The organism is Bradyrhizobium sp. LHD-71 (genome assembly GCF_031157255.1).
Lineage (GTDB): Bacteria > Pseudomonadota > Alphaproteobacteria > Rhizobiales > Xanthobacteraceae > P52-10.
Genome location: NZ_JAVIFX010000030.1, coordinates 1 through 110,090, shown reverse-complemented (window position 1 = coordinate 110,090; position 110,090 = coordinate 1). Strand labels below are relative to the sequence as shown.

Genomic DNA, 110,090 nt, shown 5'->3' with positions numbered 1-110,090 from the left:
CTACTACAACAATCACAGGCCTCATCAGGCCCTCGCAGGACAAACCCCAAAGGCATTCGCCGCTACCAAGACCACCGCGATCCAATCACCGATTTAGTGAACATCTATAGCAATGACGGGCTATCACTCCACCCGCAGCAGCACGTGGCGCTTGCGTCCCATCGATAGTTTGATGACGGCATCCGAGGTCAGATGCGCTTGCGTGAGTATCATCTTGTCATCCGCCACCGGCTGATCGTTGACCCTGAGGCCGCCGGATTTGATCTGCCGCCGTGCCTCACCGTTCGAGGCGACTAGTCCCGCCTTCACGAAAGCGGTGAGCACGCCGAGGCCTCCGTCGATCTCGCTGCGAGCGATTGCGACCGATGGGAGATCCTCTGCAATCGCGCCCTCTTCGAAGGTGCGGCGCGCGGTTTCTGCGGCGGCCAAGGCTGCCTCGCGGCCGTGCATCAGCGCGGTTGCTTCCGTCGCAAGAAGCTTCTTTGCTTCATTGATTTCCGCGCCGCCGAGAGCGCCGAGGCGCGCGATTTCTTCCAACGGAAGCATCGTGAAGAGCTTCAGGAAGCGCTCGATGTCCGCATCTTCTACGTTGCGCCAGAATTGCCAGTAGTCGTAGGGCGCAAGCATATCCGCATTCAGCCAGACGGCGCCTGCGGCAGTCTTGCCCATCTTTGCTCCGGACGACGTCGCCAGCAGGGGACACGTGAGCGCGTAGAGCTGATGGGTGCCCATGCGACGGCCGAGGTCGATGCCGTTGACGATGTTGCCCCATTGATCGGATCCGCCCATCTGCAGGTTGCAGCCGTAGCGCCGCGCGAGCTCGACGTAGTCGTAGGACTGAAGGATCATGTAGTTGAATTCGATGAACGACAGTTCCTGCTCGCGATCGAGCCGGAGCTTCACCGAGTCCATCGACAACATGCGATTGATCGAGAAATGCCGGCCGACGTCCCGTAGCATCTCGATATAGTTGAGCTTCGTCAGCCACTCGGCATTATCGACCATGACGGCGTCGCTTTTGCCTTGGCCGAACCGCAGCAGCTTGGCGAACGTCGTCTTGATCGATTCCTTGTTCGCGTCGATCTGCTCATAGCTGAGCAGCTTCCGCGTCTCGTCACGGCCGGAAGGGTCGCCAACGCGGGTGGTGCCGCCGCCCATCAGCGTGATCGGCTTGTTGCCGGTTTCCTGCAACCAATGCAGCATCATCATCGACAGCAGATGCCCCACATGCAGCGACGCTGCGGTGCAATCGTAGCCGACATAGGCCACGATCTCGCGCTTTGCCGCCAGGGCGTCCAGGCCTTCGGCATCGGACGTCTGGTGGATAAAGCCGCGGCTTTGCAGCACATTAAGGAAATCGGACTTAAAGGTGGACATCGCTCGTTCCGGACCGGAAGCTTGGAAAGACGCGGTGGTGTAACAGGTCTGGCCTCGGATTCAACCGGGCCCATGAGGAGCGGACAGGAGCACTAAATGGCGTCGGTGCGCACAATCGGGCTCATGAGCGGCACGTCGATGGACGGCGTCGACGTCGCCCTGATCGAGACCGACGGCGAGACCATCTCGGCGTTCGGCCCGATCGGCTATCGGCCCTACACAGACGCTGAGCGCGCGCTGTTGCGGCAGGGACTAGCCGACGCGAGCGCTATGGCTGATCGCTCCGAACGACCCGGCGTCCTTGCCGACGCCGAGCGCATGATCACCGCAGCGCATGTCGAAGCCGTAGAGAATTTTCTCCGCAAGCAGCACATTGCGCGCGAAAGTATCGATGTCATCGGCTTTCACGGCCAGACCGTATTGCACCGGCCCGAACAGCACCTGACGGTGCAGATCGGTGACGGCGCGTCGCTGGCGGCAGCCCTGCAAATCCCCGCGGTCTACGATCTGCGTGCAGCTGATGTTGCTGCCGGCGGGCAGGGGGCGCCGCTGGTGCCGGTCTATCACTGCGCGCTCGTGCGCTCGCTTCACCTGGAGAGCCCGGTCTGCGTCGTCAATATCGGCGGCGTTTCGAACATCTCGTATGTCGATGGCGACACCCTGATCGCCTGCGACACCGGTCCGGGTAATGCGCTGCTCGACGATTTCATGCTGCGAACGACGGGCGCGGCGGTCGATCGCGACGGCGCGCTCGCCGCCAGCGGACAGGCGGATGAAGCGTGGATCGCGACAGTGCTGCAAAGAGCATTCTTCGCGCTGCCGCCGCCAAAATCGCTGGACCGCAACGATTTTGCGTCGCTGGTTCTGCCGCAACTCTCTGCCGCTGACGGCGCTGCCACGTTGACTGCGCTCACAGCGGCAGCGATCGCCCGTATCGTGCCGCACTTGCCGCGGCCTCCCATGAACTGGATCGCCGCGGGCGGGGGCGCGAACAATCCGACCTTGATGCGCATGTTGTCACAACGTCTTCCGCTTGCGGATGTTCGGACAGCGGCGTCGTTCGGTTGGCAAGGCGACGCAATCGAGGCCCAGGCGTTCGGCTTCCTGGCGGTCCGCAGCCTCAAAGGCTTGCCACTGACGTTTCCACAAACGACCGGCGTCGTAGCGCCGCAGACCGGAGGCGTGCTCGCGAAACCGTGATTTGCATGCAATTGCATGGAACTTGACTGCTATATGCATCTGCATCAATCTGCATGCAGATGCATATAACGGGAGAGCGCGACATGTCCGCACTGCTCAAGCTGATCAGCCATAAGCTTTGTCCGTACGTCCAGCGCGCGGTGATCGCGCTGAGCGAGAAGGGTGTGCCGTTCGAGCGCGTCGATATTGATCTCGACGCCAAGCCGGAATGGTTCGGAAAGATTTCGCCGCTCGGCAAGACGCCTGTATTGGTGGTCGGCGACAAGGCGATCTTCGAGTCTGCGGTGATCCTTGAATATCTGGAGGAGACCCAGCCTGGCCCACTGCATCCGAGCGATCCCTTGGTGCGCGCGGAGCATCGGGCCTGGATCGAGTTCAACTCGGCGGTTCTGGGCGACATCTGGGGCCTCGAGATCGCGACTGACGAGGCGACGTTCAGGGCCAGCGCGAAGCAGCTCGAAGGCCGTCTGGCTTCCCTCGAGAAGCGGCTGGTCGGACCCTGGTTCGACGGGGAGAAATTCTCCCTGGTCGACGCAGTGTTCGGGCCGGCCTTTCGCTATTTCGACGTGTTCGATGAGATCGGCGACTTCGGTATCTTTGCCGGCAAGCCGAAGCTTGTGCAGTGGCGGAAGAACCTCGCCGCGCGCGCCTCGATCCGCAGCGCGGTCAGCGCCGACTACCCATCGTTGCTACGGGCATTCTTGAAGAAGAAAGGCGCGTATCTGTCGCAGCTTGAGGCGCGCAAGGCCGCTTGAGTGCGGGTTTGACGGAGGCTTGCGCAAGATATGCGTCGCGGCATTGGCGTCCATCGCAGGGCGCAGCTTGTCATGCAGCGATAACGGTGGTCGAAAGGCATAGGCGAGCGAAGCGACGCCGTCCTTCGAACGGCTATGACCTTCCGAGCACGTTATGCGCCCCCCTCCCGAGCAGAGCCTTCCCTCGATTCTCGTCGTTCTAGCCGTCAGCCAACTTGTCGGTTGGGGAACGGTGAGCTTGCCGGCGGTGATCGGCGAACAGCTTGCGCGCGACCTCGGCCTTGGTCTGCCAGCGGTATTCGCCGGCACGACGGTGATGCTGGTCGTCACCGGGTTGACGGCGTCGCTGATCGCGAACGCCTTCGTAGCTTACGGTGCCCGGCTCGTCATGGCGGCGGGCTCGTTAATTGCCGCACCAGGCTTTTTGCTGCTCGCGGCTGCAACCGGCCCATTCCTCTACTACGCCGGATGGGTTGTGCTGGGTGTTGCCGGCGCGGCGATGCTGAGCACGGCGACCTACATCTTGCTGAACGAGATTGCGGGCATCGGCGCGAAACGCCCGATCGGCGCACTCATGCTGGTCACGGGACTCTCGTCTAGCCTGTTCTGGCCGATCACCGCCGCCTTGACCGATGCGCTCGGATGGCGCCTGACGCTGGTGATCTACAGCGCGAGCATGGTTGCCGTCTGCTTTCCGCTGCACGCCTTCGGTCTTCCACGTCGGCGCAAGCTGCCGGCCGCCGACTTGCCGTCCAAGCCGAGCGAGCGGGTCAACGGCGTACCGGGACGGTTGTCCTTTGCGCTGCTCACCGGCGTGATCGCCTTGCATGCCTTTGTCTCCTGGGGCATCGGCTCGATCATCATTCAGCTGCTCAAGTCGATCGGCGTAGGCGACACGTGGGCGCTGCGCGTGGGCGCGCTGCTGGGCGTTATTCAAGTCTCGGCGCGCGGGCTCGATTTCTTCGGCGGGGCGCACTGGAGCGGGCTCGTGACCGGACTCGTCGCGGCGGTGATCATGCCGATCGGCTTCCTGGTGCTGCTGTTCGGTGGCCCGGCCGACTGGGCCATCGGCGCTTTCATGCTGCTGTATGGCGGCGCCACGGGACTGATGGCGGTTGCGCGGGCGACCATGCCGCTGGTGTTCTATGATTCTGCCGCATTCGCGCGTGCCTCGTCGCACATCGCATTGCCGGCAAACCTGGCCGCAGCCGCGTCGCCACCGTTTCTTGTCGCCGTGCTGACGAACTTCGGCAGCAGCGCGGTGCTTACTGTTGCGCTTGGCTGCAGCTTGGTCGCGCTTGCGTTGCTCTTCGGGCTGGTGCGCCTCCATGAGGCGCGGAGACTCGTCTAAGCAGGCTAAAGCTCCGCCGCCATCTCTGCGAGCTTGGCGATCGTGTTCATGTTGCGCGCAGTGCCGTCTTTCGCAGCCGGGATGATCAGTTTGGACCTGCCCAAGCCGGCGCCGTAGTGAACGTAGATCTCGCGCCGTCCGAGTCCGATCTCTTCATCGGCGCGTCCCCTGATGCCATTCAGGGCGTCGGCCGGTGGCGGCTTGTCGAGAAAGATCGCGACCGTCCAGTTCGCGGGTGCTGCAGGAAAAGGATTGTCGCTGCAGACCTTCGCCATCTCTCCGGCGGTGCGAATTGCGACCGCAACTGGCTTGCCTGCATAGGACGCAAGGCAATCTTCGAGTTCGGATTTGACCGTGACTTCCGACTTTCGGCTCGTGAAGACCACATTGCCGCTGGCGATATAGGTTTGTACGCGCGCGAAGCCACAATCCTCGCACATCGCCTTGAGATCTGACATTGGCAGCTTGCCGGTTCCTCCCACATTGACTGCGCGCAGGAGGGCGACAAAGGTCGTCATCGTCTTCAGCGGACGTTGGCAAGCCGCATGTCGAGATAGGAGGTGACCGATTCCATCAACGGCTCAAGCCGGTCGGCAAAGAAATGATTGGCGCCGGGAATGATCTGCTGGTCGATCACGATGCCCTTCTGCGTCTTCAGCTTCTCGACCAGCGTCGTCACGTCCTTGGCTGGAGCGACGATGTCCTTCTCGCCGTGCACGATCAATCCGGAGGAAGGGCAGGGAGCCAGGAACGAGAAGTCATAACGGTTCGGTTCCGGTGCGATCGAGATGAAGCCTTCGACCTCGGGTCGGCGCATCAGAAGCTGCATGCCGATCCAGGCGCCGAAGGAGAAGCCGGCGATCCAGCACGCGCGCGCTTCCGGATTGATGGTCTGCGCCCAGTCGAGCGCGGAGGCTGCATCCGACAGTTCGCCCGCGCCATGGTCGAACGAACCCTGGCTGCGGCCGACGCCACGGAAATTGAAGCGCAACACCGAGAAGCCGCGATGCACGAAAGCGTAGTACACTTGGTACACGATCGGGTTGTTCATGTTGCCGCCGAATTGCGGATGAGGGTGCAGCACCATGGCGATCGGCGCATTTTTCTGTTTCGCCGGATGATAGCGGCCTTCGAGACGGCCGGCGGGACCGGTGAAAATGACTTCAGGCATCGTGACCTCGTAGCCGTATGATTCTGCGGCGCGGGCTCTTGCAGCAGGAAAAACGGCAATATCCGCAGCACCTTGATCGCATAGGGAACTGCCGTTCCGTGAAAGTGGGAGCCGCCTTCTAGCATGGGGCGAGGGGCAAAAAGCAAGCATTGCGAACATGCGGCCGGCGTGACCATGTCAGCTCTGCGCTTTGAGCGCTAATGGTATTATAAGACCGTCATGATATCGCGCATCTATCTGGACTGGAATGCAACGGCTCCGCTGCGGCCCGAAGCTCGCGCAGCAGTGACGGCTGCGTTGGACATCGGCGGTAACCCGTCGTCGGTGCACGCGGAAGGTCGTGCAGCCCGACGGCTGGTCGAGCACGCACGCGCGCAGCTTGCAGCCTGCATCGGCGCCAAGGTCGAGAACGTGATCTTCACCTCAGGCGGTACCGAGGCGAACGCCCAGGCGCTGGTGCCCGGATGGAGCTTGGGGGGCCGGGTCTTCGACCGCCTGATCGTCTCCGCGATTGAGCATCCATCAGTACTCTCGGGTGGACATTTTTCGCCGTCGCAGGTTGTGCAGACGCCTGTTTCGCGCGATGGCGTGGTCGATCTCGGAGCGCTCGGCGGGCTGCTGGCCGAACCCGCGCTTGTGTCCATCATGCTCGCGAACAACGAAACCGGTGCGCTCCAACCGATCTCCGAGGCGGCTGCGCTGGTGCACCGGGCGGGCGGTATCCTGCATGTTGATGTAGTGCAGGGGCTTGGACGTCTGCCGCTGGATCCGGCTGCGCTCGGGGCGGATATCATGACGTTGTCGGGGCACAAGATCGGTGGCCCGAAGGGTGTGGGTGCCCTGGTGATCGTCAACACTGACTTGCACGCGCCGCAGGCTTTGATCCGCGGCGGCGGACAGGAGCGCAATCATCGCGCCGGCACAGAGAATGTGGCCGGCATTGCGGGGTTCGGCGCTGCCGCCACGGCGGCCCGCAGCCAGACGGAGGCCGATGCGGTCAAGATGCGCGCCTTGCGCGATCGGCTGGAGGCGGGTCTCAGGTCGATCGCCGGCGTGACTGTGTTTTCGGCAGGCGTACCGCGGCTGCCGAACACCACCTTGTTTGCTCTCAGGGGCGTGCGTGCGGAGACCGCGGTCATTGCCTTCGACCTGGAGGGTGTCGCTGTCTCCTCGGGCTCGGCCTGCTCGTCCGGCAAGGTGCAGCCATCGCATGTTCTGGCGGCGATGGGGATCGAGCCGGAACTTTCCCGGGGCGCCATCCGGATCTCGACCGGCCCTACGACGAAAGCGAGCGAAATTGATCGCTGTCTTGAGGCTTGGAGAATGCTCTCAGGTGTATTACGTAGGGGCTGACGAAACAGTGGTTGAACGGTTCTAATCTGCACGAGATAGTTGCAGAGGCTTCGAATACAACCTGCGTAATCCACCGCGGTCCTTGAAACCGCGATCCGGAGAAGAAGATGCCTGCTGTCCAGGAGACAGTCGATCGGGTTCGCCGCATCGACGTCGATCAATATCGCTACGGCTTTGAGACGATCATCGAAACCGAAAAGGCCCCGAAGGGCCTTTCGGAGGATACCGTTCGTTTTATCTCTGAAAAGAAGGGTGAACCGGCCTGGATGCTGGAGTGGCGGCTTGAGGCCTATCGTCGTTGGCTGACGATGACCGAGCCGACATGGGCGCGCGTCGACTACCCGAAAATCGATTATCAGGACCTGTACTATTACGCGGCTCCGAAGCCGAAGAAGACGCTGACGTCGATCGACGAGATCGATCCTGAAATTCTCAAGACCTACGAGAAACTCGGCATTCCCCTGCGTGAAGTGGAAATGCTGGAAGGCGTCGTGCGCCCTGAAGGCGAGCGGCGCGTTGCTGTCGACGCCGTGTTCGATTCGGTCTCGGTCGCGACAACCTTCAAGGAAGAGCTGCGCAAGGCCGGCGTGATCTTCATGCCGATCTCGGAGGCGATCCGCGAGCACCCCGAGCTCGTCAAGAAGTATCTGGGCACAGTGGTGCCGACCTCCGACAACTACTTTGCGACGCTGAATTCGGCGGTGTTCTCCGACGGCTCATTCGTCTATGTGCCGGAGGGCGTACGCTGCCCGATGGAGCTGTCCACCTATTTCCGCATCAACGAGCGCAACACCGGCCAGTTCGAGCGCACGCTGATCATCGCCGACAAGGGCGCCTACGTCAGCTACCTCGAAGGCTGCACGGCGCCGCAGCGCGACGAGAATCAGCTGCATGCTGCGGTGGTGGAACTGGTCGCGCTCGATGACGCCGAGATCAAGTATTCGACGGTGCAGAACTGGTATCCTGGCGACGCTGAAGGCAAAGGCGGCATCTACAACTTCGTCACCAAGCGCGGCGACTGCCGGGGCCGGAATTCGAAGATTTCGTGGACGCAGGTCGAAACCGGCTCTGCGATCACATGGAAGTATCCGAGCTGCATCCTGCGTGGCGACAATTCGCGCGGCGAGTTCTACTCGATCGCGATTTCCAACGGGTATCAGCAGGTCGACAGCGGCACCAAGATGCTGCACCTCGGCAAGAACACGTCGAGCCGCATCATCTCCAAGGGCATTGCCGCCGGCAGGTCGCAGAACACCTATCGCGGCCTCGTGTCGGCGCATCGGAAGGCGCAAGGCGCGCGCAACTTCACCGCCTGCGACTCGCTGCTGATCGGCGACAAGTGCGGCGCGCACACGGTGCCCTATATCGAGGCAAAGAATTCGTCGGCGATCTTCGAGCACGAGGCCACGACCTCGAAGATCTCGGAAGACATGCTGTTCTACTGCATCCAGCGCGGGCTCTCCCAGGAAGAGGCTGTGGCGCTTGTCGTCAACGGCTTCGTCAAGGATGTGCTGCAGCAACTGCCGATGGAGTTTGCCGTCGAGGCGCAGAAGCTGATCTCGATCAGCCTTGAAGGCAGCGTGGGGTAATTCACCGGCCCTCATCCTGAGGAGGTCGCGTGAGCGGCAGTCTCGAAGGATGAGTTGACAGTCACGGGCCTCCCCTTCGAGATGCGCGTTTCCGCGCTCCTTAAGGGTGAGGGCCCCGAAGAACATGGAAGACCAGAATGCCTTTGCTTGAAGTCAGAAATCTTCATGTCCGCGTCGAGGACGACGGCAATGAAATCCTGCACGGCCTGTCGTTGACCGTGAACAAGGGTGAAGTGCACGCGATCATGGGGCCAAACGGCTCCGGCAAATCGACGCTGAGCCATGTGCTCGCGGGCAAGCCGGGCTACGAGGTCACTTCCGGCGAAGTGTTGTTCGAGGGGGAAGACATCTTCGCGATGGAGCCGGACGAGCGGGCGGCAAAGGGGCTGTTCCTTGCATTCCAGTACCCGGTCGAAATTCCCGGAGTTGCGACCATGAACTTCCTCCGCACCGCGCTGAATGCCCAGCGCAAGGCGCGCGGCGAGGAGGAGATCTCGACGCCCGACTTCCTGAAGAAGGTGCGTAAGGTCGCCGACAGCCTCAACATCCCGCAGGACATGCTGCGTCGCGGCGTCAACGTGGGATTCTCGGGCGGCGAGAAGAAGCGCAACGAGGTGCTGCAGATGGCGCTGTTTGAGCCGAAACTCTGCATTCTCGACGAGATGGATTCAGGCCTCGACATCGACGCCTTGCGCATTGCTGCTGACGGCGTCAACGCGCTGCGGTCGAAAGGCCGGGCGATGATCGTCATCACGCACTACCAGCGTCTCCTCAACTACATCGTGCCGGACCATGTGCACGTGATGTCGAAGGGCAGGGTGGTGAAGAGCGGCGGCAAGGATTTGGCGCTGGAGCTGGAAGCAAGCGGCTACGCACAATTCGAAGAACAGGCGGCATAGCGCGTACTCCGCAAAAGTGGATACCGGTTTTGCGATAAGAATACGCGCAAGGAGTGACTTTCAAATGGACGCGGTGGTCAAGACAAGCGGGACGGAGCGCGCCTTGGCGGATCAATTCGCCGCTGCGCTGCCGCGCCTGCCGGGTGGCAAGGCTGTTGCCGCCATGCGCACCCGCGCGCTGGAGAATTTCGCATGCGACGGACTCCCGCATCGTCGGATCGAGGATTGGAAATACACGGATCTGCGTGCGTTGATGCGCGAGGTGCTGCCACCGGCAGCGGCGCCGGACAAGGCGGCGCTGGACCGTGCGGCGAAAGCGCTGGAGCGTCACGGGCTCGAAGGCGTTCGTCGGCTGGTGCTGGTCGACGGCGTGTTCGTGCCGGCGTTGTCGGACGTGGCGGCGCTCGAAGGCGGCCTGACGATCCGCTCGCTGGCCAGCGTGCTGGCCGACGAGACCGTGCATGAGCTGCTGTTGAGCGATGACGCCGGCGCCGGGCCGATGTTTGCGCTGAATTCCGCGTTGATGGCCGATGGCCTTGTCATCGACATCCTGAAAGACGCATCGCCCGCGCGCCCGCTGCATATCGTCCATGTCGCAAGTGGATCTGCGCCGGCATCCGCCTACACGCGCTCGCTGGTGCGGATCGGTGCGAATGTCAGCGCGACCCTGGTCGAGAGCTTCTTTGCTGCCGACGGCGCGCAAAATTATCAGGTCAACGATGCGACCATGATCGCGGTCGGCGACGGCGCTCGGCTCGACCATGTGAGGTTGATGGAGGATGGCCGCGAGGCGTTCAACATTGCAACGTTGAAGTCAGTACTTGGGCGCGATGCAGCCTACAAGATCTTCAATCTCACGGCTGGCGGTGCCGTCAGCCGCTATCAGGGAGTTGTGCGCTTCGACGGCCAGGGCTCGCGCCTCGAGACATACGGCGTCAACCTGCTTAACGAGACGCAGCACGGTGACACGACGCTGGTGGTCGACCATGCGGTGCCGCATTGCGCGAGCCGCGAGGTGTTCCGCGCGGTGATCGATGATCGTGCGCGCTCCGTGTTCCAGGGGCGCATCATCGTTCGCCCTGATGCGCAGAAGACCGACGGGAAGATGGAGACGCGGGCGCTGCTGCTTTCGGATGAGGCTGAAGTCGACAACAAGCCGGAGCTTGAGATTTTCGCCGACGATGTGACCTGCGGCCACGGCGCAACGGCCGGCGCGCTCGACGAGAGCCTGCTGTTCTATCTGAGGGCGCGGGGGCTGCCGGAGAAGGACGCACAGGCGCTGCTGATTCAGGCATTCGTCGGCGAGGCGATCGAGCAGATCGCCGATGATCGCTTGCGCGAAGCCGCAACGAACGCCGCTATACGCTGGCTGGAGGCGCGAGCATCATGACCCATCCGGCGGTGAGCAACGGGGCCTACGACGTCGCTAGGCTGCGCGAGGATTTTCCCGCGCTGGCGATGCAGGTCTACGGCAAGCCGTTGGTTTATCTCGACAACGCTGCCTCCGCCCAGAAGCCCGTCGCCGTGCTGGATCGCATGCAAAAGGCCTTCACATCGGAATACGCGAACGTGCATCGGGGGTTGCATTATCTCGCCAACGCGGCGACCGAGGCCTACGAAGGCGCACGTGAGAAGGTGGCAAAATTCCTGAATGCGTCGCGGCATGAGGAGATCGTCTTCACGCGCAACGCAACGGAGGCGATCAACCTGGTTGCTTCCTCATTCGCCGGGCCAATGATCAAGGAGGGCGACGAGATCGTCCTTTCGATCATGGAGCATCATTCTAACATCGTGCCGTGGCATTTCCTGCGCGAACGGCAGGGAGCGGTTCTGAAGTGGGCGCCGGTCGATGACGACGGCAACTTCCTGATCGACGAGTTCGAGAAGCTGCTCACCTCGCGCACCAAGCTGGTGGCAATCACGCACATGTCGAACGCGCTCGGCACCATCGTTCCGGTCAAGGACGTGGTGCGGCTCGCGCATGCGCGCGGCATCCCGGTGCTGGTGGACGGCAGCCAGGCGGCGGTCCATCTGCCGGTCGACGTCCGCGACATCGACTGCGATTTCTACGTCTTCACCGGCCACAAACTGTACGGGCCGACCGGCATCGGCGCGCTCTACGGCAAGCATGCGCTGCTGGCGGCGATGCGGCCTTATATGGGCGGCGGCGAGATGATCCGCGACGTCTTCCGCGACACTGTCACCTATGGCGATCCACCTCACAAATTCGAAGCCGGCACGCCGCCGATCGTCGAAGCCATCGGCCTCGGTGCGGCGATCGACTACGTCAATTCCATCGGTAAGGACAGGATCGCCGCACACGAGTACGATCTCGTCACCTATGCCCAGGACCGCTTGCGCGAGATCAACTCGCTGCGCATCATCGGCACGGCCCGGAACAAGGGGGCCATTGTCTCCTTCGATGTGCAGGGCGCGCACCCGCACGACATTGCGACCGTAATCGACCGGTCCGGTGTCGCTGTGCGGGCTGGAACCCACTGCGTGATGCCGCTTTTGGAGCGTTTCGGCGTTTCGGCGACGTGCCGGGCGTCATTTGCCATGTATAATACGCGCGCCGAGGTGGACAGCCTCGCTCAGGCGTTGATCAAGGCTCGGGATTTGTTCGCATGACCCAGGACGGCCCTTCCATGCAAGCGACCGCGGCGGCCGACGCAGGCGCCATTCGTGCCGACGTCGCCAAGACCTCGGCATTGCCCGCAGAGGAGACCGAGCGTCTGACCCGCGACATTGTCGCGGCGCTGAAGACGGTATTCGATCCGGAGATCCCGGCTGACATCTACGAACTCGGTTTGATCTACAAGGTCGATATCCGCGACGACCGCAGCGTTGCGGTCGAAATGACGCTGACGACACCGAACTGTCCGGCGGCCGAGGAGCTGCCGACCATGGTCGAGAATGCGGTCGCCAGTATTCCCGGCGTCGGCAAGGTCGACATCAGCATCGTCTGGGAGCCGGCATGGACGCCGGACCGGATGTCCGACGAGGCACGGCTTGTCCTGAACATGTGGTGACGCCTGGTGCCGCCGATTTGAAGGTCCTGCACCGTGCGGACATCTCATGCAGGTCATTGAAATCGACAAGCGGCACTAGCAAAAGCTTGTAGCTCGTTATCTGGATTTGGCGTTCGAACGATGACTGGCAGCGATCCTGATACGAACGCCCAATCGAGCGCACGAGCGCCGGTTCTGGAGCGCGTGATCGAAACGGCGATCTACGTTGGTGATCTCGCGCGCGCAGCCGCCTTCTACGAACAGGTGATGGACTTGTCGGTCATGGTCAGCGACGACCGGTTTCGGGCCTACGACATCGGCGGCCAGAGCGTGTTTCTGGTTTTCCTGCGTGGAGCGACGCTCGACACCGTGCAGCTGCCCGGAGGCACGATTCCGCCCCATGACGGGCACGGCCCGCTGCATCTGGCATTTGGCGTAGCGTCTGACGAATTGCCGGTATGGGAGCAGCGCCTGACGGCCAAAGGCGTGGCCATCGAAGCGCGAACAGCCTGGCCGCGTGGCGGCCACAGCATCTATTTTCGCGACCCCGACAACCACTTGCTTGAGCTGGTAACCCGCGGAACATGGAAGATCTACTAAGAGGAAATCCAGCCCGACAGGGCTTCACTTGACGGATTTCATTGTTATTTTAAGCGCATACCACTTTGCCGGGCCCTTGAACCCGGCCGGAGAGGACCAAAATGGCGACGGCAACACTCCGACCCCGGCCCCAGGTGATGCGTCTGACCGACGCCGCCGCAGAGCGGATTCGCGACCTGACCGAGCGCGCCGAGAAGCCGATCGCGGGCTTGCGTGTTGGTGTTAAGAACGGCGGCTGCGCCGGCATGTCGTATACCGTTGAATATGCTGACGAGATCAAGGCCAGCGACGAGATTGTCGAGGACAAGGGCGTGAAGGTGCTGGTCGATCCGAAGGCCGTGCTGTTCCTGCTCGGCACCGAGATGGACTTCAAGGTCGATCGGATGGCCGCGACATTCGTCTTCAATAATCCCAACCAGACCAGCGCCTGCGGTTGCGGCGAGTCGGTCGCGATCACGCCGGCCAAGCTTCCTGCCTGAAATCTAGGGACCTGGCCGATGGATCGGGACGCGATCGCCGAACTGTTCTCGGCATACGGCCCGATTCAACTGAAGCGAATGTTCTCCGGCTTCGGGCTCTATGCGGAAGGCGTCTGCTTCTGTCTCGTGCTGCGCGGCGGCGAGCTTTACTTCAAGGCCGACGAATCCAACATCCCGCAATTCGAAGCTGAGGGCTGCAAGCCGTTCAGCTACAGCCAGCGCCACAGCGGCAAGACCGTCACCGTCAACTCGTTCTGGCGGCTGCCGGATCGCCTCTACGACGACCCTGACGAACTCGCTGACTGGACCCGTGCCGCCGTCATTGTCGCCCACCGCGCCCAGCTCGCGAAGACAAAGCGAGGAAAGAGTGGGGCAGCGAAGCGCAAGCCGATCAAGGCTGCAAAGAAACCGGTAAAGCAGCGAGCGGCGTCATCGCGATGAACGCAGTCGGGGCCTTGAACTGGGTTGCTTCGCGGCGCCCGGAATAGCGGGCTTGCCGCGCCGAAGCCCGCAAGGGCGAAGACGGGTCACGCCACCTGGATCTGCATCTCGACCGAATATTCCGGATCGGCCTCGCAGATCACGCGGTTGCGGCCGCTTCGCTTGGCTGCATAGAGGCAGGCATCGGCGCGCTCGATCAGCGTATCGGCGTCGTCCGACGGCGACAGCATCGAGACACCGGCCGAGATCGTCACCCGGCCGAGGATCTCGCCGGTCGACTTCTTCTTCAGTTCCTTCGACATCACGGCGCGGCGGATGTGGTCGGCGACGGTGAGCGCCTGGCGCAGACCCGTGTTCGGCAGCACCACCGCGAATTCCTCGCCGCCATAGCGCGCCGTGATGTCCTGCCCCTTGATGTTCTGCCTCAGCGCCATCGCCACCAGCCGCAGCACCTGGTCGCCGGTGAGATGGCCGTAATTGTCGTTGAACGACTTGAAGTAATCGATGTCGAACATCACCAGTGACAACGGTTCGCCGCGCTCGCGTGCACCGCGCACCGCCTCGAGCAGCGCGCGATCGAAGTATTTGCGGTTGCCGAGCGAGGTTAAGGGATCGGTCAGGCTCTCGGCGCGGATTACCTCCAGGTTATGCTGCAGGTTGTTGATCTCGACCTTGGAGGCGGCGAGCCGTTCTTCGAGCGATCTGTTCTGCACCTGCATGTCACGGGTGGATTTGATCAGGCCTTCCACCACTGCGCGAACCGATGCCTGGTCGCTAGCGGCTGCGAGCCTCTCGCTCGCGCCAGCAAGGCTTTGGCCATAGTTCGCAGTCGAGCCCATCGCCTCGTTGACCAGCGCCATGACGTCGTCGATTTCGTTGATCACGCGCGAACCGACCTTATCGATCCTGTCGCTGGCTCGAAGCTGGGAGAGATAGGTGTCGTAGATCTGCTCGAGATCCGCTTCCGACAGCGTGCCGGCGCGGGCAAGTGTCTCGTTGATGATCTTGTTCAGCGCGGGGTTGTAACCGGTCGCGTAGACGTACCAAATCTCATAATTGCGCGGTACGGCGGTCTGTCGCAGTGACTTGATCTGTCCCAGGGCGACCTCGGCAAACGCCATGGTCCGTTCGTGTTCGTTGAGCAGTCCGATCACAAGCTTTCGTCCCTGGATCAGGCTGCGGTGCCCGAGCCACTCTAAAAATTGTGAAATAAATGGTCGGACAACCGTAAGTGACGCGAGTGAATCGGGGGTAAACGCGATACCGGCAATCGCTGTCGGTATCTGGAAAATCCGGCGCGGAAGCCCGGGTTACGCGCGGGCCCGGATCGGCCGCAGCAGGAAGGCGGGCAGGTGGGAATGATCTGCGGGTTCCGAGCGATCGTGCCGCTCTGGTGCACGTCCGAACGTGACCGGCTTCGGCGCCGACGTCGGTGAGGACGGCCGCTTGGCAGGTGCTTCGCTCTTGGAGGACTTGCCCGAGGACTTGCGGCGGCCGGCGCGGCGTGGCGCCTCTCGGCTTGCGTGCTCGTCGTGGGCCGTCTCGCTGGGCCGTGCAGCGTGTTCAGCCGAGCGAGGGATCTCTTGTCCGGTGAGCTTCTCGATCGCCGCAAGTGATTTTTCATCGGCTGGAGAAACGAGTGAGATCGCGGTGCCGGAACGTCCGGCTCGGCCGGTGCGGCCGACGCGATGGACGTAGTCGTCGGGGTGATGGGGAACGTCGAAATTGAAGACGTGGCTGACGTCGGGGATGTCGAGACCGCGGGCGGCAACATCGGAAGCGACCAGAAGCGGCATCTCGCCTTTCCTGAACTGCTCCAGTGCTGCCATCCGTGCCGGCTGGTCCATGTCGCCGTGCAATGCCACGGCGCCGAAGCCGTGCTTCACCAGCGATTTGTGAAGAATTGCCACCTCGCGCTTGCGATTGCAGAAGATGATCGCATTCTTCAGATCCGATGCGGAGCGGATCAGCTGCCTGAGCAGCTCGCGCTTCTGGTGCGACTCGCGTCCTGCAGCGACAACGAGCTGGCTGACGGTTGCGGCCGTCGTCGCCGGTCTCGAGACTTCGACCTTCTGTGGGTTGTGCAGAAACGTCTCGGTGATGCGGCGGATTTCGGTCGGCATCGTCGCCGTGAAAAACAGCGTCTGGCGGGTGAACGGGACCAGCTTGCAGATGCGCTCGATGTCCGGAATGAAGCCCATGTCCAGCATCCGGTCGGCTTCGTCGATGACGAGCAGCTCGACGCCGGTGAGCAGCAGGCCGCCGCGCTCGGTGTGGTCGAGGAGGCGTCCGGGCGTCGCGATCAGCACGTCGACGCCGCGTGTCAATTTGGAGTCCTGGTCACCGAAGGAGACGCCGCCGATCAGGAGCGCCACGTTGAGCTTCTGTCCGGCGCCGTACTTGTCGAAGTTTTCCTTCACCTGGGCTGCGAGCTCGCGCGTCGGCTCCAGGATCAGCGTGCGTGGCATTCTGGCTCGAGCACGGCCTTTCTCAAGCAGCGTGAGCATCGGCAGCACGAAGGCCGCGGTCTTGCCGGTGCCGGTCTGGGCTATGCCCAGGACGTCGCGCCGCGCGAGGACGTGGGGGATCGCCTGTTCCTGAATCGGGGTGGGTTGGGTGTAACCGGCGGCGGCAACCGCCGCGAGGACCTTGTCGGACAGGCCAAGATTGGAAAAGGACATTCAACCTCTAGTCGGAACCGCCGTTCGGATTCTTTTGGGCGTTCTGTCAGGCTCGACCCCGGAACGGCACGCTTCTTCGGGCACGGGGAGCAAAAATGACGCTGACAGGCGGCTCGCTCGAGCAATTCGAATCCGGCCGCGTTCGTGCCCGGAACATAGGGTTGAATTGGCCAAAGTCAATCGTTTCAGGGGTCTGGAGGATCAGAAAAGCTTAATATTTGCCGGCAAAATCGCTCATTTTGGGTGATTCGGGGCCTCGGCGGTGCTGCCGGCTGCCGCCGAAATGAACCGCGAAATCACCGACGAGACTATTGTGTCGTGGAATAATGCGAGGATACCAGGCCGATTTGGCGCTGGCGGGCAGGGGACATTCATGCGGAGAAGTTGGGTCAGGACGATCCTTGCGTCGGTCATGGCGCTTGCCGCCTGCTCGTTCGTCGACAGGGCAGATGCCGGCAAGCGCGTCGCGCTCGTCATCGGCAACGACCATTACGCGAACATCCCTGAGCTCAAGAAGGCGGTCAACGACGCTCACACGATGAACGACACGCTGAAGAAGCTCGGCTTCACCGTGTTGGTTGCCGAGAACCAGAACCGCAAAGGCTTGAGCGAAACCTTGCTGGCCTTTGATCGCATGATCGAGAAGGGCGATACGGCGTTCTTCTTCTTTGCCGGGCACGGCTTCGAGATTGGCGGTGAAAACTACCTTCTTCCGATCGATGTGTCGTCGGCGACCGTGGGCCAGGAGGAGTTGATCCGCGACGGCGCGATCGCCGCCGAACGCATCATCAGCCGCGTCCAGAACCGTGGCGCCGGAACGGCGATCTTCGTGTTCGATGCCTGCCGCAATAATCCGTTCGAGCGCGGCGGCACGCGTGCGCTGTCAGGCAGCGGGGGTCTTGCAGCGATGACGCCGCCGGAAGGCGTGTTCGTCATCTACTCGGCGGGCGCGAAACAGACCGCGCTGGATCGCTTGTCGCACGACGACAACAATCCGAACTCGGTGTTCACACGCAACTTCGCGAAGACGCTTGTCGAGCCGGGACTGAACCTCGTGCAGATCGCCAAGCGCACGCAGTCGGAGGTGCGCGATCTGGCCCAAGGCATCCGCCATCTCCAGACGCCGGCTTATTACGACCAGATTGTCGGTGACGTCGTCCTCAATGGCGCACCGGTCGACCCGAACCGCAAGATCGATGTTGTGCCGGCGCAGGCGCAGCAGGTCGCCGCGCTGCCGCCGGTGATGACCGCGCCGAAACTGATCGATCCTCTGGAAAGCACCAACGCGCCCATCGCGAGCTTCTCGCGCCACAACGGCGGATGGACGGTGGTGTTTTCGATCGCCGATCCGGCGCTTGGGATTTCCTGGCGGCTCGGCGAGAGCGGTGACTTCAAGGAAACCGGTTTCATGGATGCGCTCGATCCGCGCACCCGCAAGCGCATTCCGAACTCGTCCGCAGAGCTGGATGCGGACACGCCGACCCAGACGATCTATGTCCGCTATATCGACACCAACGGGGATCTGAAAGGCCCGTTCCCGATCCGCTTCGATCCTGAAGCCGCGCTCGTCCGCGACCAGCGCAAGATCCTCGACATGACAGCCTCCAGCTGGCTGTCATTCCGCGAGTACAATGGGCTGATGATCTACTACACCCATCTCGTCTCGTATCGCTGCGCGATACGTCAAGTGCGGATCGGCATTGACACGACCGTGCCCGACAAAGTGATCCAGCTGCCGCCATGTGACATGAAGGAACCGCATGCGATCCCGCGAAACGTTTCGCCCTATCTGAAGCTGCCGGCCAACACGAAATCGGTTTCCGTCGAGCTGACCTTCAAGGATGGGAGCCTTTCGGAGCTGCGGAACTACCGGCGCTGAGGAGGATGTTGTTTTGCGTTTCTTGCCCGGGCGAGGCGGTTGCTGTTGACCAAGAGCCGGGCTGGAAACAATAATTTCCGCGCTTCTGTGGATCTACAAATCGCATTGGGATTGTTCTTCGCGAGTCACGCGAAAGAGAATTTTCCTGATGTCGGCCGATTGCGACGCCTGGCGCGAGCAGAAGCTGTTCGCGTCGCTCAAGCCGACTAGAAAGTTTCGCTCGCATCGGCGTCAGCTCGAAGCATGTGCGTCGTTATTTTTGCCGATGCCTTGCGGCCGACCGAGCGTTGATCCCATCATCCTCACAGCCGGCGGGTTCTGGCGCGCCGAGTGCGGAGATGAATGTGATACGTCGCGACTTTCTCAAACGTCTGTTCGCTACGACGGCGCTTGTCGGAGCGTCGTCGCAATTGCACGCGCAAAACGTGCCGCCATCATCGTTTCTGAAGGAAATCCGCATCGGCTACCAGAAGACCGGTGTGCTGGTGATCGCGCGGCAGCAGGCCGTGCTCGAGAAGCACTTCGCAACCAAGGCAATCAACATCAAATGGGTCGAGTTCACGTCGGGGCCGCCGTTGCTCGAGGCCATGAGCGTCGGCAGCATCGATTTCGGCGCGGTCGGCGACTCGCCACCGATCTTTGCACAGGCCGCAAACGCCAACATTGTCTACTCCGCTGGCCAGCGCATCACTAACGGGCAGGGAATCCTCGTTCCGCAGCATTCGCCGATCCGCACGATCGCCGATCTCAAAAACAGGCGCGTCGGCTTCACCAAGGGGTCGAGTGCCCACAATATCGTGGTGCAGACGCTGGAAAAGGCGGGGCTGACGTACAGCGACATCACGCCAATCTACCTGACGCCACCGGACGCAGGACCGGCCTTCGCCAACGGCAGCATCGACGCCTGGGCGGTGTGGGATCCCTATTTTGCCATCGGCGAGAAGCGGCAGCAGGGACGCATCCTGATCAACGCGCACGAGGTGACGAAGTCGAATTCGTTCTTCATCGCGAACCGGGATTTTGCCCGCCATCAACCGGCGGCCCTTGCCGAGGTGATCGTCAAGATCGGCGAGGCGGCGATCTGGGCCGAAGCCAATCGAGGCAGCGTCGCGAAATCGCTGGCTGACGTGACAGGGGTTCCGCTCGACATCCAGACCGTTGCCGCGGACCGGGCGAGCTTTCTGATCGGTGCGATCACCGACGACATCATCGAAACGCAACAAGGCGTTGCCGATCGGTTCCACAAGCTGGGCCTCATTCCTAGGCCGATCGCGGTGCGGGATATCGTCTGGAAGCCAGCCCAGGGCTGATCGCGAGCAATGCATCCAAAAATGAAAGAAGAGGCAAGCGCATGACCGCGCATCGGATGGCTACACTTTCGGAGATCATCGCATCTCCGCTGGCGAGCTTTGTATGTCTTCTGTCCGTCAGCCTCGTTGCGGCGCTCGCAATGATCGCGGGCACTAACGAAGCGCTGGCGCAAGAGAAGGTCGTTCGCATTGGCTTCCAGAAATACGGCAAGCTGGTGCTCTTGAAGAGCAAGGGCACGCTGGACGAAAAGTTGAAGCCGCTCGGCTACAGGGCGGCATGGACGGAATTTCCGTCCGGTCCACCTCTCTTGGAAGCAATTAACGTTGGCGCGATCGACTTCGGTAATGCGGGCGAAGCGCCGCCGATCTTTGCGCAGGCTGCCGGCGCGCCGATGGTTTATGTCGCTTACGAGCCGCCGGCGCCGAAGGGCGAGGCGATCCTCGTGCCGAAGGACAGCAAGCTGGCGTCAGTTGCAGATCTCAAGGGTAAGAAGATTGCCTTGAACAAGGGATCCAACGTTCACTATTTGCTGGTCAAGGCCTTGGAGAAAGCGGGCGTCAACTATTCCGACATCGAGCCGGTCTTCCTTGCGCCGGCGGATGCGCGTGCGGCATTCGAACGTGGTTCGGTCGATGCCTGGGTGATCTGGGATCCCTTTCAGGCAGCTGCCGAGTTAGCGACGCAAGCGAGAACGCTGGCAGACGGCACGGGAGTCGTCGCCAATCATCAGTTTTACCTCTCGTCCCGCAAATTCGCCGTCAGCGACGCGAAGGTGATCGACGTTGTTCTCAAGGAGCTCGCTGAGGTCGATGCCTGGGCCAGCAGCGACATCAAGGCCGTTGCCGAGCGGCTCAGCCCTTCAGTGGGCCTGCCGGTGCCGGTGCTGGAGCTCGCGCTGACGCGGCAGAGTTATGGCATTCGGCCGATCAACGAGGCCGTCATCGCCGAGCAGCAGCGGATCGCCGATACGTTCTTCGAGCTTCGGTTGCTGCCGAAGAGGATCAACATCTCCGATGCAATAAGCAGGTCAGGTTCATGAACAGCGTGCAGGCATCTCCCGTCAACATCCTTTGGTTCTTGCCGACCCACGGCGACGGCCGTTATCTCGGCACCACCCGGGGCGGGCGGCACGTCGATCTCGGCTATCTCAGCCAGATCGCGCAAGCCGCTGATCAGCTTGGTTACTTCGGTGTGCTTCTGCCGACGGGGCGCAGCTGCGAGGATTCATGGATCGTCGCCTCCGCGCTCGTACCATTGACACGCCGCCTTCGCTACCTCGTCGCCGTGCGGCCGGGACTGCAATCGCCAAGCGTGGCCGCGCGCATGACCGCGACGCTGGACCGGATTTCCGAGGGACGGTTGTTGGTCAACGTCGTCACCGGCGGCGATCCGGTGGAAAACAGGGGCGACGGCATCTTCCTGTCGCATGATGAACGCTACGAAGTGACGCGCGAATTCCTCGAGGTCTATCGGGCGTTGCTCAAGGGTGAAACAGTCAACGCCAGAGGCAAGTACATTGCCATCGAAGATGGCAGGTTGCTGTTTCCGCCGCACCAGACCGGTGGGCCGCCGCTCTACTTCGGCGGATCGTCGGACGCAGGCATCGGTGTCGCTGTCGATACAGTCGATAAGTATCTCACCTGGGGCGAACCACCCGCGCAAGTCGCCGAAAAGATCAATCATGTCTCGGCAGTCGCCGCAAAACGTGGTCGCAAAGTATCATTCGGTATCCGCCTGCATGTGATCGTGCGCGAGACAAACGAGGAGGCTTGGAAAGCTGCCGACGAGTTGATCTCGCACGTGACGGACGAGACCGTTGCCTCCGCCCAGCAGATCTTCGCACGGATGGACTCGATCGGGCAGCAGCGAATGGCAAAGCTGCATGGCGGCCGCCGCGACAAGCTGGAGATCAGCCCCAACCTCTGGGCCGGGGTGGGGCTCGTCCGCGGTGGGGCCGGCACCGCGCTTGTCGGCGATCCGCAGACCGTCGCTGCACGCATCAAGGAATATCAGTCGCTCGGGATCGATACCTTCATCATGTCTGGCTATCCGCATCTCGAGGAAGCGTATCGGTTTGCCGAACTGGTGTTTCCTCATCTCAGCCGCGCGTCCGACGGCAACATTGCGCCGTTGCGCGTCAACACCGGTCCATTCGGCGAGACCATCGCCAACGACTATCGTCCTCTCGCCAAGCAGGCATCGCAACCATGAGCCTTACCGAAGCCCTCCCACGCGTCCGTAGCCTCCGTCTGCCGAAGGCTGACGCGTTTATCTCCTGGATTCTGCCGCTGACGATCCTGATCGTCTGGCAGACGGCATCTGCGGCCGGTTTCATTCCGGAACGGGTGCTGCCGGCGCCGAGCGACGTCGCAATTGCCGGCTGGCGGCTGCTGCAGACCGGCGAACTGGCGCAGAACATCTGGGTCAGTTTCTGGCGCGCGGTGACCGGCTTTGCCATCGGCGGCACGATCGGCTTCTCGCTCGGCCTTGCCAACGGTCTGTCGAGGCTGAGCGAGCGGGTCACCGACACGACGCTGCAGATGGTTCGCAATGTCCCGCACCTTGCCATGATCCCTCTTGTGATCCTCTGGTTCGGCATCGACGAGGCGGCGAAACTGTTTCTGGTCGCACTTGGCGTGTTCTTCCCGATCTACCTCAACACGCTGCACGGCATCCGCACCGTGGATCCGCAGCTGATCGAAATGGGGCGCAGCTACGGCATGACCGGTGGCGAACTGTTCCGTCGCGTGATTTTCCCGGGTGCGCTGCCGTCGATCTTCGTCGGCCTGCGCTTTGCGCTCGGCATCATGTGGCTGACGTTGATCGTGGCTGAGACCATCGCAGCGTCGTCCGGCATCGGCTACATGGCGATGCAGGCGCGCGAGTTCATGCTGGTCGACGTCGTGATCCTGAGCATCCTGATCTACGCGTTGCTCGGCAAGCTCGCCGACAGCATCTCGCGGTTGCTCGAACGGCTGACGCTATCGTGGCACCCATCCTTCCAGAAGCACTGAGAGGTGTGAGATGACGGCTCATCACGTAACGGCGGCCCTCGCTCAATCGATTCCGGTACTCGAGCCGGCGACGCCGGCCATCCTGGTGACGCCCCGACCCCATGACGCGGTCAAGGGCGTGACGCTGAACATTCGCGGTCTGCGCAAGGCATTCGGCAGCAACCAGGTCTTGCGCGGCGTCGACTTGCGTATTCCCCCCGGCCAGTTCGTCGCGATCGTCGGCCGCAGCGGCTGCGGCAAGAGCACGCTGCTGCGGCTGATCGCCGGTCTTGATGCCTACGATGGCGGGAGCCTCGAGTTCGAACAGGATCCGGCCAGCGCGTCCGTGAACGTCCGCGTGATGTTCCAGGAGCCGCGGCTGTTGCCTTGGGCGCGGGTCCTGTCGAATGTCGAGGTTGGTCTCGGGGCGGCGCGCAAGGAGCACGACGCCAGCGCGCGGGCCAAAGCCGCGCTGGCTGAGGTCGGATTGACCGACAAGGTCGCGCAATGGCCAGGCGTGCTCTCCGGCGGACAGAAGCAGCGGGTCGCGCTGGCGCGTGCGCTCGTCAGCAATCCGCAGGTGCTCGCATTCGACGAACCGCTCGGCGCACTGGACGCGCTGACACGGATTACGATGCAGCAACTGCTCGAACGGGTTTGGCGTGACCAGGGTTTCACTGCGATCCTGGTCACCCACGATGTGGCCGAGGCTATCGCTCTGGCGGATCGCGTGATCGTGTTGGAGGAGGGGCGGATCTCGCTCGACCTCGCGATCGACTTGCCGCGGCCGCGCCAGCGCGGATCTGCCGAAATTGCAGCGCTCGAGGGCGAGATCCTGGACAAGCTGCTGGGTTAAAGGGAACACATGAGAAAGCTCATTGTCACGATTGCGTTGCTGGCCTCCGCGATCGCGCAGGCCGCCGCACAACCGAGCCTTCGCGTCGGCGATCAGAAAGGAAACGCCCGTGCGGTCATGGAGGCAGCCGGGGTTCTCAGCGACTTGCCTTACAAGATCGAGTGGAAGGAATTCGTCGCGGCAGCGCCGCTGTTGGAGGCGCTCGGCGCCAATGCGATCGAAGTCGGGCTCGTCGGTGATGCGCCGTTCACCTTCGCCGCGGCAGCCAAGGTGCCGGTCAAGGCCATCGCCGCGATCCGCCAGACGCGCGAAGGACTGGCGATCCTCGTTCCGAAGGATTCGGAAATCAGGAGCTTTGCCGACCTGAAGGGAAAAAAGATCGGCACCGGGCGAGGCTCGGTCGGTCATCAGTTGTTGCTGGCGGCGTTGGAAAAACACGGCATGACGGCGGCCGACGTACAACTCGTGTTCGTTTTGCCGTCGGACGCCAAAGTCGCTTATTCCAGCGGCTCGATCGATGCATGGTCGACCTGGGAACCCTACGTCAGTCAGGAGGAGGTGCTGTTCGGCGCACGCCGGATCATTACCGGCCAGGGGCTGACACCAGGCTTGAGCTTTCTCGTGGCGCGGCCAGAGCCGATCGACCAGAAGCGGCTGCTGCTCGAGGATTTCGTTCGCCGGTTGACGCTGGCGCGCGCGTGGGCTCAGTCGCCGGTGAACGTCGCCAGCTATGCCGAGACCTGGGGCAAGCTCATGGGGATCCCCAAGGAGGTGCCGCTGCAATGGTTCAAGCGGGCGAAGATCGCCATCGCACCGGTGGACGAGAGCGTTATCACCGACGAGCAGTCGACGATCGACCTTTATTCCAGGGCGGGACTCATCAAGGAGAAGCTCGACGCAAAGGCGATTGTCGATCCCTCATTCAACGCTGCGATCGAACAAGCGGTGAAGGATACAGCACCCGGCCAATAGGGAGGCTGAGTGTCAGCCCAGCGCCGAGAACCCGCCATCCACCGGGATCGCCGTGCCAGTGACGAAATCGGAAGCCGGGCTCGCGAGAAACACGGCGACGCCCGCCATGTCGTCGATCGTGCCCCAGCGTTTTGCCGGCGTCCTGTGCAGAACGTTGTCATGCAGTTGCGGCACCTGCTCGCGCGCCCCGCGTGTCAGTTCAGTGTCGATCCAGCCAGGCAGGACGGCGTTGGCCTGGATGTTGTCGCCAGCCCAAGCCGCCGCGATCGATTTGGTCAACTGCACGATGCCGCCTTTGCTCGCACCGTAGGCTGGCGCGAAGCCCGTGCCGAAGATCGATAGCATCGAACCGATATTGATGATCTTGCCGCCGCCCGCCTTTTTCATCTCCGGATAGACCGCCTGCGAGCACAGGAAAGCCGAGGTGAGATTGGTCTCGATCACCTTGTGCCATTCGTCCAGCGCCAGCTCGTGCACCGGCTTGCGGATGTTCGTACCGGCGTTGTTGATGAGAATGTCGATGCGGCCGAATTCCTTGCTGGTGGCCGCGACGAGTGCTTTGACGCTGGCGGCGTCCGTCACGTCGGTCGCAACCGCGATGGCGCGGATGCCGCGTCGACCAAGGTCGGCGACCGCTGCTTTCGATTTCGTCGCATCCCGGGCCGCGACGACGATGTTTGCGCCGGCGTCAGCCAGGCCGCACGCCATGCCGAAGCCGATGCCGCCATTACCGCCGGTGACGATGGCCGTCTTGCCCTTGAGGCTGAAACTGGTCGTGCTCATGAGCCCTCCCTGGACCGCCTCGCGTTCGTCTCGCGCGAACGCTTCAAGCGATGTGTCTGACCTTATACATCCAGCAGTTCGTCGTCGGCGAATTCTGCCTTGTCCTGGATGAAAGCAAAGCGCGGCTCGGCCTTCACCCCCATCAGCCGCTCGACCGAATCCGCGGTTCCCTCGCGATCGTCCGGCAGCAGCACGACGCGCAGCAGCGTGCGCTTCGTAGGATCCATGGTGGTTTCCTTGAGCTGGTTCGGCATCATCTCGCCGAGCCCCTTGAAGCGACCGACATCGACGTTGGCATTGGCGCGGAATTCGTTGGCGATGATCTCGTCCCGATGCTTTTCGTCGCGTGCATAGAACGTCCTGCCGCCGTGACTGATCCGGTAGAGCGGCGGCACCGCCAGATAGAGGTGCTTCTCGTCGATCAGCCGTGGCATCTGCCGGTAGAAGAACGTGATCAGAAGCGAAGCGATATGCGCGCCGTCGACGTCGGCGTCGGTCATGATGATGATGCGGGAGTAACGCAGGTCCTCCTGGCGATAATGCGCTCCGGTGCCGCAACCAAGCGCCTGGATCAGGTCCGCGAGCTGCTGGTTGGCCGTCAGCTTGTCCTTGCCGGCCGAGGCGACGTTCAAAATTTTGCCGCGCAAGGGCAGGACGGCCTGGGTCGTGCGGTCACGTGCCGCTTTCGCGCTGCCGCCGGCGGAATCGCCCTCGACGATGAAGAGTTCGGAACCTTCCTGTCCGGCCATCGTGCAGTCGGTCAGCTTGCCCGGCAAGCGCAGCTTCTTCACCGCGCCTTTGCGGGCGATTTCCTTTTCCTGGCGCCGGCGCACGCGCTCCTCGGCGCGTTCGATCACGAACTCGAGCAGCTTGTTGGCCTGCACCGGATTGCCGGCGAGCCAGTGATCGAACGGGTCCTTGATCGCCTGTTCAACGATCTTCTGGGCCTCTGCGGTGGCAAGGCGATCCTTGGTCTGGCCTTGGAATTCCGGTTCGCGAACAAAGACCGAGAGCATGACCGCGGCGCCCACCATCACGTCCTCAGACGTGATCGTGGCGGCTCGCTTGCCTTGTCCGGCGCGTTCGGCGTGGTCCTTGAGGCCGCGCAGCATGGCCGTGCGCATGCCGGCCTCATGGGTGCCGCCGTCGGGCGTCGGAATGGTGTTGGTGTAGGAGGACATGAAGCCGTCGGCGTCCGCCGTCCATGCGACCGCCCATTCGCAGGCGCCGTGCGCACCGGTGCGGCCGGCCTTGCCGGAGAAAATGTCGGGATGCACCAGCGTGTCGGCGTGGATCGCAGCGGCAAGGTAGTCTTTCAGCCCGCCAGGGAAGTGGAAGGTGTCCTGCGGCGGGACGTCCTCGAGGCCGCGCACCAGCTCCGGATCGCAGGTCCAGCGGATTTCGACGCCTCCGAACAGATAGGCCTTCGATCGCGCCATCTTGAACAGGCGCTGCGGCTTGAACGTCGCCTTGGCCCCGAAGATGTCAGGATCCGGCTTGAAGCGCACGCGCGTGCCGCGCCGGTTATGCACCTTGCCGAGGTCCTCGAGCTTGCCCTTCGGCTGCCCACGCTCGAATGTCATCCTGTAGAGTTTTTGATTGCGCGCGACCTCGACCTCGAGCCGCGAGGAGAGGGCGTTGACCACCGACACGCCGACACCATGCAGACCGCCCGAGGTTTCGTAGACCTTGGAATCGAATTTGCCGCCCGCGTGCAGGGTGCACATGATCACTTCGAGCGCGGACTTCTTCGGAAACTTCGGATGCGGGTCGATTGGAATGCCGCGGCCATTATCGGAGACGGTGAGATATCCGTCGGCGCTCAATTCCACTTCGATGAAGGTTGCGTGACCCGCAAGCGCCTCGTCCATCGAGTTGTCGATGACTTCGGCGAACAGGTGGTGCAGCGCCTTTTCGTCGGTTCCGCCGATATACATGCCCGGACGGCGCCGGACCGGCTCCAGACCTTCGAGGACTTCGATATCCGCCGCGGTGTAGCCGGCCTCGCCCCCGGTCGCGCGGGCGGCCCCGCGCGACGATGAGGCTGTGGATCGTGCTTTTGGCGCGGCCGTGGCGAACAGGTCGTCAGAATCTGTTTTCTTGGCCGCTTTCAGTGGTTTGGGCATGGTTCTTCAAGTATCTTGGGTGCGACATAGCGCGCGAATCAGTGATTTCTAACTATGCCATGGAAGGCGCTATATATGTGACCGAGGCCGGGCAGTTCCATCGTCCTGATCAGGATTTGCTCCCGCTTTAAGCAAAAGGTCCGCCGAGGAAGCGGGCAAGGGAGCCGAATGGGTTTTGAAGACATCGTCCGTAGCGTGATCGACTTCGTGCGCGATCATCAGGCGTGGGCAGCGCCGGTTGTGTTCCTGCTGGCCTTCGGAGAGTCGCTTGCGTTCCTGTCGCTGATGGTTCCCGGTTGGGCCGCGCTCGTGGGCATCGGCGCCCTGATGGGCGCGAGCGGCATCAGCTTCTGGCCGGTGTGGATTGCCGGTGCGATCGGCGCGGCGCTCGGCGACTGGATTTCGTACTGGATCGGCTACAAGTTCAAGGACGACGTCGCACGGATGTGGCCCTTGTCGCGCTATCCGGATTTGCTGCCGAGCGCAGAGCACTTCGTCAGCGCCTGGGGCGTGCCCAGCATCTTCATCGGTCGCTTCTTCGGACCGCTGCGGGCCTTCGTGCCGCTGGCGGCCGGAATTTTCGAGATGCCGTATTGGCGTTTTCAGTTTGCCAATTTCGCATCGGCGTTCGTGTGGGCGGCTGTCGTGCTGGCGCCAGGCACATTCGGCGTGAAGATGATGATGCACTGAAAGATCAGCACGTCATGTTCGCCGGATGGCGCCCACAACTTTCGCGAATGATTCGCAACAGCCAGGCGCCGCGCTGCGCCCATCCGCCGCGCGGCCAGATGGAATATGACCCTGCGGCCGGTGTTTGCCTTGCAATGTCGGAGCCTGCCGTCATCGCGCGGACACGACAGTCCGACATCCCCTTCAAGCTGTCCATCATCGGGAGGATTTCATGACAGATCTCACCAGGCGTTCAACGCTGGGCGTTGCCGCCGGGGCAGCGGCGCTACCGCTGCTGGCGCCCATGCGCGCGAAGGCTTCAGCCCCGCCTGTCGCGAAGCAGGTGCCCGGCGTTTATCGGTACAAGGTCGGCGATATCGAAGTCACCGTCGTCACCGACGGTGGCCGCACCGTCCCGCTGCCGGATACGCTCGTCAAGAACGCGACCAAGGACCAGGTCAACGCAGCACTTCAGGCAGCCTTCTTCGAGAAGGACAAGTTCTCGTTCTTCTTCAATCCAGTCGTCGTCAACACCGGCTCCAAGCTGGTGGCGATCGACTCCGGCAACGGCCCCGCCGCCCATGAGCAGAGCAAGGGCGCGGTCGGTCAATATCACACCAACCTCGCGGCGGCCGGCATCGATGCGAAGGCGATCGACATCGTCGCGATCTCGCATTTCCATGCCGATCACATCGGAGGTCTTGTCACCGCGGATGGCAAGCCGGCTTTCCCGAATGCGGAAGTCATGGTGCCGGTGGCGGAGTGGGCTTACTGGATGGACGAGGGTAACATGAGCCGTGCCCCGGATCCGCTGAAGCCGGGATTTCAGAACGTCCGTCGGGTGTTCGGAGCGCTTGGCGACAAGGTCACGCAGTATGAGTCGGGCAAGGATATCGTGCCCGGCATCAAGAGCATCGCGACGTACGGCCATACGCCTGGCCATACCTCACACATGATCACCTCAGGCTCGCAGACCGTCGTGGTCCAGGGCGATGTGACAAACCTGCCGCAACTGTTCGCGCGCAATCCTGGCTGGCATGCGTCGTTCGACATGGATGGCGCGAAGGCGGAAGAGACGCGACGCAAACTCTACGACCAACTGGCCACCGATCGCATGATCGTGCAGGGCTACCATTATACGTTCCCGGCCGCCGCTCATATCGAGAAGGACGGCAACGGTTACCGGCCGAACCCGGTTGCCTGGCAGCCCGTGCTGTAAGGCATATCGTAGCCAAGCGAAGCCGTGCGAAGGCCGCCCGAGGAGGCGGCCTTCGTGTTTCGCGCGGACCCTGCGCTGCCCCTCACTGCCTTTTGATATTTCGCAAAGATGCCCGTCGACGGTATGCGAAGAACAAAATTCGGGCCACGAGCTTAATGACAATGCTATTACTGAATCGGAACGCGCGGCCCCCCTGCGTCGACGCGGCCCGAGCTACGAACTTGATGCCGGGCCCTGGCGAGCGTACAGAGGTGGCCGCGCCGGCGATGTTCCCGTGAGGTGACGATGGCGGATGCAGCGGAACTGAAGATACAGGCCTTCTTCGACGAGCCGACCCATACGGTCAGCTACCTCGTATGGGACGGGGCCAGTTCGCGCGGCGCAGTGATCGATCCGGTGCTCAAATTCGATGCCGCCTCAGGCGAAGCGAAAACGGACGCCGCAGAAGAGATCCTCGATTTCGCCAAGCGCGAAGGCGTCACGATCGACGCGATTCTGGAGACGCATGTGCACGCCGACCACCTGTCGGCGGCTCCTTACTTCAAGGAGAAGATCGGGGCGAAGGTCGCAATCGGCGAGCACATCCGTGACGTGCAGCAAATCTTCCGCGTGGTGTTCAATGCGGACGATGTCTCCGGGAGCGGTGCCGAGTTCGACATCCTGTTCAAGGACGGCGACACCTTCTCCATCGGCGGCCTGAAAGGTGAGGTGATGTACACACCAGGTCACACACCGGCCTGTGTTACCTACCGGATCGGCGACGCGCTGTTCGTCGGCGACACGTTGTTCATGCCCGACTATGGCACCGCGCGCGCGGATTTCCCCGGCGGTGATGCACGCCAGCTCTACCGCTCGATCAAGCGGGTACTGGCGCTGCCGGAAGCTACGCGCATCTTCGTTTGCCACGACTATAAGGCGCCTGGCCGTGACAGCTATGCGTGGGAAACCACGGTCGGCGAACAACGCCGCAAGAACCCGCATGTCCGTGACGGCATCGACGAGGACCAGTTCGTCAAACAGCGTACCGCGCGCGACGCGACACTTTCGGCGCCAGCGCTGCTGATGCCGTCGATCCAGGTGAACATGCGCGCCGGCCAGTTGCCGCCGTCAGACGCCAATGGCGTGCACTACCTGAAGATTCCGGTGAAGCTCGCGAGCTGACGCGACGTTCCTGGACCTGGGCGCATCCCGCATCTTGGTTAAAATGACCAGCGAGAGCTTCACCACCACGTGGCAATGATGAAGTCGACGTTCGGGATATGGCGCCAAACTGTACAGATGCTGTGCGGCGCCGCTCTCGCTGCGCTCGTGCTGGCAGGCGGCAGCTTCTGTGCACACGCGCAACAGGGGGGTGAGCCTGCGCCGAGAGCTCAGGAAGTCGCCTTTGATATTCCCTCACAACCTTTAGCGGCGGCGTTGAGCGATTTCGCGACCGCGAGCGGCACGCAGGTTCTCTATGAGACGTCGCTGGCAACGGGAAAGATGTCGGCTCCGGTCAAGGGCAAACTTGAGCCGGAAGCGGCGCTGCGTGCGCTGCTGTCCGGCACAGGCCTTGTCGGCCGTCGCACTGACGTTGACGCAATTACGATCGCTCCCGAACCTCGCGATCGTATTGCTGCCGCCTCTGCGGTTGTTCCGGATGCACGATTTCTTGGAGCGTTGCAGTCGGGGATTTTGAATGCGCTGTGCCGGAATGCCCAGACGCGACCGGGTGCTTATCGGATGGCATTGCAACTGTGGATCGCCCCCGACGGGCTGGTTCGGCACGCCTCATTGCTCGGCTCGACGGGGGATGCGCGGCGCGACGCATCATTCGTCCCGCAATTGCGGGACGTGCAGATTGCCGTACGGCCCCCGCCCGGAATGAACCAGCCGATCACACTGGCGATTGTGCCCCGTTCGCCGCTTCAACGCCCGGAATGCGGCGATCCATAGGGGGAAGGCGACAAGGCCCGGCGCGCCGATTGTAGTCCAACTGTTACATTTGCTTGTTACGGAAGCCGTCACTTTGGGCGGGCTGATGGGCAAGACGACTTGGACGGCGCTTCGGGACCTGCTCGCCGAGCGATATGACGAGTTCAGGACACGCTTGGCTCGTCGATTGGGCTCCGAAGAGCTTGCCAGCGAGAGCCTGAACGAGACATGGCTGCGGCTACATCGCCAGGATGATGCCGCCCCGATCCAAAGCCCTTCCGGCTATGTCTTGCGAACGGCCTTCAACATCGCAACGGATCGCCGCCGTATGGAGAGCCGGCGGGCGCGGCGCGCTGATCTGCTGGCTGCGTTCGATATTCCCGATCCGGCACCGGATCAGGCGCGCGAGCTTGAGGCGCGCCTTCAACTGCAAGCCATCGAGCAGGCGATCCAGACCTTGCCGGTCCGCACCCGCGACATCCTGATTGCCGCAAGGGTTCAGGGCCTGCCGCAGCAGGACATTGCGAACCGGTTCGACATCAGTCCGCGCATGATCCGGATCGAGCTGCGCCGGGCCCTCGATCACTGCGAAGCCCATCTTGAAAAAAATACGACACGTCATTTCCTGCCAGGGTCGTCTCAAACGTCTATGGACCAAGCGCACGACCTTCCCTCCACGCCGGTAAAGCCAAAGCAGGGAGGGCACGGGTGAATGGATATCCGGCAATGACGATCGGCGAAGAGCGCGTCCCGCACGAGGCGTTGCGGCGCCAGGCCAAGGATTGGGTGGTGCATATCGCGACCGGCGAGGTGACGCAGGCTGACCTGCGGGCGTTAGAGCGCTGGCGGGCGGAGAGCCCGCTACATGCGCAAGCTTATGCCCAGGCTTGTCAGATGTGGAGCATGCTGGAATTGCCGCTGCGAGCGGCGGCGCGCGCAACGGACCAGGCGACAACCATCCGGATCCCCGGCGTCCGCCGACCAATTGGGCGGCGCGCGTTCATGGGTGGCGCACTTGCCGCTTCGGCGGCGGCCGCCGGCGTCATGGTGACCAGGCCCCCCTTGGAACTATGGCCTTCGTTCAGCGAATTCGCTGCGGACTACCGCACCGGCGTGGGCGAGCAGCGCAAAGTCGCGCTTTCGAGTCATGGTTCGATCGAGATGAACACGCGCACGAGCCTGAATATTCGTGGAGCTTCAGGTGCGACCGACGACGTTGAACTGATTGCCGGCGAAGCCGCCGTTGCGGCAGGACAGCGCGCGGTGGTCGTGCGGGTCGCGGCGGGGCAGATCTCGGCGACCAATGCACAGTTTACGGTGCGTTGCGACGGCCCGGACGTGCGGGTGGTATGCTTGGCCGGCCGCGTCGAAGTTGATTATCAGGGACGAGCGGTGACCCTCCGCTCACGCGAGCAGATTGCTTCTGCCGCACATGATCTCGGCCCGGTCGTCACCATCGACCCCTACATCGTTGCGGGTTGGCGCGATGGCCTCTTGATCTTTCAGGACGAACCAATGTTGCGCGTGATCGACGAGGTCAATCGTTATCGTGCAGGGCGGATCATCCTGATGAACGCGGCACTCGGCGAACGTCGGATCAGCGCTCGCTTCAAACTCGCACGGCTGGATGCAGTATTGACCCAGTTTCAGGAAGCTTTTGGCGCGAAAGTCAGGCCGCTCGGGGGCGGTTTCGTGCTGCTAACCTGATGTCTCTGCGCATCGAAAATGATTTTACCGAATCCATTTCCTCTCACAGGGAGCTGAATCGTCTTTAGGCGGTCGGAAGTGTCCCGACGACCTGACAGCGCCGGCCAAGGTGCTGCTCGTGCCTGACTTGGAGAAAGACCGCCCATGCGCCGCTGTGCCGTCGACGTTCCGCCGAGTTCTGCCAGCCGAAAGGCGCGCCATGCGGCTCTGCTCGCTGGCGCAAGCGTCGTCGCGCTGCTCTTGGGAAATCCGGAAGCGGTGGCGCGTCCGTTGGGTGGTCGAGCACCGACACCCACAGCGGCGGCCGTTGCGGCGGCGCAATCGGCGGCCCAGGAGGCGTCAAGGGCAGCGAGCGCAGCGAGCAGCGCGTTGAAGCGGGCGACGCTTGCAATCCAGGCTCAGCAGGCGACCCAGCAGGCTGCGCGTGACGCGGCGCGAGCGGCGCTGAGTGCTATTCCGAACGGCCTGCGTCCCGGCGGCCTGCAGGTCGCGCCCGGCGCGGCGGGATCGCAGCTGTGGCAGGGCGCCAATCTGCCGACTGAATTCGCCAACGACGGCCGCACCCAAGTCACGATCGAGCAGACCCAGCAGAAGGCCATCCTCAGCTGGCAGACCTTTAACGTCGGTCGGGAAACCGACGTCTATTTCGATCAGCGCGCCGGTGGCGCCAATGCCGGACAGTGGACCGCGCTCAATCGTGTGCTCGATCCGAGCGGCGCACCGAGCCGCATCCTCGGGTCGATCAAAGCTGAGGGCCAAGTCTACGTTATCAATCGCAACGGCATCATCTTCGGCGGCTCCTCGCAGGTGAATGTCGCCTCGTTGACAGCGAGCACGCTCGACGTGCCGGACGCGAAATTCCTGAGCGGCATTGTAACGCCGCGCTGGGAAATCGACGCGAGCTTTGCGGCTGCGTCGGGCGGCGTAACTGGCGCGATCAAAGTGGAAGCCGGTGCACAGATCGAGACCCGCGCGCAGGGCCAGGTTCTGCTCTTGGGCGGTAGCGTTGAAAATGCCGGCACCATCCGCACGCCGGACGGCCAGACGCTGCTGGCCGCAGGCACCGCCGTGCATCTCAAGGCGAGCACCGATGCCGACCTGCGCGGCTATCTTGTGGAAGTGGACGGCGAAGGCTCGGCGATCAATCGAGGCGACATACTTGCCGAACGCGGCAATGTGACCTTGGCTGCAAAAGACGTCGTCGCCGGCGGCCGGCTCGGCGCCACGACCAGCGTTCTGGCGAACGGTTCGGTCACACTGCAGGCGCGCTATGATTCCAGCTTCGTGCCGGTAGGTCCCGGCGAGCCAGAGCCGCGGCGGTCGTTCCAGCACAGCGGAACGCTGATCATTGGCGAAGGCGCTCTGATCGACGTGATGCCGGATCTCTCCGACAAGACCACGGTGGCCGCGCGCGCGCTGCTCAATCCGTCGACGGTGTCGCTTTACGGCAGCCTCATCGACATCCGCGGTGGCAGCACACTGCTCGCGCCGGGCGGCAACGTCAGCGCCACGGCGCGGGAGAATCCGAACGACACGCGTAATCCGAACACGCTGGACGCGAGCCGAATCTATCTCGCGGCTGACGCCGTGATCGACGTGTCTGGCACGCGTGGTGTGCTGGTCCCGGTCGAGCGCAACTTCATCGAGGTGGAGTTGCGCGGCCATGAGCTGCGCGACAATCCGCTGCTGCGCAATTCGCCGCTCTACGGCAAGAAGGTGTGGATCGACATCCGCGACACCGGCCAGTTTGATGATCCGCTGATGCAGGGTGTCGAGTGGTTCGCAGGTGAGCCCGGCGTCTGGTACGGCTCGCCACTGTTCGACGCCTCCGGTCATATTGGGCTCGTTCGCCGTGGCATCGGCGAACTCACGTCCATCGGCGGCAGCATCACCCTGAGCGGTTACGGTGACGTCGTGGTGCGGGACGGCGCCACGCTCAACGTCAGCGGCGGCACGCTCGACTTCACGGCCGGATATGGCCAGGTGACACGCCTTCTCTCCAATGGCGGCATGGTGAGCATCGGCAACGCGCGCTGGGGCGAGGCCTACTATGGCATCGCCGGCAGCTTCACGCGCGAGAATGACCGCTGGAGCGTCTCCGAAACCTGGACATCGCCGCTGATGTCAGGCCGCCGCTACGAGGCCGCCTCGACGCAGGGGCAGGCAGCCGGCAGGGTGGCACTGAATGCGCCGCGGGTCGTGCTCGACGGTCTCGTTGCCGCCTATGTCGATCCTGGCACACGGATCAAGGCTGGTGAGCCGGCACCGCTCGGCGGCACACTGGTGCTCGGCGATGATGGTGCGACCTTCGACAACACCAACACGGTGAACTATCGCCAGGTCGGGGCGCTGATCCAGAACGGGCTCGCCGGTCTCGGCGAGGATTTCGACGCCGAAACCGAACTTGAGGACGATGTCGTCAGCACGCTGTCGGCCGAGCGCTTGCGGCAGGGCGGCATCGGCCGCCTGGAAATCTATGCCAATGGCACGGTCGAAGTCGAAGAGGGCACCCTTCTCGAACTCGGCGACGGCGCCACCGTCAAGCTGACGGCCGGCGCCATCACGGTCGATGGCACGATAAAGACGCCGGGCGGGCGGATCGAGCTCTCGACCTCGCTGCTGACGGTCAGCAACCAGGGCCTCTCCCAGTATTGGTACACCAATACAAGTGGGCTCGGCTCGGCGGGCTGGCAGGTCATCCGGCTTGGCGAGACAGCTCTGCTCGATGTTTCGGGTCGCTGGATCAACGACTTCCGTGCGCGCTCCTTTACGTCCGGCGCGCGCAACGGCGGCAGCGTGTCCCTCACCGCCGGCAAGCCGGGATTAGCCGGAGGGGCGGGGCGCGTTGAGCTCGCCGAGGGCAGCGTCATTGACGTGTCCGGCGGCGGCTATGTGGACGCAGGGGGTGATCTCAAGCTGAGCGATGCGGGATCGATCACCATCGAATCCAATGACGTCAGCCTTGGCGCGGAGTTCCGGGCTTACGCACTGGCGACGGCAATCGCTGCCGGTCGCGGCGGCACGCTGACCATCAACGGCGTCAATCTCTACGTCGCCGAAGCGCCATTACTTGAAGGCGGAATTCTCCCGGCCGGCCAAGCGGCGCCCAAGGATCTGAAACTCAAATCCGAGTTGGTCATTCCGGCAGGCTTCCCGTCGCCAGTCGACTTCACCAGAACCGAAGCCCGCGATCGTCTCGCTCCGGGCGAATTGGCCCCCGCGCCAACGTACCTCCCTCAAGAGAATGGAGCCGCGTATCCGGTGATGACCCACGCGGACTGGGTCGTTCCGAACACGGTGGTCCTGGTCGCGGACGAGTTTTGGAATGAATATTACGAGGGAATGCTAGTTCCGGCCGGCACCAAGATCATATGGTGGGGCTGGGATGGGCGTTTCTTGCCGGCTGGTTTTCTCGTTCCGGCCGACGTGTTTCCGGACGGCATTCCCGTTGAACCGTTCACTGTGCAGGTCCCGGTACCTGCCGGCACCATCCTGACCGATCCATTGACGATGGCCGCTGGCACTCTGGTCGCCAAGGGCACTGCTTTGCCGATCGCAGCGGAAATGGTGCTGCCCCCGTTGCTGGCACCGGACTTCTTCACCCGCGGCGGTTTTGCCCAGATCAATCTGAGAGGCCCCAGCGAGATCACCGTTGGCGCTGGGACGCATCTAGCGCCCAAGGCCGAGACACGTCTTGTTGAGGAATGGAGCACCCACGAAACCGGCACGGCACTCTCCCGGGTCGGAGCCGTCACGCTGCAGCCCGCCGGTATCCGGCCGGCTGCCAGCCTCAGCCTCGACGCGAGCCTCAAAGTGAAGTTGGGAAATCAACCCCCGCAAGGGCAGGGCGTGCTGACAGTCGAACGCGGCAGCACGATCGTGGTCGATCCTGGCGCTGCGGTATCGCTGACGGCCGGTCTCCGCGTGGAAGTTGCGGGCACGATCGTCGCGCCGGGTGGCTCGATCACCCTGGGCATCACGGACGTGGCCGAAGGCGAGGCCGTTGCGATCAAGCACGAGTCCAACCGCGCCATTTGGTTGACGTCGGAGGCGCAACTGCTCGCCCCCGGCGTGTTCGTGCCCGCTTACGATCCGCATGGCTTGCGGAAAGGCGCGGTGCTCGCTGGCGGCAGTGTCACGCTGGACGCGTCGGCGAGCGGCTATGTCGTCACCGAGGATGGATCGCTCATCGACGTGTCGGGCGCGGCGGCGGAGCTGGATCTGCGGCCCGCAGTTCGGCCGATCCCATCGCTTCGCCGTGATGGACGGTTCGGCACGCGACCCACCTTGGTGTGGAGCAATGCCGGCAGCATCGTGATCGCGGCGCGCGACGGCGGCTATCTGGAAGGCGCGTACCGGGCGGCTCGGGCTCATCCGCTCGCCGGCGGTGGGAGCTTCACGCTTGCCAGCAACTATCCGCGGCCGCAGACCGCATCTCAGGTGCTGACGACGGAGATTGTCCTGCGCCAGTCCGGCACGAAGTTGCCGAACGACCTCGCGCCGGGTGCCAAGTTCGATGCGGGTACGCCGCTCGCCAAGTTTCATGTTGCTGCGGAGGCCCTCAACCAGGCGAACTTCGATGCAATCACGCTGTCGGCGGATGGCGCGATCGCGGTCGAGGGCAACGTCACGCTCGGTGCCCGCCAAGCGCTCACGCTCGACTCGCGCGTCCTGCGCTCGATCGCGAGCGCCGAAGCGCCGGCGCCGCTCATCCACCTGACCGCGCCCTATCTCGCCATCGGCAACTACGGCATCAACCGTCAGACGAATGTGCCTTCTGCGGCGGCGGGTGCCGGCAAGCTCATGGCCGAGGGCGATCTCATCGACCTCGCCGGCAACCTCAATCTGCAAGGCATTGGCACAGCGGAGTTCGTCAGCGAGGGCGACCTGCGCCTCGTCGGCGTGGCGACGTCCGGTACGCCGCTGTTCGACGAAAATGGCGAGCCGGTGATGACCACCACCGATCAGGGCCAGCCCGTACAGGCAACAGCCACGGTTCCTACCGGCGCTTTGCGGATTGTCGGTGACCTTTCGCTCGCTGCAGCGCGGATCTACCCGACCATGGCCACGCGCTTCTCGCTCGAAGCGAGCGGCCCAGGGGCGTCCGTCACTTTCGCGCGCGCAGGCACTGCCGAAACACCGCCGCCTTTCTCCGCCGGCGGCTGGCTCGTGGTGATGGCGCCGGAGATTGTTCAGGCGGGCGTGTTACGCGCACCCTTCGGCAAGATCACCCTCGATGCCGGCGACACGGGTCTCGTGCAGCTTGCACCCGGCAGCCTCACCTCGGTCTCCGGCGCCGGACTGCTCTTGCCCTATGGCATTGTTGAGAACGGTGAAACCTGGAAGTTCTTTGCGGGATCGGGCGTAAGCAGTTTCAGCCTTGCCGACGGCACTCTCGTGGCGCCGCCGGCCAAGCGTCTGACGCTCACGGGTGGTGAGCTCGACTTCGCTTCCGGCGCCACCATTGACGTCTCGGGCGGCGGCGACCTCCTCGGCGTCGAGTTTGTGCCCGGTACCGGCGGCTCGCGCGATATCTTGAACTCCGGCGCGGGCGTCTTTGCGGTCCTGCCGGGCTATCGTGGAGCTGCGCCGATCGATCCCGATGCCGGTCACAACTGGCAGCTTCAGGTTGGGGACAGCGTCTGGCTGTCGGGCGTCCCGAACCTGGCCGAGGGCTATTACACGCTGCTGCCGGGCCGCTACGCGCTGCTGCCCGGCGCTTTCGGGCTCTCCGTGTACGCAGACGCCGCCGATGTGTCGCTCGGGGCCACGCCGCGGCCGGATGGCTCGTGGATCGTTGGTGGCTTTCGCGCCACGGCAAATGGTGCCTCACGCGACGCTCGCACGTCGCTGTTTCAAGTCATGCCGGGCGATACGGTGCGCCGCTACAGCGAGTATGTGGAACACAAGGCCAGCAGCTTCTTCACCACAGCGGCTTCGCGGCTCGGCGAGGTCACACCGCGGCTGCCGACCGATGCCGGTCATCTCGTGCTCAATGCGGCCTCGGCGCTCACGCTGGACGGCACGACACGCTTTGCAGCGGCCTCCGGCGGGCGCGGTGGACTCGCCGATATCGTTGCCGAGTCGATTGCCGTGGTGCGGTCGGATGCAGGCCCTGTCGATGGCTATGCCCTGACACTTGATGGCGACGCACTGACACGGCTCGGCGCCGACAGCTTGCTGCTCGGCGGCACGCGTCTCACGGGACGGACGCAGACAACCATCGACGCCCGGGCCGCGCGCGTACTGATCGCCAACGACGAAGCCTCTGCGATCATCGGGCCGGAAGTGCTGCTGGTGGCCAAGGGTAATCTCGGCGAGCCGGAAAGCGGCGCGATCGACGTGGCCGCTGGCGCCGTGATCCGCGCAGAGGGCAAGACAGGCGACACGTCCATCAGCCGCATCGTTATCGGTCGGGCTCCGAGTTCGGGAGAAGCGACGGGCAGTGGCAACGGCGCCGCACTGATCGTCACCACTGCCGCCGACCTCCGACTTAGCCGCGTCGACCGGTCGGGCGACGCCAACGGCGCGGAGCCCGGTCGGATCACTGTCGCCGATGGTGCGACTCTCTCTGCAACCGGCGGCGTCGTGCTCGATGCCACTGCCGACACTGTGGTGGGCACGACCGCACGCTTGATGACGCCGACGCTTGAGATCGCGACCAGCCGCATCAGCTTCGGGGAAGCGCCATCCGGCACTGGCGGCTTGGTGCTCGACAATGCCGGGCTCGCCCGCCTTGGCGACAGCAGACGGCTGATCCTGCGCAGCTACAGCACGATCGACCTTCATGGTTCCGTGATGGTTGGCGCTAGCGACGCAAGCGGCCGGCCGCTCGTCAGCGACCTCGTCCTCGACGGTATGCTCGTCCATCGCGGCGGAGGTTCGGCCGCTGTTCAGGCCAGTCTCCTCACACTGCGCAACAGCACCGGGATCGTTGTCGCCGACAACCCGGCTGCGAGCGGTACACTGACATTGCGTGGCGACCAGCTCATCATCGGTGAAGGCGAGAACCACATCCGCGGCTTTGCCGCAGTCACATTTGAGGCCGGAGGCGATCTGAAGTTCGCCAATGCCGGCGGCCTGACGGTCGGCACAGAAACAGAAGCCGCGACCGTGATGATTGCCGCGGCCTCGATCAGCGGTCGCAGTGGCGCGAACCAGCACCTGACGGCCACCGGCGATCTCGTTGTGCTGGGGGGACGTGCATCGGCCGGTTCGAACAGTCCGGATTTTGGCGCGGTGCTCACGCTCTCCGGACGCAACGTGTTGATCGGCGGGTCAATCGATCTGCCCTCGGGCGCGCTGACGCTCGATGCAGAGGCCACGCTGACCATTGAGGGCGGTGCGCGCATCCTTACAGCCGGTCGGGATATCGCTTTCTTCGACCAGACTCGTACGGTGCCGGCGGGGGATGTGACGCTCATCGCCCGTCGAGGCAATGTCGAGATCCGCGCTGGCGCGGTGATCGATTTGTCGGCTGGAACGGGCAGCAGCGAAGGAGGCACACTCGAAGTCCAGACTCCAGGTGGTGCGCTCGTCCTGGCGGGTGCGCTCAAAGGCGGGAGCTTCGCACTCGATGCGACGACGATTTCTGATTTCGGAGGGATCAACACCGTACTGAATGCGGGCGGCTTCGCTGAGGCGCGCAGCTTCCGCATCCGCACCGGTGATGTCGTGCTCGACGGCATCACTCGCACAGGCTCGCTCAGCGTCGTCACGGACACGGGCAGCATCACCGTGGCATCCGGCGCGCAGGTCATGGCGGATGGCGCAAAGGGCGGCACTGTTCGTCTGGTGGCCGCGGAGAACCTGATGATCCGCGGTGGCGCGTCGATCGCAGCGCGTGGCGGCCAAGGGCGCGGCGGACGCGTCGATCTCGTTGCGGGGGCAGGGGCACTGGCTTTTGAGTCCGGCGCGGTCATCGATGTCACCGGCGCGACGCGCGGCGGGCGTATCCATCTGCGCGCCGGTCGCGATACGGCGACATCTGGTTTCCGGCTGACCGATGCATCTGGCCGTTTCGTCGGCGCCGAGCGTGTTGATGCCGAGGCGGTCTGGGCCTATGACGGTATCGCGAACCTCGACGCCGCGACGCTCAACGGTGCGCTCGCTGATGCCGAAGCTTTTATGGCGGCCGAGAAAGACTTCATCCTCTCGAGGCTCGAGCGGACGAGCGACGCCAATTTTTATCTTGTCTCCGGCATCGAGTTCAGCTCGTCGGGCGACATGACGCTGGCCGAGGATCTCGATCTCGCCGGCAAGCGCCCGGGCGGCGAGGTTGGCGTACTGACGCTCCGTGCCGCCGGAACGCTTAAGATCGACAAATCGATCAATGATGGTTTCGACGGCTTCGGCTGGTCGGGGAACACGCGTGACCCGGTGGTCGCAGGTTCAGTCCCTCTGTCCGTGCGCGGGACGTTGCGTGCGGACGACAGCTGGTCCTTCGGATTGGTGGGAGGGGCCGATCTTGGGTCCGCCGATCCGTTGGCTGTTGCGCCGCTGTTCAGCCTGCCCGACAACTCCGGCAATGTCGTGCTGGCGACCGACGTGATCGTGCGCACCGGCACCGGCGACATCGATCTCGTTGCCGGTCGCGATATCGTGTTCACGCCGGGCAAGACGATCAAGCTGCGGGATCCCAACGATCCAACGCGCATGATCGACCTTGCCCAGGCGATCGATAGCGCGGGATTTCCGCTGGCACCCTATCGCGATTGGCTCGTCGTCAAAGACCCGAACGATCCGAACTTCGACTCCTACTACCGGCCATCGGCCATCGTTTACACGGCCGGCAAGCTTGCCGGGCCGGGCCAGGTCGCGCTTGCCACCGGCTTCACCAATCGCGCGAGTTTCGCGGAGGGGGGCGGCGATCTCAACCTCACCGCGCAGGACGATGTTAAAGGCGCGCCACGCGATACAGGTTGGGGCTGCCGGAGTGGTGCAAGCGCCGGGACGTGCTTCTGGACGCCCTGGTCCCCGAACTACGGCAGCGCGATTCCGAGAACCGGGACCCAGTTCATCGCTGATTGGCTGATACGGCAAGGCCAGCTGAACGCCAATGGCACGGGCTTTGCGGTTTCGAGCGGCCGCGTTCTCAACACCGCCTGGGCGGTGGACTACAGCCGCTTCAAACAAGGCGTTGGTGCGTTGGGCGGCGGCGATGTCACCGTGACGGCGGGGGGCCGCATGGACAACATGACGCTCGCGGCGGCGCATAGTGGCTGGCTTGCAGCCGGCAATGGCGCGACGCTCGCGCCCGCGGTCACGCCGACTGGCGCGACGCTGAAGACCTATGGAGGCGGCGACCTTTCGGTCCGCACCGGCGGCGACGTCGCCGGCTCTATCGCCTATGTGGGCCAGGGGGTCGGCACGTTCCGAGTGGGTGGTACCATGGGTACTTCTTGGCTGGGCAACGGGGATCGCTTCGACAACATCATCGCTCTGGCCGACGCCCGCATCGACATCTCCGCCCGCGGCGATGTCCTGATCGGCGCCGTCTTCAATCCGACCCTGCTCCGGATCAGCCCCAGCCCCTGGGGGTCTTTCGGCGAGCAGTCTTACTTCTCGACCTACACCGATCGGAGTGCGCTCACCATCCAGTCCACTGGCGGAGACGTTCACCTGGCCACAATGACCACGGCAGCCGAGCATTCGAGCTATGCAGCCAGCTTCCTGAACCTCCTCGGCGATCCGCAGACAATTCCTGGTTCAACACTCAGTTTGCGTTATCTGCTGAGCAATCTGAACAGCAACGACCAGAACGCAAAATTTGCCGAAGCCTTCCAGTTCTGGCCGGGAACGGTTGAAGCTCTCGCCTTCAGCGGTGACATCTCGGCCGGAGTGCCATGGTCCGATGGACCAAATCTGAACTATGGCAGCCTGACGGTGATGCCGGCGCGTAACGGCAATCTCACGCTCTTAGCGGCAGGATCTGTCGATCTGCAGCGCATGAGCTACCATACTGCCGTTGGTGGTGATGGCAATTTCGGCGTCTCCGATGCCGATCCCGCTCTGCTCGCCAATGTGTTCCGTCCGGCAAAGGATTTTGAAAAGGAGGTCCTGTTTCGTTTGTTCGAAAGGGTGACTCCACAAAGCGGCCGACCCGGCTCCGACCGCTCGCTGTCGCATGCGGCCAATCTCTACCGGGCCGCCGACACCGACCCGGTGCGCATCTATGCGCGGGACGGCAGCATCCTGTTCGGACCGGCATTCTTCGCGCCCAAGCCGGCATCAATTCAGGCCGGGCTCGATATTGTCGATCTGAGTTTCGTCGGCCAGCACTTCACCGCTGAGCAGACGACTGTTGTCCAGGCAGGTCGCGACATTGGCCGGCGGGCGGCGATCCAGGTGGGCAATATCCTCGTCGACCCCGCCCTTGGCAACAACGCCGGCACCACGATCATCCTGGGCGGGCCGGGACTGCTCGACGTCACGGCCGGACGGCATCTCAACCTGTTCGACGCTCACGGCATCGAGACCGTCGGCAACCAGATGAACCCCTATCTGCCGCTCAATCAGGGGGCGAGCATCGCGCTCACCCTTGGCGCCGGCGCCAAAGGACCGGACTATGCCGCCTTCGCCGGCGCCTATCTCGATCCGGCCTCGGCCGGGCGTGCGGCCCGGCACTATGCTGAGGAGATGGCGGCCTTCACGCGCGGGGAGACCGGCAATGGCGCGTTGAGTGAGGCGGACGCCTGGGAGGCCTTCCACGCTCTTCCTCAGGATCGGCGCAACGCCTTCATCCGCAAGACCTTCTATCAAGAGCTTGCTGCTGTCGGCAAAGATGCCGCAGTGTCGAAGAACTACAATGCCGGCTACGACGCGATCGCGATCCTGTATCCGCAAGCGCCGGACACCTATGCCGGCGACCTGTCAATGATCTACAGCCAGGTCAAGACAGTGCAAGGCGGCGACATCGACATCCTGGTTCCCGGCGGGCGCATCGATGCCGGGCAGACGGTGCGTCCACGGTCGCTGCAGCTCAACGCTGCCGGGCAAACCGTGAGGGGCAATGTCAAGACGCCCGACCGGCTCGGCATCACCACCGTGCGTGGCGGCGACATTCGCGTCTTCCTTGATCGCAGCATGACGGTGAACTCGTCGCGCGTGTTCACTCTCGGCGGCGGCGACATCCTGATCTGGTCGTCGAACGGCGACATCGATGCCGGCAAGGGCGCCAAGACCGCGCTGCTCGCACCGCCACCGCGGATCATCTTTGATCCTGCGAGTGGTGCTTTCAAAACCGAGTTCACCGGCGAGGCGACGGGTAGCGGTATCGGCACGCTGATCACGGGGGCCGATCAGGACCGCGGCGATGTGAGCCTGATCGCTCCGCGCGGCCGGGTCGACGCCGGCGATGCGGGCATCCGCGTCTCGGGGAATCTCGTGATCGCCGCGCTCGAAGTGCGCGGCGCGGACAATATCCAGGTGAGCGGCACGTCACTCGGCGTACCGACCAATGCGACTGACACGGGCGCGCTGACGTCGGCTTCCAACACTGCCGCTGCGGCCCAGCAGACGGCTGCGCCAGCGCAAGCTGGCAATTCAGATCAGCCGTCCGTCATTATCGTCGAGGTTCTCGGCTTCGGCGGTGGCGACGGCAGCGAGCCGGGGAGGGACGACGAACTTCGCCGGCGAAGTCAGGAGCGACAGAGTTACGACTCCACCAGCTCAATTCAATATGTCGGCGTCGGACAACTGACGGAGGAGCAATTGCGGCAACTAACGCCGAGCGAGCAACAGAGGCTCGCAGCCCGCTAAGGTATGTGAGTTTAAGTTGGGTTCTGCCGTCACGTCGCGAAGGCGGGCATCCAGTACGATGGCGCGAATTTCTGAACGACGAAAGTGGATCAGGTTCGAGATTGCGGTGCTCCGAACGTCATGTTCGGTCGCCGCATCCTCGCGAACGATGACCTACAGCAGCTTGAAGATCGCGAGCGCCAGTACGGCCTGGGCCAGAAAGCCGATCGAGTACACCACCGTGCGCAGCACCGGAATGCCGAAGGCATAAACCAGCGTGTAGGCGAGGCGAGACCAGAAGTAGACTGCGCACGCCAACACTGTCCACCGGCTCGAATAGTCGATCGCGTTGAGGATCAGCACGAGCGGCGCGAAAATGACGAGATTCTCGACGGCGTTCTCATGGGCAAACATCGTCCGGTTCGCCCATTCCGATTGCGGCTTGTCGGTTCTGGAGGGATTGGCCATTGCGCCGGAAAAGCCGCGCACCTGAACGCGGTTCACCAGGTAAGGTATCCACATCAGACCGGTCATGATGACGGTCAGCGTGAGCCAGAACAATTCGCGCGTCATTTGCTCCCCCAAATCCCCTGTCTGATGGCTGAGTCTAGCGATTCGGCGCGGTGCTGTCTCGCATCGAAAACGTGACTGCGATCAGGCGCGAACCCGCACATAGCTGCCGGGCGCGTTCTCGATCGGCGGGCGCGGACCCGCCTCGATCCGCCGCGCCGGCACCTCCTCGGCGTCGAGCGAGCCCAGCCATTCCCGCCAGTCCGGCCACCAGGAGCCCGGATGCTCCTCGGCACCCTTCATCCATTCGGCGAGATTCTCCGCAGCAAGGTCGTCGTTGGTCCAGTACTGGTATTTCTTCAGGGCCGGCGGATTGACGACGCCCGCGATATGGCCGGAGCCGGACAACACGTACTTCACGGGGCCGCCAAAGAATTTCGATCCCAACAGCACCGATTCTGCAGGCGCGATGTGATCCTCGCGAGTCGCGAGGTTGTAGACCGGCAGCTTCACCTTGGAGAGATCGAGCTGGGTGTTGTCGAGCACCATCGTGCCTTTCGACAGGCGGTTCTCCAGATAGCAGTTGCGCAGGTAGTACGAATGGTTGGCGGCCGGCATCCGCGTCGCATCGGAATTCCAGTGCAGCAGGTCAAACGCGGCTGGCTGCTGGCCTTTGAGATAGTTGCTGACGACGTACGACCAGATCAGGTCGTTGGAGCGCAGCATGTTGAAGGCATTCGCCATCCTTGAGCCTTCGAGCACGCCGTTCTGCCGCATGTCGCGCTCGAGCGCTGATATCTGTTCTTCATCGACGAACACGAGCAGGTCGCCGGCGTGGGTGAAATCGACCTGCGCTGCGAAGAACGTCGCCGACGTTGCGCGAACGCGGCGTTTTTCGGCCAGCCATGCCAGCGTGGAAGCGAGCAGCGTGCCGCCGACGCAGTAGCCGGCCGTATGGATTTTCATTTCGCCCGTGATCTGTTCGATCACGTCCATGGCGGCGAGGGGGCCTTCCTTCATGTAGTCGGCAAAGGTCTTCTCGCCGAGCGTCCTGTCGGGATTGACCCACGAAATGACGAAGACGGTGATCCCCTGGTCGACGCACCATTTGATGAACGACTTCTGCGGGCCGAGATCGAGAATGTAGTACTTGTTGATCCACGGTGGCACGATCAGCAACGGCGTGCGCAGAACGGTCGCCGTGGTCGGCTCGTACTGGATGAGCTGCATCAGCTCATTCTGGTAGATTACCTTGCCCGGCGTCACCGCCATGTCGCGGCCGACCTCCAGGTTTGCCGCGGACTGACGAATGCGCAGCGTGCCGTGGCCAGCCTCCATGTCCTCCGCAAACATCTGCATGCCGCGCGCCAGATTGTCGGCATTCGAGGTCATGGTCTGCCGCAACACTTCCGGGTTGGTCAGCACAAAGTTCGAGGGCGACAAGGCGTTGGTGATCTGCTGGACGTAGAACTCCGCCTTCTTGCGCGTGTGCTCGTCGATACCTTGCGCTTCCTGCACCAGCTCGTAGGCGCATTTCGAGGTGAGAAGATAGGCCTGCTTGAGGAAGTCGAAGAACTGGTTCGAGCTCCAGTCCGGATCCTTGAAGCGCTTGTCGCGCGGTGATGCTTCAATCGTCGTCGGCGCGGCTTCCCCCGCAAGACGACGTGCCGCGTTGCTCCACAGATCGAGATAGGCCTTGCCCAGTCTCGCCTGCAGCTCTGAGGCGCGGCCCGGATCGGAAAGCCAGTAACTAGCGACGGCGTGAAACGTCTTGACGACCTGCGCCAAATCCTCCGCCGTCTGATCCTGCATCGCGCCGTTTTCGCGCGGCTTCAGATAGGCGGAGAGCGCCTTGCTTCCGTTGTCCAAAGCCCGCGCGAGGTTCTTGGCGAAGGCCTCGGCATCGAAGCTCTTGGCGGCTTCTGTCAGAGGAGGTCTGTCGTTCATGGCGGGTTGAATACTAGATTGTCGCCGGCATGTCTGGTGACACTTTTTTGCTCAGTATTTCGTCGAGATTGCGGACGATATCGGTGACGGCAGCTGTTGCGGCGCAATAACTTCATGCTTTCGTCATATTGGCCAGCTAGCGCCTCTTAGGTTGCCGGACCTTTAATTCCTCTAATTCTTTGTCGGAATTTTATGGCCCGTGACGACGCGGCGCGGCCGTTCGTTCAGTAGTCCCAAGTGAGGTCATGTGCGTCACGCCGTACCTGCCGTTGTCATCCTAGGCCTCGTTCTCGGCGGCTGCTCCTCCGTGGCCGACGTGCCGCTGATCGGCGTTCCGGCAAACGCGCCGCCGCGTCCCGCACAGCCGGGATCCTACCTGCCGGTTCATGATCTTCCGCCAGCCCGACAGCAGGAGATGTTGTCGCTCCCCGACCAGACCCGCATCGAAAAGGAGCTGTCCGAGGCCCGCAACAGGGGCAAGGCGACAGCAGCCAGTGACGCGGCCGAGATCGCCGCCTCGGCGGCACCGCCTCCCAAGAAACCGCCGGCGAAAAAGAAGGCCGCAAACGAGCCCCGCTAACGTAGCCTTCACGAGGGGCCGTGCTAAAAGGGGTGCGAAATTGCCGCACCGCCGAATCAAGAAATGAATCGGAGGCGGTTCCCCGGAGCCCGAGATCAATGGAAGATTTCTACCGCATTCGCCGTCTGCCGCCTTACGTGTTTGAACAGGTCAATCGAGCCAAGGCGGCCGCACGCAATGCCGGCGCCGATATCATCGATTTCGGCATGGGCAACCCGGACCTGCCGACCCCGCCCCATGTGATCGAGAAGCTGAAGGAGACCCTCGGCAAGCCGCGGACCGACCGCTATTCTGCCTCCCGCGGCATCACCGGCCTGCGCAGAGCTCAGGCCGGCTACTATGAGCGGCGCTTCGGCGTGAAACTCAACCCCGAGACGCAGATCGTGGCGACGCTGGGCTCGAAAGAGGGCTTTGCCAATGTCGCCCAGGCGATCACGGCGCCGGGCGACGTCGTGCTCGTTCCCAATCCCAGCTACCCGATCCATGCCTTCGGTTTCCTCATGGCCGGAGGGGTGGTGCGCTCGGTGCCGGCCGAGCCGACGCCCGAGCTGTTCGAGGCGCTGGAGCGGGCGATCATCCATTCGATCCCGAAGCCGATCGCGTTGATCTGCTGCTATCCGTCGAACCCGACCGCCTATGTCGCAACGCTCGACTTCTATAAGGATCTGGTGGCGTTCGCGAAGAAGCACGAGATCTTCATTCTCTCCGATCTTGCCTACGCCGAGCTTTATTTCGACGGCAATCCGCCGCCCTCCGTGTTGCAGGTGCCAGGCGCGATCGACGTGACCGTCGAGTTCACCTCGATGTCGAAGACCTTCTCGATGGCCGGCTGGCGCATGGGGTTTGCAGTCGGCAACGAGCGCATCATCGCAGCGCTCGCCCGGGTGAAATCCTATCTCGACTACGGCGCGTTCACGCCGGTGCAGGTCGCGGCGACGGCGGCACTGAACGGGCCTGACGACTGCATCCGCGAGGTGCGGGAAACATATAAGAAGCGCCGCGACGTGCTGGTGGAAGCCTTCGCGCGCGCAGGCTGGGACATTCCGCCACCAGCCGCCTCGATGTTCGCCTGGGCGCCGCTGCCGGAGGCGTTTCGCAGCATGGGCAGCATGCAGTTCGCCACCCTGATGGTGGAGAAGTCAGGCGTCGTGGTGTCGCCCGGCGTTGCCTTCGGTGAGCATGGCGAAGGCTTTGTACGCATCGCCATGGTGGAAAACGAGCAGCGCATCCGCCAGGCCGCGCGCAACATGCGTCGCTTCCTTGAAAGCGGCGTCGAAACGTTGCACAACGTGATCCCCCTCGCCAACCGCCGCTAGGCGACTTCTTTTACGATAGGCTTTGTCTCCGTCATGGTCGCACCCTTGAAGGTGGGTATTGCGGGTCTCGGCACCGTGGGTGCGGAGGTCGTCCGTCAGATCGAACAGCAGTCGCGTTTGCTCGCGGCCCGCACCGGGCGGGCCGTACGGGTCGTTGCCGTGACGGCGCGCTCGAAGGCGAAGAAGCGTGACTTGAATCTGCAGGACGTGATCTGGGCGAAGAGCCCGCTTGCGCTGGCCAACGATCCTTCGATCGATTGCTTCGTCGAGCTGATGGGCGGCTCGGGCGAGCCGGCGCTGTCGGCCGTCGAGGCCGCGCTGCGCAACGGCAAGTCGGTGGTCACCGCCAACAAGGCGCTGCTTGCACGGCACGGCGTTCGGCTTGCGAAGCTCGCGGAGGAGCATGGCGGCGCGCTGAACTTCGAGGCGGCTGTGGGGGCTGCAATCCCGGCGATCAAGACCTTGCGCGAGGGGCTCGCGGGCACTGAGATCCACCGCGTCTACGGCATCCTGAACGGCACCTGCAACTACATCCTGACGCGAATGGAGCAGGAGGGATTGTCGTTCGCCGAGTGTCTGAAGGATGCGCAACGCCTTGGCTATGCCGAGGCGGATCCGTCGTTCGACGTCGATGGGCACGATACCGCGCAAAAACTCGCCATCCTGGCAAGCCTCGCCTTCGGCACCAAGGTCGCGCAGAGTGCCGTCTACGTCGAAGGCATTTCATCAATCAAGCCGGAGGATCTGCGAGCGGCCGAGGAACTCGGCTATCGTGTCAAGCTGCTTGGGGTCGCCGTGCGCACCAAGACCGGCATCGAGCAGCGCGTACATCCGACCATGGTGCCGCGCTCGTCCTCGATCGCGCAGGTCATGGGCGTCACCAACGCGCTGACCATCGACGGTGAAGGCGTCCCGCCGATCACGTTGGTCGGTCCCGGTGCGGGCGGCGCGGCGACCGCATCGGCGGTTGTCTCCGACATCGCCGACGTGGCGCGCGGCTTGCATATCGCTCCGTTTGGCCGCCCGGTGAAGCGGCTGCGCAAGACGGAAAAGGCGCCGATGATGCGGCATGAGGGCGGCTATTACATTCGTCTGATGGCCCGCGACTTGCCGGGAACAGCTGCGACGATCGCCAAGCGACTGGCGCAGCAGAATATCTCGATCGAATCTATTGTGCAGCGCCACCCCAATGGTGCCCCGGAGCCGCCACAAGGACGTGGAAAACGCAATGCGAAGGCCGCTAGCACATTGGTCCCGGTGATACTGATAACCTACGCCACCAGCGAGGATGGCGTTCGCCAGGCCCTTGCTGCGGTGCAGAACGACAAGGTGATTACCGGACGGCCGCAAGTCATCCGGATCGAGAAGAACTAGGGCATGATGCCGAAGACCTGCGCCGGACCTGGTCGCAGCAACCCGCGAATAACGTGACGGAGCACCGCAACCGTCACGTCAAGTGTTGAGGAGTAGAGCCGATGTCCATGACCATTTCCGTACCGCCGCAGCAGTTGCTCGAGCGCATCCTTACGCTCGAGATTGTGCGCGTGACGGAGCGAGCGGCCGTGTCTGCGGCGCGCCTGCGCGGCCATGGCAACGAAAAGGCCGCGGATCAGGCGGCGGTCGATGCGATGCGTCGCGAGCTGAACAAGCTGCCGATCGAAGGCACTGTGGTGATCGGTGAGGGCGAGCGTGATGAAGCGCCGATGCTGTTCATCGGCGAGCAGGTCGGCATTCAAGCCGGTCCCAAGGTCGACATCGCTGTCGATCCGCTCGAAGGCACGACCCTTTGCGCAAAGAACATGCCCGGCGCGATCGCCACAATGGCGATGGCTGAGGGGGGCACGCTCCTGAACGCGCCGGACGTCTACATGCAGAAGATCGCCGTCGGCCCCGGTTACAAGAAGGGCGTGGTGGAGCTCGATGCATCGCCGGCCGACAACATTCACCGGCTGGCCAAGGCCAAGGGCGTGGAGCCGTCGGCAATCACTGCGTTGGTGCTGGATCGCCCGCGCCACGCCGACATCATCACGGGGGTTCGCTCGACCGGGGCAGCGGTGCGGCTGATCACCGACGGCGACGTGGCCGGTGTCATTCATTGCGCCGATCCAGACAACACCGGCGTCGACATTTACATGGGTATCGGCGGCGCGCCGGAGGGCGTGCTCGCGGCCGCGGCACTGCGCTGCATCGGCGGCCAGATGCAGTGCCGCCTGATCCTCGACACCGACGAGAAGCGCGAGCGCGCCGCGAAGATGGGCGTGAAGGATCCGCGGATGGTCTATGGCATCGACGAGATGGTGAAGGGCGATTGCCTGTTTGCCGCGACGGGCGTGACGGACGGTTCACTGCTCTCCGGCGTGAAGTTCAAGAAGGATGTGATCGAGACCGAAACGGTCGTCATGCGTTCGGTCACCGGAACGGTACGGCTGATCCGGGCGGAGCATCGCCAACTCGACAAGTTCCACCTGGATTGACGGCCATGGCCCGGCCCGAAGTGAGCGTTCGTCCCGTTGGTCGCGAAGAGCGCGCGGACTGGGAGCCGCTCTGGGCTGGCTACCTGACCTTCTACAAGGCGACGCTTCCGGCGACGTCCACCGATATCACCTGGACGAGGCTGCACGACCCCGCCGAGCCGATGCATCTGCTCGGCGCCTATGTCGACGGCAAGCTGACCGGCATCGTCCACTACCTCTTTCATCGCTCGACATGGATGCCTGACGACTACTGCTATCTGCAGGACCTGTTTGTCGCCGACAGCGCGCGCGGGCTTGGGCTCGGCCGGGCATTGATCGAAGCGGTCTATGCGAAAGCGAAAGAGGCCGGTTCAAGCCGCGTCTATTGGCTGACGCACGAGACCAATTCGCAGGCGCGCATTCTCTACGACCAGGTCGCCGAGAACCTCGGTTTCATTCAATATCGCAAAGCGCTGTAGCGTCCGGGCGCCGCTTCGCAGCGGCGTCCCGGACGTGAGGCTTAGCCTCGATCCGCCTTGGTCAGATCGGGAAAATTCGCCGGCCGCTTCTCGACGAAGTGCGCGACCCCTTCCTTGTAATCCGGATAAGGATAGTTCGCGACGATCTGCTTGTCGGCTTCGGCAAGGTTTTCGGCATAGGTCTCGAACATGCCTTTCCACATCTGTGCCTTGATTACGGCCATCGAGCGCGGTGACACCGTATCGGTCAGGATGCGAACGTATGTGCGCACGTCCTCCATGAAGGTATCCTGCGGATAGACGCGATTGACGAGGCCCAGGTCGAGCGCCTCCTTCGCGGTCACACGGCGCGCCGACATCAAAAGATCGATCGCGTTCGACGGGCCGATCAAGCGCGGCAGCAACCAGGCGATGCCATGTTCGGCAATCAGGCCGCGTTGCGCGAACGCGGTGGTGAAGATCATCCGGTCGGATGCCATCCGCATGTCGCAACACAGCGCCATGATCATGCCAAGGCCGGCAGTCGCACCGTTCAGTGCGGCGATCACCGGCTTGCCGATGCGCATGAAGTAAGAGTAGCGGCGCACATCGGCGAACTGCTTGCCGAGGTCGGGACCATGTCCGAGCGTGATGGCCGGGATGATGGTCGGATCGTCCGGTGGAGGAGGAGGCCGCTCGCCACCGGAGCGTCGCTGCAGCCGGCCGATGTCCGCGCCCGCACAAAATGCGCGTCCGGCGCCCGTCAGGATGATCGCCCGCACCGCGGGGTCGCCACCGGCCTTGGCCATCGCGTTGGCGATGTTGATCGGCATCGAGTCGTCGATCGAATTCATTCGCTCGGGACGATTGAGGGTGATGGTAGCGATCCGGTCCTTCACATCGTACAGGACCTCATTTTCTTCCGACATGTGCTGGTGTGCCTCCCTGATGGTTGGCCAAACGATATCCGCTCATGGGGCACGGTCAATGTCGCCATCGGCACAAGTGCCGTGCACGGCCAACATCAAGCGATCAGGTCTTTTGACTCGCCGGCCTGGCGGCAAGCGTCCTCACCGTCCGGCCGCGGCGCCTGCGCGCCTGATCAGCACTTGCGATGCGGAGCATCCGCTGGAACGTCGGACATTCCATATGATTTCGGGCCGGGCACTCTGCTGCATGAAGCAGGCCATTTCTGAGGGCGGTGAGTTTCCGGATTGTTCGATCGAGTTCACGCGCCTTGGCCGCCAGGCTCGTCCGATCGATCCGAGGACGGCCGTCCGGAGCAAACATTGCGCCGATCTCCTCGAGCGAAAAACCGGCGTTTCTTCCAAGGGCGATCAGCGACAGGCGCTCGAGCACGCCGGCGGTGAATAGCCGGCGCGTTCCTTGCCGTCCGACGGATTTGATCAGCCCTTTCTCGTCATAGAAGCGCAGGGTCGAAGCGGGAACGCCGGACCTGCGAGCGACCTCGGCGATATCGATCAACTTCATGCTTGACCTCAAGTTCACTTGAACTGGCAGCATGACACTCGTCGCTGGCTGAGGCAAGGCGCGGCCTCGCCATCGGCGGTCGCCTCGATTGGAGGTCGGGATATGTCCTCTTTGGAGAAGGCTATGTCCAATCGGCAAACAACTGCAACTTCGGCCGTCGAGCGGACCTCGAACGTCACGGCCGCTTTTGCGATGCTTGCGGTCGTTCAATCGACCCTGATTTTCACCATCGCGCTGATCATGATTCCTCTGCCGAAAATCGCCGAGGAGCTTGCGCTTTCCGCCTCTCAGGTCCTGCTTCTGCAAGTGGCCTATGGCCTGCCGTTCAGCGGCCTATTGCTTTTCGGCGGCGGGCTGACCGATCGCTACGGTGCGCGGCCGATGTTCGTGGTCGGCCTAGCCACGTTCGGTGCCGCATCCGCGGTGGCTGCGCTCGCGCCCAGCTACAATGCTTTGATGGCGATGCGCTTTTTCCAGGGGGACCGGGGGCGCGATCGTCGCTCCCCGCCGCGCTCGGCCTGGTCCGCGCCCTGTTCCCTGACATGATGGCGTTCGCGCGCGCCGTGGCCACCTGGGGCGGAGTATCCGTGCTTGGCGCCGTGCTGGGCTTCGTCTCATCAGGCATCGTGGCAAGCTTCGTCAGCTGGCGTTGGATGTTCGCGATTCCCATCGCAGTATCTGCGCTCGGACTCCGAGCCGGGGGCCGCCTGTTGCCTGCAGGTCGCCCGCTTCATACGCAGAGGCGCCCGGCACGCGATCCTCTCGGAGCCGTGCTTGCAACTGGCGGGATCATGTTTGCAAGCTTCGGATTGATCGCGAGCCACGACACGAGCTGGAAATCGCCGATGGTAGGCGGATCCGTGACCGTAGGAGTGGCGCTGCTGATCGCTTTTCTGATCGTGGAGCGCAGGGCGCAAGATCCCTTGCTGCCGCCTGCTTTCCTGCTCGACATGCTGCGCGCCGTCGGGCTCCTCGGAACGTTCCTGGCTGCAGCGGTATCGCTGCTGATCGAATTCGTGTTTCTCACCTACCTTCAACAGACCCGCGGCTGGACCTCCTTTGAAACCGCGGCGTCGTTTCTGCCTTTCGCTTTTGGTTTGATCGTGACCAATCTTCTCGCAGCCGCGGCTGTGGGAAAGTTCGGAGCGAAAGCGACGCTGGTCACGGGATTTCTGGTGGCCGGCGCAAGCCTCGCGTGGCTTTCGGTTCTGGATTCGACAACTGCATATTTCACGACCCTCATGCCCGCACAGGTTCTGCTTGCGATCGGCATAGCCCTGGTTTTCTCGGGGGCCGCCGTGCTCGCTACGGCCAATGTCGCGCAGGAGCAGACGGGGCTTGCGGGCGGCGTGATGAATACAGCGATGGAGCTCGGTCCGACTGTCGGATTTGCCCTTCTGATGGCCGTGGCCGCGACGCGGGCCGACGTCGTCGATGGTTATGCCATCGCGTTCGGCACGGCGGCCGCTTGCTGCGGCTTGGCCGCAGTGGCGACTTTGCTGGTTGCGACCGCGTCGCGCGGCGCGAGCGCATGACGCGACACTCGACGGCTTTAGACCCTGCAGGAGGCGGATGGTGAGTGTTGGTCTGACATTCGGCATGGCGGCGCTGTTGATCGGAGGCGGTGCCACTCTCTTCATGGACTTGTGGGCTGCGCTGCAGAAGCGGCTTCTGGGCGTACCGTCGCTGAACTACGCGCTGGTCGGTCGCTGGATCGGTCATCTTTGTCTTGGCAAGTTCGCGCACGAGAACATCGCAGCCGCGCCGGCCATCCATGGAGAGACTGCCCTCGGCTGGGTCGCGCATTACGCGATCGGGATCGTGTTCGCCGCCGTGCTGCTGGCGATATGTGGATTGGAGTGGGCGCACAGTCCGACAGCCGGTCCTGCTCTGCTCGTCGGTATTGGCAGCGTTGCCGCACCGTTCCTTATCCTGCAACCCGGGATGGGGGCCGGGATCGCGGCGAGCAAGACTTCGCAGCCGAACGTCTCGCGCTTAAGAAGCCTCGCGGCCCACACTTCGTTCGGTATCGGCTTGTACGTCTCCGCCCTGATCGTCGCCAGCTTGCTCCCGGCGTAACTGGCGACGGTGGCATGTAGGCGTGCTTGAACGCGCCGATCAGCCGGATGGATCGGGGAAGTTGGCCTTCCGCTTTTCGAGGAAATGTGTCACGCCCTCGATGTAGTCCTTCGACTTGACGCTGAGTTCGAGCTCGGTGTCGGCGACGCCAAGGGCCTCGCTGAAGGTCTGGAACATGGCTTTCCACACCTGCGCCTTCATCACGGCGAGCGAGCGCGGCGAAACGGTCTCGGCGATGTTGGTTGCAAAAGCCTGAACGTCATCGCGGAACGTGCTTTGCGGAAAGACCTTATTGACCAGGCCAATGTCCAGCGCTTCTTGCGCGGGAACCCGTCGCGCGGTCATCAACAGTTCGAGCGCATGCGAGGGGCCAACCAGGCGTGGCAGCAGCCATGAGATGCCGTGCTCGGCGATCAGCCCGCGCTGTGCGAACGAGGTCGTGAAGAACATGTTGTCGGCAGCAAGGCGGATGTCCGCGCACAATGCCGGGATCATGCCGCCGCCCGCGACGGCGCCGTTCAGGCCGGCGATCACCGGCTTGCCGATGCGCATGAAGTACGAGTAGCGCCGGATGTCCATGAACTCGCGGCCGAGGTTCGGCCCTTTGCCCGACGGGATCGCTTTGAAGAATTCCGGATCGTCCGGCGGGTAGACAGGGCGCGCAGCACCGACCCGACCCGCCTCGAGCCGCTGCCGATCGGCACCGGCGCAGAAGGCGCGCCCCGCGCCGGTGATGACGATGACACGCACGCTCGGATCGTTTGCCGCCATCAGCATCGCTTTGGAAACGCTGTAGGGCAGTGTGAGATTGGTGGCGTTCAGCCGGTCCGGACGGTTGAGCATCACGGTCGCGACGCGATCCTTGATGGTGTAAAGCACCTCGTTCTCGGGAACGTCGAGTTCGACCGTTCTGGTTGCGGATTCTTGCGGATTTTCGCCGGTCACAAGGCCGATCCTTTTCTTTATTGACGCCACATTCGTTGATAAACCAATGCTGGCGCGCCGCAACCATCAAAAATGCGCGCCTTGACCGGGTGACCTGAATGACCGACGAGATCGCAAGACGTGAGGTAAAGGCGCTGGTGTTCGATGTGTTCGGCACCGTCGTCGACTGGCGCACGAGCCTGATCGAGGATCTGTCGCAGTGGGCAAAATCGAAGAAGATCGATGCCGACTGGACGGCGTTGGTCGACGCCTGGCGCGAGGCTTATGTGCCGTCAATGAACGAGGTTCGCAACAATGCTGCGAAGGGGTTCGTCAAGCTCGACGTGCTGCACCGCCAATCGCTGGACAAACTGATCGAGCGGTTTGACATCAAGGGGCTGAGCGAAGCTGATCGTGATCACATCAACCGTGGCTGGCATCGGCTGAAGCCATGGCCCGACAGCGTGCCGGGGCTGACGCGGCTGAAGACGAAGTTCATCATCAGCCCGTTGTCGAACGGCAACGTCATTCTGCTCACCAACATGGCGAAGAACGCCGGCCTGCCATGGGACCTGATCCTGGGATCGGAAATTTTCGAGCACTTCAAGCCGGATCCGGAAACCTATCTCGGCGCCGCGCGGCTGCTGAGCATGTCGCCGGGCGAAGTGATGATGGTGGCCGCCCACAACGGTGATTTGAAGGCCGCTCAGTCCCACGGACTCAAGACGGCATTCGTGCCGCGGCCTGGCGAGTATGGCCCGCATCAGAAGCGGGACTTCGAGGCGACCGGCGAATGGACGATGGTGGTCAAGGATCTCAACGACCTTGCTGCACGGCTCGGTTGCTGAGACTTGGCTGTTGATCGTCGCGAATCATTGGTGGGAGCCGGAGGCGTGACTATGTCATCATCGCCCCGATGACTGCATCAGCAGCCTTTTCAGCTTTCGACGACCGGTTGCCGTTCCTTGGCGTGGCGCGATCAGCCACCGGGAAGATATGGCGCGATCGGCTGGATGCGCGCGCGACCGCTCGCGCCCTTGCATTCACCCAGCGGCATCAATTGCCGGAGATGCTTGCGCGCGTGCTCGCTGGCCGCGGCGTCGAGCTCGACACTGTCATGGACTTTCTCGATCCGACAGTGCGCAAGCTCATGCCAGATCCGTTCACGGTGACGGACATGGAGGTGGCCGCCAGGCGGATTTCGGACGCCGTGACAAGGGGCGAGCGCATTGCGATCTTCGGCGACTACGATGTCGATGGAGCGACGTCGGCCGCGTTGCTCACCTGGCACCTGAGGCACACCGGCCTCGACCCGCTGATCCATATTCCTGACCGGCTTTTCGAAGGCTACGGACCAAATGTGGAAGCGGTTCGTGCGCTGGCTGCGAAAGGCGCCACGCTGCTGATCACAGTGGATTGCGGCACCACCAGCGTCGAACCGCTGGCCGAGGCGAAGAGGCTCGGTCTCAGCGTGCTCGTGATCGACCACCACCAATGCGGCGACGAGTTGCCGGTGGTCGATGCGCTGGTCAATCCGAACAGACCTGACGATCTGTCCGGGCTGGGCCACCTCGCGGCGGTCGGACTTGTGTTCGTGACGCTGGTGGCCGTCAATCGGGAGCTGCGGCAGTGCGGCTTCTGGACAGACGAGCGGCCAGAGCCGGATCTGCTCGGAGCGTTGCATCACGTCGCGCTTGGCACCGTCGCCGACGTCGCGCCGCTTACCGGACTGAACCGCGCGCTGGTTGCCAAGGGTCTGATTGCGCTGCGACGGCGGGACCACGTCGGCCATACCGCACTGATGGACGTGTCTCGCCTGAGCGGGCCGCCGGAGGCCTGGCACCTGGGTTTCCTGCTGGGACCGCGCATCAATGCAGGCGGACGTATCGGTCGTGCCGATCTCGGCGTGCGGCTGCTGCTGGAGGCCGATCCGACGGAAGCGGCCCGCATAGCCGCGGAGCTCGATCGGCTCAACGGTGAACGGCGGCTGATCGAACAGGCGGCCGAAGCGCAGGCCGAGGCCGAGGCGCTGGCCGCGCTCGGCCTTGAAGACAAGGGCTCAGTGATCGTCACTGCCTCCGAAGGCTGGCATCCCGGCGTCGTCGGGCTGGTTGCGTCACGGCTGAAGGACAAGTTCGCCAGGCCTGTTTTCGCGGTCGCGCTGGAGCCGGGCGGAACGGGCACCGGCTCGGGGCGATCGATCGCTGGCGTCGACCTTGGCAAGGCGGTGCGGCAGGCGGTGCATGATGGCGTCCTTATCAAGGGCGGCGGGCACGCGATGGCCGCCGGCGTGACCCTGCGCAAGGAACGGCTTGCAGAGTTTCGTGCGTATATGGAAAGCGCACTCGCCGACAGTGTCGCTAAATCGCGCCATGCCAATGACCTGTTCGTCGATGGCGCGGCGACCGCGCGGGCGCTGACGCCGGAATTCGTCAGGACCCTGGAGCGCGCCGGCCCGTTCGGCAGCGGCAACCCGGAACCGCTGATCGCGTTGCCGTCGCACCAGCTGGTCCATGCTGAAGAGATTGGTCAGGCCCACCTCCGCGTTCGTTTCAAGGCCGGCGACGGCGCATTGGTTAACGGCGTTGCGTTCCGTGCCGTCGGCCAGCCACTCGGTCGCGCGCTGGTCGAAAATCGCGGCCAGAACCTGCACGTGGCGGGTTTCCTGGCGATCGATCGCTGGCAGGGAACGGAACGGGTGCAGTTCCGTATTTCGGACGTGGCGGTTCCCGACCCCGGACCGGCCTTGATCAGGTGACGCGTCGCCAGTTAAGTAAGTTTTTCGTTAATCCTGGAGGCCGAGGCGCCGGCGAGTAAATGTGTTGCGTGAGGAGAGGGGCGAAAGCCTCTCACAGGTGAGCGTCCATGGTTACGGCATTCTATTCCGCCGCGCGTATCGTCTTGATGGTCTCTGGCTGGCTCGTTGCGCTGCTTCTCGCTTTCGCCGCCGACTACATGCTGCCCGGCGCCAAATGGCCGATCCTGATCGGTCTTGGCTCATGGTGGACACTCACCTGCATCATCTATGTGCGCAACGAAGCTTACGTACGCAATGAGCTCGAGCGATAGCGCGTGAACTCGGCCAGGCCTCCTGGCGCCGGCGACAGGCCTGCCGCCGCTAAATTCCTTGCCGCAGCCGCGCGAGCACTTTCAGACCGCCATAGCCATCGGCCGGGGTGATGCCGGCTTTCATCTGGAAATTCTTCACGGCCTGCATCGTCTGATTGCCGACGCGGCCGTCATTGCCGCCCGTGTCGAATCCGGATTGCGTGAGCCGCGTCTGCAATTCCTGGACTTCGGCGAGCGTCAATGCGCGTTCGCTGCCGGGGAACGGCTGCACGAATGGCCCGCCGCCCAGAATGCGATCGCCGAGATGGACGATCGCAAGCGCGTAGTTCATCGACGGATTATAGCTGCGCACCGCGTAGAAGTTTGGCCCCAAAAGGAAGCTCGGCCCGCCGGGCACCGGCGTCCACAGCTGCGCCGTGGCATTCGGCTGCGGGAACGGCTGACCGTCGGCGCGTTTGACGCCAGCGGCGGCCCATTTTTCGTAACTGCGGCTCCCGCTGATCGGCCCGCCGCCGGTTTTGACCTCGTAGCCCCAATGCTGGTTGGCTCGGTACTTTCCGCGGTTGATCAGGTAGCGGGCGCTTGACCCAAGCGCGTCGTCCGGCTTGCCGAACGGTGAGACGCGGCCGTCGTTGTCATAGTCGATACCGACGTTGAGCCAGACTTCGGGCATCCATTGCGTGTGGCCCATCGCGCCGGCCCATGAGCCGCGCATCTCGTCGGGCGTGCTCCAGCCGCGCTCGACGATGCGCAGCGCATTGATCAATTCGGTTTCCCAATAGGCGCGGCGGCGCGGCTCATTCCAGGCCAGCGCCGCAAGCGAGGGAAACACCGGGCGCATGTGGTTCTTCTGCACCAGCGGGTCGCCGTAGGCGGTCTCGACGCCCCATAGTGCCAGAAGCGTTCCGCGCTCGACGCCGAAATCCTTCTCGATGCGGTCGAACAATTTCGTGTGTTGCTTGAGCGTCTGCTTGCCGGCGGCCAGCCGCCAGTCGGAAACGCGCCGGTTGATGTATTGCCAGAGTTGCTCGCTGAATTCAGGCTGGCTGCGAATTTGCGTGAAGACGCGCATATCCGGCTCGATCTTGCCCATCGCGCGCGTGTAGGTCTGATCGGAAACGCCGCGCGCGAGCGCGCGGGCGCGGAAGCGGTCGCGCCACTCATCGAAACCTGCCGGCGCTGCGGCATGCGCCGGCAGCGACGGCGCAAGGCTCGCGCCGGCTAGGCCAATTCCGGTTCGAAATCCGGTCAACAGCATCTGGCGACGCGTGAGATGTTCCGTCGGGGAAAGAGATTTGCGTTCCATGCGCCTATTCTAGGCCATCGTCGCGACATGTGGACAGCCGTTTCTAATTCTCGTCGTCGTCCACGCCTTCCGTGCTTGCCGGCTGTGGCGGCGGCGTTTCCGATACGGCTGTGATTGCAGGCGGCGACAGGTCGGGCGCGATCTCGCGCCCGCGTGCGCCGAGCAGCCGTTCGTACGAGGCAATGAGCGTCGAATAGGGATTGACCCAGATCCAGCCGTCGCGTGTGAACACCTGCAGGTCAAAATGCAGGTGCGTGGTGGTTCCGCCCTGGAAGCCCTGATAGTTCGACACGACGCCGACCCGCTCGCCCTCGCTGACGCGCTTGCCGTGCACCATACCGTCCGCATCGAGCTTGTCGGGCGCCATATGCATGTAGCGGAAGCGAACATGCTCGGTGCGTGTGTTTACGAGCAGTGTCATCGCCTGCTGTTTCGGCGCCCGGATCACCACGCCATCGCGTACGGCAACGGCGGCGTATCGATCCGGAACACAGCGATCGGCTTCGTTGTTGCGCAGCGTGCAGGTCGCCGGTCGGATGTCCTGCCCCTGGTGACCGAAGCCGCCGGGACATTGTCCGGCCTGGAAATCGCGCGTCTCGCAGAAATTGTCCTGCCACGGATAGGAGTAGTTCTCGGGCGCCGACTCATCGAACACGAGCTTCTTGTCATTGAGCCGGCAGCGATAGGCGTCGCCCTTGTCGTGCGGGCGCGGCAGACGGCCCTTCAGGTAGCAGTCCCCCCAGTTCATGAACGACTGCGAATTCGCGTATGCAGGCGCCTGTTCGATCGGGAAGCGAATTTGTGCGTAGACAGTTCGGTCGGGATGCCCGCCGTTGCGGCGATAACTGGAGTTCGCGATCAGCTCGCCTGGGGGACGATAGGTGAAATCCGGTGAAAGCTCTGTGGGCCGCTCCACGGCCGCGGACGCGATGGCGGGACGAGGCCTGGCAGGCCTGCCACCGACAATGCGCAAGCTCTTCAGGAAATGCTCGGCGACCTGGGAAGCTTCGCGGCAGGACAGCCGGTTCGTGCGTGCGACGCTGTCGAGGCACTGGATCGAGGCCACATAGGGGACGCCGTAGCGCGTGAAGGCGTAGCGGACGAATCCCTCGCGGATGATGCGGCGCAGATCGGGATAGCGGCTGCTCAGCGATTTGACGGCGTCTCCCTTGCCGAGCGCCGGATCATTGATCCCGTAGCTCAACAACGAGCCGGTGAAGTGGACTTCGACGGGTCGCGCGAATACCCGCGCCGGCAGATCGGAGTTCCCGCCAGCCATTGCCGTGACGACGGCACTGTAGCCCGATGGCCCGGCTTCGAAGAGATCGATGCTGCGGAAGCCCGCAAGATAGCGAGGAAGGGGCAGGCTTGCCGGCGCGCCGGCCAAGCGGTCGGCGAGATATCCGGGCAGATCGAACGGCAGGAGAACCGGAACCGGACTTTGGTTGGCCGCGGGGAAAATGGGGGCCGTAATGGCGTTCAGCTGCATCAGCGCCGGTGTGCGGCGCTGATCGAATGGGCGGTGGCGACGCCCGCGCCAGAACGTCAGCGAACCCGCGGCGTCCGGACGGGCCGATATCTCGGATCGTAGTTGTTCGACGGCGGCGCGCCAGTCGACGCGGGAGAACGAAATCGGCGGGGTGACGAAATTGTCGGCCAGAAGCGGGGAGGGCAGAAGGAATGTTGATACGAACAACAGTCGGACGAGAAAGCGACCGAAATTTCCGGTCTGACCTCGAAACGCCCGGGCTGCCCCCTTCACGACGTCCTCTATTCTACAAACGCTGGTACCCAAGTGCGCCGGATTTGAAGTTCGTACCTGACGCAGGATTCGCGACAATGACAAACGTCAAATCCGAAAGCGCAACTCACGTCAACGTTGCCCGGTGTCCGGCAACGTTCGCCGACGAGATTGCCGCAGAGTGATGCGAGCAGCAGAGCCGGGACATTGGTCCTTCAGTCCTTCGCCCGCTCCACGTACGAACCGTCTTCGGTCATCACGACGATACGCGTCCCCGCGCTGATGTGCGGCGGCACGCTGGTGCGAACGCCATTGGAGAGTATCGCGGGCTTGTAGGAGGAGGAAGCAGTCTGCCCTTTGGTGACCGGCTCTGTCTCGGCAACCTCGAGCGTGACACGCTGCGGCAGCTGGATCGCGACCGGATTTGCATCGTGCATCGACAGCTTGACGGTCATGTTCTCCTGCAGATACGGCGCGTAATCACCGACGATGTCCTTCGAGACCTGAATCTGGTCGTAGGTCTCGTTGTTCATGAAGTGGAAGCCGTCGCCGTCCTGATAAAGAAAGTTAAAATCGCGATCCTCGACGAAAGCACGCTCCACCTGATCGGTGGTCTTGTAGCGCTCGGAGACCTTCACCCCGTCGCTGATCCGGCGCATTTCGATCTGGCTGACCGGAGTTCCTTTGCCGGGATGGATGTTCTCGGCGGTCAACACGACGTATAGCTTGCCGTCGACTTCCAGGATGTTGCCCTTGCGGACCGAACTCGCGATGACTTTCACGGAGGCTTTTCCTAACGTTCAGATGGGGGGCCGTAACCGGCCGCCGGGCGCGACTGGCTGGGACGCTGTTTCGGGCCGGAACATACTGATTTGGCTCCCAAATGCCAGCGTCTTGCTGACATTTTCGGCAGTGTTCTGATGGCTGCGATGACAACTGGTAGCCCGTGGTGGGACCGGAACCGCCACGCCGACAAGCGGCCGTTTCTTGAAAAGCGCGCCCTCATCAGTGCGAACGTGCGCGACTTTTTTCGATCGCAAGGGTTCGCGGAGGTCGAAACACCGATCCTGCAGGTTTCCCCCGGCAATGAGACGCATCTGCATGCACCGCGAACCGAAATCATGACGCGCGACGGCCGGCTGACCCGATACTTGCGGACGTCTCCGGAATTCGCAGCCAAGAAGCTGCTGGCTGCCGGCGAAGCGCGGATTTTCGAGTTGGCGCGGGTGTTTCGCGACCGGGAGCGGGGTGATCTGCATCTGCCGGAGTTCACCATGCTCGAATGGTATCGTGCGGGAAGTCCGTATACGGCGGTCATGGCCGACAGCGTCGCAGTGAGCACTGCCGCCGCCGAAGCTGCCGGCACGAAGCTGTTCGCGTTTCGCGGCAAGAAGGCCGATCCGTTTGCTGACCCTGAACGCCTCACCATGGCCGAGGCGTTTCGCCATTATGCGAAGATCGATCTCTTGCGGACGATCGATGGCGGCGAAGGCGATCGCGCCGCGTTGGCGGAGGCGTCACGAGCTCATGTACGGGTTGCAGATGACGACACCTGGTCCGATATCTTCTCGAAGATTTTGGTCGAGCATGTTGAGCCAGAACTCGGGCAGGGACGCATGACGCTGCTCTACGAGTATCCGGCGCCGGAGTCGGCGCTGGCGCGCGTCAGCGCGCATGATCCGCGGGTGGCAGAGCGTTTCGAACTGTACGCCTGCGGCGTGGAACTGGCGAACGGATTTGGTGAACTGACGGATGCGGTCGAGCAGCGGCGGCGATTCGAGATGGCAATGGACGAGAAGCAGCGCCGATACGGTGAGCGATATCCGCTCGATGAGGACTTCCTCGCGGCGCTCGCAGCGATGCCGCCGGCGAGCGGCGTCGCCATGGGCTTCGACCGGCTGGTGATGCTGGCCGCGGGGGCGACGAAGATCGATCAGGTGGTCTGGATGCCGCCCACGGAAGAAACATGAAACGGCAAACGATTCCTGCTGTGGCGTCGACCTTGCGGACGCCGGACGAACTGGTCGCACACGGACTGGCGCCGGCATCGTCGCTGGCTGTGCTGGAACGCGTAGCCTCCCGCTACGCCGTGGCGATCACGCCCGATATTGCCGCGCTGATCGACCCGAACGATCCGGATGATCCGATCGCACGGCAATACGTTCCATCCGCCGAAGAGCTCGATACCCGGCGGATCGAAAACGCTGATCCGATCGGCGACCACACGTATTCGCCAGTCGCAGGCATCGTCCATCGCTATCCGGATCGCGTGCTGTTCAAGCTGGTGCACGTTTGCGCCGTCTATTGTCGCTTCTGCTTCCGCCGCGAAATGGTCGGGCCCGGCAAGGATACGGCCTTGAGTGACAGCGCTTACGCCGCGGCACTCGCCTATATCCGCTCCCACCCCGAAGTCTGGGAGGTGATCCTGACCGGCGGGGATCCGTTGATGCTGTCGGCGCGCCGCCTGCGCACGATCATGCGTGACCTGGCATCCATCGCGCATGTGAAGATCGTTCGTATTCATACCCGCATTCCGGTCGCAGATCCCGCACGGGTCACCGATGCGCTGGTCGATGCGCTGACGGTCAGCGGTGCGACAACCTGGGTCGCGCTGCATGCGAACCATCCGCGCGAACTGACGCCGCAAGCGCGCGCGGCCTGCGCCAAGCTCGTCGACGCCGGCATTCCTCTGGTCAGTCAGTCGGTCCTGCTCCGAGGCGTCAACGACGATGCGGCGACGCTCGAAGCGCTGATGCGGACCTTCGTCGAATGCCGCATCAAGCCGTATTACCTGCATCACGGCGATCTTGCGCCGGGCACCGCGCATCTCCGCACGACACTTGAAGAAGGACAGGCGCTGATGCGCAGCCTGCGTGGCCGCGTCTCAGGTCTCTGCCAGCCGCAATACGTGCTCGATATTCCCGGCGGCCACGGCAAGTCCCCGGTGGGGCCGAACTATCTCGTTGAGCCGAACCGTGTCGCCGACTACTGCGGCGACGTCCACCTCTATCCGCCGGTTGACGACGAGTAGTCAGCGGCGCTGAGCTACTTCGGCTTTGCAGCGAGCGCCATGGCGATCAGCGACGATCCGCCGAACAACATATTGATGCCGACCAGCAAGCCAATGGCCCACAACGCCGATCCCGGCAGCCCGGCGAAGATCAGCGCGGCAATCACCAGATCGAAGACGCCCGCCGCCACCATCCAACCCCAGCGCCCGGACAGCTCGCGCTTGTGATCGAGCGCGAACATGATGCTGGCGACGCCTTCGAGAACGAAAAACGCCGTGAGCACGACGGTCAGGGTGAGTAGCCCTTCCATGGGCCGGGCGACCAGCACCAGGCCGGCCAGGACCATCAAGCCTGCGGAGAACAGCGACCACCAGAAGCCGGGCATCTCGCGTCCCCAGTATGTCGCGATCAGCCCGAAGATGCCGCCGATCAGGAAGAGCCAGCCGAGCAACACCGTGACAGCAAGACCGGCGATCGGCGGTACGATAATCGCGCCGATGCCGAGCAGGGCGAGCAGGATCCCTTCGGCCAGGAACATCTTCCAATGCTTCGTGACGATCGAGCGCAGGTCAGGAGCAGCGCCAGGCGCGGTCTGTTGATCGGTCATCGCAACCTCCTCGATTCGCGCAAAGCGAACGGTGTGACAGAGTTCACCTGTCGACCACCCAAGGCAAGTCGCAACGAACGAGGTCGCAACCGATCGGATCAGGCAACAGGGCCCTGGTTCCTCAGGATCCCATGGCTTGCTCAGGATCCTATGGCTTGCTCAGGATCATGGCCCCATCGCCGCCGAGCTGGCAGGCAGACACCCCCACGTGGTTGCGACCCCTGGTCGCACGAGAAATGGGCGCGGTTGCTCCTTTTTTGAGCTACGGTTGCGACTGCCCAAAAAAATGGTTGCACCTCGTCGCCGCCGATGCCAGATCAAAAAACGACGTTAGCGCCCGGAGGGGCGCAAACGGGGGTGGAGCTGGCGACTGCATGGCGACGACGATCGGCGTTAAGATCGATGATGAACTGCGCAGGCTTGTGCGGCAGGCGGCCGAGCGGGAAGGGCGCTCGTCGCACTGGCTGATCAAGCAAGCCATCGTCACCACCCTCGAACGTCTTGATCGCGGTGAGCCGCTTCTGGGGCCGGCGCCCGACCCTTCATCCGATGAACCGTTCGAAGAAGCGCCACCGGCGCCGCAGGTGCCCCAACCGTTCGTGGAATTCGCTCAGTCGGTGCAGCCGCAATCCGTGCTGCGGGCAAAAATTACCGCCGCCTATCGGCGGCCGGAGACGGAGTGCCTGCCCCTGCTGGTGGCCGAAGCAACCCTGCCGGCGCGGGTCACTGAAGCCGCCAATGAATTGGCCGGGCGCCTGGTCGCAACCCTCCGCGCGCGCGGCCAACGAGGGCTGGTCGAGGGGTTGATCCATGAATATTCCCTCTCCAGCCAGGAGGGCGTGGCACTGCTCTGCCTGGCCGAGGCGTTGCTGCGCATCCCCGACAGGGCGACGCGGGACGCGCTAATTCGAGACAAGCTCAGTGGCGGGGACTGGCATTCGCACATCGGCCACAGCCCCTCCTTGTTCGTCAACGCTGCAACGTGGGGCCTGTTGGTGACCGGCCGATTGTCCGCTACCAGCAGTGAGGCTGGCCTTTCGGCAACGCTTACGCGGCTGATCGGACGTGGCGGCGAGCCTCTGATCCGCAAGGCCGTCGACGTCGCCATGCGGATGATGGGCGAGCAATTCGTCACCGGCCAGACGATCGCCGAAGCGCTCGCCAACAGCCGTCGGCTGGAGGCGCGCGGCTTCCGCTATTCCTACGACATGCTGGGTGAAGGCGCGCGAACGGGCCGCGACGCCAAGCGATACTACGCCGACTACGAGCAGGCGATCCACGCCATCGGCAATGCGGCCGGCAATCGCGGCATCTACGAAGGACCGGGGATCTCGATCAAGCTTTCGGCGCTGCATCCGCGCTATGGTCGGGCGCAACGCGATCGCGTCATGGCCGAGCTGCTGCCGAAAGTGCGGGCGCTCGTATTGCTGGCGCGGCGCTATGACATCGGCATCAACATCGATGCCGAGGAGGCCGATCGGCTCGACCTTTCACTCGATTTGCTGGAAGTGCTGTGTTTCGACCCTGCACTGGCCGGCTGGAACGGTATCGGTTTTGTCGTGCAGGCCTACCAGAAGCGTGCGCGCTTCGTGGTCGACTACATCATCGATCTCGCCCGCCGCAGCGGTCACCGCGTTATGGTCCGGCTGGTCAAGGGCGCCTATTGGGATAGCGAAATCAAGCGCGCCCAGGTCGATGGACTTGAGGGTTTCCCGGTATTCACCCGCAAGCTCTACACCGACGTTTCCTATATCGCCTGCGCCCGCAAGCTGCTGGCGGCGCCCGACGCAGTGTTTCCCCAGTTCGCAACCCACAACGCGCAGACGCTGGCAACCATCCACGCCATGGCGGGCGCGAACTACTATGCGGGCCAGTACGAGTTCCAGTGCCTGCACGGCATGGGCGAGCCGCTCTATGAGGAGGTGGTTGGCAAGGACAAGCTCAACCGACCATGCCGCATCTACGCGCCAGTCGGCACGCACGAGACGCTGCTTGCCTATCTCGTTCGCCGCCTGCTGGAGAACGGAGCGAACACCTCCTTCGTCAACCGCATCAGCGATCCGTCGGTGCCGGTCGACGAACTGGTAGCCGACCCCGTGGAGACCGTGCGTTCCCAGCTTCCGCTCGGGTTACCGCACCCCAAGATCGTCCTACCGCGCGACATCTTCGAACCGGAACGCGCCAACTCGGCCGGCATCGACCTTACGAACGAACAGCAGCTCGCGTCGCTCTCGGCGGCTTTACTATCGGGTGCCGACAAGCCGTGGCGGGCCGCACCGCTTCTGGCAGACGGTGTACAGGCCGGCCTGGAAAGGAATGTCCGCAATCCGGCTGACTTGCGCGACGTGGTGGGCCGCGTCGTTGAGGCGACCGACGTTCATGTGAGGGCCGCCGTGGAGCATGCGCAGACGGCGGCGCCGATCTGGCAGGCGACTCCGCCCGACGCGCGTGCAGCTTGCTTGATGCGCGCCGCGGACCTGCTCGAAATGCGTATGCCGATGCTGATCGGCCTGATCGTGCGCGAGGCGGGCAAATCGCCGGCAAATGCGATCTCTGAGGTGCGCGAGGCGGTCGATTTCCTCCGTTACTATGCGGCGCAGGTCCGCCGGCATTTCTCAAATGACGTGCATCGGCCGCTGGGCCCCATCGTGTGCATCAGTCCGTGGAATTTCCCGCTGGCCATCTTCACCGGCCAGGTTGCTGCGGCGCTCGCAGCCGGCAATCCGGTGTTGGCGAAGCCGGCCGAGGAAACTCCCCTGATCGCCATGCAAGCGATCCAGATCCTGCGCGAGGCCGGCGTTCCGGAGGGCGCAGTACAATTGCTGCCCGGCGACGGGAAGGTCGGGGCACAGCTCGTCGCCAATCCGGCAATCCGCGGCGTGATGTTCACCGGTTCGACCGAGGTGGCACACCTCATCCGACGCCAGATCTCCGATCGGCTTTGCCCGAATGGCAAGCCGATTCCGTTGATCGCCGAGACTGGCGGCCAGAATGCCATGATCGTCGACAGTTCGGCGCTGCCCGAACAGGTCATCGACGACGTGCTGGTCTCCGCCTTCGATTCGGCCGGACAGCGCTGCTCGGCGCTGCGTGTTCTCTGCCTGCAGGAAGAGATCGCGGAGCACGTGCTGACGATGTTGAAAGGCGCGATGGAGGAGCTCGCGATCGGGAATCCGGATCGACTCTCGACCGATGTCGGTCCGGTCATTACTGCGCAAGCGCGCGATGGCGTCATGCAACATATCGAGGCGATGCGGTCGCACGGGCGTAAGGTCCATGCGGTCCCGCTCGATCCCGCTTGTCGAACCGGCCATTTCGTTCCACCCACCTTGATCGAGATCGGGCATGTCACGGAGCTCAAGCGCGAGGTGTTCGGTCCGGTGCTACATGTCGTCCGGTTCCGGCGCGGCGAGCTCGATGCTCTGATCGACGATATCAACGCCACCGGTTATGCGCTCACCTTCGCCGTGCACAGCCGTGTCGACGAGACGATCGCCCGCGTGGGGGAGCGCATCAATGCAGGCAATATCTACGTCAACCGCAACATGATCGGCGCGGTGGTCGGCTCGCAGCCGTTCGGTGGCCACGCGCTCTCTGGAACCGGTCCGAAAGCCGGTGGTCCGCTCTATCTCAGGCGACTCGTCGTCGCGTCGCCGGCCATGTTTGGCGCGGCCGTCAAACATTCGGCGAAACCGACGACCGCCCGGAAATATGTCGACTGGCTCACGGCGCAGGGGCACAAACGCGAAGCGAAGCGCTGCGCCGACTACATCGAGCGCTCGCTGCTTGGCGCCGCCATCGAAATGCCCGGGCCGGTCGGCGAACGGAACATCTATACGCTGTTCGCCAAGGGCGCCGTGCTGTGCGTGCCGCATTCGTCGACTGGACTGCTGTTGCAGGTCGGGGCGGCGCTCGCGACTGGCAATCAGGCGCTGATCGCGGCGCCGGAGGAGGTGCGAGCGGTGATCGCCGATCTGCCCGCGGCGCTGCGGACGCAGGTGAGCGTGGTTGACGACCGGGCGACGGCGGCCTTCGAGGTGGCGCTGTTTGAAGGCGACAGCGACGCGCTCCGCGAGTTCAACCGCGAACTCGCCGAACGGTCCGGCCCCATCGTGCCCGTCTACGGTGTCGCCAGCGACGCGCTCGCGACTGGAGACGAGGACTACCCGTTGGAATGGCTGTTGCAGGAGCAAGCGATCAGCACCAACACGACCGCCGCTGGCGGCAACGCCAACCTGATGACGATCGGATGAGCTATTTGTTGAAGCATCGCGCATTTTACGGCCAACCCGCGACGGAGCCGCCGACCGGACCGGAGGCTCGCGGGCCGGCAATTCCTCGTGCTCCTGGCAGAGGAGGCCGGTGCCTTGGCTGAGTCGCGCGGCATGTTCTTCAAGTCGGCCGTGGTGGCGAGCTACGCGCTGATGCTGGCGCCTGTGGTGATGGTGATCATCATCAGCTTCTTCCGCCAGGAGATCATCAGCTTTCCGCCCGAAGGCCTGACAATGCAGTGGTACGTGAACGCCTGGGAGCGGCGCGAGTTCGCCCGCGGCTTCGTCACCAGCCTGCAGGTCGCGGCGATCGCCACCGCAATCGGTGTGCCGCTCGGAACGGCTGCGGCCTATGCGCTCGCGCGCGCGAAGCTGCCGGGACGCGAGGCGATCAGCACGCTGCTGCTCGGGCCACTGGCGGTACCCGGCGTCGTCGCCGGCACTGCACTTTACATGTTCTACCTGCGTGCAGAGACCTGGCTGGATCAGGACATCACGGCGACGCTGTCCGGCCTGGTCGCTGCGCACGTCCTGCTCACCATTCCGTGGACCGTGCGCCTCGTCACCGCCAGCCTGCAGGGCATGGACCGCTCGGCGGAGGAAGCCGCGGCCAATCTTGGCGCGCGACCGCCCACGGTGTTCATGCGCGTGACGCTGCCGATGCTGCGGCCGGGGGTCGTCGCGGCTGCGCTGTTCTCATTCATCCAAAGCTTCGAGAATCTCGAACTGACGCTGCTGCTGGTCGGCCCGGGGCGCACGACGCTTCCGGTCGCCATGCTCAGTTATCTGGAGTTTCGCATGGATCCGACTCTCGCCGCCGTCGCCACGGTGCAAATTCTGCTTGTGACGGCGATGATGCTCATAACGGATCGTTTTGTGCGGTTATCGCGAGTGATTTGATGAGTACATTGGTTCTCGACCGTCTTCGTAAGCGTTACGACCGCACCACCGCGGTGGAACGCGTCGACCTCACGGCCAAGCAGGGGGAGCTGGTGGCGCTGCTTGGGCCGTCCGGCTGTGGCAAGACCACCACGCTGCGCATGGTGGCGGGCTTCATCGCGCCGACCGACGGCCGCGTGCTGATCGGTGACCGCGACGTCACCCAGGTCCCCGTGCACCTGCGAAATACCGGCATGGTGTTTCAGGCTTACGCGCTGTTTCAGCACATGACGGTCGCGCAGAACGTCGCGTTCGGCTTGGAGATGCGGCGAGTTGAGCGCGCCGAGCGTGAGAAGCGCGTGGCGGAGGCTTTGCGGCTGGTGCGGCTCGATCATCTCGCCGATCGGATGCCGCGCCAGCTCTCCGGCGGGCAGCAGCAACGCGTTGCACTCGCCCGTGCGCTGGTGGTCAACCCGGCCGTTTTCCTGCTCGACGAGCCCCTGTCGAATCTCGATGCCAAGTTGCGCGCCGAGGTGCGCATGGAGATCCGGGCGCTGCAGCAACGCCTCGGCCTCACCACGTTGATCGTCACGCATGACCAGGAAGAGGCGCTGACGATGGCGGATCGGCTGGTGGTGATGGAGCGCGGCCGCGTGCGGCAGATCGGCACGCCGGAGGAATTGTACGAAAATCCGGCGGACGTGTTCGTTGCAAGCTTCGTCGGCAACTGCAACCTGGTCGCAGGGACGCTCGAAAGACCCGGCTCTTTCCGCACACAGAGCGGGACCCTGTTGCCGTGCACGTCGGAAGCGCCTGCTGCCAATGACGGCCTCGTTCTGGCGCTGCGGCCGGAGCGCGTCACGGTCACGCCGGGCGAGGGCGCCCCGGGCGATATCCGCGCGCAGGTCACGGCCGTCACCTACCTCGGGGCGCAGACCGAGTATCACCTCGACCTTAACGGAACGACATTGCGAGCATCGCGCTCCACACCGCTCCACGACGATCCGCTGCGGCGGATCGCACCCGGAGAAAAATTGACGCTGAGTTGGGATGCGGCTTCAGCGCGTTTGCTGCCGGCCGAAACAGAGACAGGAGACGAAACATGACTATCAGCCGCCGCACGCTGCTGTCCGGCAGCGCCGCCTTGTTGACCGCCGCCGCAACCGGCGCGCCGAAAAATGCTGTCGCCCAAGCTGGTGGCCAGGTGGTCATCGGCACCTGGGGCGGCGACTACGGCGAACTGCTGCGCCAGTTGATCGATCAGCAGTTCACCGCCCAGTCGAAGATCGAGGTGCTGCAGGACATCGGCAACAACAGCCCGCGCAAGTCCAAGCTCTTGGCCGAGCGTCAGAACCGGCGCGGCAGCATGGACGTCAGTTGCCTGTCGGACTCCGACACGTATCAGATGATGCAGCAGAACGTGCTGGACAAGCTTGCGACCGATCGGATTCCGCGGCTTGGCACTGTCATCGAAGCGCTGCGCAAGGATTATGCGGTGCCGCATATCTATTCGGCGATGGTGATCCTCTACAATCCCAGCAAGGTCACCACGCCGCCGACGAGCTATGCGGACCTGTGGGACGCCAAATGGCGCGGCCGCGTCGGGCTCTCGGATATTCTGTACAACTACAACACCGCCGTCGCGGCGCTCGCAGGTGGCGGAAGCATGAGCGACTTCGGCCCTGCCAACAAGCGCCTGATGGATTGGCGTTCGCTCGACGTGAAGATCTATCCGTCGAACGAAGCGCTGGCGACCGGCCTGAAGTCCGAAGAGGTCTGGCTCGCGCCGATGTGGCTCGCGCGCGGCTACATGTGGAAGAAGGCCGGAATCCCGCTGAACCACGTCGTGCCGAAGGAAGGCGCCGTCCCGGTCGTGTACGAGGCTGCGGTGCCGCGTAACGCACGCAACAAGGACAACGCCTGGCGTTATCTCAATGCTATGCTGGAGCCGCAGGCGCAGATCGGCTTCGCCGAGCGCATGGGCTACGTGCCGACCGTGCGTGACGCACAACTGCCGGCGGAGCTTGCGCGCGAGATCAGCCTGACGGAGGCGCAGCAGGCAACCCTCAAGACGCCCGATCACGCGTACCTGCTGCAGCACACAGCATCGATCCTTGATTTCTGGAACAAGGATTTCAAGGGCTGATGGCTGCGCTCGTTCTCCCTGCCGCGCTCCTGGTCTTCACGCTGCTGGTGGCGCCGATGGCGCTGCTCGCACGGATTTCGCTCAACCATTACAGCCCGACCGAGCTGATGGTGGAGGCCTTCACGGCGGAGAACTACATCCGGGCGGTCGCCGATCCCTACTATCAGCAGGTGTTGGCGACCACGCTCGGCGTCGCATTCCTGTGCACGGTGCTCACCGTTCTACTCGGCTTTCCGGCGGCCTATTGGCTCGCCCGCATGGAAAGCAACCGCAAGAGCATCGCCACCATCCTGACGTTACTGCCACTGCTGGTGGGCAACGTCGTGCGCTCGGCCGGCTGGATGGCGCTGCTCGGAAACGAGGGCGGCATCAACGCCGCATTGCGGGCGCTGCATCTCACCAGCGGGCCGCTGCAACTGCTCTACACGCCGGGCGCCGTCATCGTCGGCATCACTGCCGTCGTGTTGCCCTATATGGTGCTGACGCTCGCGGCGGTGATCGAGAGCATCCCGCGGCAGGCGGAGGAGGCCGCAGCCAACCTCGGCGCGACCGCATCGACTGTCTTCCGCCGCGTGGTCCTGCCGCTATCGCTTCCAGGCGTGGCGGCCGGCAGCGTGCTGGTATTCATCCTCTGCATGAACGCCTATGCGACGCCGCTGTTGCTCGGCGGGCCGCAGTTCAAGATGATGGCGCCGGCCGTCTACGACCAGTTCGTGCGCGGCAACAACTGGCCCTTCGGCGCGGCGCTCGCTTTCATCCTGCTGGTCGCGACGCTCGTTCTCACGGTCATCGGCAGTATGGCCCTGAGCCGCCGCTATCGCGGATGACCGCATTCCTTTTACCCTGTCCTCTCGTTCGGAGACTTCAAGATGGTTGATCAAGTGGTGCCCGCCAACGCTGAAGCAGGCGACGAGTTGACCGCTGAGAACACCAAGGCGGGGATGCCGCCGGTGCAGGCCGCGACCAGCCGGAACCGCGGCAGCGGTCCGTTCAAGCGGCTCGTGCTGCGTGGAGCGACCGTGATCAGCGGTACCGGCGCGCCACCGCTGGGTCCGATGGACATCGTCGTGGAAGAAGGGCGGATCACCCAGATCAAGAAAGTCGGAACGCCCAAGATACCGATCAAGCCCGAACGCCGGCCGGCGCCCGGTGACCACGAGATCGACTGTCACGGCAAGTACGTGACGCCCGGCTTCATCGACTGTCATGCGCACGCCGGCGTTGCCTATCATGCGCTCAATGGCTGGGTGCCGCCGGTCGACTATGTCTACAAGCTGTGGCTCGCGCACGGCGTCACCACCGTGCGCGAGATGGGCTCGTTCAACGGCCTCGGCTGGATGCTGAACCAGAAGGCGTTGTCGGCCGAGAACAAGATCGCGGCGCCGCGGCTGCTCGCTTACGCTTATTTCCCGGCGGTCAACGATCGGCTGAAGACGATCCACACGCCCGAGCAGGCGCGTGAATGGTTGCGGCGGATCAAGGCTCGCGGCGCCGACGGTGTGAAATTCTTCGGCGCACCGCCCGCCATCATGGAGGCGGCGCTCGACGAGTGCGGCAAGCTCGGCTTGCGTTCCGGCTGCCACCACGCGCAGACAGCTGTGACGGAGATGAACGCGCTGACCAGCGCGAAATGGGGGCTCACCAGCGCGGAGCATTATTACGGTCTGCCGGAAGCGTTGTTCGAAAGCCGGATCATCCAGGACTATTCCACCGACTACGACTACAACGACGAGTACTTCCGCTTTGCCTTTGCAGGCCAGACCTTCAAGCAGGCAGCCAAGCCGGGAAGTGCGAAATGGAACGAGGTGCTGGAAGCATTTCTCGCGCTCGATTTCACGTTCGTGCCGACCTTCACGATCTATGACGCCAATCGCGACCTCATGCGCGCGCGGCAAGCCGACTGGCATAAGGAATACACCTGGAAGTCCATGTGGGAATATTTCCAGCCACAGCGTGGCGGCCACGGCGCCTACTGGTACCGTTGGTCCACGGCCAACGAGATCGACTGGAAAGAGAACTACCGGCTGTGGATGCAGTTCATCAACGAGTACAAGAACCGCGGCGGCCGGGTCTGCACTGGCAGCGACTCCGGGTTCATCTTCCAGATCTTCGGATTTGGCTATGTGCGCGAGTTGGAGCTCTTGCAGGAAGCCGGCTTCCATCCGCTTGAAGTCCTGCGAGCGGCGACCTCGCAGGGAGCCGAGCTAATCGGCCTTTCAGACGAGATTGGCAGCATCGACGTCGGCAAGCGCGCCGATCTTTTGGTGCTCGATCACAATCCGCTCGATGACTTTAAACTGCTGTACGGCACCGGCGCCCTGCGCTTGAACGACGAGACACGCAAGCCTGAGTGGCATCGCGCCTTGCGCTATACGATCAAGGATGGCGTTATCTACGACGTGGACGAGCTGCTCGCCGATGTGCGCGAGATGGTGGCGGCGAGCTTTGCCGAAGACGTCGGCGCAAAGGACACCAAACATGAGCGGCGGGCCTGATTTTTTTGTCCTGACCGGCTTTCTTGGAAGCGGCAAGACGACACTGCTGCGCGATTTTCTTGCGCAGCCGGAAGCCGCAGACACGGCAGTCATTGTCAACGAAGTCGGAGAGATCGGACTCGATGGGGCCATCCTCGCGGAAGGCGCGAACGACGTTCCGATCTCGCTCTTGAGCAACGGCTGTGTTTGCTGCTCGCTCGGCAGCGATCTTGCCGGCACAATCGAGAGTCTGGTCGAGGCGCGGCGGAGGATCACGGCCGAGCCGCTGCGCCGCATCATCCTGGAGACCAGCGGCGTTTCCAAGCCTGGACCAATTCTGCGATCGCTCGCATCGCTTGCGCCGCTGCGTATGCGCGTTGGCGTCGTCGCGACCTTTGACTGCGAGCGCGCGGTGGAGCTGGCGGCGTTCGAGGAAGCGGCTGCACAGTGGGCGGGGGCGCAGACGCTCGTGTTGACGAAGCGCGATGCGGTGGCGGAAGCCGGCTTGCATGCAGCCCGTGAGGCCGTCCGTGCGATCAACCCGCTGGCGGAGGTTATAGATACGCCCGATCGCAGGACTGCGGTATTGGCGGCCTTCGCGCCGGTGCATGCCGGAGATCCAATCGACGCAGTGGCGGAACGTTGGACGGAAATGCCCAGGACGGCCCCGCACCCGCGCATCAAGGTCATGCTGGCGCGCTTCCGTCAGCCGGTCGCTTGGGCGGAACTCGCCGCGTGGCTCGACAACCTGGCTGGCCTATGCGGCGACAAGCTGCTGCGGGTGAAAGGGTTGGTGCAGGTGGAAGGACATGCCCAGCGTGCGTTGGTCCAAAGCGTCGGAACGCTATTTGGCGCGCCGCGCCCGTTTGCGGGTCCGGCAAATGACGAACGCTCGTTTCTGGTGATCATTGCACGCGACGTCGACCAACCCGAGATCGCAGCCCTGTCGCCGCGGTTGCCCATGATTGTCTCGCAGCTTGGCGGGCCGTCGTCCCACGGCGGCAGCGCCGGAATTTTTACCGCGCAAGCCGTCGAGCCGCCCGCAGTGACGTCGAAATAGCTCCTCGTCAGCAGAAACCGGTAATCGCCCATGTCCGACAGTGACGATCAAGGCGCCGCCTGGCGCGTTCCGCCGTCTGCTTACCTCGCGCGCCGGCCGCCGGCCTACGGCATTCCAGCGCCGCCGCGCTCGCTTTATCTCACGATGAAGGATGGGTGCAGACTCGCGGTCGACATCTATCTGCCGACGGCGCCGGCGTCTGCCGCGGCCGGCCCGCGCTGCCCGACGATCTGTATCTTCACGCCCTACTATCGCCGTTTCAAAGTGAAGGCCGGTGCGACCGGTGTCGAGCCAAGCCCAAACGTCTGCAAGTATCGGGACACGTTCGTCCCGCGCGGCTATGCGCTGGTCGTGGTTGATGTGCGTGGAACCGGTGCAAGTTTCGGCACCCGCGACAGTTTTCGATCGCCGAGGGAGCGGGAAGATTACCGCGAGATCGCCGACTGGATCGTGGCGCAGCCATGGTCCGACGGCCGTATCGGCGCCACCGGCGTCTCCTACCTGGGAGCCGCCTGCGACTTTCTGGCCAGCACGGGCCATCCCGCCGTAAAGGCAATCGCGCCACTCTTCGCGGTGTGGGACACGTATTCGGATCACTACTATCCAGGTGGCATCCTGCTCAACCAGCTCGCTGAAACCTATGATCAGCTGATGGTCGGACTTGACCACGATCGTCGCGAGATCCTGCGGCAGTTCGCTTATTATGCCGATCCCAATCTTGAAGGGCCGCACCCGGTCGACGAGGATCCCGACGGAACGTCGTGCCGCGCCGCTGTCGCTGAGCACGTCGGCAACTTTCATATGCCGGACTTCATCACCGAATTCCGCTTCAAGGAACAGCCATTGCCCTACGATGAGACGTTCTCGTCGTCATCGTTCAGCCCCTACCACTATATGAGCGGCATCAAGCCCGACGTCGCGATCTACTCCGTCTCTGGCTGGATGGATGGCGCTGGCTACGCTAACGGCGCAATTTCGCGGCACCTCACGCTACCGAACCCGAACCGCTATCTGCTGCTTGGTCCGTGGGATCATGGCGCGCGCGTGAACGTCTCACCATGGCGCAATCGCGTTGATCCTGAGTTCGTCGTGCTTGCGGAAGTGCTCCGCTTTTTCGACGAGCATCTTGCCGGTATGGAGACCGGACTGCGAGCCGAGGCGCCCATCCACTATTTCACCATGCATGACGAGACCTGGCGGGCGGCTGACGCCTGGCCGCCGATCGAGGCGGCTGAAACGCGTTTCTTCCTTTCGACGGACGGTGAGCTGAGCCGCGCCGGCGGCGCGGCCGGAAGTGACGTTTACAAGACCGACTTCGGTTTCGGCACTGGTGAACATACGCGCTACGAACGGATCGCCGGGATCGACAACCGCGATTACTACACCGACTGGCAGGGGCGGGACGCGGCGCTGCTGCGCTACACCTCCGCGCCGTTGGACGCGGATGTCGAGATGACCGGCCATGCCGTCGCCGAATTCTGGCTCGCCTCAAGCGAGGCGGACGGCGCCGTGCACGTTTATCTTTCCGAAATCGAAGCCGCAGGCCGTGAGCGCTACGTAACCGAAGGCGTCCTGCGCGCGCTTCACCGCAAGGACGCTGTTGACACGCCGCATCATCGCACCTCGTGGCCGACGCACAGCTATACCCGCGAGGATGCTGCACCCCTCGTGCCTGGCCGCCCCGAACGTCTGCGTATCGCGCTGCTGCCGGTCTCCTGGAGCTTCCGAAAAGGAAGTCGGATTCGCGTGGCGATCGCGGGCGCCGATAGCGATCACTACGTCCAAGTTCCGCATGGCCGCCCACCGATACTCACGCTCCATCACGGTGGGACGATGCCGTCTCATGTCGCTTTGCCGCTGCGGGTGAAAAAGCAGTAGATCAGGAGGGGGCGCGGTATTGATTGCTCATCGCAACTCCTCGATCTCGCGAAAAGCAAACGGCCCGACAGAGTTTACTGTCGAGCCGTCAATGCAAGTCACAACGACTGGGCCGCAGTCGATAGATCAGTTTCGATACGAGGTATCGAGCCGGTCCAGCTTGCGGAGGAGTGCGGGCCAGGCAAGGCTGCCGTTGCGGTTGGCGGCCTCCGGTCGCGGCTTCATCTTGTCGTAGGTCTTTTCCAGAATGTCCTGCGACGGCATGATCAGCTTGGTATTGGCCGCCATGGCCATCACCTGCACCTCGCAGGCCCTCTCGAGGCGGAACAGCACGTTGAACGCGGCCGGAATGTCGCGCCCGCAGACCAATAGGCCGTGGTTGCGCAGTATCATGGCTTCGTGGTTTCCAAGATCCCTTACCAGGCGCTCGCGCTCGTCGATATCGTCGGCGATGCCTTCGAAGTCGTGATAGGCGATGTGGACGAACCGCATCGAGGTCTGCGCAAGCGGCAGGAGACCGCATTCCATCGCCGACACGGCCATGCCCGCAGGGGTATGGGTGTGCGCGACGCAGGCCGCGTCATGGCGGGCCATATGGATCGCGCTGTGAATGACGAAGCCGGCGGCATTCACGCCGTAATCGCTTGCATTGAAGATGACATTGCCGTCGACATCGATCTTGATCAGGCTCGACGCGTCGATCTCCTCGTATAGCATCCCATAAGGGTTGATCAGGAACTGGTCCTGTGTCCCAGGCACCCGCACCGAAATGTGGTTGGCCAGCATCTCGGTGTAACCGTACATCGCCACCAGGCGATAGCAGGCCGCGAGATCGACGCGGGCTTGCCATTCTTCCGCGCTGACCTGTTCGCGAACAGATCTGACGATCTTGATGGCGGGTGAACTGATCGGCGGATTCATCGGGCGTCCTCTTAAGCTCTGTTGTTGCGAAATCGGCGCAGCTCCTGCTTGCCGGCTCGATTGGAAGATAGATGGTTCGCCGGCGCAGCGGCAAGGCGCCACCAAAGTCAGCGCTGCAGGTCTGCCATCGCAAAAGCGGTGCAGATCAACCGCCTCACGGAACAGACGACACAGGACTGTTCGATTTGATGAGCGCCAGCCGCGTCCAGGTCACGCCGGCGCGCCGATTGGCCGGCTGCATCGACGCGGCGCGCATACGAAAGACAGCACGCAACTGTTGGGCTCCGGCAAGCGTCAGGGTTTCCTCCACTCCGACGTCGAACATGCGGCGGCCTGCGGGCATCGGTCCGTGACGCAAGGACATGATTATCAGGCCGCCGGTCCGGAGCAGGGACGCGAGCCTTGCCATCGCGGGCGGGCGCTGCTGCGGATCGAGATGCATCCAGACTGCTGTGAGCATGACAAGGTCGAATGTTTCGTTTCGGCTTAGAGTGGCAAGTTCCGGCAAACCGTCATCGATCCACGCGATCCGGGGGGAGGGATGCCGCGTCATCGCCGCCGTTCGCAGTTCGTCGACCGGCTCGACGGCGACGACGTGATGGCCCATGGCTGCGAGATGCCCGGCATCGCGACCCGATCCAGCTCCGATGTCAAGAATGCTGCAGGGGCCGGCGGGGATCAGGTGCAGCACGGGCTGATGCAGTTCAACGAAGGAGACCGTCTCCCAGGTGTCGACAAGCACATCGGCCTCGCGCGCGTATCCCGGATTCGGATTGTTCGGGTCCATCGTCGTGTGGTCCATCCGGCTTGCTGCAGGATTAGCGAGCAGGCGGGGAGAGTCGCAACTGCCCTGAGAAAGGATGGTTCTCGGTCGGCCATGTTGTTGAGTGCGACACCTCGACCCCGTATATGCTGCTGATGACCGACGCACCACGCGATGCCGAAGGCCCCGAAGCCGAATGTCCGCGCTGCGGCAAGCAGCTGTCGCTTTGCGTTTGCGAGGGGATCGAGCCGATCGACAACAAGGTCGCACTCCTGATCCTTCAGCACCCACAGGAGCAGGACAAATCGCTCGGTACCGCGCGACTGACCGCTCTGCACTTTGCGAACGCCACGCTGAAGGTCGGTCTGTCATGGGCAAGCCTCGCCAAGGCGCTGGGACAACCGGCCGACCCGCACGCCTGGGCAATCCTCTATCTCGGCTCAGCCCGCGCGGCGGCCCTTGCACCGGATGTCGATATCGTCGCCATCAACAAGAAAGGCGAGGTCGAGCCTCAGCAGCAGGGAATCCTGCGGGGCCTCGAGGGGGTGGTGCTGCTCGACGGCTCATGGAGCCAGGCCAAGGCCTTGTGGTGGCGCAATCCGTGGATGCTGAAGTGCCGACGCATTCTCCTCAACCCGGCGCGTCCTTCGCGTTACGGCAAATTGCGGCGCGAGCCGCGCAGCGACGGGCTGTCGACGATCGAATCGGCGGCGATGCTGATAAGCCGGCTGGAGAAGCGCGCGGAGATTGAAACGGCCCTGCTTGCAAGTTTCGATCGGTTGCTTGTCCGCTATCGCGCGTTACAAAGCGCCTCGCCAACGCTCGAGCACGCAAAGCACCCGCGAATGCGGAAGGGCCATGCAAGTCGAAATCGAAGCCAGAACGATAGACGCGCAAAAGCGATGCGCAGGCGTCGCTGACGTTCCTGAGCATCGTTTTATTTGCGAAGGCAGCCCGGCGGCGCGACCGTTAAATGCTGCCAGAAATTCGTGTCAGTCTAGTTGGATCAAGTCGAAGACGATAACTCATCGGTCTTCGCAATGGCCTTACCGGACCTTCAAGTTTTCCGCCGATTCCTTGCCGCGGTTCGCGACAACTTCGTATTCGATCTGCTGGCCCTCGTTGAGGGTGCTCAGGCCAGCGCGTTCAACCGCCGAGATGTGCACGAACACATCCTTGCCGCCCGCTTGCGGCTGGATGAATCCGTAGCCCTTCGTCGGGTTGAACCACTTCACAGTACCGGTAGCCATTAACGTCGTCTCCAATCGAGTCAGCGGCAAGTCCGCCGCCCACCCATTATTACTGATTTTGCTGGCGCGCCCAAGGGGAATCGAACCCCTGTTTTCGCCGTGAAAGGGCGACGTCCTGGACCGCTAGACGATGGGCGCGGGCGAAATCAGCAAAGGAGCGTGCGGTTTTTTGCCGAACGTCCGCAGCAAACGAACGTCCAAAGGAGGCAAGTTTGTCGCGACGCGGGCCACCTATAGTGTCGTTTGCCGGCACCGGCAAGCAGCATGAGCCAATAAAAAGCGTGGGAAATTGTCCGGAAATCACGCCCGGCGGGTCTCTTTAGGCCTTCGAGGTTGCCGGATCGCCGGGGGTCACCAATGGCCGGTGTTGGGCATGGACACCCATGGTTCCTTCGGCGGCAGTGCGTCGCCTTTCTGAAGCAGCTCGATTGACTGATGGTCAGGCGAGCGGACGAACGCCATCTGGCCGTCGCGCGGCGGGCGGTTGATGACGATGCCCATGTTCTGCAGGCGGGAACAGGTGGCGTAAATATCGTCGACCTCGTAGGCGAGATGGCCGAAGTAACGGGCCTCGCCGTAGTCCTCCTCATCGTAATTGTAGGTGAGTTCCAGGAGCGGCTGTCCACGTCCCTTCGATTGCGCAAGCAGTGGTTCGTCTTCTGGGGCGCACAGGAACACCAGCGTGAAGCGGCCCTTCTCGTTGTTGACGCGGCGAACTTCCTTCAAGCCCAGTGCGTCGCAATAAAACTTGAGCGCGACATCAAGATTCCGGACGCGTAGCATGGTGTGAAGATAACGCATGTGTGCGCTCCCAAGGATCCACAGACAGGGCTTTACGAAGGCGGCTTACAATGAGCTTGCGGACAAAGCCTGCAACGAGACTATCGGTGGAATGCAATGATAGCAAAAGATCTTCAAAGCGGCGTGGAACGACTCGGCGAAATGATCGCCTCGGCGCGAAAAATTGTTCCCTTCACCGGCGCGGGGATCTCGACGGAGTGCGGCATTCCGGATTTTCGATCTCCCGGAGGAATATGGACCAAGCAGCAACCGATCCCCTACGACGAGTTCGTCGCGAGTCAGGAAGCGCGCAACGAAGCGTGGAAGAGACGCTTTGCAATGCAGGAGACCTTCGGTGCTGCGCGACCAGGTCGCGGCCATCGCGCGCTCGCTGCGCTCTATCGCGCCGGCAAAGTGCCCGGCGTCATCACACAAAATATTGACAACCTTCATCAAAACTCGGGCGTCGGGGCCGAGGACGTCATCGAATTGCACGGCAATACGACGTTTGCGCGCTGTATCGGCTGCCGCAAGCGCTTTGAGATCGAATGGGTGAGGGAGAAATTCGAAGCCGACGGTGGCGTCGCGCCCTCGTGCTCGGCATGCGACGACCCGATCAAGACGGCGACGGTCTCCTTTGGCGAAGCAATGCCTGAAGCGGCGATGCAGCGCGCGACGGAACTTTCGCAGGGCTGCGACCTTATGCTTGCGATCGGATCATCGCTCGTCGTTTGGCCGGCTGCCGGCTTTCCAATGCTGGCCAAACGCTGCGGCGCGAAGCTCGCGATCATCAATATTCAGCCGACAGATCAGGATGACCAGGCCGATCTGGTGATCCGCTTCGACATTGGCGAAACGCTTGCACCTTTCGTCGGAAATTGATTCGTAGTTGTGCAAGCCTGTTTATAGCTTGAGGCGAACTGGTTTTTTGTCTTTGCGACTTTCGCCGGAGTGTTATCTTCAGATGGACAAGATTCGGTTGTCGCGCTGGTGGTTACACCAGCGTTGTGAGCAAGACGGGCTTGCGTTTGGATCGTAAGCCTCTGTTTTGAGGTGCGGGGTCATGGGGTCGGACGGATTCGAGTCGAAGAGACTCGGCGGGTTAGGGCCGGCGGATTTATCCGGCGCTCGCGTACATGATCGACAGACCCAGCCGGACACGATCGCCGACATCGGTGACGTTGCAGCTGCGAACCTGATCGAGATCAGCGGCGTCATCAAATGGTTCGATGCGTCGAAGGGTTATGGGTTCATTGTGCCGGACAATGGTGCGCCGGATGTGCTGTTGCATGTGACGGTGCTGCGCCGCGACGGTTACCAGACCGCATATGAAGGCGCGCGGCTCGTCTGCGAGGTGTTGCAGCGGCCGAAGGGGTACCAGGCGTTCCGTATCATTTCGATGGATGAGTCCACCGCGATCCATCCGGCACAGATGCTGCCGCCCCGAACCCACGTCAGCGTTACCCCGACGAGCGGTTTGGAGCGCGCGCAGGTGAAATGGTTCAACCGGCTGCGAGGCTTCGGCTTCCTGACGCGTGGCGACGGAACACCCGACATCTTCGTCCACATGGAAACGCTGCGCCGCTACGGCATGACCGAGCTGCGGCCCGGCCAATACGTGCTGGTGCGCTACGGACCAGGGTCGAAGGGGTTGATGGCCGCTGAGATCCAGCCCGAGTCGGGCGCGCCGGGCATTTCCTCGCACTAGATCGCCTCAATCATCGGCCGCGGCATCACGGCGGTTTGTTCCCGCAACTTGTTGACCGTCGCCCGTGCGATATGCTCATGCAATCGCATGCCGCAGCACGGGCGCGGCGTATGGGTGTTGCAGATGGCGTTGTTTCAGTTTGCATCGACGGCGCGGCGATGGCCGCATCTCCGGCTGGCGCTGGTGCTTGCCTGGCTCTGCAGCGCGCTGGCGTCTGCCAACGCCGCCGGTTTGGAAACGCTCGAGATTGCCTCAAAGTCGGGCGTTCACGTGTTCTCCGTGGAAGTGATGCGGACGCCGGACGAGCGCGCGAAGGGGCTGATGTATCGCCGCGAGCTGCCGGAAGGGCGGGGCATGCTGTTCGATTTCTCGCCCGAGCAGAACGTGTCCATGTGGATGAAGAACACCTACATCCCGCTCGACATGATCTTCATTCGTGCCGACGGCCGGATCCTGCGCATCGCCGAAAACACCAAACCGGAATCGGAAGCGATCATTCCCGCAGGCGGGCCAGTACGCGGTGTGCTCGAGGTTATTGGCGGAACCGCGAAGAAGTACGGCATCGCTCCCGGTGATCGTGTCGGGCATCCGCTGTTTGACCGGCGCTGAGACGGCCGGTCTGCGTAGAGGCGTCCTCTCTCTTTGTCCCGCAGATGCAGCCGCGTGCTGTGACCTGCATTGTTCCGCCGGCCGGTCACGAAAGCGCCTTCTGCGTAGCTGATAAGCAGGGATCAGCAGTGCAGTGCAGGGGTCGCTTCATGAGCACCAATCCCGACGAAGATCGTGCCTTTCTGTCGCAGGACGATACTGCCTTGCTCTCCAGAGCCGAGATCCTGCAGTGGGAGGACGGCAAGACGTTTTCGACCGACTGGGCCGGGCACCATTTTTTCAACTGGGCCGAGTTGCTGTATCCCTTCCGGCAAAAGCCGGTGCGGCTACTCGAAATCGGCTCATGGGAAGGCCGCTCGGCTCTGTTCTTTCTGAATTATCTACCGCTCAGTCGTATCGTTTGCATCGATCCATTCACGGGCAGTGCCGAGCATCATCAGGATCCGTATTTTGCGGATCTCGCCCGCAACAGCGAGAGACGGTTCGACACCAATCTCGCAGCGTTCGAGGGCCGCCTCGAGAAGATCAAGGGGAGCTCGGCGGAAACGTTGCCCCGCTTTGGCATCGCCGGCCGCCGCTTTGATCTCGCCTATATCGACGGCAGCCACATGGCGGCGGATGTCTATCGCGACGCGGTGTTGACCTGGTCATTGATGGCGCCGGGTGGCATCGTTCTGTTCGATGACTATGAGTGGAACTTGATGGAAAACGAACTCGAGCGGCCGAAGCTCGGCATCGACGAGTTCATGGCCGCGCACGAGGGGCAATACCGCTTGCTTCATCGCGCCTATCAGATAGCCATCGAAAAGCTCTGACGCAGACGCCTTGATTAATCGGTAGCCCGGATGAGCGAAGCGACATCCGGGACTGACTCTGCGGCATGTACTTTCCGGATATCGCTTCTTTCGTGCGGGATACGGGACTTTCTGTTCCGCTGCGGTGCCTTTGGCTCCCTTTCGTTCCCTCAGAAGCGAAATCCGCCTTGCGCCCGCCATCCGGAAATCATAAGGAAAACGTACCACTTAGAGCCGTCGGGGTGTAGCGCAGTCCGGTAGCGCATCTGCTTTGGGAGCAGAGGGTCGCAGGTTCGAATCCTGCCGCCCCGACCAATCCACCCGTGGAGAGAAACGCGTACACGCTTTTCGCTCTGTTTCTCGTTCCTCCTTGAAGGCTCGGGCGATCTGGTCTGCAAGAGGGCTTACGAAGAAGGACACGGCGGAGCATTCGCCGGTGTGGATGTGCACTTCCGCTGGCATGCCGGGGACGAGTCGGAGCCTGTCGAGGCCGCCGTCTGTGGCTCCTTGGTGAGGTTGTCAGTGATGCGGGACTCGACGGGCCGGAACAGCGATTCGGCACAGGCCATGAAGTCGCGAACGAGCGGCAGGCGTCGCCGTTCGTCGAGGCAGACCGTGTATTCCTCGATCAGGATCCGGGCATCCGTGAGAGGCAGGAAACGCAGTCGCGAGTCGTACCCGAACTCGCGGTCCGCAACGATTCCGAGCCCGAAGCCGCCAGCGACCAGTTCGCGGACACCTTCCGGCGTCGAGGCTTCCAGCACTGGTCCTACTCCGACGGAGTGAGCCGCGAGATTCCGCTCGAACACTTCGCGGGTGACCGAGCCGCGCTCTCGCATGACGAAGGGCCGCCCGCCAAGGTCCTTCATGGCGAGCGAAGACCGGCCGGCCCAGTCGTGATCGGCGCGCACGAACACGCCGATGCCCATGCTCAACATGGGCCGGGCATGGAGGCGGCGATCCGCCGGCAGGCGGGCCGTGATGCCGACGTCGGCTCGATGGTTCAGGATGTGCTCGATCACCTGTTCTGAGTTGCCGAGGCTGAGCGTGAAGGTCAGCTGCGGGCGGTCCCGTTGCAGGTTGGTGAGGATCTGGACGGGATGAAAAGCGCCGTCCGCGGCAAGGCGAAGGTGCCCGCCGGCACGTCGGACGTCGCAGCGCAGGAACGCGCGCGCTTCCGATTCCGCGGCGAAGAGGCGCCTCGTGACCTCGAATAACGTCTGGCCTTCCGGCGTCAGGACGACGCCCCGCTGCTTGCGCTCGAACAGGCGCACGCCGGATAGAGCTTCGAGCTGTCTTACCTGGCTCGACAGCGTCGACTGGCCGATCGAGATCTCGCGCGCTGCGCGTGAGAAGCCGCCGCAGAGCGCGACCACATGGAAGGCGCGGAGCTGTTTGATGGACACTTCTGTGCAGCAGCCCTCGGAGACTCAAGTCGGCGGGCCGATCCACCTTGAATGAGCATCTTCAACAAGCATCGTCGTTTCCAATTGCGGATTTATGACGCATCCGGCCGTGGCGGGACATGAGCGAGCCGATGCAGCCATCGGTCTTGTCGATGAGGCCTATTGATACTTTCGATGCGACGGCGCCTGAGCATTTCAAGAAGCCGTCATGGGCCTCGCCTAACCATCCGTCACCACGACGACGCGAGCTGCGTGAGGCTCAAAATGGGGACTGAACCATGACGACTTTCGCCATTGCATCTACTCCGGTCGAGACAAGCGCAACGCCTTCGGCCGCTCCGGTCGAAGTCGTCAATCGCATCGACGACGTGATGGTGACGCCGGACGCCGAGAATGCGGTGATCGACCTTTCGACAGTGTTCCGCGGCGAAGGCTTGACCTACACGGTGCAGACGGCTCTCGGTGAGATCGTGAACGCCACGGTCGGCGACGACGGTAAGCTCGTGCTCGACTTCGGCGAACTCGGCTTCTCGGACGTCAAGGTGACGGCGACCGACGCGAGCGGCCATGTGGTCAGCGACTATTTTCGCGTACGCGTCGCCGGCGAGAACGCCTACACGATCGCTGTGCTGCCGGACACCCAGGACTATACGGATCACCCGGAGCTCTCGCACATCTTCGGAGACATGACGCAGTGGCTGGTCGACAACAAGGACAGCCACAACATTCAGTTCATGATCCATGTCGGCGACATCACCCAGAACAACCGGCCAGGCGAATGGGACGTGGCTGAAGCCGCGCTGCGCAAGCTCGACGGCAAGATTCCTTACTCGCTTTTGCCCGGCAATCACGACCAGGCCACCGGCGGCACGGCAGCCGATCATTCCTCGGTCTATCTTGACGAGCGTTTCTCGCCGGAGAAGCAGAAGGCCACGAATCCGGACACCTTCGGCGGCGTCTACGATCAGGAACCGGACAGCAGCCGCAACAGCTACAGCACCTTCACTGCGCCAGACGGTACGAAGTGGCTGGTTCTGTCCATGGAGTTCGGCCCGCGTGACGACGTGATCCGCTGGGCGGGTGAAGTGATCGAAGGCCATCTCGACCATCGCGTCATCATCGCCTCGCACGCGCTCACCGATTATGCCGGCCGCCACGACGCGCTCGGCGGACCGCTCTACGACGAGGGCGCGGGCTACGACTACGGGATGGGTCGCGACCCTCAGGGCGCCAACGACGGCGAGGCCGTCTACCGCGAGCTGATCGCCAAGTATCCCAATGTCACGATGACGTTCTCCGGCCACATCTTCGGCGATGGTGCGGAGACCAACGTCAGCTACTCGCAGTACGGCAATTCGACCTTCGAGATGCTGGTCAACTATCAGAACGGCATCTCGCGCGAGATCACGGGTAACGGCAATGAGGCGCTGGGCAACCGCGGCGGCAATGGCGCCATGCGGCTCGTCGTGGTCGATCCCGACAACAACACGATCTCGACCGAGACCTATTTCACGGAATTCGACGACTACCTCGACGGCTATCGCGTCAAGCCCGAGCTCGACCGGGACGGCCTGACCGGCGAGTATCGCGGGCACCAGGAGACGTTCGAGGACGTCGATGTCGGTACGCCGGAACTCTTCGCCATGGCCAAGGCCGGCGACGATCTCACCATCGAAGCGGAAGATGGCGCCGATACCGCGGCGGTCACGCTCAATGCCTCGCGATCGCTCAACCCGAAATCGGAGGCGCTCACCTATTCGTGGACCAACAAGGACGGCGACGTGATCGCGACGGGGGCGCGACCGACCGTCGATCTCGGCTTGGGCAAGCACGAGTTGACGCTCACCGTCACCGATGCCAGCGGCATGAAGACGACCGACGAGGTGTTGGTGATCGTACGCGGCGACGACACGCTGCTCGTCGAGAATTTCAATGACGGCAATGCCAACGGCTGGGCGACCGGCCCGGCGGCGGGCGTCGAGATCACCGTCGGCGATGCGGCATCCCACGGCATCCCGGCGCTCGGCGCCTCTGACAAGGTCGCGTTCGTGCCGGCGCTCGCCAACAGCGAGAAGCTGCAGCTCTCGCCCGTTCCCGGTGCGCCCACCGGCACGGCCGTCAAGTCCTATTCGCTCGTCTACGACATCTATGTGCCGAGCGCGACGGCTTCAGCCTACACGGCGCTCTTCCAGACGGACATCGCCAATAACAGCGACGGCGACCTGTTCATCCACAAGACCGGCGCGACAACCGGCGGTATCGGCATCGGCGGCAATTACCAGGGGACATTCCAGTTCGATGCGTGGCAGCGCGTCGCCTTCGTGTTCGAGGATCAGGGCGACGGCAACCTGAAGCTCAGCAAGTACATCAACGGCACCAAGGTGGGCGAGCAGACCGTGGCTGCCGACCGCTATACTCTCGACGCGTCCAAGGGTGCGCTGCTGTTCTCGGACGAAGACGGCGAGACTTCGCCTCTCTACGTGTCGAGCGTGCTGGTGACGGACAAGGTCTATACCGCCGCGGAAATAGAAGGCCTCGGCGGCCCGAAGGCAGGCGGCATCGTGACGACGCCGCCGACGCCGAACTCGACCCAGTTCGACTTCAACGCGCCAGATCTCGCTCCGACCTTCGGTCCGGGCGAGGTCGGGCTTGGGGAGGGCGGCACCACCGGACCGTTCCTGCTCAAGGGCACGGTCTTCTCGCGTCCGGACGCGGAAGACGGCGTGCCGTCGCCTGAAGCTGCGCTCTGGGACATGTCCGACGCTGCTAACAACAAGCTCGTGTGGACCGGCGAGGGGGCGCAGACGTGGTCCGACTACGTGTTCGAGGCGTCGATCACCTCGACCGACAACGATACGGTTGGATTGCTGTTCTACTATCAGGATGACCTGAACTATTACCGCTTCACTATGGACGGCGAGACCAACCGTCGCGAGCTGGTCAAGGTGAAGGACGGAGTTGAGACCGTGCTCGCCTCGACCGCAATGGGCTACCAGTTCAACGTCGAGCTGATGCTCAAGGTTGCCATCGTGGACAATGAGATCAACGTCTTCCTCGGCGACCGCAACGTGTTCGGCGGGCCGGTGGTCGACGAGAACAATGCGCTGACCCACGGCGCGGTCGGGCTCTATTCGAGCGAGCAGCGCAGCACAAGGTTCGACGACATCGCGGTCACACGCGCCGGCCTCACCGCACATGCGGGTGAAGATGCGCGCCTGTTCGATCTCGATGGCGACGGCGCGGTTGAGGTTGCGCTCGATGGCGGCGGCTCGTTCGGCCTCGCTGAAATTGTGACTTGGCGCTGGACCGACGCGGACGGCAACGAGATCGCGACCGGCCGCAATCCTGCCGTGGAGCTCGGTGCCGGCCGGCACGAACTCACGCTCACAGTGACAGACGCCGGCGGCAGGACCGCCACCGATCGCGTCAATGTCGAGGTGATGGCGAAGGAGAAGATCCTCGTATCCGAAAACTTTTCGGCACCGGCATCGCTGTCCCGCTGGACAATCGTTGACGAAGGCGAGTTCGGCGGCATCGGCGCGGACGGCAAGTCATCGGAATGGCTCATCCGGGATGGAAAGCTCATCCAGACCACAGATCTGCAGAGCCGCGAACTGACCTGGAACGGTGCCACCAATCCGGACTACTGGCAGCGCGGCTGGAGCCCGCTCGGCGATGGCGTGAACGTGCTGCGCGTCGGAACCTACGCGCTCTACAATGATCCGGCCGCACGGGAATGGGACGACTATTCCATCGAGACCACGGTGCAGACGCCGGACAACGACGGGCTCGGGCTGCTCTTCCATTACACGGACGCACGAAACTTCTACAAGCTCGAGCTCGACGCCGAAGGCACGCTCGACCGCAATCCGGGCAATGGTGCCGGCAGCGTGTTCAATCTCGTACGCATGCGCAATGGCGTCGAGGAAATCCTCGGCCAAGTGCCCGGCAAGTACGAACCCGGCCAGCCGATGAAGCTGCGCCTCGACATCGTCGACCAGAAGATCACCGCCTATCTCAATGGCGAGGCGATCTTCTACTATCCCATTGAGGACCATGGCAACGAGAGGGGCACCTTTGGCCTCTACTCCTGGGGTAACCAGGGCCTCACCTTCGACAACGTCATCGTGACGGATATCACCCCGGCGGTCGAGGAGCCTGGCGACCAGGTCATCGTCGGTACGGACGGTGACGACACCCTCGTCGGCGGCTCAGGCGACGACGTCATCACTGGCAAGGACGGCGATGACGAACTGACAGGCATGGCAGGTGACGACGAGCTCGATGGCGGCTCGGGCGACGACGTTCTCGACGGCGGTGAGGACGATGACACGCTGGCCGGCGGCGCCGGCGACGACCTGATCAAGGGCGATGCCGGTGACGATACGATCCAGGGCGGCGCCGGCAACGATATGCTCGACTATTCCGAGCAGACGGGCGCTATCACGCTCAACCTGCAGGCCGGAACCGCCACCGGCACCGACATCGGCAGCGATACGTTCGCCGGAATCGAGACCGTCGCCCTCGGTTCCGGGAACGATCGTGTCACAGGCAGCAACGGCAACGACGTCGTCGACGGTGGGGCTGGCGACGACGCGATCGACGGTGGCAGTGGCAACGATACGCTCGCCGGCAGCATCGGCAACGACAGCATGGATGGAGGCAGCGGCGCTGACCGGGTCGACGGCGGTATCGGTGACGATGTCCTGCGCGGCGGCTCCGGCGACGATGTCGTTGACGGCGGCGCCGGCGAGGACCAGCTCGATGGCGGCAGCGGCGCCGACATCCTCATCGGCGGCGATGGCAACGATACGATCGACGGTGGCAGCGGCAACGATCGGCTGATTGCCGGCGGCGGCGACGACGCGTTGACCGGCGGCTCCGGCCGCGACATCTTCGTGTTCGCGTCGGATTTCGGACGGGACGTGATCAAGGATTTCAGCGCGAGCGGTGCCAATACCGACGTGCTGGAGTTTTCAACCGATCTGTTCGCCGACTACGCGGCCCTTCTCGATGCGGCCGAGCAGGTTGGCCGCGATGTGACTGTCGCGATCGACGCCGATACCTCGCTGACACTGAGCAACGTTCAGCTCACCTCGCTGGCTGCCGACGACTTCCGGTTCGTCTGAGGTTCGGTCAGATGCTGGGCCGGGCCGTGCTCCCGTCCCAGCATCGCATCAGATACGCCTGCCGCGTTGCGCTGCTGTTCCGGCGGCCCGGCGGTCACGTGATGCTGGGCGGATAGTCCACGTCTAGGAGCGCGACAACCAGCACATGGCTGGCAGTCACACTGCCAGCCGCTGCGAGACAGCACGCGCGGCGGCAATGACCTTTTCGCCGAAGAACGGCATCTTCTCGATGGGAAGGCGGGACGAAGGGCACGAGATCGACAACGCTGCGACCGGTCGCCCATCCTGGTTCATCACCGCCGCTGCGACGGCATGAACGTGCAGGTCGAGCTCGCCAATGTTGGTCGCGTATCCAAGCCTTCTGATCTGTGTGATGTCCTTGCGGATGAGATCGGGGTCGATCTTCGAGTTCTCGGTCAGTGCCGTCAGCTTGCCGGCCAGGTAGTCTTCCTGTTCGCGGGCCGTCAGGTGTGCGAGAAAGGCCTTGCCGTTTGCCGAGGTATGCAACGGCGAGCGTGAACCGAGATCGCGCACCGTGCGCAGCGCGAGCGGCGAATCCACTCGCTCGATCAAGACCAGATGGCGCTCCTCGCGCACCATCAGATGTGTCGTCTCCTGCGTCTCGTCACGCAAGGCCTGCATGATCGGCAGCGCCGCTCGTCGCAACCGCGCTTCCGTCTCCGCCGAACGGCTCAACATGAAAAGCTTGGAGGTGATCTTCCATCGCCGGCGCGGTTCGTTGGTCGGCCTGATCCACCCCGCTTCATGCAAGGTCATGAGCCCTCGCTGGACGGTGGTCTTCGGCTGCTGCAGTTGGCGGGAGAGATCGGACACGCCGATCTCGGGTGAGATTGCTACGGCTTCGATGATGCGAAGGACGGACTTGACGCTATCCATTGTCGTTCTTGCTTTGCCAAAATTGTACGCCGGCGGACGCAGACGCATGCGACGGCCCGGCGCCTTTACATCGCCGGTAACCTTGTCTAGCGTACCGTTATAAAGAACAAGTTGTTCCAACTCAAGGAACAGCATGGGGAATTTTGGAGGGTTGATGTCCGTCGCCAAGGCCGCAGCAAAGGTCGATCAGGCTGTGGAGGCGACGCCTCCGCTGTTCTCGATAAAGGAGGGGACCGCGACGATCCGGCTGAACCGCCCGGCGGTCGCCAACCGGCTGGAACCCGACGACGTCGCAGCGCTGTCCGACCTCTTCGACCGTATCGAGAAGGATCCCGCGATCCGCCTGCTGGTGCTGACCGGCACGGGACGGATCTTTTCATCCGGCTATCATCTCGGCGATCTGCAGGACCGGGCCTCGGCGCAGCAGACGCCGGCATCGCCGGCGCCTCGCAACATGGCGTTCGAGGATATGGTCAATAGGCTCGAGAACCTGCGCGTGCCGACGATCTGCCGGCTCAACGGCGGCGTCTACGGCGGCGCCACCGACCTCGCGTTGGCTTGCGACTTCAGAATAGGCGATGCCACCGCCCAGATGTTCATGCCGGCGGCCCGGCTCGGGCTGCACTATTATGAGAGCGGCATGGTCCGTTACGTGACCCGGCTTGGCGTCAATGCGGCGAAATTGCTCTTCCTCACTGCGCGCCGCATCGACGCCCAGGAGATGTTCCGCATCGGCTATCTCACCTCGCTATGCGAAGCAGGTCGCCTCGACGCGACTGTCGATGAATTGATCAAGGATCTTGCAAGCATGGCGCCGTTGTCGGTTGCCGGCATGAAGCGGGCGATCAACGAAATCGCGCGCCACGAGCTTGATCGCAAGGCGTTCGAGGAGCGCGCGCAAGCCTGCTTCCAAAGTGACGATATCAAGGAGGGCCTTCGCGCCTTCCATGAAAAACGCCCGCCGCGCTTTTCAGGGCGGTAGGCAAACAAAAACCAACGAGCAGACACAGGCTCGAGGTTCGGGGAGGATACCATGGGTATGAATCGCAGGACTTTCGTTGCCGCCGGCCTTGCGGCCACGCTGAGCCCACGCGGAGCCGCCGCACAAATGAGCGACTATGAGAAATCGCTGTACGAGGCGGCGAAGAAAGAGGGCGAGCTCACCTGGTACGTCGCCCACTACAATTCGGAGACTGGCGAGCGCTTCGGCCGGACCTTCACGGAAAAATATCCAGGCGTGAAGGTCAATGTCGTGCGGACCACGGCGCAGGTTGCCTACCAACGTCTCAGCCAGGACATCCAGGCGAACGTGCCGAATTGCGACGTGTTCGCCACGACCGATATCGGTCATTGCGTGTCATTGAAGCAGCGCGGCCTGCTCATGAGCTTCAAGCCTCAGACTATGGAGCAGATTGCGCCGGTGTTCCGCAATGTCGACAAGGACGACCAGTTTCATACGACGTCGGCGACGTTCGTGTCGATCCTGTACAACACTAGCAAGGTAAAGGCCGAAGACGCTCCCAAGACCTGGAAGGCGCTGCTGGACCCGAAATGGGTGAACCAGGTGTCGGTGGGGCACCCGGGCTTTTCCGGCTTCGTCGGCGTCTGGACGGTGCAGATGAAGAAGCTCTACGGTTGGAGCTATTTCGAGACGTTGGCCGAACGCAAGCCGCAGATCGGTCGCTCGATCATCGATACGGTGACGATGCTCACCTCCGGCGAACGCCTCGTTGCGGCGGGGCCCGGCAGTCTGGCGTACTTGCAGGCCTCGCGCGGCAATCCGGTCGGTGTGATCATTCCCGAAGAAGGGGCGGTGCTGATGAGCTCGCCGACGGCGATCATGAAGAACAGCCGCCATCCGAACGCGGCAAAGCTGTTCGTCGAGTTCCTTTACGGCAAGGAGGCGGCCGAGATTGCCCGCGATGAGTTTGGTAGTCCGCTGCGGCCCGACGTCGACCCGCGACCTGGCGTGCTTCGCGTTACGGAAATGAAGCTGATCCAGCCGAGCGTGGACGAAATCGTGAAAGGTATTCCAGAGGTGATCGAGGAGTGGCGGGACACCTTCGGAATCTGATCGTGCTGGGGCTTTATCATCATGGTGGACGTAAGAGCGGATAGCGCGGCCGCGATCCCTTCGCTGCCGAAAGCGCGCGAGAGCAGCCTGCGCCCGAAGCGGGCGTTCGATCCGATGCTCATTCTCTGGATCCTGCTGGCGCTGGTTCTGGCTTTCCTGATCGTCAATCCGCTGCTGCGGCTGATCATCGACAGCTTCAGGCAGGTCAACGGCACGGAGATCACCTTCGCCAACTACATCTCCGCCTTCAGCCGCGCCCGGCACATTCAGGCCGTGATCAACACGTTGTGGATGGCAAGCTTCGCCTCGTTGATCGCAGCCGCAATGGCCGTGCCGCTCGCCTGGGCGGTGTCGCGGACCGACATGCCGGGACGGAACTGGGCGCATGCGAGCGTGATCGCCGCATTCATCATCCCCACCTTTCTCGGTGCCATTGGCTGGATGCTGCTGGCCGGCCCCAATGCCGGCTGGCTAAACAGGATCTGGGTCGGCATTTTCGGCACGGCGACGGGGCCCTTCAACCTCTTTTCGTTTTGGGGCCTCTGCTTCGTGGTCGGCATCTATGCCTTTCCGCTCATCTACGTGTTCACGCGCTCTGCGCTCGACCTGATCTCGACGGAGATGGAGGAGGCGGCTGCCGTCCATGGTGCAGGCACGCTGCGGACCATGGTGAAGGTGACCCTGCCGCTGGCACTGCCGGCCATTCTCGGCGCCTTCATTCTTGTGTTTTTGGAATCGATCGCGCTTTACGGAACACCGGCGCTCATTGCGATCCCGGCGCGATACAACGTCGCCACCACGCAGCTCGCCACGTTCTTCGAGCATCCTTTGCGTGTGGAAGTCGCGGCCGCATTCTCGATGCCGTTGATCCTGGTTACCATCCTGCTGCTCTGGATCCAGCGCCTGCTGCTGTCGAACCGCAGTTATGTTTCGGTCTCAGGCAAGGGCGGTGACCGTCGGATCGTCCGGCTTGGTCCGTGGAAGTGGCTGCTTGCCGCCTACGCATTCGCAATCTCACTGGTCACGGTGCTGCTTCCGCTGGTGGTGCTGGTTCAGTGCGCATTCGCGAAAGCGTGGGGCAGGGGCCTCGCGATCGACAATCTCACACTGTACAATTTCTATCACATCTTCTTCGAGCAACTCACGGTGCGACAGTCGATGTGGAATACCTTCTCTTATGCTGCCGTGACGGCAACGTTCTGCTGCGCCTTCGGCTTCGGGGTCGCCTACATCGTCCAGCGTCGGCTGTTGCCGCTGACACCGGTGTTGTCGTTCCTCGCGCTCAGCCCGGTCATCATTCCAGGCATCGTGCTGGCGATCTGTTTCTATGCTGCTTATGCCGGCGCGCCATTCTACCTTTACGGCACCGGCCTCATCATCATCGTGGCGTTCATCACCCGCTTCATGCCGATCGCGTTTGTAACCGTCGGCTCCGGAATTCGCAGCATCAATCCGGAGCTCGAGGAGGCGGTGCGGATTCTCGGTGGCAACCGGCTGATGGTGCTGCGGCGGGTCGTGGCGCCGCTGTTGAAGAAGACGCTCCTGGGCGCCTGGATTCTCACCTTCGTGCTGGCAACTCGTGAGCTCTCCACCGCCGTATTCCTGTCCGGGCCCGAGACGCGGGTGATCTCCGTGCTGACGCTCGATCTGAGCGAGCAGGGTCGTTATGAGATCCTGGCGGCGATGGGCGTCGTACTCTTGTTCGTGACCACAGCCGTGGTGTTGGCGGGAATGCGCGTCCTCGGACGCGACTTTATGCTGAGGCGAAACTGATGCAAAAACTGAACCTCAAGGGTTTGACCAAACGCTATGCCTCGACCGCCGTCGTTGACCACATCGACCTTGCGCTGCAGGAAGGTGAGTTCGTTTCGCTGCTCGGTCCGTCGGGCTGCGGCAAGACCACGACGCTGAGGATGATCGCGGGCTTCATCGATCCGTCCGAGGGCACGATCGAAATGAACGACCGGCTGCTTTCGTCGCCGGCCGCGTCGGTGCCGCCGGAACGGCGCAACATGTCGATGATCTTTCAGTCCTACGCGATCTGGCCGAACATGACGGTGTTCGAGAACGTCGCCTTTGGCCTGCGCGCCAGAAGGCGCCCCAGAGACGAGATCGTACGCCGCACCAATGAGATGCTGTCGATCGTGCGGCTCGACCAGTTGAGCGACCGCTACCCGAACGAGTTGTCGGGCGGCCAGCAGCAGCGCGTTGCGCTGGCGCGCGCGATCGTCGTGAAGCCGGAGGTTTTGCTGCTCGACGAGCCGCTTTCCAACCTCGACGCCAATTTGCGCGAGGAAATGCGCGGCGAGATCAGGCGGCTGCATGACGAGTTCCGCATGACGACCGTCTATGTAACCCATGACCAGTCCGAGGCGATGGCGATTTCGGACCGGATCGCCGTGATGAACAAAGGCAAGGTCGATCAGCTCGACGTGCCCGTAAACATCTACCGCACGCCGAAGACCCGCTTCGTGGCGGGTTTCATTGGCCGCACGAACTTCATCGAGGGGCGCCCGAACGGCGACGTCGTCGATTTCACCGGCTTCAATGTCGCAAAATCCAGCCTTGGCACGACCGGCATCCCGGCGGGCGTTTCCACCTTCTCCGTGCGACCGCAAAGCATGGAGGTGTTCGCGGCACAGCCGGCTGAAGCGACCCGGCCGGTGATCCCGGGCAAGATCGCCAACCGTACATTCCTTGGCGAGACATGGGATTACACCTTCGCCGCCGAATCCGGACTTCGCCTGCGCGTCGTTTCTTCGCCGGCCAATGCGCTGGAAATGCACCAGCCGGTCTGGCTCAGGATCGACCCCTCGCAAATCGTCCGGGTCGAAGACTCGCCCGCGAACGCCTGAGCCTTGCGCGAGGCGCCAACCGGACCGTGAGGTTCAGGCGGCGTCCTTGCTGCGTGGTGGCCGCGTCAGGATGGAGGGGCCGACCTTGCGGATGGGCGTCACGCCATCTTCCGCGACCCGCGGTGGCTTCTTGTCCAGCTTCGCCGACCAGTCCTTCAGATAGGCGATGGCGCACAGGAGGCCGATGCCGCCAAAGCTGACCAGAAACTGCATCCACAGGGCAGGGTTCATGATCAGCAGGAAATGCCCGACGAAGGCAAGGAAGACGCCCGAGCAGAAGACTTCCAGCGAGTGCTGGCCGCACAGGATGGCCGGACGAAAGCCGTCCCACTCCAGACCCTTCCAGTTGCGCGGCACGAACCGCGTGACAAAGAATGCGATGATGACGAAGTGTATGACGCGGTACGGTGCGAGATTGGTCTTGTCGTTCGGATTGAAGGCCTTGAAAACATCCTCTGGGAAGAGTGCCGCGAGCCGCGGAAAGCTGCCGGCCAGCGTCATGACCATCGCAAACAGCAAATAGGCCGTGCCGACCCAGAGCAGCCATCTGGATCGGATCAGCTTGCGCGAATCCATCGCCCCGCCGAGGGCGAACCAGGCGCCGAACATGAACAGCAGCTGCCAGGCGAACGGATTGAAGTACCAGCCTCCCGACGGAAAGCCGGGGAAATTCCAGCCAAACGTCCGGGCCGCGAAGTACAGCACGATCGACCCGACGAGCGTCAGGTCCGGCTTGCGCAGCAGGCACCACAGCGCGAACGGAAACGCCGCCATCAGCACGATATAGAGCGGCAGCACATCGAGATTGACCGGCTTGAACTTGAGAAGCAGCCCTTCAAAGATCGTCTGAACCGGATTGTCGATCAGGCCCGCCACGTTGAATTCGTTGATGATCTGCGGTTCGTTGTAGCGTTGTGCGAGGTAGCCGATTGCGGCGATGTAGATGATGAACAGAAGGATGTGTGCGACATAGAGCTGCCAGACCCGCTTCATCAGCTTCACGGTGCCGATCAGGAAGCCGCGCTCCAACATCACCTTCGCGTAGACGAACGAAGCGGTGTAGCCGGAGATGAAGACGAACAGGTCCGCCGCGTCACTGAACCCATAGTTCCGGGTCGTAACCCAGGCGACCACGTTGTGCGGAATGTGGTCGAGGAAGATTGCCCAGTTGGCGATGCCGCGAAAAAGATCCAGCCGGAGGTCGCGGCCACTGGGAGGAAGTACGGCTTGGATATTGCTCATGCGGACCGATCGACTTGAAAAGTTACCGTGAGGGACGACAAAACGGACAACAAAACGGGGAAACAGCCAATATGGTAAGACGGCCCGCCCGGATTGTAAGCCCGAGCAGAACGGACTATACCGATTCCACGGCCCCCGTGACCCCAGGCCCGCATCGCAGATCGGTCAAATCAACTCAAATCTAATTCAGCCCAGGACCACGTGGGGAAAAGCCTCGCGTGGGGATTTGACGAATCGCGGTTACCAACGCCGAAATCCCTTACCTGGCTGGGCTGCTAGTATTTGTCTGCGGTATCTACCCTCGGTTCAAGGTTCTTAGCGGTGCTTGCCGCGAGCGCGTCCGGGCGTTAGAACCCGGCAACCAGCGGTTTTCGACAAGGAATGGCTCGTTTCGACCATGACAGCGCGCATTTACAGGCCGGCCAAGAACGCCATGCAATCGGGCTCGGCGACGAGCCGCGAATGGCAGCTCGACTACGAGCCGGAGCAGCCGCGCATGATCGAGCCGCTGATGGGCTGGACGTCGTCGACCGACATGAAACAGCAGCTGACCGTGCGTTTCGACACCAAGGAGGAGGCCATCGCCTATTGTGAGCGCCATGGCATCCCCTACCAGGTGCTGGAACCGAACGAGGCCCAGCGCAGGATTGCCGCCTATTCGGACAACTTCGCATTCAAGCGGCGCGAGCCCTGGACGCATTGAGGCCGCGCAGCATTCTTGCGTAGCTGCGCCCTTCAGATCGGATCGCGGATCAGCGGCGCCGTAGAGCAGTGGATGCCGCCGCCGCCGAGGGCAACCTTATCGTAGGCGACGACGCGCGTCGTGATGCCGGCCTTGGCGAACTTCTCCATAGTGCGCGGCGAGATCCCCTCGGGCACGATCACATGGCCGGGACGTACGGCCAGGCAGTTGATCACCCAGTTCTGATCATCCGGGCACACTTCGATCTGTCGGATCTTCAGCTCGTTCAGCTTCTCCAGAAACCAGAACGGCAGCAGCGTCGGGTTCACGAACGCGACGTCGCGATCGATCATCACGAACATGCCGTCGATGTGCAGCCGGTAGCCGGTGAGATGCACACGCAGAAGCTCCACGCCTTGCGTGCGCAACACGTCCTCGAGCTGCTGCGCGCCTTCCTCGTCGACCCGGCTCGACAGGCCGACCACGGCCACTTTGGGCGTGATGAAGGCAAAGCTACCGCCTTCCATCAGGCCTGTACCGGAGATCGTGCGCAGGATCGGCATGCCAAGACTGGCGAGCGTACGGGTTACCGGCAATTCCTCACCGCGACGGATCGGCGGACCCAGACGCGTGACGATCGCGCCACCGTTCACGGCGATGACGCTGTCGCGCGTATAGACCGTCTTCATCTTGCCCGGCGCGCATTTGTCGACATAGACGACCTCCGCGCCTTCCTCCCGCAACGCACTGGCGAGCGCATCGTGCTGCGCCTGCTGGGCCGCCAGATTTGGAACAGTATCGCCGCGCCAGTACCATCCCTCGGCCGGATCGCCGAACGCTCCGATGTCCGGCAGACGCTTGTTCGGATCGACGATATTCAGTTCGGGTCCGGGACGATGCATCAGCACCATCCGAATCTGACCGACATCATTGTTGCAGCCCCAGCGGCGGCCCCAGACCTCAACCTGTTGCGCTTCCGCTTCGAAGGCCGGCTCAGCCCTTGAGGCGAACGTCTTGATGAGCATGTTGTAGCGATATTCTGGTTCCGAGATGATCGACATGGCGGTCTCTATTTTAGAAGGGGAATGATCGGTGTTGCTGCGATGCGGCTAAGGTGCGGCGGTTGGAATCGTCCACTCCTGGCCGCGTACGGTCGTGACGTATTCCGGCCAGCGGTAATGGACCGGCGGCGCGAAGTCGGCGGGCAACAGCGGGGCGATCCACGAGGTGCCTCCGATTCCTCCGCCTGTACGTTCGCGAAATTCGCTTTTCGCCTTGTCCAGTGAGACGCCATCGCTCAGCAGATCGAGAATGGTCGTCGCGATCACCTTGCCGGCGGTCAGCCACATCGGATCGATGCAGGCCGGCACGCCTCCCATCGCATGACGCGTCCACTCGGGATAGCGATAGCCGGGGTTTGGCGCGCGTAAGGTCGGACGGCCGACATAAAGACGCACAGTCGGTGCGTGCCAAGTGTAGTCGACATAGTCGTCGGCCGCGAGATTGGTCTGCCAGGACGGCAGCTGTTCGCGAAAGGCTTTCTCGCCGTCCCAAGGTGCGGTCAGGTGCTGGATCTCCGGCGTGAACGGATCCTCCATCGGCGGAATGTCGAGACTGGCCTGGATCTCGCGGGCGAAACTGCGCGCCTTCTCGTCCCATTGCGGCGCGCCGATCGCCTCGAAATTGCGCCAGGTGACTTCAGCCATGGCGTGATTGGCAAGGCCAGCCCGCGTCCGGGTGATCCAGTTCGCCGTAACCTTGCTGTGCGTCATCGCCGCGCAATGTTCGGCGTTGCGGTCGAGCACCTCGAACACGCGCGCGCACATGTCGAGCGTTGGAGCGCGCAGCGAATATTGAATCTGGGCGAGACCCGGCGCGATATTGTCCGCTGCCGCCTGTCCCGCATGCAGAATGAACTCGTTCAAACTCCAGCTGCCGTGATGCGGCAGCATCGACTCCTTCATGTATTTGGATGACGTGTACATCAGGCAGACCGCATCGATCGCGCCCGGTGCGCGCGCGGCCGAGTGACCGTGGGCGACGCCGGTCACGGCGCCAGCATTCTGCCAGGTTTCCGGATTGTCGCATTCGAATGTGTAGATCCGGCTCCAATAGGGGGCACTGTGCGTGTCCCAGAAGCAGCTGTTGGCGAGCCTCGGAAAGGAATGCGGATGAAAGCTGATCGCTGCATCGAGATCGTTGTAGTAGCCCTTGGCCGCGTGAACGGGTTTGGAGCCGCACATCTTCTCGGCCGGCTCGCCGAAAAACTTCAGCCGGCCCTTGATGCCGTGGCGCTCCATCACGTGTTTGGCCGCCAGGAAGCCCGTGAAAGATCCCATGCCGAGCGCGGAATGCGGATCGGTATGGCCTGCCGCGTGACGGTTGACACCGACGCGAGGCTGACGCCGCGGCACTGGATCCTGTGACGCGCCCGGAACCGCGTCATACTCGGCATACCCGCCGATGGTCGGACCGTCGCCGTTCGACCAGACTGCTGCGAAGGCGGTGGGCATCTCACCCGAGCCGGCTTCGACGTCGAAGCCTTCGGCCCTCAGCCGTTCGACGTACCAGGCCGAGGACTTGTATTCGCGCCAGGATGGCTCGTGAAGATTCCAGATCGTCATGTGATCGCGGGACAACTGCGCAACGTTGTCGTTGATCCACTTCACTGCCAGCGCTTTATCGGGGGTCAGGTCGCTGTTTCTGGGCATGGTTGTTATCAGTTCGGTTATTGCGTGCGTCGCGCACGGATGGCGATGTCGATCAGCAGGAGAACTACGGTCGTCAGCACCAGCACGGAGGCGACCGCGGCCATCGTCGGATCGAGACTTTCATTGATGCCGTCCCATATCCGCCGCGGCAGCGTGAACACGCCGCGGCCGGCGATGAACAGCACGATGATCAGTTCGTCCCAGCTATGGATGAAGGCGAAGATCGCGCCCGAGATGACGCCTGGCAGAATGTTTGGAATGATCACCATCCGCAGCGTCTGACCCATGCTGGCGCCGAGGCTGAGGGCGGCCTGCTCGAGCCGCGGATCAAAGCCGGCGAGTGCCGTCGAAACGGTGATGACCACGTAAGGAAGCCCGGTCACCGCATGGGCGATGATCACGCCGGTATAGGAATCGATCAGTTTCAGGTCGACCCAGAACTGATAGATGCCGAGCGCATAGACCACGGTCGGCACGATGATCGGCACCAGCATCAGCATCCGCACCGCGTTGCTGGCGCGGTTGCCCAGTCGCCAGCAACCGATCGCGCAAAGCGTGCCTGCGACCACTGCGATCGCCGTCGAGGCTGCGGCGATCACCAGGCTATGCAGAATGCTTGTATGCCACGCCCGGCTGGTCAGCAGGCTACGGTAGTATTGCAGCGACAGGCCGTCGTGGGGCAGGGACAGGTAGGGCCGGTCGGTGACCGAAACCGCGAACACGATGGTGATCGGAAGAACGAGGAAGCAGATGATCAGCCACGCCATCGAGCGTGTCGCGATCGAAATGCCGGCGGACGGAAACGCGCTCATGGCCTAGATCGATCCAAACAACTTGCGCAGATCGACGAAGCGGCTGAGCACGGCGAGCAGGGCACCGATGACGATCACCAACGTTGCGGCCAGCATGGTCCCGACGCCCCAGCGTACGACTTCCAGGATCTGGACCTTGATGTACTCGGCGATCATCAGCGTCTTGCCGCCGCCGAGAATGGCGGGTGTCACGAAGAAGCCGAGCGAAAACATGAACACCAGAATGCCGGCACCGACCACGCCGGGCATCGACAGCGGCAGAAACACCTTGCGGAACGCCTCGCTGCGCGTTGCACCGAGTCCGCGGGCGGCTGCGATGCAGCGCTGATCGATGTCGCGCATATTGGCGTAGATCGGCAGGATGCCGAACGGCAGCATGTAGTGAACCATGCCGATCATGACGCCGGTTTCGTTCCAGATCAGGCTGAGCGGACTGTCGACGACTCCGCTAGTCATCAGAATGTTGTTGATGAGGCCTTCCCGGCGGAGCAGCACGAACCAGGCGAACGCGCGTACCAGCACGGAGATCCACAGCGGCACGATCACGCCCAGGAACATCCAGCGTCTCGCACGCTCGCCGGCGTGGACCAGGGCGTAGGCGACCACATACGCCAGGACCAGTGTGATCAACGTAGTCAGGACACTGATGCGCGCTGTGGTCAGGAGCATCTTATGGATCGAGGCGCTGGTCAGAAGCAGCTCGAAATTCTCCAACCCCGGCTGTGGCTCGGTGACGCTGATCCAGAGCACCCGGGAGATCGGATAGACATAGAAGACGATCATCAGAGCCAATGCCGGCGTCATCAGCAGCCAGTAGCGCGCCGATCCGCCGACCCGCAGGCGGCGCGCTAAAGACGATCGCGAAGGATCGGCCCCGATCGTCGGGGCCGGATCAATCGCAGCCAGACGCGACAGCATTGCTCGCATGGCGGATCAGGACGAGATGAAGTCGAGATAGGCCTGGAAGGTCTTCGAGTGGTTCTCGATGTACCAGGCGGCATTGATCTTCGCCTGCACCGCCACATTGGCCGGATCGGCCGGATTCATCGCCCGCAGGTCGGGCGGTACCAGGGCCTGTGCCGCCGGATTGGACGGTCCGTTGCCCATCGCGGCAAGCAACTTCACCTGCCCCTCGGGCTGCTGCATCGAGGCGATGGCGCGAAACGCCTCCGCACCTGCCGGATTACCTTTCGGCACGACCCAAAGCCCCGGCTGCAGCAAGCCGTCCTTGAAGGTGTATGCGATCCGGCCCTGCGTCTCCCCCTTCAGAACATTGGCACGCGTGTGCCACAACAGACCCATCACGCATTCGCCATCGCGCATTAGGCTCTGACTCTCGGCGCCGCTGTTCCAGTACAGCACGTCCTTTTTGATCGTTTCGATCTTGGCGAAGGCACGTTTGGTGTCGAGCGGATAGAGCTTGTCCTGCGGCACGCCGTCGGCGATCAGGCACAGCTCGAGCATCGCCTGAGAGTCCTTGCGCATCATCCGGCGGCCCGGATACTTCTTGAGATCGAAGAAGTCGGCGAGTGTCGGCGTTTCCTTCACCTTGGCCGTATCCCAGGCCAGCACCGACGAGAACATGTAGTTCACCACGCCGTTCTCATAGGCGAATTCGGCTGGCACCTTCGCCTTGTCGACGATGCTGTAGTCGATCTTTTCCAGCGCGTTGCGCGGACCGAGTTCGGCCAGCGTGGTGATGCCGGCGTCGCAGATATCCCAGGTGACTTTGCCCGATTGCACCATCGTCAGGATCTTGCCGTTCAGCGCGCCACTGCCGTCGAGCACGATGCGGCCGCCTTGCGCGGCGAACGGCTGAACGTAGGCTTCATCGAACGCCTTCATCGCGGCGCCACCAAAGTTCACCAGCACCACCTCCTTGCGCTGCTGGGCGAGCGCAAGCGGCGAGGTCAGAACGGCAGGGGCAGCGATCACAGCGGCGCCGCCCTTGAGCAGGCTGCGGCGGGATAACGCGGACGAGTTGTCGATGCTGGTCATGGGAGCGGCTCTCGGTTTGATGTGGGCGATCATTTGCAGGCTCGAAGATCAGTTGTCGGCGACGAGAGTTCCGGCGCCGGCGTCCCAGCCGATCGCCACCGGCTGACCAGCGGCAGGCGGCTCGCCGTGCTTCCATGCCGGGACGACCACAGCGACGGCGCCGAACTCCAGCGTGTCGACGACAAGGCGGAACTGGGCGCCGAAGTAGCTCCACTCGGCGATGACGCCTCTGAGAAGGTTGTCCGGCCTGCCGCCATCGGCTGTGATCGCGATTTTTTCCGGCCGCAGCGCGACGACCACCTGCTTGCCCAGCGGCGGACGCTCACCGTCTCCAATCGCCTGAGAGACCTTTGCGCCCTGATGGGACAGCACGAAACCGCCGTCGACGTGAGCATCGACGGTGCCTCGCAGGAAATTACTTCTGCCGAGAAAATCGGCGACGAACCTCGTCGCCGGCCGGTCGTAGAGCTCGCTCGGGGCGCCGTGCTGGACGATCTTGCCGTCGCGCATGACCGCAATCCGGTCCGACATCGACAGCGCTTCATCCTGGTCGTGAGTGACATAGATGAAGGTAAGGCCGACCCGCTTGTGCAGACGCTTCAGCTCGTCCTGCAGTTCGCCCCTGAGGTTCTTGTCGAGCGCGCTCAGCGGCTCGTCGAGCAGAAGCAGATGTGGCGTGAACACCATGGCGCGCGCAAGGGCGACGCGCTGCTGCTGGCCGCCCGACAACTGGCGCGGATAGCGGTCGGCGCGCGAGGCAAGCTGCACGAGATCGAGCGCGGCATTGACCTTGTCCTGGATCTCGGCCGTAGGACGTTTTCGTACCCGCAACGGAAACGCGACATTGTCGAACACGGTCATGTGCGGAAACAGCGCATAGCCTTGAAAGACCATACCGAAATTGCGCTGCTCGGGCGGCAGGTGGGCAATGCTCTGCTGATCGAGCAGGATATCGCCGCGGTCCGGCTGCACGAAGCCTGCAATCGACATCAGAAGCGTGGTTTTGCCGGAGCCTGACGGTCCAAGCAGGGTAAGAAATTCGCCGCGCCTGACCGCCAGCGACACGTCGTCGAGCGCGGCAAATTCGCCGTAGAACTTCGAGAGGCCGGCGACATTGAGATCGTGGCCGATCCGACCGGCCGTCATAGCCGGGTCCGTCCTGCGGCTGTCCGGTTTGAACCTTGTCCAAGAAGCTTCATGACACTCAGCGTCATACGCGCGTTTTGACCCGCGTATCCATTCTACCGGCTCCCCGCGAGCCGTTGGCCCGATTGCCCCGGGTTCCCAAAACGTGGCGCATCGTCCGAGACGCAACAATCATCTAATTTGCACGCCAATCGTGGTTTTTTTGAACGGGTGTCAGTGGTGACCTCTTACTGTGCAAGCGCCGCCTCCAGAATATCCAGCCCGTCATCGACAACGGTATCCTCGGCCGTCAGCGGCGTCAGGATACGGATGGTGTTGGCGTTGGTGCCGCAGGAGAGCAGCACCAGGCCGTTTTCATAGGCGTATTGCACCACGCGCCGGGTTGCATCCGCGTCGGGCTCTGCGCCGCCGCGCTCCCTGACGATGTCGAACGCAACCATGGCGCCGAGGCCGCGAATGCGATCGATCGGCAGCAGGTTGTTCTGCAGGTGGAACTTCTGCAGCCGCGCCGTGAGCCGGCTACCTAGCGCGGCCGCGCGTTCAAGCAGCCGTTCCTCTTCGAACACGTCGAGTACGGCAAGCGCTGCAGCGCAGGCGAGGGGATTGCCCGCGTAGGTGCCGCCAAGTCCGCCGGGGTCGGCCGCGTCCATGATCGCGGCGCGGCCAATCACGCCCGACAGCGGAAAGCCGCCCGCGAGGCTCTTGGCGACGCAGATCAGGTCGGGCGCGACGTCGTAGTGCTCCATCGCGAACATCTTTGCGGTACGCCCGAAGCCGGTTTGCACTTCGTCCGCCACCAGCACGATGCCGGTCTCGTCGCACAGCTGGCGCAGCGCCCGCATCAACTCCGGCGGCGCCTGGTGGAAGCCGCCTTCGCCTTGCACCGGTTCGATGATGATTGCCGCGATCCGCGACGCGTCGGTGTCGGCCTTGAAGATAAACCTAAGATACTTGAGCGCATCCTCGACGCTGACGCCGAGTTGCGGCACAGGGAAGGGCACGTGCCAGACGTCAGGCAGCACGGGACCCAAACCCTTCTTGTATGGCACGACCTTGCCGGTCATGGCCGAGGCCATAATGGTGCGGCCATGAAAGGCGCCGGTGAATGCGATCACACCGGAGCGTCCGGTCGCTGCGCGCGCGATCTTGATGGCGTTCTCAGTCGCCTCCGCGCCGGTAGTAAAAAACGCGGTCTTGAGCGCGCCCGGGATCGGCGCCAGCGCGTTCAGCCGTTCGGCGAGTGCGATGTAAGGTTCGTACATCAGCACCTGAAAGCAGGTGTGAGTGAAGCGCTGCATCTGCTCGGTAACGGCGGCCAGAATCTTCGGATGGCAGTGCCCGGTGTTGAGCACCGCAATGCCGCCGGCAAAGTCGACATAGCGCTTGCCCTCGACGTCCCAGATCTCGGCATTCAAGGCGCGCGCCGCCGAGATCGGTGTCGCGTGGCTGACGCCGCGGACGATCGCATTGTTGCGGCGGGTCAGCAGTTCGGCATTGGTCGGCATGGCAGGATCCGGTTGAGGCAGACGTCACGCAACGCTAGAAGCCGCCTCGCGCCCGAACAATCAGCTTATTCCACATGAATTGCTGCATCTGATGCACGCTTTGGCGCGCCGCTCTGCAGTGTCTCCTTCAGCCAGCGACGCAGAACCACGAGCTCCGCATCGCCCCACCGCTTGGCAGCAGCGAGAAAATAATACCCGCCAAGTCGGACGGGATGCGGACTGAGATCGACCAGCCGGCCGGATTTGAGATCGTCTTCGACCAATAGCGTGTTGGCGAGCGCGACGCCCTGGCCAAGCCGTGCCGCCTCGATCGTCAGGTGTGCGTGCCACAGACGCGGGCCGCGCAGCATCGGGAAGTCGGTAACGCCGGAGTATTCCAGCCACTGCTCCCAATAGAGTGTCGAGGCCTCATGGATCAGCGGCAGCTTCAGGAAATCGGCGGCCGTCCTGACCTCTGGAAAGCGCGACTGAAACGACGGGCTCGCGACCGCATGCACCAGCGGGTGCGCGATCAGTTCGGTCCTGACGTCGGCATGAGCCTCCAGCCCGTTGATGCAGATGACTTCGGCGTCGGCCTCGCCGCGCATAAGGTCCGGTCGCGACAGTGTGGGCTGCAGAACGATTTCGTAATTTCCGAGACGGCTCTGCAATATCGGTAACGCCGGCAGCAGCCGATGATTGGCGATGCCCGGAATGCACCACAGCGTCAGGCTGCGTCGGCGGTCTGGACGGATGTCGTCGTTCGCCTGGCGCATGATCTCGAAGGCGCGGCGGATCTGGGTATGGAAGGCTTCGCCGGCAGCGGTGAGCAGCAGGCCGCGCCCACGCGGCTCGACAAGCGCAACGTCGAGATCGAGCTGCAAATTCCTCAGGTGGCGCGAGACGACCGTCGGGCTCACGGCCAGCTCGTCGCTCGCCGCCTTGACACTCCCGGTGCGCGCGAACGCCTCGAAGGCTCTCATGGCATTTAGGGATGGAAGGCGCATCGACCCGCAACTCTCGACAGACTCTGCCCCGGCCGGAGTGGCGTACCGCACCTCTCCGGCCGTGGGAAGGGTGGGGTTTGCGGCCTGTAGCCGCTTCGAGCTACGGACGTGCATCGTCGCCCCTGTTTGTCCGGCCCGAGGCTTGCCGGTCTTCTTGCGCTTTCCTTTGGCCCGAAAGGGCTGTGCGGAACGCTGGACGTTTGACCGCGCCCGCGGCGCCGCATGCCTTTGGGGCATACGGCAGCCGTGTGCTTTGGAAGGCACACGGCAAACTGCCACGGAGGAGGCTCAACGCCTGCGCTCCGCACGCGATGGTTCTTTTCACGGCTTGCTGCATGTCCCCAGGCCTCGCCACTTTCGCTGGCTTCGCCCGGCTCGTGCGAACTGTCGCCCGGACATGCACTTGGACCGTCCGTCCGTCGTACCGACGTCTTGATTGCCTTCGGGCATCACACGGATTTCTCCGGCGCTTTCCATAGCCGTTCGAAGAACGGCGTCGCTTCGCTCGCCTATGGCCCGGCATCGTAACGGCCACCGCATCCCGCTC

General features: G+C 63.1%; 89 protein-coding genes and 2 tRNA genes. 59 read left to right on the top strand and 32 right to left on the bottom strand.

What is annotated here, in order from left to right; all coding sequences use genetic code 11:
• Positions 1-123: 123 nt before the first annotated feature.
• Complete coding sequence (gene tyrS, locus RCO31_RS27950; protein ID WP_308971639.1) at positions 124-1,377, bottom strand: tyrosine--tRNA ligase; 1,254 nt, start codon at positions 1,375-1,377, stop codon at positions 124-126.
• Between the two features lie 96 nt (positions 1,378-1,473).
• Between tyrS and RCO31_RS27945 the strand changes: the two genes are divergently transcribed.
• The 3 genes from RCO31_RS27945 to RCO31_RS27935 all read left to right on the top strand — a co-directional run bounded on the left by RCO31_RS27945 (position 1,474) and on the right by RCO31_RS27935 (position 4,683).
• On the top strand, positions 1,474-2,577 hold the full coding sequence (locus RCO31_RS27945; RefSeq protein ID WP_308971638.1) for an anhydro-N-acetylmuramic acid kinase: 1,104 nt from the start codon (positions 1,474-1,476) through the stop codon (positions 2,575-2,577).
• Positions 2,578-2,660: 83 nt separating this feature from the next.
• The gene (locus tag RCO31_RS27940; RefSeq protein ID WP_308971637.1) at positions 2,661-3,332 is read left to right on the top strand and encodes a glutathione S-transferase family protein; all 672 of its coding nucleotides are present in this window, start codon (positions 2,661-2,663) and stop codon (positions 3,330-3,332) included.
• Between the two features lie 154 nt (positions 3,333-3,486).
• Positions 3,487-4,683, top strand: coding sequence for an MFS transporter (locus tag RCO31_RS27935; RefSeq protein ID WP_308971636.1), 1,197 nt, complete (start codon positions 3,487-3,489; stop codon positions 4,681-4,683).
• A gap of 5 nt (positions 4,684-4,688) precedes the next feature.
• Here the strand turns inward: RCO31_RS27935 and RCO31_RS27930 are convergent, their stop codons facing one another.
• Positions 4,689-5,201, bottom strand: coding sequence for a DUF1697 domain-containing protein (locus tag RCO31_RS27930; protein ID WP_308971635.1), 513 nt, complete (start codon positions 5,199-5,201; stop codon positions 4,689-4,691).
• 5 nt (positions 5,202-5,206) lie between these two features.
• Entirely contained in the window at positions 5,207-5,854 is a 648-nt protein-coding gene (locus RCO31_RS27925) for an alpha/beta hydrolase (RefSeq protein WP_308971634.1), read from the bottom strand.
• 219 nt (positions 5,855-6,073) lie between these two features.
• Between RCO31_RS27925 and RCO31_RS27920 the strand changes: the two genes are divergently transcribed.
• The 9 genes from RCO31_RS27920 to RCO31_RS27880 all read left to right on the top strand — a co-directional run bounded on the left by RCO31_RS27920 (position 6,074) and on the right by RCO31_RS27880 (position 14,226).
• The gene (locus RCO31_RS27920; protein ID WP_308971633.1) at positions 6,074-7,207 is read left to right on the top strand and encodes a cysteine desulfurase family protein; all 1,134 of its coding nucleotides are present in this window, start codon (positions 6,074-6,076) and stop codon (positions 7,205-7,207) included.
• Between the two features lie 107 nt (positions 7,208-7,314).
• The gene (gene sufB / locus RCO31_RS27915) at positions 7,315-8,796 is read left to right on the top strand and encodes a Fe-S cluster assembly protein SufB (RefSeq protein WP_308971632.1); all 1,482 of its coding nucleotides are present in this window, start codon (positions 7,315-7,317) and stop codon (positions 8,794-8,796) included.
• A gap of 137 nt (positions 8,797-8,933) precedes the next feature.
• Positions 8,934-9,695, top strand: a complete 762-nt coding sequence (gene sufC / locus RCO31_RS27910; RefSeq protein ID WP_308971631.1) for a Fe-S cluster assembly ATPase SufC — start codon at positions 8,934-8,936, stop codon at positions 9,693-9,695.
• A 64-nt stretch (positions 9,696-9,759) separates the two neighbouring features.
• Complete coding sequence (gene sufD / locus RCO31_RS27905; protein WP_308971630.1) at positions 9,760-11,085, top strand: Fe-S cluster assembly protein SufD; 1,326 nt, start codon at positions 9,760-9,762, stop codon at positions 11,083-11,085.
• The gene (locus tag RCO31_RS27900; RefSeq protein ID WP_308971643.1) at positions 11,079-12,326 is read left to right on the top strand and encodes a cysteine desulfurase; all 1,248 of its coding nucleotides are present in this window, start codon (positions 11,079-11,081) and stop codon (positions 12,324-12,326) included. The genes sufD and RCO31_RS27900 overlap by 7 nt, the downstream gene beginning before the upstream one ends.
• A gap of 17 nt (positions 12,327-12,343) precedes the next feature.
• Entirely contained in the window at positions 12,344-12,727 is a 384-nt protein-coding gene (locus RCO31_RS27895; RefSeq protein WP_308971629.1) for an SUF system Fe-S cluster assembly protein, read from the top strand.
• A gap of 120 nt (positions 12,728-12,847) precedes the next feature.
• Positions 12,848-13,306 carry a VOC family protein gene (locus tag RCO31_RS27890; RefSeq protein ID WP_308971628.1) on the top strand — a complete coding sequence of 153 codons (459 nt, stop codon included), beginning with the start codon at positions 12,848-12,850 and terminating at the stop codon, positions 13,304-13,306.
• A 101-nt stretch (positions 13,307-13,407) separates the two neighbouring features.
• On the top strand, positions 13,408-13,785 hold the full coding sequence (locus RCO31_RS27885) for an iron-sulfur cluster assembly accessory protein (RefSeq protein WP_308971627.1): 378 nt from the start codon (positions 13,408-13,410) through the stop codon (positions 13,783-13,785).
• 18 nt (positions 13,786-13,803) lie between these two features.
• Entirely contained in the window at positions 13,804-14,226 is a 423-nt protein-coding gene (locus RCO31_RS27880; RefSeq protein WP_308971626.1) for a TfoX/Sxy family protein, read from the top strand.
• A gap of 86 nt (positions 14,227-14,312) precedes the next feature.
• On the opposite strand, the gene RCO31_RS27875 is transcribed toward RCO31_RS27880, so the two are convergent.
• Positions 14,313-15,380: a GGDEF domain-containing protein gene (locus RCO31_RS27875; RefSeq protein WP_308971625.1), complete on the bottom strand. Its 1,068-nt coding sequence runs from the start codon at positions 15,378-15,380 to the stop codon at positions 14,313-14,315.
• A gap of 156 nt (positions 15,381-15,536) precedes the next feature.
• Positions 15,537-16,907, bottom strand: coding sequence for a DEAD/DEAH box helicase (locus RCO31_RS27870; RefSeq protein WP_308971624.1), 1,371 nt, complete (start codon positions 16,905-16,907; stop codon positions 15,537-15,539).
• Between the two features lie 373 nt (positions 16,908-17,280).
• Here RCO31_RS27870 and RCO31_RS27865 point away from each other — a divergent pair, with 373 nt between their 5' ends.
• The 7 genes from RCO31_RS27865 (at position 17,281) to RCO31_RS27835 (ending at position 24,918) form a co-directional block, all read left to right on the top strand.
• The gene (locus RCO31_RS27865; RefSeq protein ID WP_308971623.1) at positions 17,281-18,786 is read left to right on the top strand and encodes a caspase family protein; all 1,506 of its coding nucleotides are present in this window, start codon (positions 17,281-17,283) and stop codon (positions 18,784-18,786) included.
• 338 nt (positions 18,787-19,124) lie between these two features.
• Positions 19,125-20,096, top strand: coding sequence for a sulfonate ABC transporter substrate-binding protein (locus RCO31_RS27860; protein WP_374991542.1), 972 nt, complete (start codon positions 19,125-19,127; stop codon positions 20,094-20,096).
• Between the two features lie 41 nt (positions 20,097-20,137).
• Complete coding sequence (locus RCO31_RS27855; RefSeq protein WP_308971622.1) at positions 20,138-21,136, top strand: sulfonate ABC transporter substrate-binding protein; 999 nt, start codon at positions 20,138-20,140, stop codon at positions 21,134-21,136.
• Positions 21,133-22,308: an FMNH2-dependent alkanesulfonate monooxygenase gene (gene ssuD, locus RCO31_RS27850; RefSeq protein ID WP_308971621.1), complete on the top strand. Its 1,176-nt coding sequence runs from the start codon at positions 21,133-21,135 to the stop codon at positions 22,306-22,308. Before RCO31_RS27855 ends, ssuD begins: the two co-directional genes overlap by 4 nt.
• Positions 22,305-23,111, top strand: coding sequence for an aliphatic sulfonate ABC transporter permease SsuC (ssuC, locus tag RCO31_RS27845; RefSeq protein ID WP_308971620.1), 807 nt, complete (start codon positions 22,305-22,307; stop codon positions 23,109-23,111). The genes ssuD and ssuC overlap by 4 nt, the downstream gene beginning before the upstream one ends.
• 10 nt (positions 23,112-23,121) lie before the next feature.
• Positions 23,122-23,946, top strand: a complete 825-nt coding sequence (locus RCO31_RS27840) for an ATP-binding cassette domain-containing protein (protein ID WP_308971619.1) — start codon at positions 23,122-23,124, stop codon at positions 23,944-23,946.
• A gap of 9 nt (positions 23,947-23,955) precedes the next feature.
• Entirely contained in the window at positions 23,956-24,918 is a 963-nt protein-coding gene (locus RCO31_RS27835; RefSeq protein ID WP_308971618.1) for an ABC transporter substrate-binding protein, read from the top strand.
• Between the two features lie 12 nt (positions 24,919-24,930).
• Here the strand turns inward: RCO31_RS27835 and RCO31_RS27830 are convergent, their stop codons facing one another.
• Together RCO31_RS27830 and parE are read right to left on the bottom strand one after the other, a co-directional pair.
• The gene (locus RCO31_RS27830; RefSeq protein ID WP_308971617.1) at positions 24,931-25,701 is read right to left on the bottom strand and encodes a glucose 1-dehydrogenase; all 771 of its coding nucleotides are present in this window, start codon (positions 25,699-25,701) and stop codon (positions 24,931-24,933) included.
• Between the two features lie 62 nt (positions 25,702-25,763).
• Positions 25,764-27,827 carry a DNA topoisomerase IV subunit B gene (parE, locus tag RCO31_RS27825; RefSeq protein WP_308971616.1) on the bottom strand — a complete coding sequence of 688 codons (2,064 nt, stop codon included), beginning with the start codon at positions 27,825-27,827 and terminating at the stop codon, positions 25,764-25,766.
• Between the two features lie 168 nt (positions 27,828-27,995).
• Here parE and RCO31_RS27820 point away from each other — a divergent pair, with 168 nt between their 5' ends.
• The 7 genes from RCO31_RS27820 (at position 27,996) to RCO31_RS27790 (ending at position 45,096) form a co-directional block, all read left to right on the top strand.
• The gene (locus tag RCO31_RS27820; RefSeq protein ID WP_308971615.1) at positions 27,996-28,517 is read left to right on the top strand and encodes a DedA family protein; all 522 of its coding nucleotides are present in this window, start codon (positions 27,996-27,998) and stop codon (positions 28,515-28,517) included.
• A gap of 211 nt (positions 28,518-28,728) precedes the next feature.
• Positions 28,729-29,715: an MBL fold metallo-hydrolase gene (locus RCO31_RS27815; RefSeq protein ID WP_308971614.1), complete on the top strand. Its 987-nt coding sequence runs from the start codon at positions 28,729-28,731 to the stop codon at positions 29,713-29,715.
• A 285-nt stretch (positions 29,716-30,000) separates the two neighbouring features.
• Entirely contained in the window at positions 30,001-30,876 is an 876-nt protein-coding gene (locus RCO31_RS27810) for an MBL fold metallo-hydrolase (protein WP_308971613.1), read from the top strand.
• 78 nt (positions 30,877-30,954) lie between these two features.
• Positions 30,955-31,650 carry an STN domain-containing protein gene (locus tag RCO31_RS27805; RefSeq protein WP_308971612.1) on the top strand — a complete coding sequence of 232 codons (696 nt, stop codon included), beginning with the start codon at positions 30,955-30,957 and terminating at the stop codon, positions 31,648-31,650.
• Between the two features lie 73 nt (positions 31,651-31,723).
• Positions 31,724-32,341, top strand: coding sequence for an RNA polymerase sigma factor (locus RCO31_RS27800; protein ID WP_308971611.1), 618 nt, complete (start codon positions 31,724-31,726; stop codon positions 32,339-32,341).
• Positions 32,342-32,355: 14 nt separating this feature from the next.
• The gene (locus RCO31_RS27795) at positions 32,356-33,336 is read left to right on the top strand and encodes a FecR domain-containing protein (RefSeq protein WP_308971610.1); all 981 of its coding nucleotides are present in this window, start codon (positions 32,356-32,358) and stop codon (positions 33,334-33,336) included.
• A gap of 144 nt (positions 33,337-33,480) precedes the next feature.
• The gene (locus tag RCO31_RS27790; RefSeq protein ID WP_308971609.1) at positions 33,481-45,096 is read left to right on the top strand and encodes a filamentous haemagglutinin family protein; all 11,616 of its coding nucleotides are present in this window, start codon (positions 33,481-33,483) and stop codon (positions 45,094-45,096) included.
• Positions 45,097-45,249: 153 nt separating this feature from the next.
• Here the strand turns inward: RCO31_RS27790 and RCO31_RS27785 are convergent, their stop codons facing one another.
• Positions 45,250-45,648 carry an MAPEG family protein gene (locus tag RCO31_RS27785; protein ID WP_308971608.1) on the bottom strand — a complete coding sequence of 133 codons (399 nt, stop codon included), beginning with the start codon at positions 45,646-45,648 and terminating at the stop codon, positions 45,250-45,252.
• 81 nt (positions 45,649-45,729) lie between these two features.
• Positions 45,730-47,532 carry a class I poly(R)-hydroxyalkanoic acid synthase gene (locus RCO31_RS27780; RefSeq protein ID WP_308971607.1) on the bottom strand — a complete coding sequence of 601 codons (1,803 nt, stop codon included), beginning with the start codon at positions 47,530-47,532 and terminating at the stop codon, positions 45,730-45,732.
• A 247-nt stretch (positions 47,533-47,779) separates the two neighbouring features.
• Between RCO31_RS27780 and RCO31_RS27775 the strand changes: the two genes are divergently transcribed.
• The 5 genes from RCO31_RS27775 to RCO31_RS27755 all read left to right on the top strand — a co-directional run bounded on the left by RCO31_RS27775 (position 47,780) and on the right by RCO31_RS27755 (position 52,360).
• The gene (locus tag RCO31_RS27775; protein ID WP_308971606.1) at positions 47,780-48,112 is read left to right on the top strand and encodes a hypothetical protein; all 333 of its coding nucleotides are present in this window, start codon (positions 47,780-47,782) and stop codon (positions 48,110-48,112) included.
• Positions 48,113-48,210: 98 nt separating this feature from the next.
• On the top strand, positions 48,211-49,428 hold the full coding sequence (locus tag RCO31_RS27770; RefSeq protein ID WP_308971605.1) for an LL-diaminopimelate aminotransferase: 1,218 nt from the start codon (positions 48,211-48,213) through the stop codon (positions 49,426-49,428).
• A gap of 33 nt (positions 49,429-49,461) precedes the next feature.
• A complete protein-coding gene (locus RCO31_RS27765) occupies positions 49,462-50,802 on the top strand; it encodes a homoserine dehydrogenase (protein WP_308971604.1) in 1,341 nt (446 codons plus the stop codon).
• A gap of 101 nt (positions 50,803-50,903) precedes the next feature.
• On the top strand, positions 50,904-51,902 hold the full coding sequence (gene glpX / locus RCO31_RS27760; protein ID WP_308971603.1) for a class II fructose-bisphosphatase: 999 nt from the start codon (positions 50,904-50,906) through the stop codon (positions 51,900-51,902).
• 5 nt (positions 51,903-51,907) lie between these two features.
• Positions 51,908-52,360, top strand: a complete 453-nt coding sequence (locus tag RCO31_RS27755) for a GNAT family N-acetyltransferase (RefSeq protein ID WP_308971602.1) — start codon at positions 51,908-51,910, stop codon at positions 52,358-52,360.
• Positions 52,361-52,401: 41 nt separating this feature from the next.
• On the opposite strand, the gene RCO31_RS27750 is transcribed toward RCO31_RS27755, so the two are convergent.
• Both RCO31_RS27750 and RCO31_RS27745 read right to left on the bottom strand, forming a co-directional pair.
• The gene (locus RCO31_RS27750; RefSeq protein ID WP_308971601.1) at positions 52,402-53,268 is read right to left on the bottom strand and encodes an enoyl-CoA hydratase-related protein; all 867 of its coding nucleotides are present in this window, start codon (positions 53,266-53,268) and stop codon (positions 52,402-52,404) included.
• A gap of 103 nt (positions 53,269-53,371) precedes the next feature.
• The gene (locus tag RCO31_RS27745) at positions 53,372-53,830 is read right to left on the bottom strand and encodes a helix-turn-helix domain-containing protein (protein ID WP_308971600.1); all 459 of its coding nucleotides are present in this window, start codon (positions 53,828-53,830) and stop codon (positions 53,372-53,374) included.
• Between the two features lie 123 nt (positions 53,831-53,953).
• On the opposite strand from RCO31_RS27745, the gene RCO31_RS27740 reads away from it, so the two are divergent.
• The 3 genes from RCO31_RS27740 to RCO31_RS27730 all read left to right on the top strand — a co-directional run bounded on the left by RCO31_RS27740 (position 53,954) and on the right by RCO31_RS27730 (position 55,909).
• Entirely contained in the window at positions 53,954-54,376 is a 423-nt protein-coding gene (locus RCO31_RS27740; RefSeq protein WP_308971599.1) for an MFS transporter, read from the top strand.
• A 245-nt stretch (positions 54,377-54,621) separates the two neighbouring features.
• Positions 54,622-55,365, top strand: a complete 744-nt coding sequence (locus tag RCO31_RS27735) for an MFS transporter (RefSeq protein ID WP_374991541.1) — start codon at positions 54,622-54,624, stop codon at positions 55,363-55,365.
• Positions 55,366-55,402: 37 nt separating this feature from the next.
• Positions 55,403-55,909, top strand: coding sequence for a DUF2938 domain-containing protein (locus RCO31_RS27730; RefSeq protein ID WP_308971597.1), 507 nt, complete (start codon positions 55,403-55,405; stop codon positions 55,907-55,909).
• A 39-nt stretch (positions 55,910-55,948) separates the two neighbouring features.
• On the opposite strand, the gene RCO31_RS27725 is transcribed toward RCO31_RS27730, so the two are convergent.
• Positions 55,949-56,854 (bottom strand): enoyl-CoA hydratase-related protein, encoded by a 906-nt coding sequence (locus RCO31_RS27725; protein ID WP_308971596.1) that lies wholly within the window; start codon positions 56,852-56,854, stop codon positions 55,949-55,951.
• Between the two features lie 98 nt (positions 56,855-56,952).
• Between RCO31_RS27725 and RCO31_RS27720 the strand changes: the two genes are divergently transcribed.
• From RCO31_RS27720 to RCO31_RS27710, 3 genes are all read left to right on the top strand, one after another.
• Entirely contained in the window at positions 56,953-57,681 is a 729-nt protein-coding gene (locus RCO31_RS27720) for a haloacid dehalogenase type II (RefSeq protein WP_308971595.1), read from the top strand.
• Positions 57,682-57,749: 68 nt separating this feature from the next.
• Complete coding sequence (gene recJ / locus RCO31_RS27715; RefSeq protein ID WP_308971594.1) at positions 57,750-59,591, top strand: single-stranded-DNA-specific exonuclease RecJ; 1,842 nt, start codon at positions 57,750-57,752, stop codon at positions 59,589-59,591.
• Between the two features lie 107 nt (positions 59,592-59,698).
• Positions 59,699-59,902, top strand: a complete 204-nt coding sequence (locus RCO31_RS27710) for a hypothetical protein (RefSeq protein ID WP_308971593.1) — start codon at positions 59,699-59,701, stop codon at positions 59,900-59,902.
• Between the two features lie 49 nt (positions 59,903-59,951).
• Here the strand turns inward: RCO31_RS27710 and RCO31_RS27705 are convergent, their stop codons facing one another.
• The 3 genes from RCO31_RS27705 to efp form a co-directional block, all read right to left on the bottom strand.
• On the bottom strand, positions 59,952-61,208 hold the full coding sequence (locus tag RCO31_RS27705) for a lytic murein transglycosylase (protein ID WP_308971592.1): 1,257 nt from the start codon (positions 61,206-61,208) through the stop codon (positions 59,952-59,954).
• 43 nt (positions 61,209-61,251) lie between these two features.
• The gene (locus RCO31_RS27700; protein ID WP_374991543.1) at positions 61,252-62,904 is read right to left on the bottom strand and encodes a M23 family peptidase; all 1,653 of its coding nucleotides are present in this window, start codon (positions 62,902-62,904) and stop codon (positions 61,252-61,254) included.
• Between the two features lie 260 nt (positions 62,905-63,164).
• Positions 63,165-63,731, bottom strand: coding sequence for an elongation factor P (gene efp / locus RCO31_RS27695; RefSeq protein WP_308971590.1), 567 nt, complete (start codon positions 63,729-63,731; stop codon positions 63,165-63,167).
• Between the two features lie 138 nt (positions 63,732-63,869).
• On the opposite strand from efp, the gene epmA reads away from it, so the two are divergent.
• Positions 63,870-64,919, top strand: a complete 1,050-nt coding sequence (epmA, locus tag RCO31_RS27690; protein WP_308971589.1) for an EF-P lysine aminoacylase EpmA — start codon at positions 63,870-63,872, stop codon at positions 64,917-64,919.
• Complete coding sequence (locus RCO31_RS27685; RefSeq protein WP_308971588.1) at positions 64,916-65,980, top strand: lysine-2,3-aminomutase-like protein; 1,065 nt, start codon at positions 64,916-64,918, stop codon at positions 65,978-65,980. Before epmA ends, RCO31_RS27685 begins: the two co-directional genes overlap by 4 nt.
• Before the next feature lie 14 nt (positions 65,981-65,994).
• Here RCO31_RS27685 and RCO31_RS27680 read toward each other — a convergent pair whose 3' ends face one another.
• Positions 65,995-66,567 (bottom strand): HdeD family acid-resistance protein, encoded by a 573-nt coding sequence (locus RCO31_RS27680; RefSeq protein WP_308971587.1) that lies wholly within the window; start codon positions 66,565-66,567, stop codon positions 65,995-65,997.
• 374 nt (positions 66,568-66,941) lie between these two features.
• Here RCO31_RS27680 and putA point away from each other — a divergent pair, with 374 nt between their 5' ends.
• The 8 genes from putA to RCO31_RS27640 all read left to right on the top strand — a co-directional run bounded on the left by putA (position 66,942) and on the right by RCO31_RS27640 (position 79,275).
• Complete coding sequence (putA, locus tag RCO31_RS27675; RefSeq protein ID WP_308971586.1) at positions 66,942-70,820, top strand: trifunctional transcriptional regulator/proline dehydrogenase/L-glutamate gamma-semialdehyde dehydrogenase; 3,879 nt, start codon at positions 66,942-66,944, stop codon at positions 70,818-70,820.
• Positions 70,821-70,952: 132 nt separating this feature from the next.
• Complete coding sequence (locus tag RCO31_RS27670; RefSeq protein ID WP_308971641.1) at positions 70,953-71,738, top strand: ABC transporter permease; 786 nt, start codon at positions 70,953-70,955, stop codon at positions 71,736-71,738.
• Positions 71,738-72,823, top strand: a complete 1,086-nt coding sequence (locus tag RCO31_RS27665; RefSeq protein ID WP_308971585.1) for an ABC transporter ATP-binding protein — start codon at positions 71,738-71,740, stop codon at positions 72,821-72,823. Before RCO31_RS27670 ends, RCO31_RS27665 begins: the two co-directional genes overlap by 1 nt.
• Entirely contained in the window at positions 72,820-73,863 is a 1,044-nt protein-coding gene (locus RCO31_RS27660; RefSeq protein WP_308971584.1) for an ABC transporter substrate-binding protein, read from the top strand. Before RCO31_RS27665 ends, RCO31_RS27660 begins: the two co-directional genes overlap by 4 nt.
• The gene (locus tag RCO31_RS27655) at positions 73,863-74,690 is read left to right on the top strand and encodes an ABC transporter permease (protein ID WP_308971583.1); all 828 of its coding nucleotides are present in this window, start codon (positions 73,863-73,865) and stop codon (positions 74,688-74,690) included. The genes RCO31_RS27660 and RCO31_RS27655 overlap by 1 nt, the downstream gene beginning before the upstream one ends.
• A 42-nt stretch (positions 74,691-74,732) precedes the next feature.
• Positions 74,733-76,358: an amidohydrolase family protein gene (locus RCO31_RS27650; RefSeq protein WP_308971582.1), complete on the top strand. Its 1,626-nt coding sequence runs from the start codon at positions 74,733-74,735 to the stop codon at positions 76,356-76,358.
• The gene (locus RCO31_RS27645; protein ID WP_308971581.1) at positions 76,342-77,397 is read left to right on the top strand and encodes a GTP-binding protein; all 1,056 of its coding nucleotides are present in this window, start codon (positions 76,342-76,344) and stop codon (positions 77,395-77,397) included. Before RCO31_RS27650 ends, RCO31_RS27645 begins: the two co-directional genes overlap by 17 nt.
• 30 nt (positions 77,398-77,427) lie before the next feature.
• On the top strand, positions 77,428-79,275 hold the full coding sequence (locus RCO31_RS27640; RefSeq protein ID WP_308971580.1) for a CocE/NonD family hydrolase: 1,848 nt from the start codon (positions 77,428-77,430) through the stop codon (positions 79,273-79,275).
• A 126-nt stretch (positions 79,276-79,401) separates the two neighbouring features.
• Here the strand turns inward: RCO31_RS27640 and RCO31_RS27635 are convergent, their stop codons facing one another.
• Together RCO31_RS27635 and RCO31_RS27630 are read right to left on the bottom strand one after the other, a co-directional pair.
• Positions 79,402-80,196 (bottom strand): class II aldolase/adducin family protein, encoded by a 795-nt coding sequence (locus tag RCO31_RS27635; protein ID WP_308971579.1) that lies wholly within the window; start codon positions 80,194-80,196, stop codon positions 79,402-79,404.
• A gap of 154 nt (positions 80,197-80,350) precedes the next feature.
• Positions 80,351-80,998: a class I SAM-dependent methyltransferase gene (locus RCO31_RS27630; RefSeq protein WP_308971578.1), complete on the bottom strand. Its 648-nt coding sequence runs from the start codon at positions 80,996-80,998 to the stop codon at positions 80,351-80,353.
• 116 nt (positions 80,999-81,114) lie between these two features.
• On the opposite strand from RCO31_RS27630, the gene RCO31_RS27625 reads away from it, so the two are divergent.
• Positions 81,115-81,879, top strand: a complete 765-nt coding sequence (locus tag RCO31_RS27625; RefSeq protein WP_308971577.1) for a tRNA-uridine aminocarboxypropyltransferase — start codon at positions 81,115-81,117, stop codon at positions 81,877-81,879.
• Between the two features lie 126 nt (positions 81,880-82,005).
• On the opposite strand, the gene RCO31_RS27620 is transcribed toward RCO31_RS27625, so the two are convergent.
• The 3 genes from RCO31_RS27620 to RCO31_RS27610 all read right to left on the bottom strand — a co-directional run bounded on the left by RCO31_RS27620 (position 82,006) and on the right by RCO31_RS27610 (position 83,010).
• Entirely contained in the window at positions 82,006-82,209 is a 204-nt protein-coding gene (locus RCO31_RS27620; RefSeq protein WP_034470592.1) for a cold-shock protein, read from the bottom strand.
• Positions 82,210-82,271: 62 nt separating this feature from the next.
• Positions 82,272-82,347, bottom strand: a tRNA-Glu gene (locus RCO31_RS27615).
• A gap of 213 nt (positions 82,348-82,560) precedes the next feature.
• The gene (locus RCO31_RS27610) at positions 82,561-83,010 is read right to left on the bottom strand and encodes a VOC family protein (RefSeq protein WP_308971576.1); all 450 of its coding nucleotides are present in this window, start codon (positions 83,008-83,010) and stop codon (positions 82,561-82,563) included.
• 96 nt (positions 83,011-83,106) lie between these two features.
• On the opposite strand from RCO31_RS27610, the gene RCO31_RS27605 reads away from it, so the two are divergent.
• From RCO31_RS27605 to RCO31_RS27585, 5 genes are all read left to right on the top strand, one after another.
• Positions 83,107-83,871: a Sir2 family NAD-dependent protein deacetylase gene (locus RCO31_RS27605; protein WP_308971575.1), complete on the top strand. Its 765-nt coding sequence runs from the start codon at positions 83,107-83,109 to the stop codon at positions 83,869-83,871.
• Between the two features lie 181 nt (positions 83,872-84,052).
• On the top strand, positions 84,053-84,697 hold the full coding sequence (locus RCO31_RS27600) for a cold-shock protein (RefSeq protein WP_308971574.1): 645 nt from the start codon (positions 84,053-84,055) through the stop codon (positions 84,695-84,697).
• A gap of 123 nt (positions 84,698-84,820) precedes the next feature.
• On the top strand, positions 84,821-85,306 hold the full coding sequence (locus RCO31_RS27595) for a DUF192 domain-containing protein (protein WP_308971640.1): 486 nt from the start codon (positions 84,821-84,823) through the stop codon (positions 85,304-85,306).
• A 149-nt stretch (positions 85,307-85,455) separates the two neighbouring features.
• Positions 85,456-86,121 (top strand): class I SAM-dependent methyltransferase, encoded by a 666-nt coding sequence (locus RCO31_RS27590; protein ID WP_308971573.1) that lies wholly within the window; start codon positions 85,456-85,458, stop codon positions 86,119-86,121.
• A gap of 217 nt (positions 86,122-86,338) precedes the next feature.
• Positions 86,339-86,415: transfer RNA gene (locus tag RCO31_RS27585), tRNA-Pro, on the top strand.
• 89 nt (positions 86,416-86,504) lie between these two features.
• Here the strand turns inward: RCO31_RS27585 and RCO31_RS27580 are convergent.
• Complete coding sequence (locus RCO31_RS27580) at positions 86,505-87,506, bottom strand: LysR family transcriptional regulator (RefSeq protein ID WP_308971572.1); 1,002 nt, start codon at positions 87,504-87,506, stop codon at positions 86,505-86,507.
• A 278-nt stretch (positions 87,507-87,784) separates the two neighbouring features.
• Here RCO31_RS27580 and RCO31_RS27575 point away from each other — a divergent pair, with 278 nt between their 5' ends.
• Complete coding sequence (locus RCO31_RS27575) at positions 87,785-92,635, top strand: metallophosphoesterase (RefSeq protein ID WP_308971571.1); 4,851 nt, start codon at positions 87,785-87,787, stop codon at positions 92,633-92,635.
• 156 nt (positions 92,636-92,791) lie between these two features.
• On the opposite strand, the gene RCO31_RS27570 is transcribed toward RCO31_RS27575, so the two are convergent.
• Positions 92,792-93,532, bottom strand: a complete 741-nt coding sequence (locus tag RCO31_RS27570) for an IclR family transcriptional regulator (protein WP_308971570.1) — start codon at positions 93,530-93,532, stop codon at positions 92,792-92,794.
• 154 nt (positions 93,533-93,686) lie between these two features.
• Between RCO31_RS27570 and RCO31_RS27565 the strand changes: the two genes are divergently transcribed.
• The 4 genes from RCO31_RS27565 to RCO31_RS27550 are packed head-to-tail and all read left to right on the top strand — an operon-like array spanning position 93,687 to position 98,461.
• Complete coding sequence (locus RCO31_RS27565; RefSeq protein WP_308971569.1) at positions 93,687-94,514, top strand: enoyl-CoA hydratase/isomerase family protein; 828 nt, start codon at positions 93,687-93,689, stop codon at positions 94,512-94,514.
• Positions 94,515-94,565: 51 nt separating this feature from the next.
• Positions 94,566-95,606, top strand: a complete 1,041-nt coding sequence (locus RCO31_RS27560) for an extracellular solute-binding protein (protein ID WP_308971568.1) — start codon at positions 94,566-94,568, stop codon at positions 95,604-95,606.
• Positions 95,607-95,627: 21 nt separating this feature from the next.
• Positions 95,628-97,379, top strand: a complete 1,752-nt coding sequence (locus RCO31_RS27555) for an iron ABC transporter permease (RefSeq protein ID WP_308971567.1) — start codon at positions 95,628-95,630, stop codon at positions 97,377-97,379.
• Positions 97,379-98,461, top strand: a complete 1,083-nt coding sequence (locus RCO31_RS27550) for an ABC transporter ATP-binding protein (RefSeq protein ID WP_308971566.1) — start codon at positions 97,379-97,381, stop codon at positions 98,459-98,461. Before RCO31_RS27555 ends, RCO31_RS27550 begins: the two co-directional genes overlap by 1 nt.
• 33 nt (positions 98,462-98,494) lie before the next feature.
• On the opposite strand, the gene RCO31_RS27545 is transcribed toward RCO31_RS27550, so the two are convergent.
• Positions 98,495-99,703, bottom strand: coding sequence for an OpgC domain-containing protein (locus RCO31_RS27545; RefSeq protein ID WP_308971565.1), 1,209 nt, complete (start codon positions 99,701-99,703; stop codon positions 98,495-98,497).
• A gap of 397 nt (positions 99,704-100,100) precedes the next feature.
• Between RCO31_RS27545 and RCO31_RS27540 the strand changes: the two genes are divergently transcribed.
• Positions 100,101-100,406 carry an ETC complex I subunit gene (locus RCO31_RS27540; RefSeq protein WP_308971564.1) on the top strand — a complete coding sequence of 102 codons (306 nt, stop codon included), beginning with the start codon at positions 100,101-100,103 and terminating at the stop codon, positions 100,404-100,406.
• Positions 100,407-100,438: 32 nt separating this feature from the next.
• Here RCO31_RS27540 and RCO31_RS27535 read toward each other — a convergent pair whose 3' ends face one another.
• From RCO31_RS27535 to RCO31_RS27500, 8 genes are all read right to left on the bottom strand, one after another.
• Positions 100,439-101,446, bottom strand: coding sequence for an arginine deiminase family protein (locus RCO31_RS27535; RefSeq protein WP_308971563.1), 1,008 nt, complete (start codon positions 101,444-101,446; stop codon positions 100,439-100,441).
• Between the two features lie 48 nt (positions 101,447-101,494).
• Positions 101,495-103,096, bottom strand: coding sequence for an amidohydrolase (locus tag RCO31_RS27530; RefSeq protein ID WP_308971562.1), 1,602 nt, complete (start codon positions 103,094-103,096; stop codon positions 101,495-101,497).
• A 17-nt stretch (positions 103,097-103,113) separates the two neighbouring features.
• The gene (locus tag RCO31_RS27525; RefSeq protein ID WP_308971561.1) at positions 103,114-103,908 is read right to left on the bottom strand and encodes an ABC transporter permease; all 795 of its coding nucleotides are present in this window, start codon (positions 103,906-103,908) and stop codon (positions 103,114-103,116) included.
• Between the two features lie 3 nt (positions 103,909-103,911).
• Positions 103,912-104,835 (bottom strand): ABC transporter permease, encoded by a 924-nt coding sequence (locus RCO31_RS27520; protein ID WP_308971560.1) that lies wholly within the window; start codon positions 104,833-104,835, stop codon positions 103,912-103,914.
• A gap of 6 nt (positions 104,836-104,841) precedes the next feature.
• On the bottom strand, positions 104,842-105,906 hold the full coding sequence (locus RCO31_RS27515; RefSeq protein WP_308971559.1) for an ABC transporter substrate-binding protein: 1,065 nt from the start codon (positions 105,904-105,906) through the stop codon (positions 104,842-104,844).
• A 48-nt stretch (positions 105,907-105,954) separates the two neighbouring features.
• Entirely contained in the window at positions 105,955-107,052 is a 1,098-nt protein-coding gene (locus RCO31_RS27510; protein WP_308971558.1) for an ABC transporter ATP-binding protein, read from the bottom strand.
• 227 nt (positions 107,053-107,279) lie between these two features.
• Positions 107,280-108,557, bottom strand: a complete 1,278-nt coding sequence (gene gabT, locus RCO31_RS27505; RefSeq protein WP_308971557.1) for a 4-aminobutyrate--2-oxoglutarate transaminase — start codon at positions 108,555-108,557, stop codon at positions 107,280-107,282.
• Between the two features lie 65 nt (positions 108,558-108,622).
• Entirely contained in the window at positions 108,623-109,543 is a 921-nt protein-coding gene (locus RCO31_RS27500; protein WP_308971556.1) for a LysR family transcriptional regulator, read from the bottom strand.
• Positions 109,544-110,090: the final 547 nt, after the last annotated feature.

Bases quoted from the DNA above. Each gene is read 5' to 3' on its own strand.
- RCO31_RS27545 (WP_308971565.1), bottom strand. From the start codon at position 99,703: ATGAGCAATATCCAAGCCGTACTTCCTCCCAGTGGCCGCGACCTCCGG.
- RCO31_RS27930 (WP_308971635.1), bottom strand. From the start codon at position 5,201: ATGACGACCTTTGTCGCCCTCCTGCGCGCAGTCAATGTGGGAGGAACC.
- RCO31_RS27535 (WP_308971563.1), bottom strand. From the start codon at position 101,446: ATGTCGATCATCTCGGAACCAGAATATCGCTACAACATGCTCATCAAG.
- RCO31_RS27625 (WP_308971577.1), top strand. From the start codon at position 81,115: ATGACCGACGCACCACGCGATGCCGAAGGCCCCGAAGCCGAATGTCCG.
- RCO31_RS27620 (WP_034470592.1), bottom strand. From the start codon at position 82,209: ATGGCTACCGGTACTGTGAAGTGGTTCAACCCGACGAAGGGCTACGGA.
- RCO31_RS27780 (WP_308971607.1), bottom strand. From the start codon at position 47,532: ATGAACGACAGACCTCCTCTGACAGAAGCCGCCAAGAGCTTCGATGCC.
- RCO31_RS27890 (WP_308971628.1), top strand. From the start codon at position 12,848: ATGACTGGCAGCGATCCTGATACGAACGCCCAATCGAGCGCACGAGCG.
- RCO31_RS27820 (WP_308971615.1), top strand. From the start codon at position 27,996: ATGGGTTTTGAAGACATCGTCCGTAGCGTGATCGACTTCGTGCGCGAT.
- RCO31_RS27590 (WP_308971573.1), top strand. From the start codon at position 85,456: ATGAGCACCAATCCCGACGAAGATCGTGCCTTTCTGTCGCAGGACGAT.
- RCO31_RS27610 (WP_308971576.1), bottom strand. From the start codon at position 83,010: ATGCGTTATCTTCACACCATGCTACGCGTCCGGAATCTTGATGTCGCG.
- RCO31_RS27500 (WP_308971556.1), bottom strand. From the start codon at position 109,543: ATGCGCCTTCCATCCCTAAATGCCATGAGAGCCTTCGAGGCGTTCGCG.
- RCO31_RS27600 (WP_308971574.1), top strand. From the start codon at position 84,053: ATGGGGTCGGACGGATTCGAGTCGAAGAGACTCGGCGGGTTAGGGCCG.
- RCO31_RS27815 (WP_308971614.1), top strand. From the start codon at position 28,729: ATGACAGATCTCACCAGGCGTTCAACGCTGGGCGTTGCCGCCGGGGCA.
- RCO31_RS27785 (WP_308971608.1), bottom strand. From the start codon at position 45,648: ATGACGCGCGAATTGTTCTGGCTCACGCTGACCGTCATCATGACCGGT.
- RCO31_RS27565 (WP_308971569.1), top strand. From the start codon at position 93,687: ATGTCCGTCGCCAAGGCCGCAGCAAAGGTCGATCAGGCTGTGGAGGCG.
- RCO31_RS27795 (WP_308971610.1), top strand. From the start codon at position 32,356: ATGACGATCGGCGAAGAGCGCGTCCCGCACGAGGCGTTGCGGCGCCAG.
- RCO31_RS27605 (WP_308971575.1), top strand. From the start codon at position 83,107: ATGATAGCAAAAGATCTTCAAAGCGGCGTGGAACGACTCGGCGAAATG.
- RCO31_RS27735 (WP_374991541.1), top strand. From the start codon at position 54,622: ATGTTTGCAAGCTTCGGATTGATCGCGAGCCACGACACGAGCTGGAAA.
- RCO31_RS27860 (WP_374991542.1), top strand. From the start codon at position 19,125: ATGAATGTGATACGTCGCGACTTTCTCAAACGTCTGTTCGCTACGACG.
- RCO31_RS27680 (WP_308971587.1), bottom strand. From the start codon at position 66,567: ATGACCGATCAACAGACCGCGCCTGGCGCTGCTCCTGACCTGCGCTCG.
- RCO31_RS27710 (WP_308971593.1), top strand. From the start codon at position 59,699: ATGGTTACGGCATTCTATTCCGCCGCGCGTATCGTCTTGATGGTCTCT.
- RCO31_RS27935 (WP_308971636.1), top strand. From the start codon at position 3,487: ATGCGCCCCCCTCCCGAGCAGAGCCTTCCCTCGATTCTCGTCGTTCTA.
- RCO31_RS27655 (WP_308971583.1), top strand. From the start codon at position 73,863: ATGGCTGCGCTCGTTCTCCCTGCCGCGCTCCTGGTCTTCACGCTGCTG.
- epmA (WP_308971589.1), top strand. From the start codon at position 63,870: ATGGCTGCGATGACAACTGGTAGCCCGTGGTGGGACCGGAACCGCCAC.
- RCO31_RS27640 (WP_308971580.1), top strand. From the start codon at position 77,428: ATGTCCGACAGTGACGATCAAGGCGCCGCCTGGCGCGTTCCGCCGTCT.
- RCO31_RS27575 (WP_308971571.1), top strand. From the start codon at position 87,785: ATGACGACTTTCGCCATTGCATCTACTCCGGTCGAGACAAGCGCAACG.
- RCO31_RS27650 (WP_308971582.1), top strand. From the start codon at position 74,733: ATGGTTGATCAAGTGGTGCCCGCCAACGCTGAAGCAGGCGACGAGTTG.
- RCO31_RS27665 (WP_308971585.1), top strand. From the start codon at position 71,738: ATGAGTACATTGGTTCTCGACCGTCTTCGTAAGCGTTACGACCGCACC.
- RCO31_RS27830 (WP_308971617.1), bottom strand. From the start codon at position 25,701: ATGAGCACGACCAGTTTCAGCCTCAAGGGCAAGACGGCCATCGTCACC.
- RCO31_RS27660 (WP_308971584.1), top strand. From the start codon at position 72,820: ATGACTATCAGCCGCCGCACGCTGCTGTCCGGCAGCGCCGCCTTGTTG.
- putA (WP_308971586.1), top strand. From the start codon at position 66,942: ATGGCGACGACGATCGGCGTTAAGATCGATGATGAACTGCGCAGGCTT.
- RCO31_RS27635 (WP_308971579.1), bottom strand. From the start codon at position 80,196: ATGAATCCGCCGATCAGTTCACCCGCCATCAAGATCGTCAGATCTGTT.
- RCO31_RS27840 (WP_308971619.1), top strand. From the start codon at position 23,122: ATGACGGCTCATCACGTAACGGCGGCCCTCGCTCAATCGATTCCGGTA.
- parE (WP_308971616.1), bottom strand. From the start codon at position 27,827: ATGCCCAAACCACTGAAAGCGGCCAAGAAAACAGATTCTGACGACCTG.
- RCO31_RS27880 (WP_308971626.1), top strand. From the start codon at position 13,804: ATGGATCGGGACGCGATCGCCGAACTGTTCTCGGCATACGGCCCGATT.
- RCO31_RS27705 (WP_308971592.1), bottom strand. From the start codon at position 61,208: ATGGAACGCAAATCTCTTTCCCCGACGGAACATCTCACGCGTCGCCAG.
- RCO31_RS27855 (WP_308971622.1), top strand. From the start codon at position 20,138: ATGACCGCGCATCGGATGGCTACACTTTCGGAGATCATCGCATCTCCG.
- RCO31_RS27525 (WP_308971561.1), bottom strand. From the start codon at position 103,908: ATGAGCGCGTTTCCGTCCGCCGGCATTTCGATCGCGACACGCTCGATG.
- gabT (WP_308971557.1), bottom strand. From the start codon at position 108,557: ATGCCGACCAATGCCGAACTGCTGACCCGCCGCAACAATGCGATCGTC.
- RCO31_RS27550 (WP_308971566.1), top strand. From the start codon at position 97,379: ATGCAAAAACTGAACCTCAAGGGTTTGACCAAACGCTATGCCTCGACC.
- ssuC (WP_308971620.1), top strand. From the start codon at position 22,305: ATGAGCCTTACCGAAGCCCTCCCACGCGTCCGTAGCCTCCGTCTGCCG.
- RCO31_RS27530 (WP_308971562.1), bottom strand. From the start codon at position 103,096: ATGCCCAGAAACAGCGACCTGACCCCCGATAAAGCGCTGGCAGTGAAG.
- RCO31_RS27740 (WP_308971599.1), top strand. From the start codon at position 53,954: ATGTCCAATCGGCAAACAACTGCAACTTCGGCCGTCGAGCGGACCTCG.
- RCO31_RS27885 (WP_308971627.1), top strand. From the start codon at position 13,408: ATGGCGACGGCAACACTCCGACCCCGGCCCCAGGTGATGCGTCTGACC.
- RCO31_RS27510 (WP_308971558.1), bottom strand. From the start codon at position 107,052: ATGACGGCCGGTCGGATCGGCCACGATCTCAATGTCGCCGGCCTCTCG.
- RCO31_RS27895 (WP_308971629.1), top strand. From the start codon at position 12,344: ATGCAAGCGACCGCGGCGGCCGACGCAGGCGCCATTCGTGCCGACGTC.
- RCO31_RS27540 (WP_308971564.1), top strand. From the start codon at position 100,101: ATGACAGCGCGCATTTACAGGCCGGCCAAGAACGCCATGCAATCGGGC.
- RCO31_RS27765 (WP_308971604.1), top strand. From the start codon at position 49,462: ATGGTCGCACCCTTGAAGGTGGGTATTGCGGGTCTCGGCACCGTGGGT.
- sufB (WP_308971632.1), top strand. From the start codon at position 7,315: ATGCCTGCTGTCCAGGAGACAGTCGATCGGGTTCGCCGCATCGACGTC.
- RCO31_RS27755 (WP_308971602.1), top strand. From the start codon at position 51,908: ATGGCCCGGCCCGAAGTGAGCGTTCGTCCCGTTGGTCGCGAAGAGCGC.
- RCO31_RS27870 (WP_308971624.1), bottom strand. From the start codon at position 16,907: ATGTCCTTTTCCAATCTTGGCCTGTCCGACAAGGTCCTCGCGGCGGTT.
- RCO31_RS27685 (WP_308971588.1), top strand. From the start codon at position 64,916: ATGAAACGGCAAACGATTCCTGCTGTGGCGTCGACCTTGCGGACGCCG.
- RCO31_RS27570 (WP_308971570.1), bottom strand. From the start codon at position 93,532: ATGGATAGCGTCAAGTCCGTCCTTCGCATCATCGAAGCCGTAGCAATC.
- tyrS (WP_308971639.1), bottom strand. From the start codon at position 1,377: ATGTCCACCTTTAAGTCCGATTTCCTTAATGTGCTGCAAAGCCGCGGC.
- RCO31_RS27835 (WP_308971618.1), top strand. From the start codon at position 23,956: ATGAGAAAGCTCATTGTCACGATTGCGTTGCTGGCCTCCGCGATCGCG.
- RCO31_RS27595 (WP_308971640.1), top strand. From the start codon at position 84,821: ATGGCGTTGTTTCAGTTTGCATCGACGGCGCGGCGATGGCCGCATCTC.
- RCO31_RS27810 (WP_308971613.1), top strand. From the start codon at position 30,001: ATGGCGGATGCAGCGGAACTGAAGATACAGGCCTTCTTCGACGAGCCG.
- RCO31_RS27920 (WP_308971633.1), top strand. From the start codon at position 6,074: ATGATATCGCGCATCTATCTGGACTGGAATGCAACGGCTCCGCTGCGG.
- recJ (WP_308971594.1), top strand. From the start codon at position 57,750: ATGACTGCATCAGCAGCCTTTTCAGCTTTCGACGACCGGTTGCCGTTC.
- glpX (WP_308971603.1), top strand. From the start codon at position 50,904: ATGTCCATGACCATTTCCGTACCGCCGCAGCAGTTGCTCGAGCGCATC.
- RCO31_RS27670 (WP_308971641.1), top strand. From the start codon at position 70,953: ATGTTCTTCAAGTCGGCCGTGGTGGCGAGCTACGCGCTGATGCTGGCG.
- RCO31_RS27945 (WP_308971638.1), top strand. From the start codon at position 1,474: ATGGCGTCGGTGCGCACAATCGGGCTCATGAGCGGCACGTCGATGGAC.
- RCO31_RS27560 (WP_308971568.1), top strand. From the start codon at position 94,566: ATGGGTATGAATCGCAGGACTTTCGTTGCCGCCGGCCTTGCGGCCACG.
- RCO31_RS27790 (WP_308971609.1), top strand. From the start codon at position 33,481: ATGCGCCGCTGTGCCGTCGACGTTCCGCCGAGTTCTGCCAGCCGAAAG.
- RCO31_RS27865 (WP_308971623.1), top strand. From the start codon at position 17,281: ATGCGGAGAAGTTGGGTCAGGACGATCCTTGCGTCGGTCATGGCGCTT.
- RCO31_RS27730 (WP_308971597.1), top strand. From the start codon at position 55,403: ATGGTGAGTGTTGGTCTGACATTCGGCATGGCGGCGCTGTTGATCGGA.
- RCO31_RS27745 (WP_308971600.1), bottom strand. From the start codon at position 53,830: ATGAAGTTGATCGATATCGCCGAGGTCGCTCGCAGGTCCGGCGTTCCC.
- sufC (WP_308971631.1), top strand. From the start codon at position 8,934: ATGCCTTTGCTTGAAGTCAGAAATCTTCATGTCCGCGTCGAGGACGAC.
- RCO31_RS27805 (WP_308971612.1), top strand. From the start codon at position 30,955: ATGAAGTCGACGTTCGGGATATGGCGCCAAACTGTACAGATGCTGTGC.
- RCO31_RS27770 (WP_308971605.1), top strand. From the start codon at position 48,211: ATGGAAGATTTCTACCGCATTCGCCGTCTGCCGCCTTACGTGTTTGAA.
- RCO31_RS27645 (WP_308971581.1), top strand. From the start codon at position 76,342: ATGAGCGGCGGGCCTGATTTTTTTGTCCTGACCGGCTTTCTTGGAAGC.
- RCO31_RS27520 (WP_308971560.1), bottom strand. From the start codon at position 104,835: ATGCGAGCAATGCTGTCGCGTCTGGCTGCGATTGATCCGGCCCCGACG.
- RCO31_RS27720 (WP_308971595.1), top strand. From the start codon at position 56,953: ATGACCGACGAGATCGCAAGACGTGAGGTAAAGGCGCTGGTGTTCGAT.
- RCO31_RS27750 (WP_308971601.1), bottom strand. From the start codon at position 53,268: ATGTCGGAAGAAAATGAGGTCCTGTACGATGTGAAGGACCGGATCGCT.
- RCO31_RS27630 (WP_308971578.1), bottom strand. From the start codon at position 80,998: ATGGACCACACGACGATGGACCCGAACAATCCGAATCCGGGATACGCG.
- RCO31_RS27555 (WP_308971567.1), top strand. From the start codon at position 95,628: ATGGTGGACGTAAGAGCGGATAGCGCGGCCGCGATCCCTTCGCTGCCG.
- RCO31_RS27925 (WP_308971634.1), bottom strand. From the start codon at position 5,854: ATGCCTGAAGTCATTTTCACCGGTCCCGCCGGCCGTCTCGAAGGCCGC.
- RCO31_RS27940 (WP_308971637.1), top strand. From the start codon at position 2,661: ATGTCCGCACTGCTCAAGCTGATCAGCCATAAGCTTTGTCCGTACGTC.
- RCO31_RS27515 (WP_308971559.1), bottom strand. From the start codon at position 105,906: ATGACCAGCATCGACAACTCGTCCGCGTTATCCCGCCGCAGCCTGCTC.
- ssuD (WP_308971621.1), top strand. From the start codon at position 21,133: ATGAACAGCGTGCAGGCATCTCCCGTCAACATCCTTTGGTTCTTGCCG.
- sufD (WP_308971630.1), top strand. From the start codon at position 9,760: ATGGACGCGGTGGTCAAGACAAGCGGGACGGAGCGCGCCTTGGCGGAT.